The 115343-nt window shown below is 37.0% G+C and carries 108 protein-coding genes, 1 riboswitch and 1 other annotated feature (2 of these 110 only partly in view); of the genes, 31 read left to right on the top strand and 77 right to left on the bottom strand.

The annotated features are described in order from the left end of the window. Positions 1-238: the beginning of a glycoside hydrolase family 10-like protein gene (locus HCH28_RS02920; RefSeq protein ID WP_221679634.1), read on the bottom strand. It extends 1331 nt beyond the left edge of the window; 238 of the gene's 1569 nt are visible here — the first part of the coding sequence; it begins with the start codon at positions 236-238; its stop codon lies off the left edge, out of view. Positions 239-745: 507 nt separating this feature from the next. Between HCH28_RS02920 and HCH28_RS02915 the strand changes: the two genes are divergently transcribed. Next, positions 746-1999 carry an MFS transporter gene (locus tag HCH28_RS02915; protein ID WP_221679633.1) on the top strand — a complete coding sequence of 418 codons (1254 nt, stop codon included), beginning with the start codon at positions 746-748 and terminating at the stop codon, positions 1997-1999. A 187-nt stretch (positions 2000-2186) separates the two neighbouring features. On the opposite strand, the gene mprF is transcribed toward HCH28_RS02915, so the two are convergent. The 3 genes from mprF to HCH28_RS02900 form a co-directional block, all read right to left on the bottom strand. After that, positions 2187-4712, bottom strand: coding sequence for a bifunctional lysylphosphatidylglycerol flippase/synthetase MprF (gene mprF, locus HCH28_RS02910; RefSeq protein WP_221679632.1), 2526 nt, complete (start codon positions 4710-4712; stop codon positions 2187-2189). A gap of 432 nt (positions 4713-5144) precedes the next feature. Then, complete coding sequence (locus tag HCH28_RS02905; RefSeq protein ID WP_048391959.1) at positions 5145-5852, bottom strand: response regulator; 708 nt, start codon at positions 5850-5852, stop codon at positions 5145-5147. After that, a complete protein-coding gene (locus tag HCH28_RS02900) occupies positions 5853-7454 on the bottom strand; it encodes an ATP-binding protein (RefSeq protein ID WP_221679631.1) in 1602 nt (533 codons plus the stop codon). It lies immediately after the preceding gene. Between the two features lie 395 nt (positions 7455-7849). On the opposite strand from HCH28_RS02900, the gene HCH28_RS02895 reads away from it, so the two are divergent. From HCH28_RS02895 to HCH28_RS02885, 3 genes are all read left to right on the top strand, one after another. Further along, entirely contained in the window at positions 7850-9112 is a 1263-nt protein-coding gene (locus tag HCH28_RS02895; RefSeq protein ID WP_009371221.1) for a dicarboxylate/amino acid:cation symporter, read from the top strand. 176 nt (positions 9113-9288) lie between these two features. Then, positions 9289-9492: a hypothetical protein gene (locus HCH28_RS02890; RefSeq protein WP_221679630.1), complete on the top strand. Its 204-nt coding sequence runs from the start codon at positions 9289-9291 to the stop codon at positions 9490-9492. A gap of 114 nt (positions 9493-9606) precedes the next feature. Then, a complete protein-coding gene (locus tag HCH28_RS02885) occupies positions 9607-10149 on the top strand; it encodes a GNAT family N-acetyltransferase (RefSeq protein ID WP_221679629.1) in 543 nt (180 codons plus the stop codon). Positions 10150-10186: 37 nt separating this feature from the next. Here the strand turns inward: HCH28_RS02885 and HCH28_RS02880 are convergent, their stop codons facing one another. From HCH28_RS02880 to HCH28_RS02845, 8 genes are all read right to left on the bottom strand, one after another. After that, entirely contained in the window at positions 10187-11167 is a 981-nt protein-coding gene (locus HCH28_RS02880) for a S66 family peptidase (RefSeq protein WP_221679627.1), read from the bottom strand. Then, positions 11164-11679 (bottom strand): GNAT family N-acetyltransferase, encoded by a 516-nt coding sequence (locus tag HCH28_RS02875; RefSeq protein ID WP_221679626.1) that lies wholly within the window; start codon positions 11677-11679, stop codon positions 11164-11166. The genes HCH28_RS02880 and HCH28_RS02875 overlap by 4 nt, the downstream gene beginning before the upstream one ends. A gap of 18 nt (positions 11680-11697) precedes the next feature. Continuing rightward, positions 11698-12663 carry a S66 family peptidase gene (locus HCH28_RS02870; protein ID WP_221679625.1) on the bottom strand — a complete coding sequence of 322 codons (966 nt, stop codon included), beginning with the start codon at positions 12661-12663 and terminating at the stop codon, positions 11698-11700. 16 nt (positions 12664-12679) lie between these two features. After that, positions 12680-13783: a GNAT family N-acetyltransferase gene (locus tag HCH28_RS02865; RefSeq protein ID WP_221679622.1), complete on the bottom strand. Its 1104-nt coding sequence runs from the start codon at positions 13781-13783 to the stop codon at positions 12680-12682. Between the two features lie 131 nt (positions 13784-13914). Then, positions 13915-14394 carry a hypothetical protein gene (locus HCH28_RS02860; protein WP_221679620.1) on the bottom strand — a complete coding sequence of 160 codons (480 nt, stop codon included), beginning with the start codon at positions 14392-14394 and terminating at the stop codon, positions 13915-13917. 6 nt (positions 14395-14400) lie between these two features. Continuing rightward, positions 14401-15063 (bottom strand): potassium channel family protein, encoded by a 663-nt coding sequence (locus HCH28_RS02855; protein WP_004224679.1) that lies wholly within the window; start codon positions 15061-15063, stop codon positions 14401-14403. 141 nt (positions 15064-15204) lie between these two features. Further along, positions 15205-15660, bottom strand: coding sequence for a TlpA family protein disulfide reductase (locus tag HCH28_RS02850; RefSeq protein ID WP_004224678.1), 456 nt, complete (start codon positions 15658-15660; stop codon positions 15205-15207). Positions 15661-15807: 147 nt separating this feature from the next. Beyond that, positions 15808-16350 carry a peroxiredoxin gene (locus HCH28_RS02845; protein WP_004224676.1) on the bottom strand — a complete coding sequence of 181 codons (543 nt, stop codon included), beginning with the start codon at positions 16348-16350 and terminating at the stop codon, positions 15808-15810. A 406-nt stretch (positions 16351-16756) separates the two neighbouring features. Between HCH28_RS02845 and HCH28_RS02840 the strand changes: the two genes are divergently transcribed. The 7 genes from HCH28_RS02840 (at position 16757) to thiW (ending at position 23602) form a co-directional block, all read left to right on the top strand. Next, the gene (locus HCH28_RS02840) at positions 16757-17299 is read left to right on the top strand and encodes a helix-turn-helix domain-containing protein (RefSeq protein WP_004224674.1); all 543 of its coding nucleotides are present in this window, start codon (positions 16757-16759) and stop codon (positions 17297-17299) included. 17 nt (positions 17300-17316) lie between these two features. Beyond that, on the top strand, positions 17317-18423 hold the full coding sequence (locus tag HCH28_RS02835; protein WP_004224673.1) for an ABC transporter ATP-binding protein: 1107 nt from the start codon (positions 17317-17319) through the stop codon (positions 18421-18423). Beyond that, positions 18413-19222, top strand: coding sequence for an ABC transporter permease (locus HCH28_RS02830; protein ID WP_221679618.1), 810 nt, complete (start codon positions 18413-18415; stop codon positions 19220-19222). The genes HCH28_RS02835 and HCH28_RS02830 overlap by 11 nt, the downstream gene beginning before the upstream one ends. Then, positions 19219-20016: an ABC transporter permease gene (locus HCH28_RS02825; RefSeq protein WP_221679616.1), complete on the top strand. Its 798-nt coding sequence runs from the start codon at positions 19219-19221 to the stop codon at positions 20014-20016. Before HCH28_RS02830 ends, HCH28_RS02825 begins: the two co-directional genes overlap by 4 nt. Beyond that, the gene (locus HCH28_RS02820; protein ID WP_221679615.1) at positions 20013-21086 is read left to right on the top strand and encodes an ABC transporter substrate-binding protein; all 1074 of its coding nucleotides are present in this window, start codon (positions 20013-20015) and stop codon (positions 21084-21086) included. The genes HCH28_RS02825 and HCH28_RS02820 overlap by 4 nt, the downstream gene beginning before the upstream one ends. A gap of 550 nt (positions 21087-21636) precedes the next feature. Beyond that, positions 21637-22833, top strand: coding sequence for an MFS transporter (locus tag HCH28_RS02815; RefSeq protein WP_221679608.1), 1197 nt, complete (start codon positions 21637-21639; stop codon positions 22831-22833). Between the two features lie 66 nt (positions 22834-22899). Then, a riboswitch (TPP riboswitch) is annotated at positions 22900-23007 on the top strand. A gap of 94 nt (positions 23008-23101) precedes the next feature. Continuing rightward, entirely contained in the window at positions 23102-23602 is a 501-nt protein-coding gene (gene thiW, locus HCH28_RS02810) for an energy coupling factor transporter S component ThiW (RefSeq protein ID WP_221679606.1), read from the top strand. A 317-nt stretch (positions 23603-23919) separates the two neighbouring features. Here thiW and HCH28_RS02805 read toward each other — a convergent pair whose 3' ends face one another. The 17 genes from HCH28_RS02805 to HCH28_RS02725 form a co-directional block, all read right to left on the bottom strand. After that, positions 23920-26517, bottom strand: coding sequence for a VWA domain-containing protein (locus tag HCH28_RS02805; protein WP_221679604.1), 2598 nt, complete (start codon positions 26515-26517; stop codon positions 23920-23922). Continuing rightward, positions 26501-28246, bottom strand: a complete 1746-nt coding sequence (locus tag HCH28_RS02800) for a vWA domain-containing protein (protein WP_221679603.1) — start codon at positions 28244-28246, stop codon at positions 26501-26503. Before HCH28_RS02800 ends, HCH28_RS02805 begins: the two co-directional genes overlap by 17 nt. Positions 28247-28257: 11 nt before the next feature. Further along, entirely contained in the window at positions 28258-29133 is an 876-nt protein-coding gene (locus tag HCH28_RS02795) for a DUF58 domain-containing protein (protein WP_221679601.1), read from the bottom strand. Continuing rightward, positions 29130-30125: an AAA family ATPase gene (locus HCH28_RS02790; RefSeq protein ID WP_048391973.1), complete on the bottom strand. Its 996-nt coding sequence runs from the start codon at positions 30123-30125 to the stop codon at positions 29130-29132. The genes HCH28_RS02795 and HCH28_RS02790 overlap by 4 nt, the downstream gene beginning before the upstream one ends. 11 nt (positions 30126-30136) lie before the next feature. After that, positions 30137-31576 (bottom strand): hypothetical protein, encoded by a 1440-nt coding sequence (locus HCH28_RS02785; protein ID WP_221679599.1) that lies wholly within the window; start codon positions 31574-31576, stop codon positions 30137-30139. Positions 31577-31588: 12 nt separating this feature from the next. Beyond that, entirely contained in the window at positions 31589-32434 is an 846-nt protein-coding gene (locus tag HCH28_RS02780; RefSeq protein ID WP_221679598.1) for an ABC transporter permease, read from the bottom strand. Continuing rightward, positions 32431-33366 (bottom strand): ABC transporter ATP-binding protein, encoded by a 936-nt coding sequence (locus HCH28_RS02775; protein ID WP_221679597.1) that lies wholly within the window; start codon positions 33364-33366, stop codon positions 32431-32433. The genes HCH28_RS02780 and HCH28_RS02775 overlap by 4 nt, the downstream gene beginning before the upstream one ends. After that, entirely contained in the window at positions 33366-35759 is a 2394-nt protein-coding gene (locus HCH28_RS02770) for a DUF7408 domain-containing protein (protein WP_221679595.1), read from the bottom strand. The genes HCH28_RS02775 and HCH28_RS02770 overlap by 1 nt, the downstream gene beginning before the upstream one ends. 161 nt (positions 35760-35920) lie before the next feature. Next, positions 35921-36808, bottom strand: a complete 888-nt coding sequence (locus HCH28_RS02765) for a transcriptional regulator CcpC (RefSeq protein ID WP_221679822.1) — start codon at positions 36806-36808, stop codon at positions 35921-35923. Between the two features lie 68 nt (positions 36809-36876). Further along, positions 36877-37317 carry a cyclic-di-AMP-binding protein CbpB gene (gene cbpB / locus HCH28_RS02760; RefSeq protein ID WP_004224640.1) on the bottom strand — a complete coding sequence of 147 codons (441 nt, stop codon included), beginning with the start codon at positions 37315-37317 and terminating at the stop codon, positions 36877-36879. Positions 37318-37514: 197 nt separating this feature from the next. Next, positions 37515-37754 carry a short-chain dehydrogenase gene (locus tag HCH28_RS02755; protein WP_221679593.1) on the bottom strand — a complete coding sequence of 80 codons (240 nt, stop codon included), beginning with the start codon at positions 37752-37754 and terminating at the stop codon, positions 37515-37517. A gap of 63 nt (positions 37755-37817) precedes the next feature. Continuing rightward, complete coding sequence (fadH, locus tag HCH28_RS02750) at positions 37818-38585, bottom strand: 2,4-dienoyl-CoA reductase (RefSeq protein WP_221679592.1); 768 nt, start codon at positions 38583-38585, stop codon at positions 37818-37820. A gap of 152 nt (positions 38586-38737) precedes the next feature. Continuing rightward, positions 38738-39922 carry an iron-containing alcohol dehydrogenase gene (locus tag HCH28_RS02745; protein ID WP_221679591.1) on the bottom strand — a complete coding sequence of 395 codons (1185 nt, stop codon included), beginning with the start codon at positions 39920-39922 and terminating at the stop codon, positions 38738-38740. Between the two features lie 15 nt (positions 39923-39937). After that, on the bottom strand, positions 39938-40699 hold the full coding sequence (locus HCH28_RS02740; protein ID WP_221679590.1) for a 3-hydroxybutyrate dehydrogenase: 762 nt from the start codon (positions 40697-40699) through the stop codon (positions 39938-39940). A 12-nt stretch (positions 40700-40711) separates the two neighbouring features. Then, positions 40712-42028, bottom strand: coding sequence for a GntP family permease (locus HCH28_RS02735; RefSeq protein ID WP_221679589.1), 1317 nt, complete (start codon positions 42026-42028; stop codon positions 40712-40714). 64 nt (positions 42029-42092) lie between these two features. Continuing rightward, positions 42093-43613: a CoA-acylating methylmalonate-semialdehyde dehydrogenase gene (locus HCH28_RS02730; RefSeq protein WP_221679587.1), complete on the bottom strand. Its 1521-nt coding sequence runs from the start codon at positions 43611-43613 to the stop codon at positions 42093-42095. A gap of 15 nt (positions 43614-43628) precedes the next feature. Beyond that, a complete protein-coding gene (locus HCH28_RS02725) occupies positions 43629-44522 on the bottom strand; it encodes an NAD(P)-dependent oxidoreductase (RefSeq protein ID WP_221679585.1) in 894 nt (297 codons plus the stop codon). Between the two features lie 235 nt (positions 44523-44757). On the opposite strand from HCH28_RS02725, the gene HCH28_RS02720 reads away from it, so the two are divergent. Then, positions 44758-45369: a TetR/AcrR family transcriptional regulator gene (locus HCH28_RS02720; RefSeq protein ID WP_221679583.1), complete on the top strand. Its 612-nt coding sequence runs from the start codon at positions 44758-44760 to the stop codon at positions 45367-45369. Between the two features lie 46 nt (positions 45370-45415). Here HCH28_RS02720 and HCH28_RS02715 read toward each other — a convergent pair whose 3' ends face one another. From HCH28_RS02715 to HCH28_RS02690, 6 genes are all read right to left on the bottom strand, one after another. After that, positions 45416-47422: a GGDEF and EAL domain-containing protein gene (locus HCH28_RS02715; protein ID WP_221679581.1), complete on the bottom strand. Its 2007-nt coding sequence runs from the start codon at positions 47420-47422 to the stop codon at positions 45416-45418. Between the two features lie 29 nt (positions 47423-47451). After that, positions 47452-49608: an RNA degradosome polyphosphate kinase gene (locus tag HCH28_RS02710; protein ID WP_221679578.1), complete on the bottom strand. Its 2157-nt coding sequence runs from the start codon at positions 49606-49608 to the stop codon at positions 47452-47454. After that, positions 49605-51152 (bottom strand): Ppx/GppA phosphatase family protein, encoded by a 1548-nt coding sequence (locus HCH28_RS02705; RefSeq protein WP_221679576.1) that lies wholly within the window; start codon positions 51150-51152, stop codon positions 49605-49607. The genes HCH28_RS02710 and HCH28_RS02705 overlap by 4 nt, the downstream gene beginning before the upstream one ends. A gap of 165 nt (positions 51153-51317) precedes the next feature. Continuing rightward, positions 51318-52220: a chemotaxis protein gene (locus tag HCH28_RS02700; protein ID WP_004224606.1), complete on the bottom strand. Its 903-nt coding sequence runs from the start codon at positions 52218-52220 to the stop codon at positions 51318-51320. A gap of 65 nt (positions 52221-52285) precedes the next feature. Continuing rightward, complete coding sequence (locus HCH28_RS02695) at positions 52286-53608, bottom strand: MFS transporter (protein WP_221679574.1); 1323 nt, start codon at positions 53606-53608, stop codon at positions 52286-52288. 204 nt (positions 53609-53812) lie between these two features. Beyond that, entirely contained in the window at positions 53813-54133 is a 321-nt protein-coding gene (locus HCH28_RS02690; RefSeq protein WP_221679573.1) for a winged helix-turn-helix transcriptional regulator, read from the bottom strand. A 156-nt stretch (positions 54134-54289) separates the two neighbouring features. Between HCH28_RS02690 and HCH28_RS02685 the strand changes: the two genes are divergently transcribed. After that, the gene (locus tag HCH28_RS02685; RefSeq protein WP_221679571.1) at positions 54290-54682 is read left to right on the top strand and encodes a DoxX family protein; all 393 of its coding nucleotides are present in this window, start codon (positions 54290-54292) and stop codon (positions 54680-54682) included. Positions 54683-54749: 67 nt separating this feature from the next. On the opposite strand, the gene HCH28_RS02680 is transcribed toward HCH28_RS02685, so the two are convergent. The 3 genes from HCH28_RS02680 to HCH28_RS02670 all read right to left on the bottom strand — a co-directional run bounded on the left by HCH28_RS02680 (position 54750) and on the right by HCH28_RS02670 (position 56378). Beyond that, positions 54750-55616, bottom strand: coding sequence for an NAD(P)-dependent oxidoreductase (locus tag HCH28_RS02680; RefSeq protein ID WP_221679569.1), 867 nt, complete (start codon positions 55614-55616; stop codon positions 54750-54752). 304 nt (positions 55617-55920) lie between these two features. Continuing rightward, entirely contained in the window at positions 55921-56097 is a 177-nt protein-coding gene (locus HCH28_RS02675; protein WP_004224595.1) for an aspartyl-phosphate phosphatase Spo0E family protein, read from the bottom strand. Between the two features lie 92 nt (positions 56098-56189). Next, complete coding sequence (locus HCH28_RS02670; protein WP_221679567.1) at positions 56190-56378, bottom strand: hypothetical protein; 189 nt, start codon at positions 56376-56378, stop codon at positions 56190-56192. Between the two features lie 123 nt (positions 56379-56501). Between HCH28_RS02670 and HCH28_RS02665 the strand changes: the two genes are divergently transcribed. The 3 genes from HCH28_RS02665 to HCH28_RS02655 all read left to right on the top strand — a co-directional run bounded on the left by HCH28_RS02665 (position 56502) and on the right by HCH28_RS02655 (position 58141). Beyond that, entirely contained in the window at positions 56502-56690 is a 189-nt protein-coding gene (locus tag HCH28_RS02665; RefSeq protein WP_004224583.1) for a YkvS family protein, read from the top strand. A 79-nt stretch (positions 56691-56769) separates the two neighbouring features. Next, positions 56770-57387: a CPBP family intramembrane glutamic endopeptidase gene (locus HCH28_RS02660; protein WP_221679565.1), complete on the top strand. Its 618-nt coding sequence runs from the start codon at positions 56770-56772 to the stop codon at positions 57385-57387. A 61-nt stretch (positions 57388-57448) separates the two neighbouring features. Next, positions 57449-58141 (top strand): hypothetical protein, encoded by a 693-nt coding sequence (locus tag HCH28_RS02655; protein ID WP_048391996.1) that lies wholly within the window; start codon positions 57449-57451, stop codon positions 58139-58141. Positions 58142-58225: 84 nt separating this feature from the next. Here HCH28_RS02655 and HCH28_RS02650 read toward each other — a convergent pair whose 3' ends face one another. Together HCH28_RS02650 and HCH28_RS02645 are read right to left on the bottom strand one after the other, a co-directional pair. After that, positions 58226-58672, bottom strand: a complete 447-nt coding sequence (locus HCH28_RS02650) for a MarR family winged helix-turn-helix transcriptional regulator (RefSeq protein WP_004224579.1) — start codon at positions 58670-58672, stop codon at positions 58226-58228. Positions 58673-58794: 122 nt separating this feature from the next. Then, positions 58795-60162, bottom strand: a complete 1368-nt coding sequence (locus tag HCH28_RS02645) for an ATP-binding protein (RefSeq protein ID WP_255600428.1) — start codon at positions 60160-60162, stop codon at positions 58795-58797. Positions 60163-60473: 311 nt separating this feature from the next. Between HCH28_RS02645 and HCH28_RS02640 the strand changes: the two genes are divergently transcribed. Beyond that, positions 60474-62213 (top strand): B12-binding domain-containing radical SAM protein, encoded by a 1740-nt coding sequence (locus tag HCH28_RS02640; protein ID WP_221679562.1) that lies wholly within the window; start codon positions 60474-60476, stop codon positions 62211-62213. Positions 62214-62554: 341 nt separating this feature from the next. Here HCH28_RS02640 and HCH28_RS02635 read toward each other — a convergent pair whose 3' ends face one another. From HCH28_RS02635 to HCH28_RS02605, 7 genes are all read right to left on the bottom strand, one after another. Further along, positions 62555-63910 carry a TrkH family potassium uptake protein gene (locus tag HCH28_RS02635; protein WP_054549806.1) on the bottom strand — a complete coding sequence of 452 codons (1356 nt, stop codon included), beginning with the start codon at positions 63908-63910 and terminating at the stop codon, positions 62555-62557. A 111-nt stretch (positions 63911-64021) separates the two neighbouring features. Next, positions 64022-64774: a TerC family protein gene (locus HCH28_RS02630; RefSeq protein WP_221679560.1), complete on the bottom strand. Its 753-nt coding sequence runs from the start codon at positions 64772-64774 to the stop codon at positions 64022-64024. A 324-nt stretch (positions 64775-65098) separates the two neighbouring features. Continuing rightward, entirely contained in the window at positions 65099-66184 is a 1086-nt protein-coding gene (locus tag HCH28_RS02625) for an SDR family oxidoreductase (protein ID WP_221679558.1), read from the bottom strand. Between the two features lie 19 nt (positions 66185-66203). Further along, positions 66204-69257, bottom strand: coding sequence for an efflux RND transporter permease subunit (locus HCH28_RS02620; RefSeq protein ID WP_221679557.1), 3054 nt, complete (start codon positions 69255-69257; stop codon positions 66204-66206). Positions 69258-69452: 195 nt separating this feature from the next. After that, positions 69453-71030, bottom strand: a complete 1578-nt coding sequence (locus HCH28_RS02615) for a peptide chain release factor 3 (RefSeq protein WP_004224564.1) — start codon at positions 71028-71030, stop codon at positions 69453-69455. Positions 71031-71165: 135 nt separating this feature from the next. Continuing rightward, positions 71166-72632, bottom strand: coding sequence for a UDP-N-acetylmuramoyl-L-alanyl-D-glutamate--2,6-diaminopimelate ligase (locus HCH28_RS02610; RefSeq protein ID WP_221679556.1), 1467 nt, complete (start codon positions 72630-72632; stop codon positions 71166-71168). A gap of 317 nt (positions 72633-72949) precedes the next feature. Then, a complete protein-coding gene (locus HCH28_RS02605; RefSeq protein WP_221679555.1) occupies positions 72950-74338 on the bottom strand; it encodes an aldehyde dehydrogenase in 1389 nt (462 codons plus the stop codon). A gap of 209 nt (positions 74339-74547) precedes the next feature. Between HCH28_RS02605 and HCH28_RS02600 the strand changes: the two genes are divergently transcribed. Then, positions 74548-74703, top strand: a complete 156-nt coding sequence (locus HCH28_RS02600; RefSeq protein WP_004224556.1) for a hypothetical protein — start codon at positions 74548-74550, stop codon at positions 74701-74703. A 46-nt stretch (positions 74704-74749) separates the two neighbouring features. On the opposite strand, the gene ssuE is transcribed toward HCH28_RS02600, so the two are convergent. The 8 genes from ssuE to HCH28_RS02560 form a co-directional block, all read right to left on the bottom strand. Then, on the bottom strand, positions 74750-75283 hold the full coding sequence (gene ssuE / locus HCH28_RS02595; protein ID WP_221679554.1) for an NADPH-dependent FMN reductase: 534 nt from the start codon (positions 75281-75283) through the stop codon (positions 74750-74752). A gap of 162 nt (positions 75284-75445) precedes the next feature. Further along, on the bottom strand, positions 75446-76783 hold the full coding sequence (lpdA, locus tag HCH28_RS02590; RefSeq protein ID WP_221679553.1) for a dihydrolipoyl dehydrogenase: 1338 nt from the start codon (positions 76781-76783) through the stop codon (positions 75446-75448). A 157-nt stretch (positions 76784-76940) separates the two neighbouring features. Further along, positions 76941-79022 carry a catalase gene (locus HCH28_RS02585; protein ID WP_051145739.1) on the bottom strand — a complete coding sequence of 694 codons (2082 nt, stop codon included), beginning with the start codon at positions 79020-79022 and terminating at the stop codon, positions 76941-76943. A gap of 124 nt (positions 79023-79146) precedes the next feature. After that, complete coding sequence (locus HCH28_RS02580) at positions 79147-79722, bottom strand: RloB family protein (protein ID WP_016993453.1); 576 nt, start codon at positions 79720-79722, stop codon at positions 79147-79149. Next, on the bottom strand, positions 79719-80996 hold the full coding sequence (locus HCH28_RS02575) for an AAA family ATPase (protein WP_255600426.1): 1278 nt from the start codon (positions 80994-80996) through the stop codon (positions 79719-79721). The genes HCH28_RS02580 and HCH28_RS02575 overlap by 4 nt, the downstream gene beginning before the upstream one ends. Positions 80997-81102: 106 nt before the next feature. Continuing rightward, positions 81103-82044 carry an NAD-dependent epimerase/dehydratase family protein gene (locus HCH28_RS02570; RefSeq protein WP_221679551.1) on the bottom strand — a complete coding sequence of 314 codons (942 nt, stop codon included), beginning with the start codon at positions 82042-82044 and terminating at the stop codon, positions 81103-81105. Between the two features lie 186 nt (positions 82045-82230). Beyond that, a complete protein-coding gene (locus tag HCH28_RS02565; RefSeq protein WP_221679550.1) occupies positions 82231-82758 on the bottom strand; it encodes a YceI family protein in 528 nt (175 codons plus the stop codon). A gap of 315 nt (positions 82759-83073) precedes the next feature. Beyond that, positions 83074-83646 carry a manganese efflux pump gene (locus tag HCH28_RS02560; RefSeq protein WP_221679548.1) on the bottom strand — a complete coding sequence of 191 codons (573 nt, stop codon included), beginning with the start codon at positions 83644-83646 and terminating at the stop codon, positions 83074-83076. A 219-nt stretch (positions 83647-83865) separates the two neighbouring features. Here HCH28_RS02560 and HCH28_RS02555 point away from each other — a divergent pair, with 219 nt between their 5' ends. Further along, the gene (locus tag HCH28_RS02555) at positions 83866-84741 is read left to right on the top strand and encodes a glycine betaine ABC transporter substrate-binding protein (protein ID WP_221679545.1); all 876 of its coding nucleotides are present in this window, start codon (positions 83866-83868) and stop codon (positions 84739-84741) included. Between the two features lie 555 nt (positions 84742-85296). Here HCH28_RS02555 and HCH28_RS02550 read toward each other — a convergent pair. Both HCH28_RS02550 and HCH28_RS02545 read right to left on the bottom strand, forming a co-directional pair. Beyond that, positions 85297-85917, bottom strand: coding sequence for a thermonuclease family protein (locus HCH28_RS02550; protein ID WP_221679543.1), 621 nt, complete (start codon positions 85915-85917; stop codon positions 85297-85299). 133 nt (positions 85918-86050) lie between these two features. After that, a complete protein-coding gene (locus HCH28_RS02545) occupies positions 86051-87790 on the bottom strand; it encodes an ABC transporter ATP-binding protein (protein ID WP_221679542.1) in 1740 nt (579 codons plus the stop codon). 121 nt (positions 87791-87911) lie between these two features. Between HCH28_RS02545 and HCH28_RS02540 the strand changes: the two genes are divergently transcribed. The 3 genes from HCH28_RS02540 to HCH28_RS02530 are packed head-to-tail and all read left to right on the top strand — an operon-like array spanning position 87912 to position 92676. Next, entirely contained in the window at positions 87912-89342 is a 1431-nt protein-coding gene (locus tag HCH28_RS02540) for an ABC transporter permease (protein ID WP_221679540.1), read from the top strand. 13 nt (positions 89343-89355) lie between these two features. Continuing rightward, the gene (locus HCH28_RS02535) at positions 89356-90852 is read left to right on the top strand and encodes an ABC transporter permease (protein WP_221679539.1); all 1497 of its coding nucleotides are present in this window, start codon (positions 89356-89358) and stop codon (positions 90850-90852) included. Between the two features lie 12 nt (positions 90853-90864). Further along, positions 90865-92676, top strand: coding sequence for an ABC transporter substrate-binding protein (locus HCH28_RS02530; protein WP_221679537.1), 1812 nt, complete (start codon positions 90865-90867; stop codon positions 92674-92676). Between the two features lie 94 nt (positions 92677-92770). Here HCH28_RS02530 and HCH28_RS02525 read toward each other — a convergent pair whose 3' ends face one another. Further along, positions 92771-93352 carry a phosphatidylglycerophosphatase A family protein gene (locus HCH28_RS02525; RefSeq protein ID WP_054549790.1) on the bottom strand — a complete coding sequence of 194 codons (582 nt, stop codon included), beginning with the start codon at positions 93350-93352 and terminating at the stop codon, positions 92771-92773. A gap of 113 nt (positions 93353-93465) precedes the next feature. Between HCH28_RS02525 and HCH28_RS02520 the strand changes: the two genes are divergently transcribed. From HCH28_RS02520 to HCH28_RS02510, 3 genes are all read left to right on the top strand, one after another. Beyond that, positions 93466-94185 carry an alpha/beta hydrolase gene (locus HCH28_RS02520; protein WP_054549789.1) on the top strand — a complete coding sequence of 240 codons (720 nt, stop codon included), beginning with the start codon at positions 93466-93468 and terminating at the stop codon, positions 94183-94185. A gap of 83 nt (positions 94186-94268) precedes the next feature. Beyond that, positions 94269-94784 (top strand): YjcG family protein, encoded by a 516-nt coding sequence (locus HCH28_RS02515; RefSeq protein WP_216487062.1) that lies wholly within the window; start codon positions 94269-94271, stop codon positions 94782-94784. A 3-nt stretch (positions 94785-94787) separates the two neighbouring features. Next, on the top strand, positions 94788-95216 hold the full coding sequence (locus HCH28_RS02510; protein ID WP_221679535.1) for a GNAT family N-acetyltransferase: 429 nt from the start codon (positions 94788-94790) through the stop codon (positions 95214-95216). A 120-nt stretch (positions 95217-95336) separates the two neighbouring features. On the opposite strand, the gene HCH28_RS02505 is transcribed toward HCH28_RS02510, so the two are convergent. The 6 genes from HCH28_RS02505 to HCH28_RS02480 form a co-directional block, all read right to left on the bottom strand. Further along, positions 95337-95585, bottom strand: coding sequence for a stage VI sporulation protein F (locus HCH28_RS02505; protein ID WP_004230969.1), 249 nt, complete (start codon positions 95583-95585; stop codon positions 95337-95339). Positions 95586-95715: 130 nt separating this feature from the next. Then, positions 95716-95889, bottom strand: coding sequence for a YjcZ family sporulation protein (locus HCH28_RS02500; protein ID WP_004230967.1), 174 nt, complete (start codon positions 95887-95889; stop codon positions 95716-95718). A gap of 65 nt (positions 95890-95954) precedes the next feature. Beyond that, entirely contained in the window at positions 95955-96314 is a 360-nt protein-coding gene (spoVAE, locus tag HCH28_RS02495; RefSeq protein ID WP_370635293.1) for a stage V sporulation protein AE, read from the bottom strand. Between the two features lie 16 nt (positions 96315-96330). Continuing rightward, positions 96331-97326 carry a stage V sporulation protein AD gene (locus HCH28_RS02490; RefSeq protein ID WP_221679532.1) on the bottom strand — a complete coding sequence of 332 codons (996 nt, stop codon included), beginning with the start codon at positions 97324-97326 and terminating at the stop codon, positions 96331-96333. After that, the gene (spoVAC, locus tag HCH28_RS02485; RefSeq protein ID WP_004230957.1) at positions 97320-97775 is read right to left on the bottom strand and encodes a stage V sporulation protein AC; all 456 of its coding nucleotides are present in this window, start codon (positions 97773-97775) and stop codon (positions 97320-97322) included. The genes HCH28_RS02490 and spoVAC overlap by 7 nt, the downstream gene beginning before the upstream one ends. After that, positions 97776-98180 carry a YhcN/YlaJ family sporulation lipoprotein gene (locus tag HCH28_RS02480; protein ID WP_255600424.1) on the bottom strand — a complete coding sequence of 135 codons (405 nt, stop codon included), beginning with the start codon at positions 98178-98180 and terminating at the stop codon, positions 97776-97778. Between the two features lie 133 nt (positions 98181-98313). Between HCH28_RS02480 and HCH28_RS02475 the strand changes: the two genes are divergently transcribed. Further along, complete coding sequence (locus tag HCH28_RS02475; protein WP_004230953.1) at positions 98314-98838, top strand: CotY/CotZ family spore coat protein; 525 nt, start codon at positions 98314-98316, stop codon at positions 98836-98838. Positions 98839-98901: 63 nt separating this feature from the next. On the opposite strand, the gene HCH28_RS02470 is transcribed toward HCH28_RS02475, so the two are convergent. The 6 genes from HCH28_RS02470 to HCH28_RS02445 form a co-directional block, all read right to left on the bottom strand. Beyond that, positions 98902-99303, bottom strand: coding sequence for a hypothetical protein (locus tag HCH28_RS02470; RefSeq protein ID WP_257521209.1), 402 nt, complete (start codon positions 99301-99303; stop codon positions 98902-98904). Positions 99304-99356: 53 nt separating this feature from the next. Next, on the bottom strand, positions 99357-100733 hold the full coding sequence (gene mgtE / locus HCH28_RS02465) for a magnesium transporter (protein WP_221679529.1): 1377 nt from the start codon (positions 100731-100733) through the stop codon (positions 99357-99359). Positions 100734-101050: 317 nt separating this feature from the next. Beyond that, positions 101051-101986: an RluA family pseudouridine synthase gene (locus HCH28_RS02460; protein WP_221679527.1), complete on the bottom strand. Its 936-nt coding sequence runs from the start codon at positions 101984-101986 to the stop codon at positions 101051-101053. Next, positions 101961-102755: an NAD kinase gene (locus HCH28_RS02455; protein ID WP_004227435.1), complete on the bottom strand. Its 795-nt coding sequence runs from the start codon at positions 102753-102755 to the stop codon at positions 101961-101963. The genes HCH28_RS02460 and HCH28_RS02455 overlap by 26 nt, the downstream gene beginning before the upstream one ends. Beyond that, positions 102752-103423: a GTP diphosphokinase gene (gene yjbM, locus HCH28_RS02450; RefSeq protein WP_004227437.1), complete on the bottom strand. Its 672-nt coding sequence runs from the start codon at positions 103421-103423 to the stop codon at positions 102752-102754. The genes HCH28_RS02455 and yjbM overlap by 4 nt, the downstream gene beginning before the upstream one ends. A 56-nt stretch (positions 103424-103479) precedes the next feature. Then, entirely contained in the window at positions 103480-103863 is a 384-nt protein-coding gene (locus tag HCH28_RS02445) for a UPF0738 family protein (RefSeq protein ID WP_004227440.1), read from the bottom strand. A 126-nt stretch (positions 103864-103989) separates the two neighbouring features. Here HCH28_RS02445 and HCH28_RS02440 point away from each other — a divergent pair, with 126 nt between their 5' ends. From HCH28_RS02440 to HCH28_RS02425, 4 genes are all read left to right on the top strand, one after another. Continuing rightward, a complete protein-coding gene (locus HCH28_RS02440; protein WP_221679525.1) occupies positions 103990-104577 on the top strand; it encodes a CYTH domain-containing protein in 588 nt (195 codons plus the stop codon). Positions 104578-104605: 28 nt separating this feature from the next. Next, positions 104606-105364 carry a lytic transglycosylase domain-containing protein gene (locus HCH28_RS25295; protein ID WP_221679523.1) on the top strand — a complete coding sequence of 253 codons (759 nt, stop codon included), beginning with the start codon at positions 104606-104608 and terminating at the stop codon, positions 105362-105364. A 220-nt stretch (positions 105365-105584) separates the two neighbouring features. Further along, positions 105585-105992, top strand: a complete 408-nt coding sequence (locus HCH28_RS02430) for a globin domain-containing protein (RefSeq protein WP_004227447.1) — start codon at positions 105585-105587, stop codon at positions 105990-105992. Continuing rightward, positions 105985-106794, top strand: coding sequence for a DsbA family protein (locus HCH28_RS02425; RefSeq protein WP_221679521.1), 810 nt, complete (start codon positions 105985-105987; stop codon positions 106792-106794). The genes HCH28_RS02430 and HCH28_RS02425 overlap by 8 nt, the downstream gene beginning before the upstream one ends. Before the next feature lie 387 nt (positions 106795-107181). Here HCH28_RS02425 and pepF read toward each other — a convergent pair whose 3' ends face one another. The 4 genes from pepF to spxA form a co-directional block, all read right to left on the bottom strand. Continuing rightward, positions 107182-108999 carry an oligoendopeptidase F gene (pepF, locus tag HCH28_RS02420; RefSeq protein ID WP_221679518.1) on the bottom strand — a complete coding sequence of 606 codons (1818 nt, stop codon included), beginning with the start codon at positions 108997-108999 and terminating at the stop codon, positions 107182-107184. A 51-nt stretch (positions 109000-109050) separates the two neighbouring features. Next, positions 109051-110169 (bottom strand): competence protein CoiA, encoded by a 1119-nt coding sequence (locus HCH28_RS02415; protein ID WP_221679516.1) that lies wholly within the window; start codon positions 110167-110169, stop codon positions 109051-109053. A 194-nt stretch (positions 110170-110363) separates the two neighbouring features. Beyond that, entirely contained in the window at positions 110364-111032 is a 669-nt protein-coding gene (mecA, locus tag HCH28_RS02410) for an adaptor protein MecA (RefSeq protein ID WP_004227456.1), read from the bottom strand. Positions 111033-111465: 433 nt separating this feature from the next. Beyond that, a complete protein-coding gene (spxA, locus tag HCH28_RS02405) occupies positions 111466-111861 on the bottom strand; it encodes a transcriptional regulator SpxA (RefSeq protein ID WP_025116803.1) in 396 nt (131 codons plus the stop codon). A gap of 491 nt (positions 111862-112352) precedes the next feature. After that, positions 112353-112574, top strand: a binding site (T-box leader). A gap of 115 nt (positions 112575-112689) precedes the next feature. On the opposite strand from spxA, the gene trpS reads away from it, so the two are divergent. Further along, entirely contained in the window at positions 112690-113679 is a 990-nt protein-coding gene (gene trpS / locus HCH28_RS02400) for a tryptophan--tRNA ligase (RefSeq protein ID WP_221679514.1), read from the top strand. A 2-nt stretch (positions 113680-113681) separates the two neighbouring features. Here the strand turns inward: trpS and HCH28_RS02395 are convergent, their stop codons facing one another. From HCH28_RS02395 to HCH28_RS02385, 3 genes are all read right to left on the bottom strand, one after another. Then, positions 113682-113903 (bottom strand): YuzI family membrane protein, encoded by a 222-nt coding sequence (locus HCH28_RS02395; protein ID WP_004227464.1) that lies wholly within the window; start codon positions 113901-113903, stop codon positions 113682-113684. A gap of 105 nt (positions 113904-114008) precedes the next feature. Next, a complete protein-coding gene (gene fabF, locus HCH28_RS02390) occupies positions 114009-115250 on the bottom strand; it encodes a beta-ketoacyl-ACP synthase II (RefSeq protein ID WP_048392031.1) in 1242 nt (413 codons plus the stop codon). 30 nt (positions 115251-115280) lie between these two features. Beyond that, positions 115281-115343 carry the end of a beta-ketoacyl-ACP synthase III gene (locus tag HCH28_RS02385; RefSeq protein WP_221679511.1) on the bottom strand. 876 nt of this gene lie beyond the right edge of the window, so 63 of the gene's 939 nt are visible here — the last part of the coding sequence; its start codon lies off the right edge, out of view — the gene reads right to left on this strand; its stop codon occupies positions 115281-115283.

The raw sequence follows: 115343 nt of genomic DNA, 5'->3' as shown, positions 1-115343 counted from the left end.
TGAATTTATTGGCTTTTAATTGATCCAAAGTTTGGCGTGTCCAAGCCGTGTACTGCTCCTTCGTCATACCTGCTTTCATATCAAGATTAAGAACGGTTGAAATCCAGACAGCCCTCATCTCCCTTTTTGGCTGTGTCGTGCTTGCCATGGCAGGCTTTGTTGGGATGGTCGATAGGCATAACACAAAAATCATCGCGACTAAAGTTAGGATCTTCCATTTACTATTTTTCTTTCTCATATTTCCTCCATTTGCTATTTTTCTATTTTAGTATATGACAAGTACTCGCTATATGCACGTCTCTGAAGCAACTTTATCGCGATCAATGCAATAGATAATAAGTTTCACGTCTAACAAACGTTCCCGTTAGTTCCAAATATGAATACTAACCCTAAAAAACTACTGACAAGGCGATAAGATGAATAGTACTTTTCCTTTAGATTGATTTTACAATTTCCATATTTTTAAATTCAACCTAATTTTTGCTTAATTCATTCTTTACGCATAGATGAACTTTATGCTACAATCAACACAACTTATATAGAACGGAGGGTATTCCAAATGACAGCTTCAATTAGACTACGATTTCACCTTACTAATTAAATATGTATATACTTTGCCTGCTGTGCAAGGGAAATGGAATTAGGTCTAGTCTGTTTTAGGAATACTGGAAAAGAGGGGACTTCTACTCCCCTCTTTTTTTGTGTTGTCTTTTACTTTCCACACAGGCACTTCTGTTAGAAAGGGATGACGAAATTGGAACATTGGAAACGTAATACAATACTTTTTTTAAGTAGTCAAACGATTTCACTTTTTGGCTCTGCTCTTGTGCAATATGCCATTACATGGTACATCACACTTACAACACAATCAGGCAGCATGATGACCATCGCGATCATTTGCGGCTTTTTACCAACCTTCTTTTTAGCACCTATTGCTGGTGTGTGGGCAGATCGCTATAACCGTAAATGGCTTATTATTTTAGCAGATGGAATGATTGCCTTATCTACCCTAATTTTAGCTATTTTATTTTTAATCGGCTATGATGAGCTCTGGCTACTATTTGTTATATCAGCCGTACGTGCAGTTGGTGCAGGTATTCAAACACCAGCAGTAGGCGCAATTTTGCCACAATTTGTGCCTGAAGAGCATTTAATGAAGGTCAATGGTGTAAATAGCAGTATTCAAGCTTTCATCATGATTCTTGCACCTATGGCAAGTGGTGCATTATTAACGATGGCTTCTATTGAATCCATTTTCTTTATTGATGTGACAACAGCGGCTATTGCCATCGCTATCTTCTTATTATTTCTGCATATCCCTGCACATGCAAAAGCTAATCAGCCACAAACAACAGGCTATTTTAGTGATATGAAACAAGGCTTCATCTATATTAAAGAGCATGCTTTCTTGAAACAATTATTCTTGTTCTTTGCCTTTTTCATGCTGCTTGCTGCACCTGCTGCCTTTTTAACGCCTTTACAAGTTACACGAACTTTTGGCAATGATGTATGGCGTTTGACTGCCATCGAAATGGCCTTTGCCATTGGGATGTTAATCGGTGGTATCGCAATCGCAACATGGGGTGGCTTTAAAAATAAAGTGCATACGATGACATTATCTGCTTTATTATTTGGTCTTTGTACCATGGCTCTAGGAGTCATACCTGTTTTTTGGCTGTATCTCATGATCATGACAGTTACTGGAATAGCTATGCCAATCTTTAACACACCCGCAACGGTGTTATTACAAGAAAAAGTGGATAGTGATTATATGGGAAGAGTATTTGGCATTCTTAGTATGATATCTACCTCTATGATGCCTTTAGGAATGCTAATTTTTGGGCCAATAGCTGATATTATTGCTATTGAGTGGCTACTCATCGGTACAGGATTATTACTCTTCATCCAAGGATTTTTCCTTCTGGGCAGTAAAGTCTTATTAAAAGCTGGTAAACCTACTGCTGAGCCTATGGATGTTGAAACGCTAGAAAAAAAGTGAAGACTTCGTATAAGAGATGATTGCTGTTGATCAAAAATAATTAAAACTTAACTTAGCTTTTATATTTTAGACGCTAAAAAGCCCTGCTTTATGCAGGGCTTTTTCGTCTCTATCCATTTCTAGAGAATAATTCTTTTGTGCTTTACTTGCTTCAATACCGCGCTAAAAATTATAAAGTTTACATGACTTACTTTTTCCTCTTTTGCCCGATTAATAACGTGATTTGTGCCATCGTGAATGGTAATGAAGATTTTTTCCGATAGGCTACATATTTGGGTACCCAAAAATCTGCATATTTTAACTTGAAGTTTTTTAACCCTTTAAAATGATAAAAATGCTGTCCGTGTAGAAAGATTTGTGCAGCTATTTTTTCACTTAAAAAGGAATATCTAGACTGTCCGACATTGGATAAAGGCGACATCCCCATATTAAAGACACGATAGCCTTCTGATTTTGCCCATTCAAATAGTGATAAGAAAATGAAATCCATTGTTCCAGATGGTGATCCTGGCTTAAAACGCATCAGATCTACTGAAATCCTTTCTCCTTGATCATACATAGGCATAATACTAGCAAAGCCGAACGTTCCTTGCGTGCCACGTAAAACAGCAATATTGGAAGTGCTTAAATAGTGTTCATCAAAAAAACCAAGCGAAAAACCTTTCTCCGCCCTTCCCTGCAACCATTTTGTTGATACCTCTTTCAATTCCTTCATGACTTCCTGAGAATACGGAGGACTCAGTATTTCCACAATATAATTTTCTCTTTCAAACTTATTTTTTATTGATCGACTGCCCTTCATTTCTTTACCCGTGAATGTAAATTTCTCTAAATCTACAAAGGCTTCCTCGCCAAGCTTAAAGAAACTATATCCATACTCGTGTAATGCAGAGAAAATTTTATTGTTAATTTCATAAAAGACAGGAGTGTAGCCATGCCGATCAGCCAATTCCAAAAATTCCTGGATAGCAGATAAAAAATCAGATTCATTACCAACTGGATCTCCAAGAACGATAATCTTATCTGCATAAATTTGATAAGAGAATAAAACAGTTCCTTTTTCATTCCAATGTACAAATTTATCATGCAAAAAAATCAAATGGGAATACTCCGTTCCTTCATAGGACTTCAAATGATCTTTAATAGCTTCCTCCTGCTCTTTAGATAAAAGCTTTACCATTTTCTTAGGTGTACGTATAAAATAGCCTATATAAAAAATAACAATGGCGATCAGAATACCGATAATCGCACTATTAAAGAGGTCCTGATAATCAGTTATCATATAGTCTTGTAGGGCACTAGGAAAATGAATTTTAGCAGAGGGTAAATTGACATAGCCAATTACCACATACATAGCTGTAATAATTGTTACTACAGCAAGATCAATTATGACAATCCCCCACGTCAAAACATAACTTTCTCGATAAAACTGCTTTTTGGACACCATTAATAACACTGCGACAATGACTAAAAAAATGGCTTCCTCATAATCAAAACCCTTAAAAATTGAAAATAGCGCTGAACTACTTAGCACAACAATCGCGAGCTGGTATGCCCTTTTTACTTTGTATTTGATTCCCCTACATAATCCTAACAATATAAAGCCCGCTGCCACGGTCAATTGATGGGATACATTCATAATGGGTGAGGATAAAAATTCCTGAGCAATTTTTAGACGACTTAGCACCCCTGGCAAAGCTGCAGATAGTAATAAAATAATGCCAGAAATAAACACCAAAATTGTTAATAGCATATGGCTTAGTTTCTGAAAAATAATATTTGGTAAGTCATCCCATGATTGATTCCATCGCATCCAATATTCTTTAATAAATAAGAGAGCGGAAACAAAAAATGGTAAAACAAAATACCCAACACGGTACAGAATTAATAGAAACAACACTTTTTCATCAGCAATTCCTATACTTTGTGTTCCCCACAAAAAAACGAGATCAAAGGAGCCAACTCCGCCAGGTATCATGCTGACTATTCCTGCACTAGAAGCAATTAAAAATATAGGAATTAATGTGGATAATTCTATTGGAATCTTTAAAATAAGCGTTAAAGCCCAGATTACGAAAAATACAGCAAGCCACTCAGCTATTGAAGTAACCATCAATTGAAGTGATATTTTTGGTTTTAAAGAGCTTTCCTTTTTATATCGAATCATATACATCGCCCAAAAAGCTGGTACATATAGGCTGACAAGAACAACTGCAATCGATAACCACCGTTCTTCTTTTAGCAACGAGAAATCCCAAAAGAATATATACATAATCCACGTTAACAAAGAAATCCCTGTTAAATAGAACAGGGTGACCGAAGCAATATTTCTTAACATACCTTCCTTATCGTCTTTATATTTGGAATAAAAATAATCACGTAAGAATATACCAACTAACCCTCCAAAGCCAATAAGGTTTGAAAAAGTATTTACGATAAATGAATGATTGAGCAAATTACGTTTATTGATGTTGATACCTAATATATTTGCTAAAATAACATCATAAAAAATCATTGGTGTAATTGCGAAAAAGGTGATTAGGAAAATCAATAAAAGCTCCCATAGCTGAAGCTCGTTCACTTCTTCTTTTAGTAAATGAACATCTATTCCACTCACTGACTGTTGGATTTCATAAATAGCTACCACCAAAAGTAATATTGGAAATAGAATCTTTAAAAATTTCAATAATGTCTCTTTTCGGACGTTAAACATATGCCTAACCTACTTCCCATGAGCTAACTTAATACTTCTATTACCTAAATCAATTTATTTTTTAGGTAACTGACTATTTCCATATTGTAATGTATCTTTGCTATATGTATTGTCAAAGTAAAGTACTACTATTCATACTAATCAACAAACAATCGAACAATTTTCCTCACCTGCCTATTCCTATCCCATCACCCCAAAAAGACATTTTCATTTCCCTTATATATTAGAGAAATAAAAATGTCCATATTCAATAAAAATAATCATTTTAAAGCATACCTCAATAAGGAAGCTCCTCTCTACTCCATGATATTCAAATTTACCTACTGCCTTTTATGTATCGGGATTTGGAGCTTCTTGCATTCTCGTAAATAAAGCTTTTAGAACGCCCCCTAAACTTTACTATTTCGGCTAAAAATTTTAGGTAACTAATCATTAAATATAATAACGATGAATAGGACGTCCTACGTTTCCATATTGTATATCTACTTTTAATAGTTTCTGCTTTTCTAAAAAGTCTAGATAGCGTCTAGCTGTAACACGTGCTGTACCTATATAAGCTGATACCTCCTCAGCTGATACTGCCTCGCCACTTTTTTTTATATATGCAAGTACCTTATCTAAGGTAGCTCGATTAAACCCTTTTGGGAGTTCTTCTATAAGAATGGCATCCATTCCTGTTGTTTCTACTACAATTTGTTCAGGAAGACGCTGTTGCATTAAATGATCGACATCATGCTGAGTTAAATCTTGCATGCCGCTTATTTTCCTTCTATAGCTTTGATAATTTTTTAAAGTCTGCTCAATCCGCTCAAACGTAAAGGGCTTCATAATATAATCATAGACACCTAAGTGTAATATTCGCTGCACAGTGGGCATATCATTCGCAGCTGTTACAGCAATAACATCAACATGAAGATGCTCTTCTCGGATTTTCCCTAACGTTATAATGCCATCCTGCTCTGGCATAAAAATGTCCATAAAGACAAGCTCTGGGGTTAATTGTTTAATTTTTTGAATTCCCTCAATTCCATTGCTAGCATAGCCAACTAATGAAAAACCTTTGATTTGCTCAATAAATTGTCTGTTCACTTCTCGTACCATTGGATCATCTTCAATCAATAAGACATTTATTACATCCATCTATACTTCTCCTAACTCAAATAAAATTAAGAAACTTGTCCCTTTCATAAATTCACTTGTTACTTCAATATCTCCATTGCCTTTTCTTACAATTTCATAGACTAAATGCAACCCAATGCCCCGATTTTCACTAGCCTTGGACGAAAATCCATTTTCAAACATACGATCCTGCACCTCTTTGGTCATGCCAATTCCATTATCGGTAACTGCAATCGCTAAGACGCCATCATGCTCGTCTACAGAGATGGCTACATATTTATCTTCCTTCGAAAGGACATTTAAAGCCTCAAAAGCATTTTCAATTAAATTGCCAAACAACACAACAAAATCATGATGATCTAATAGAGGTGGAAAGCGTTTAAAATGACTTTTCCGATCAATCTCAACCTCGATGCCCAGTTCTTTTCCATAGCTTACTTTACTTAATAACAAACCTGAAATATTTTCATTATGAAAGCGTTCATTTAAAAACTTCGTCAATGAGGCTTCATTTTCAGTAGTGACAGTAACATATTCAAGTGCCTGCTTTGTATGTCCTAATTGCAGTAGTCCTGCAATTGTATGAATCTTATTTTTATGCTCATGGGTTTGCACACGTAATGCTTGAACAAAGGCCTTTACACCTGTTACTTCCTCCGCAAGCTTTTTCACAGCTGTTAAATCTTTAAACATAGCAACTGCACCAACTAGCTCTCCATTCACAATAATAGGTACACGATTACTTAAGATACTATGATGATTAATGTAAAGCTCTTGATCATAAACAGGTGTTGCTGTTTCAACAATTTCAGGCAGACGGGTATCAGGCAAAACGTCATAAATCTTTTGTCCAATACAGTCCTCTATTTTCCTAGTAACACCTAAAATATCGGCCGCTTTTTCATTAAAAATGGTGATATTCATTTCCTTATCAACCGCTATTATTCCCTCATGCATAGCATTAAAGGTTTCTGTTCTTTCCACATACATTTTTGCAATTTCATGAGGTTCAAGCCCAAACATTTGTTTTTTTATATGTCGTCCAAGTGTATAGGCACCGAAAATACTGAAAATCAGCGATATAACAATAGTTATCATAATTTCTCGCTCATAACTTTGTAACATTTCCATAAAATCTGGTAATGAATAGCCAACTACTACAATGCCGACTTGTTCTCTTTTATCATTAATAATTGGCACGAAAGCTCTTATCATAACACCCGATTCTCCACGTGCCTTTGATACATAATAATGTTCACTAAATGCGGCGTTTAAATCCTGCGACTCACTGCGTTTTCCTATTTCCTTACTTACTGGGTGTGATAGTTTAATACGTTCCATATTCATTACAACAATATACTCGGCCTTATGAATCACTCTAATGCCATCTACAATTTTATTAATACTTTTTGCAGATTCTTTTATATTGTCATTTTTCAAATGCACACTAAGCTCTGGTACATTTGATACAGTTCTTGCCACAAGCATTGCCCGCTGTCCAAAATCTCTTTCCTGTTCAGATAATAGGTTACCGAGTAAAAAAATACCACCTAGTAAAAAGGAGAGTGCAATGATTAAAAATGTCACTAACAGTATTTTGCCGTTCACAGGCATTTTCATCATTAAAAAATTCCGTCCTTTCAAATTTGCATTCTCATAATCACTGGCACACATATTTAGTTTTAAGATTATCTGCAAAAAAATCTTTTGACAACACCTTTAGTCTATATAAGTAGCAGAAAATATTGAATTTAATGAACAATATTATAAATTGATAATTTAAAAAGAACTTAATTATCACTCTATGTTTTTGTATTATAACAATAATTAATGAACTATAGCGTACCATAACAGGGAGAGTTATTGATATTACTATATTTATATGTAATTGTAAGTAAATGTACTTAATGAACGATATGTTTCTTATTTTCTAAATCTCTTTTTTTAAGAAATATTCGCTATGATACTTTTAGTGAAAGCGATATCAAAGAGAAAATTTAGAAAAGAGGTAGCAAAAAATGAAGTTACTGAAAAATTTGACTGTTCAGGTTATAGTGGCTATCATTCTTGGGATTATTGTTGGAGCCATTTTTCCCGAGTTCGGTGCCAGCTTGAAAATCTTAGCAGACCTATTCATCAAATTAATTAAAATGTTAATTGCCCCTATAATTTTCCTAACAGTCGTTATTGGAATCGGCAGTATGGGAGATATGAAAAAGGTCGGGAAAATCGGAGGAAAGGCATTGCTTTACTTCGAAATAGTTTCCACAATTGCATTAGCAATCGGAATTGCTGTTGCTTTAATCGTAAGTCCTGGTACAGGCTTGGATACATCAGGTGCATCTGATGCTGATATTTCAAAATATACAACTGCTGCAGCTGAATCTGAGCAGGGCTTGGGTGCCTTCATTTCTAGTATTATTCCAGAAAATGTAGTTGGTGCATTGGCAACAGGTCAATTATTACCAGTCCTATTCTCTGCTGTTTTATTTGGCCTAGCAGCTGCCTCAATAGGCGCACCCGCAAAACCAGTCATCACATTCTTTGAGCAAGTAGCAGAGATATTCTTCAAGATTGTAAGTATGGTTATGAAAATATCACCAATCGGAGCTTTTGGTGCAATGGCCTATACAATTGGGAATTTTGGTTTAAAATCTTTAGGTAATCTAGGTTTATTAATGGCTGCTGTATATATAACAATGTTTTTATTTGTTGTCTTTATTTTAGGTGCCATTGCAAAGTTCTTTGGATTCAACATCTTTAAATTTATCGCTTATATCAAAGATGAGATTTTCTTAGTAATTGGGACTTCCTCTTCTGAATCAGCTCTGCCATCTATGATGCGAAAGCTTGAGAACTATGGTTGCTCGAAGCAGGTTGTAGGTTTAGTCATTCCTACTGGGTACTCCTTCAATCTAGATGGGACTTCCATCTACCTGTCCATGGCTGCATTGTTTATCGCACAAGCATATGGAATGGAGCTAACTTGGATTCAAATCATTACACTGCTCGGAATTTTAATGATTACTTCTAAAGGTGCAGCAGGTGTAACAGGCTCAGGTTTTATTACATTAGCAGCAACTTTGGCTGCCTTCCCAATGATACCAGTGGAAGGAATAGCGCTGTTAATCGGTGTAGATCGCTTTATGTCTGAGGCTCGTGCTGTAACTAATTTAATTGGTAATGGTGTAGCTTGTGTTGTCGTGTCAAAATCTGAAAAAGAGTTTGATATAGCTATGGAAGAACGTGCACTTCAGGGAAAGACCACTATTTCTTCCTAAGAAAAATGGTAGGAATGATAGCCATCTCTGTTTCACTACACTCTTTATCATTCAAGTAAAAGCTATGTACTTATGGTTTGGCGCTGACAACAAACAATTAGCTTACACTATCACTCAAAATAAAATGTTTACACTCTAGTAAAAAAGTGAAAGTTAATAGTAAGAGGTGATAGTGAATGAATGATAAAAAACAGGCAAAAACACGTAATACGAATAACCCTGATGTATTGGATACAGATAAAGAAAGCATTTTTGATAAACACGAGGACATGAAAACAGTAGATCCAATACCTGTCGAAGAATTGAATGAAAAAGTAAAAGATGAAAAACATAAAACCAAAACTAAGGATTCCTCAGCAACAGATAAGCGCTATCCATAATGTGAAGGTGAAATTTTTAATAATAGTGCTACACAAATGAATAAATAAAAAAGTCGACCTAATTCATTATTATGGGTCGATTTTTTATATACTATTTGTTAAAGGAGGTAAATCATGAGTAACATACCAATTATGAAAACGGAGAGGTTACTATTAAGACCTATTACACATAAGGATTTAGAAGCAATGTTTCACTACTCTTCCCGTGAAAATGTGGCGCGTTATGTGACATGGCAAGCACACACTAGCTTAGAGAACACAAAGGCTTTTATGGCATTAATATTTGATGGTTATCAGCAAGGCAATCTGATGTTATGGGGTATTGAATATGCAGGCACAATTATTGGAACGATTGATTTTGTGACGATTAATGATACCCATAAATACGCGGAAATTGGCTATGTTCTTTCTGAGGATTTTTGGAATAAGGGGTTCACAACAGAAGCAACTAAAAAGCTCATTGACTTCGGTTTTAATGAATTAGATTTAGTACGTATCCAAGCACGATGCTTTGAAGAAAATATTGGGTCCCAAAAGGTTATGGAGAAGTCAGGTATGCAGTTTGAAGGGCTATTACGGAAAAGTATGCTTGTTAAGGGACAATACCAAAATGTAAAAATGTACGCTATCACTGATGATGATTATAGGAACCTCTAGAAAATAAAGCCTTGCTACGATTTGCAAGGCTTTATCATTACAACCATCTTTCCAAACAGTATATCTTTTTAGCTGTGGCATCTATCCTTACTCGTTTGCCTATCGCAATTGGATGCATAGGATGTGTATGACAAATATCCACCTCTGCTAATATAGGAATCTTTATTCCATCCAATTGTTCAAGTAGAATATCATATGGCTGTCGACCCGTTCCTAAATCATCGTAGCATTCATGTTTCCCCAAAATAATCCCACTAACTTTGTCAAAGACACCATGCAATTTTAGCATTGCAAAATTCTTTTCAACAACAGCAGCATTTTTTAAGCAGTCCTCCACTAATAAAATATCACCTTCCACAATTTTAGGGAAATACGGCGTACCAATAAATCCATACATGGCATTGGCATTCCCACCAATTAACCTTCCTTCAGCAACCCCACCCTGAATCGCTAACCATTCATTCTTTTTGAGTTTTTTATCCACTGTCTTCTCAAGCCAATTAACAGGTTCATCCGACCAATAAGAAGGCATTGGGATTTCGTAAGGTAATGCTTGGGGTTTAAAGAAATAATGCTCAAAAAATTTGAAGGTATCATTTACTAATGGTTCAAACTCACCAAAGGAAGGTACGAGGGCTGGACCATAAAAAGTTGAAATACTCGTCTTTGCATAAAGTGCCAGTAGAACGGCCGTTGCATCCGAATAACCTACGACCATTTTGGGATGTTGACGAAAAGCCTCATAATCAATATAAGGTAGCATGCTATTGGCATTGGTGCCTCCTATTGTAGACATAATCATATCCACATTTGGATTGCGTAATAACTCATTCAATTCTTCTGCTCTTTCTTTTGGCGAACCTGAACGATAATAATCGGATTTACCAGTTAGAGAACCTGTCACGATTCGAAAATTTTTATTCTCGAGAAATGCTTTAGCACGTTCATATCGTTCCAAAGCCGTCACCGTTGCTGGGGAGGACGGTGAATAAATGCCGATGTTTACTTTTGTAGTCATACGTTAGTTCCTTTCCCAATCAATAGTTTTGACATATAGTATTCATTAATATATTGTCCATCTACATACAGCGAAGCCCGCTTCGTTCCCTCAATATCAAAGCCCATTTTCTTATACAAAGCAACACCAGCCTCATTATTTTCCATGACGGTTAATTCTAGACGATGTACACCATTCTCCATTGCCCAATTTTCTACGTGTTGAAATAAAGCCGTTCCAATTTTTCTTCCTCTATAGTCACTATGTATGCCTATGACAAGATAAGCACGGTGAGCAATTCTTTTCGGCTCATTGCCTTGTACAATTAAGTACGCCACAACCTGCTCATCCATTTCAGCTACGAACAAAGCTGAGTGGTGACTATGATATAGCTTGTCTATATACTCCCCAAATGGCTTAGGTGCTAAATTGCGCTCACCTGGTCCAAATAACATAAAATTTGATGCCTCTGCATTTGTCATAACAGCTATAATTCGTTCACTGTCATGTCGGGTTGCTTCTCGTATGATCATGTTGAACACGCTCTCCTTCTAAAATATAGTCACCTGAATCCTCAATTCTTTTGTATTTATATGGACATTGCCACCGATAGGGAATGTAAAAATCGGCTGTGTATGACCAAAATCCACATCATATAATACAGGGATAGCTTTTAATAGTGGATGCTTGTCTAAAATAAAATGTAATTGTTCTTCTGTCATCGCAGAAGCTCGTTGAAATCGACCTATTGCCAATCCTTTAATTGTAGTCGTTGCTTGCAATAATGACGTGAGATCACGTGCAAAAATGGCAGGATTCACAAGCTCATCATCCTCTAAAAATAAAATACAATTCGATAAATCAGGCATGTAAGCTGTTCCTTGCAATAAATTTAACGTACATAAATTACCACCATAAAGCTGCCCACTCACTGCGCCTTCCGAATAGACCTTCCAGCTGGCTGCCTCAAAATGACGATTTTCCTGATCAATATACCATGCATCATCACTCCAAATACTAGACGCAACTAGAGAAAATGGATTCTTCTCCATTAAACATTTTTGAAAATAGGAAAGCTGATATTTTTGTGCTTGCACCATACGAAAGCTAGAAAAATGTGGCCCTGAATAAGTGATAAAATCGCATTTTGTAGTAATAGCTGTAGCTAGGGCCGTGATATCACTAAACCCACAAAGTATCTTCGGATTTTCAGCAATCATTTGATAATCTAAATAAGGTAAAACTTCATTACAGTTGTATCCACCAATCACCGTTAGTATCGCCTTCACTTGTGGATCCCGAAAAGCTTCATGTATATCCGCAACACGGTGCATGATGGAGGAAGAGTGCTGCAAATCACATTCAAAAATGTGGGCACCAAATGATACGTGAAACCCTAATCTTTCCAATATGATCTTCGTTTGTTCAACCATCTCTACTTTTAAAACTTGGGCACTTCTACTTGGAGCAATAACACGAATCTCATCACCCAGTGTTAGTTTTGCTGGAATTCTCATACTTTCTTCATCCCTTCTAATAGCTTTGAATTTTAGCTACTAACCTTTCATTCCTAAAATGAAGTGTCTCAGTATCTATGAGTGTGTATTCTTGTAATGTGGGATGATTTTCTATCCAGCGATCAAATGCATACCTTCTCTCCTGATCATTATAATGAGGACAATAGATACCTGATAATAGCCCTAAGCCATTCCATTCCTCGAAATCATCATAAGTATTTTCACTAAAGCATTTTTCAAACCAGCACATTGCCCCAGCACTGATGCCAACTAATATAATCCCTTTTTGATAAGCTTCCTTTAACAATTCATCAAAACCATATTCTCGCCACTTTTCAAGAAGATAACCTGTATTCCCACCACCCACATAGATAATATGCTGCGCTAATAATTTTTCTCGAATGCTTCTATCACGCATATCTTTTTGCAAAATATGGGTTGCTTCACAATGATGGAATGCTGCATAAAACTTCTCGATATACCCTTGTGCATCATTACTTGCTGTGGGAATAAAACAAATTTTAACTCGTTCATTTTTCTGAGTTTGTCGTAAAATGTACTCATCGATAAATGAAGGGGTCTGCTGAGAAAACCCACCGCCTGATAGGGCAATGATTTGTCTTATCGGTTCGTTATTTTTACTTAATTCATAGACAGCTTGTTCCTGCCCAAATCTTTCTAACATCTGTACATTCTTCATTCCTAATTTTTCAAGCAAGCGACATGATGCCTTGTTAGCTGTTTGTGTTTCTGCCACAATAGATTCTATATTCAGATAATTCAAACCATCCTGAATTACCTGCGTTAGCACTTCAAAAGCTAACCCCCTCCCCCAAAACTGAGGTAAAAATTGATAGGAAAGCTCATACAACTCCTTATCATGGTATTCATCGATCGAGACAAGACCTATAAATTCACCTGTCTCCTTTAAAGTAATATATAAATATGTATTAGGAAATGGCGCTTCTAGCATGCCTTTAAAAGATGCTTCTATATAGCTGTTTGATGGAACACCCCCGAGATAAGTTCGAACTTGTTTATTAGAGTAGAGTTTTTGTATATCTGTAAAATGCTCTGGTTGTAATTGTTCGATTATACAATTAGTTGACATGATTTTCATTACATCTAGCCCCCTTCTTTATGTCAAAGTTTAATCTAACTCTCTCAATGAAATCAAATATTTTTCCAATTTTTCTTAAAAATAGAATAAAAAAGTAGTGACCAGCATGAATTGCTGTATCACTACCTGCATTATTGGTCGTATTGTTCAAGTAATCGTTGCGTGTTGGTCGATTGTTCGAGTACCTTTTTCTCTTTTGCCCAATAAATCAAATATTGTGCATCACCCATACGAAAAACCATTTGCTGCAACTCTTCATCAAGTTCAGAACTAATAGCCACTTTTAATATTTCTACCTCATAAAGAGGCTTCTCCTTCATTTTATAAATGATATGATATACAGGCTTTTCTTCAAAAATCGTTCTTTCCTTTTTGGAAAGCTTCCTTACATGACTTAATGGATATTTCTCAATAAAGTCTTGTGCTTCTTCGCCTGTAGCACGAAATAGTGATTGATCTCCTTTGAATAATTCAATGTGGTCAATTTCTGTGGCATGATCTAGAACAAGAGAAATTGCTTCATCTTCACTTTTTTCTCTGTTTTGCATAATAAAAGCACCAACTAATAAAATACCAGCGAATATAACAAGTCTCCATCTGCGTTTCGTCATTTGCTCTTACCCGTTCAAGGCCTTTTTAACAAAGCGATTTATATCAACATCAGCACCTATAACAAGCATAATATCTCCTAATAAAATCTTGTCACTGGCCTGTGGAGATACGATAATATCAGCCCCACGCTTTATTCCTACAATGTTGATGCCATATTTAGCGCGAATATCTAAATCCATAATGGAATAGCCAGCAATCGCATCATTAGCCTTTAATTCCATAATGGAGTGTTCATCTGATAGCTCTAAATAATCTAGAACAGTATTCGACAACATATTATTAGCAATACGAATACCCATATCTCGCTCAGGATGGACGACAAAATCTGCGCCAATTTTACGTAAAACCTTTTCATGGTAATCGTTTTGAGCCTTTACTGTAATTTGCTCAACACCAATTTCCTTCAAAATGATCGTTGTTAATATACTTGCTTGTATATCTTCCCCAATTGCTACAATCACGTGCTCAAAATTACGAATGCCTAATGAATTCAACACCGATTCATCGGTTGAATCTGCAATAACAGCTTGTGTAGCAATGGAAGCAAACTCATCTACACGCTCTGAAGAATGATCAATTGCCATTACCTGTGCGCCCTGACTCATTAATTCACGAACAATACTGCCTCCAAAACGTCCAAGCCCTATGACTGCAAACTCTTTTTTCATCATAAAAATCCCTCCGAAAACTACTATACCACCATTGTAGCCTATTCTCTGCGATATGTATTGTCAAAACAAGAGCCAATTCGTCAATGGTGGACAACAAAAAAGACGAGGATCTCAATCCCCGTCTTCACCATATCATTATTATTCAGCGTTACGCATCTCATCTAAAACGCGGTTTACACGCTTTTCTAGCATTTTCATACCACTACCACCAGCTTGCATATGACGCAGCTGTCCATCTTTATCGAACACAAAATATGCTGGAACATATTGGTTTTCAAAAGCATCTGTTAGCTTCATTTCACTGTCTACAAAGATTGGTTGCACAATATCATGCTCTGCTGCTACTGCTTTAATTGTATCTAAATCAGTATCTGCCTCAGAACGTGGCATATGTACTGCTACAACGTTTAATTCATCTTTATATTGATCGCGGAAATTGTTCACATCTGGCATTGCTTCTTTACATAAATGACAGCTTACTGACCAGAAGTGGATTAATGTTGGTTTTTTGCCTACTAATTCTGCTTTAGTTACTTCACCATTTAACCAAGTCGTTGCGCCGACTAATTCAGGCATTTGTTCACGAAGTTTCATAAAAATCCTCCTCTAAAAGATCGTTTGTCTTCAAATATTTAGATAACGGGGTAAAAAAACTCTTTCCCAAAACAAAAATTCAGTTAAAAGTCCCCACAAGCTTGTCGTGGGGACTTTTAATTTTTCGCATAATCGACTCTATTTAGATTATAGAGTTGCTTGGCCTGGACGCCAGTTAGCTGGGCAAAGACCACCAGTTTGTAGTGCTTGAAGTACACGTAGTGTTTCATCAACATCACGGCCGATGTTGTTATCAAATACTGTTTGGTATTTTAATTCGCCTTCTGGGTTGATGATGAATAAACCACGTAATGCGATACCTTCTTCTTCAATTAATACACCATATTCTTTAGATACTTGATGGTTTGTATCAGCAGCTAATGGGTATTTTAATTCACCAAGACCATTTTGCGTACGGTCTGTGTTAATCCATGCTAAGTGTGTATGGATTGTGTCAGTAGAAACACCGATTACTTCTGCATCTAAGTCTTCGAACTCGTCATAACGATCGCTCATTGCAGTGATTTCAGTTGGACATACAAATGTAAAGTCCATTGGATAGAAGAAAAGAACTGTCCATTTATCTTGTGCTTTAATATCTTCTAATGATACTTTACCAAATGATTTGTCTGAAAGTACTGCTTCCATTGTAAAGTCAGGTGCTTGTTTACCTACCATGCGTTCTGCCATAATAAATCCCTCCAAATAAATATGTAGTTTATATATTCCATTCGCACTAGCGAACTCGTCTTCTACGATAGCAGAGTAACTGCAGTTTTTCAAACAAGTAAACTCCGCCCGTTTGGATGATTGAAATGGATTGACAAAAATTCGTCAAATCCACAACTGGAATTATAGTTATTGTCTATCTACAAGCTATCTTTGACAATAATATTCTACACTATTCAAAATTTTTCTCACTTTCATTTATACCCCATTTTTTAACTTTTTATAGCTATTTTTTTCACGAAAAACGATTGCAAATTTTTTATTATTATGTATAATTGTAATGGTTTTAGTAAACTAAAAGTTTCGTTAAAGTAAACTTCATATTTCAAAAGTTTATCATTGCTAAACTTCTCTTAGGAGGGAAAAGATGCAAATAGGAGCAAAAATTAAAGCGCTTCGTTTAAAAAAGGGTCTTACCCAAGAGGAACTTGGAGAACGTACAGATTTAAGCAAAGGTTATATTTCCCAATTAGAACGGGATCTAAACTCACCTTCAATTGAAACATTATTTTCAATATTAGAAGTATTAGGGTCAAGACCCAAAGACTTTTTTGATGATGAATCACCTGAACAGAAGGTTGTTTATACAGAGGAAGATCAATCTACCTATACAGATGAAGAAAAAAAATATGAAATTCAATGGCTGATTCCTACTTCGAATGAAAAAGAGATGGAACCCATTTTCTTAACCTTTGCGGCAGATGGCGAGTTCAAACAGTTTGAGCCTTCGCTTTCTGAAACATTTATTTATGTGGTTAAAGGGCGTATTCGTCTCGTTTTAGGGAATGAACAGTATATCGCAAGTGAAGGTAACGCACTTTATTATGACGCGACAGACCATCATCAGATTTTTAATGCACATGATGATGAAACAAAAATTTTACTTGTCGCAACAGATTCTTATTTATAGCTTAAGGAGGCGCATCCATGACAACCAATTCAATTATCCGCTTTGAAAATGTTTCAAAGTCATATAGCGACGGCACCGTCGTTTTAAAAAATATCAATTTGGAGCTTGAAAAAGGGAAATTTTATACACTCCTTGGTCCATCAGGTTGTGGTAAAACAACCATTTTACGAATTATTGCAGGATTTACGGAACCTACAACAGGAAATGTATTTTTCCATGATAAAAAGATTAATGCAGTTCCTGCCAATGAACGTCAAGTTAATACTGTTTTTCAGGATTATGCGCTGTTCCCTCATTTAAATGTGTTTGAAAATGTCGCATTTGGCCTACGTATTAAAAAGCTTCCTGAAAAGGACATAAAAGAGCGTGTAGCTGAAGCCTTAAAGTTTGTCAATTTGGCAGGGTATGGTAACCGCGAAATATCTGAAATGTCTGGTGGACAACGACAACGTGTCGCGATTGCACGTGCCATTGTCAATGACCCTGAAGTAATTTTACTGGATGAACCACTTTCAGCTTTAGACTTAAAGCTACGTACAGAAATGCAATATGAGCTACGTGAATTACAACAACGTCTTGGCAAAACATTTGTCTTTGTTACACATGATCAAGAAGAAGCACTTGCCATGAGTGATGAAATTTTTGTCTTAAGTGAAGGCCAAATTCAGCAATCAGGTACACCAGTGGATATTTATGATGAACCGATTAACCGCTTTGTTGCTGATTTTATTGGTGAATCCAATATTGTACCTGGCGTGATGATTGAGGATTTCAAGGTTGAATTTGCTGGCAATGTTTTTGAATGTGTTGACCAAGGGATGAAGCCAAATGAAAAAATAGATATTGTCATTCGACCAGAAGATTTAGAAATGACAACAATTGATAAAGGCAAACTTGTGGTAAAAGTGGATACACAATTATTCCGAGGGGTACATTATGAATTATCCACATATGATAAAGATGGTAATGAGTGGCTAGTCCATTCATTGAAGAAAGCAGAAGTAGGGACTGAGATTGGCTTAGACTTTGATCCTGAGGCGATTCACGTAATGCGCTTAAACGAAACAGAGGAAGAGTTTGATAAACGATTAGAATCGTATGGAGACGATGAAGATGCAAACTAAAACATCGAAACCAGCGTTATTTCCATATGTGTTATGGATTGCCTTTTTCGTTATCGCGCCAATTGCACTCGTTGTTTATTATTCCCTGCTTGATTTACATGGCAACTTTACGCTCGATAACTACAAAGCGTTCTTTTCTTCGGTTTACTTAAAGATGACTTTGAGCTCGTTTTGGTATGCATTTTTAATTACATTCTTTACACTATTAATTTCATACCCAACTGCCTATTTTTTAACGAAGACAAAGCATAAACAACTTTGGCTTCTACTTATTATTATTCCTTCATGGATTAATCTTTTGTTAAAAACATATGCCTTTATCGGCATCTTTGGGTTATACGGGCCTATTAATGCATTTATCGAAGTATTTGGCTTTGATCCAAAGCAAATGCTCTTTACCGATATTAGCTTTGTCTTTGTGTCTGTCTATATCTTTATTCCATTTATGATTTTACCGATCTTCAATTCTTTAGATCGTTTAAACCCAACACTCATTTATGCAGCACGTGATTTAGGTGCTTCGGCTTTTACAACCTTCCGTCGTGTTGTTTTACCATTGACAATGGATGGCGTTAAATCTGGTATTCAAGTCGTCTTTATCCCTGCCCTATCCCTGTTCATGATTACTCGCTTAATTGCAGGGAACCGTGTCATTACTCTAGGCACAGCGATTGAACAGCAATTCCTTGTGACACAAAATTGGGGTATGGGTTCCACTATTGCTGTATTCTTAATTTTATTCATGGTGATTATCATGCTAATTACGGGACAAAAGGATAAAGGAGGTCGCGTACGATGAACAAACTATCTGCTTCAGCCAAAGTCTATTTAACAATTGTTTTTATCGTTCTCTATGCTCCAATTTTCTATTTAATCTTTTACTCGTTTAATAGTGGCGGCTCCATGAATAATTTTGAATCCTTTACTTTGGAGCATTATCAAGCTGTTTTTGAAGATTCGCGTCTTCTTGTTATATTAATAAATACGGTCATCGTGGCATTACTTTCTGCTCTCATTTCTACTATTATTGGTACGCTAGGAGCAATTGGAATTGTGACGGTAAAGGATTCTAAAATGCGTAATACTTTATTATCCTTAAACAATGTCTTAATCGTCAGCCCAGACGTTATTATCGGGGCTAGTTTCTTAATTTTATTTACAATGGTAGGAATTAAACTGGGCTTTGCATCTGTTTTATTAGCGCATGTCGCATTTAGTGTACCGATTGTTGTATTAATGGTTTTACCAAAGCTACTAGAAATGAATAACTCATTAATCGATGCAGCATTAGATTTAGGAGCAACGAAAAAGGACGTTATGATGCGTGTCATTCTTCCTTATATTCAGCCAGGTATTTTTGCAGGCTTCTTCCTTGCCCTTACGTATTCATTAGATGATTTTGCCGTGACATTCTTTGTAACAGGTAATGGCTTTAGTACTTTATCCGTCGAAATTTATTCAATGGCCCGCGCAGGAATTTCTCTAACGGTGAATGCAATTTCTGGTTTAGTATTCTTTATTACTGTTTTAGTTGTTGTTGTTTATTATTTCATTACTAGTCGTACGAGTAAAAGAATGGAGGGGCAACGATGAAGTCACTAATTCAAGCTACCATCGCCATCCTTGTCGTTTCAGCCCTTTTATTCTACGCGGCTGATGCCTTAAGTGCTGGTGGCGGTAAAAGTGGAAAAGACACGTTAACCATCTTTAACTGGGGAGAATATATTGATCCTGATTTGTTAAAAGAATTTGAAAAAGAAACAGGCATTCATGTTATCTATGAAACATTCGATTCCAATGAAGCTATGATGACAAAGATTCAACAAGGCGGAACAGCTTACGATATTGCTGTCCCTTCTGAATATATGATTGAGAAGATGAAGGAAGAAAAATTATTGATTCCTTTAGATAAGAAGAAAATCCCTAATTTAAAAAATATTGATCCTTACTTTTTAGATTTACCATTCGATGATAACAATAAATATTCTGTCCCTTATTTTTGGGGAACAGTAGGTATTGTCTACAATCCAAGCCTTGTTGGAGACTTAGACTTCTCCTCTTGGGACGATTTATGGGACCCTTCTTTAAAGCGAAAAGTCTTTTTAGTAGATGGTGCGCGTGAAGTCATTGGCATGGGCTTAAACAGTCTTGGCTATTCTCTGAATTCACTAGATGATCAGGAACTTCGTGAAGCTACTGATAAATTAATCACACTCGCACCAAATGTAAAAGCGATCATTGGAGATGAAATTACACCGTTAATGATCAATAATGAAGCAACTGTTGCCCTTACATGGTCTGGCCAAGCAGCTGACATGATGTATGAAAATGAAGAGTTAGACTTTGCTGTACCTGAGGAAGGCTCAAACTTATGGTTTGATAATATGGTCATCCCAAAAACATCGAAAAATATTGATGGTGCCCACGCCTTTATTAACTTCATGCTAAGTGCTGAATCAGGTGCTCAAAATGCCGATTTTGTAGGCTACTCTACTCCTAATATTGCAGCCATGGACTTGATGGACGCAGAAGTTGTTTCTGACGAACGCTACTATCCTTCTGAAGAACAACGCGATACATTAGAGGTCTACAAAAATTTGGGACCTGATTATTTAGGGAAATACAACGAATTATTTTTAGAATTTAAAATGAGTATCCGGTAATTAAACTAGCGAAATGGTTTTCACACCAATTCGCTAGTTTTTTCTCTGCCTATCTAATTTTCTATTAAATAAGAACATTTTCAATCGACTATTTGTATTATTATATTTAGAAAATATTTTATCTAAATTTTAATAGATGCTCACATCATCTGTTATGGAAAAGCTTTACCTATAGATTTTTTCATCGAACCTGCATAAATTTATATTTTCTTTATCCATTGTATTAACAATAAATAAGCCATAATAATTTTGATGCCACTACTATAACAGTCGCTACAATTTATAGACCATTACAGACAGACTCACAAATTTTTTAATTCTCCTTTTATAAGAGAAATCCATCGATTGTTGTTGCTCGATTCTATAGTTCTTCTCCCTCAATTTTTATGACTAACATGTATTATTTCATCATCCTTAGGTACGCAGATGAAAACTTTTGTGGAAAACCATTCTAAATATAGAACCAGTACGATAATCTTAACTATTAGCCAAGCAATAATTCTTTATGATAGACTGTACTATATTTGATTACAAAAAGGGGGTTCATTCGATGACCCAGCAGAAGTCCAATAAGGCGGCTTTGTATATTTTAATGTTTAATATGTTTATCGCAATGGGGAGTATTGGCATTATTATTCCTGTCATGCCAGAGTATTTAAAAATATTTGGTGCAGCAGGACAAGTTCTAGGTATGCTAATCGCAACGTTCGCCTTAGCTCAATTCGTATTTTCTCCTATTGCTGGGAATCTTTCAGATCAGTACGGTCGAAAAAATTTAATTATTTTCGGTCTTATCGTAACGGGTCTTGCTCAAATCGGATTTGGCCTTGCTACAGATGTATGGATGCTCTTTTTAGCAAGATTTTTAGGTGGTCTAGGTTCCGCATTTGTTGCACCTCCTATTATGGCTTTTGTCGCTGACGTCACAACCTATGAAGAACGCGGGAAAGGTATGGGGATGTTGGGTGCCGCCATGTCTCTTGGCTTTATGATTGGACCTGGTATTGGAGGCTTTTTAGCAAAGGTAAGCTTACATTTCCCATTTTTCACAGCTGGAGCTGCAGCCATTGTAGCATCTATTTTATCTTACTTTTTATTACCTTCTACCAAACCAAACACTGCGCAACAGAAACAAAAGCAAGACAATCTGGCGAAGCAAATGGCTCGTTCCATACATATGCCTTATTTTGTTATGCTCATAATTATGCTGGTGTTCTCGTTTGGAATTGCAAATTTCCAAACGACATTGTCATTATTTGTGACAGAAAAGTTTAATTACACACCTGTAGATATAGCGATTATATTAGTTGTTGGTGGTGCTTTTGGAGTAGTAGTACAAATGTTTATTATTACACCACTGTTCAATCGTTATGGTGAAATGAAAGTAGTACTAGTTAATTTGTTTATTGCATCCGTTGCTATTTTCTTAATATTATTTGTTTCTGGCTTTGCCCTTATATTAGTTGTAGCAACAATTTTCTCTACAGCAACGACATTAATTCGCCCAGCTGTTAATACACTCATCTCAAAACTTGCAGAAAAAGAGCAGGGATTTGCTGCGGGCTTGAATAATGCCTATATGAGCCTTGGGAATATGATTGGACCTGCTTTGGCAGGTTTATTATTTGATTGGAATATGAATAGCCCCTATATTTTTGGTTCTATCATATTATTAGCTTGTTTCTTCCTTGCGCTCATCTGGACAGTGAAAAAAGCACCTCATTTAATGCATCCCGATCCAAAATAGTCTGAAAAATCATTGACTATTTTTAACAGTATGTTACATTATTGTTGATTCACTAAATTGAATAATCTTAACCACTAGGGGAGTCTTTAAAAGGCTGAGACGTATATGGTAATATACGGACCCTTTGAACCTGATCTAGTTCACACTAGCGGAGGGAAGTGGCGCTACTTGCTGTTGTCACTATATACATGCAAGGCCGCTTCCTATTGTTTAAAGGGGGTGGCCTTTTTATTTTTCCTCACCAACTTTACCAAAAGGAGTGAACTTTATGTCAATTCGTAAATTAACAGTCATGGCTTTATTAGTAGCCGTTGCTGTTGCAGGCTCTACTTTCGTATCCATCCCAACAGGAATCGCACGTGCTTACCCCGTTCAGCATGCTATTAATGTGATAGGAGCGATTATACTTGGACCCGTACCAACAGTTATAGTTGCCTTTGTCACTGCCATCATTCGTATTTTTACTGGAACAGGCTCTCTACTAGCTATCCCTGGTAGTATCATCGGTGCGTTCTGTGCTGCCCTTGCCTATAAATATAGCAATAAGATGTGGTTAGCTGGTATCGGAGAAGTTATCGGAACTGGCATTCTGGCTTCACTTATTGCCGTCCCTTACGCAAAATTATTCATGGGAACATCTGTAGCAGCATTCTTCTTCCTACCAGCCTTTTTAACATCAAGTACAATCGGCGCCATTTTAGGTGTAATGGTTGCGAGTAGCATGCGTAAAACAGAGCTAGTAAAGAGGTTTAATTCTTCTCTTTATTGAGAGGGATTGGAGGGTTTTATCTCTCTTTATGATCGGTGATGACTTTAGTTAGAGCGCTTTTCTTCCCTTTATGAGCGAGAATACCTCTACTTAGAGCGCCTTTTTCCACTTTATGAGCGGCAATGGCTCTACTTGGAGCGCTTTTCTACTCTTTATGAGCGGCAATGACTCAACTTAGAGCGCCTTTCTCTCCTTATGAGCAAAGAGCCCACTTTTTAGATCATCTTACCCGCTCTAACAAAGGGGACAACTCTCTATTCAAACAATATAAAAAAGCAGTGCAAAACTATTAAGTTTGCACTGCTGCTTCCTCTATTTTAAGATCGTTTTTTCATGCCTTTTAACAAATGTGCTACATTTGTGTCTTCTGCCTGTAGAGTTTTTTCCTCAACCAGCGGCTCTTTTTTCTTCGTATTCGTTAGGAAATTCCAACCAAAACGTCTTATGGTAATATCAATAAAGAAAAGAAGCATACTCGCTAAGAGTAGCCATGTGGCAATATTTTGCCGATCTGCTCCTTTTGTCGTAAAGTCACGGAAGACATCTTGTGGTTCCTTTAAAACAGTGCCTCCTGTTCGCTGAGTTAACTCTTCTATCAGTTGGTTATTTACAGGGAGTAGTTCGTATTCAGCACTATAAGGAACACTTAGCCCTGCCTGATAGATGGCCTGCTTTTCATCTGCTACACGGAAGAAAATTAATCCAGGTTCAGCTTGTACTACAGCTCGAACTTGGGATGCGGAAATGGTTTCAAGTTGTGTTTCTAGCTCCTCCCCTGCTTCATTTACTGCAACAATGTCTAAAAATGCAGCTTCATTTGTAGGGTCTGTAATCATAAAGGAACCATCTGCTTCCAATCTTACATCATAGGCTACATCATTGTAGCTTGGTAGCATTTGAGAAATAAGTGTTTGCCAAAATACTCCCCAATTTTGCCATCTTGCCCAATCTCCTGTCCATTTACCCGTTGAATCAGATGTAAAGGCAAATGTTTTACCAAGACCATATTGCCACTGCGCTAACACAGGATCTTCCTTTTCGCTTTCTGCTACGACAGTAGCCCCCTGTTTTGCCGTTGTCCCAATGTATGCATTCATTTGTGGGACACCATTAGCAAACAGTACGTTCCATCCTGCTGCATTATAAATTGCAGGGTAAAATGGATTGTCCTCAATATAGGTGCGGGAAATCATAGCAGTTTCACGAGATAAAATAGAAGGAATGGTTTGCTCATCTATGACATCATAGAAACGTCCACTGCCCATGTCACTAAGCGCTTCTAATAAGTTCGCATCGGCATCTTGTCCAATCGCTACTGTCGATAAGGTTATACCATCTTCTTTTCCTTCAGTAATTAAATCCTCATAGTTCCCTGCCTGTGACTGCCCATCTGTTAAGAGAATAATATGCTTACGTTGGAGCTTTAAATCAGCAAGGTTCTCGTAGGCTTTAGCTAATGAACTATAGATTTCTGTTCCCCCACCAGGTGTTACTGATAAAATAGTATCCACAGCCTCTTCTTTACTGCTAAGAGGCCCTGTCTCTATAATCTCCCATGGACGATCATCAAAGGCGATGAATCCTAATGTATCCTCGTCTCGCAACATCTCAACAGAACGTGCCGCTGCTTCCTTAGCAAGCTCAAGCTTCGAGCCTTGCATACTGCCAGATCGGTCAAGTACAATCACTAATCCTAAGGAAGGTAATTGCTCTTTGCCCTTAATTTCCATTTCCACTGGCAATAAGGTTTCGATCGGTGTTTTAAAGTAGCCGCCTAGACCAAAACTATTTTCTCCACCAACCATTGTAAAACCAACTCCAAAGTTTTTGACTGCTTGCTCAATAACACTCATTTTTGCTTCACCCACTAAATGACCTGGTACATTGTCGAAAATAATAGCATTATATTGCAAATAGCTGGATAGTTCATTTGGTAGACTGTTAGGCGCTACAACATCATAGGCAATGGATTGACTACCAAGTGCTGCTGCGATGGGTGAAGCTGTTTCATAACCATTAACGATTAATAAATGTGGTTCACTTTGAACCATTGTGACACTAGTTAACTTATTGTTTTCAAAAATAGCATCCTGACCAACTTGAACAACGGCTTCATATTTTACAAGTCCTTCAGCTGTTGCTGCATGTTTATAGGTAAACACATTCGTGCCTTCTGTCAGCTCAACTGCCTCTCGATGAATAAGCTCATCATTTTCATATAATAACAGCTCACCTTGGCCTGCTGAGGTTGCATGTATGTCTGTCACTAATTGTTGTTGCTCTCCAACATAAGCCACTTGAGGGGATACAAAGCTTTTTAGTGATACATCATTGACAACTGGTTGACTAAAAGGCTTAATATCAACACTAATATTGGAACCTTTCAACTTCGTAGCAAATTCTAAAGCATCTCCCTTTGTCTCATTACCATCTGTTAATAGCACAAGACGAGTTGCTTTTTTAGGATCTATAATCCCTGAAGCAAGCTGTAAACTTTGTTCTATATTCGTTTGATCGGTAGCTTTGATTTCAGTTAGTTTTGGTACTTCCTTTAATGTTTTAGACAAAATAGCTTCTGTTTGTAAAGTAGAGGAAAATGAATAAATGCCCGCAAGTTGTGGTTCTTTTTTTGATTGTAGGCTCTCCTGTATAAACTGAACCATCTCATCTTCCGTACCATTCATAGAAGCAGAACGATCTACTAAATAAACAATTTGTTCTTCTTTTATTGGTAATAATAGATAGGGACCTGCGAGTGCAAAAACTAAACAGCCTGCTGCCACTATGCGAATAGTAAGTACAACAATATGACTTCTTTTGAGTCGCTGCCGCTCATGAAAGTATGTCCATCCAAAATACAAAAATAAAGGAAGGAGTAACAACAATACTAACGGCATATCAATTCGTAAATCCACGACGTCGTTGCACCTCCCACTCTGAAACAAGCAATAGTAAAATAATCACAATTAGCCAAGGCACGAAAGAGGTCATCGAAACTTCTTCCTTTCCGTTGTCTGAGATATCACCTATTGTAAAGCTTGTTCCTTGTTCAATAACACGTTCTTGGGCTTGCAATTGCACAATCAATTGTTTTTCCTCATTATTTGAGCGTACCATATAAATGCCTGGCTGTTTGGGCGCAGTTAGCATACCCTTGGTAACAGACGAAAGAAATTCGTCTTCCTGCGAATAAACATTCCAGTCTCCTTGCGCTAAAGCAACTGCACGTTGTTCATTGGGTGAAAAAATCCCAAGTGACCCAACTGATTCTGTTAGCTGCTGTTCTGTACTCCATAAAAATAGTGGGAATGATGGATGTAAGGGCCAATCTGTATCAGCAATATCCGCTAAAACAACGATATCTCCTTTAGGGGAGCGTTGGATGAATGGCTCTTCTCCAACAGAAGCAATCGTTTCATAGTCCGCAAAGCCAGGATAAACAGCACTAACATAAACATCCTTTAGTTCACTAAATGCAAATAATGCATCACTTCTAGTGCTTACCGTCCCATTCGCATCTACTTTTTCTGCATCATCACGACCAAATAATACGAGGGGGTTGTCCATCTTTTCCAATAAGGCTGATTGGTTTGTGATTATTGTAGCATCTTGATTGTCAGCTACTTGCAAGGAAGGGACGATTTTTACGCCACTACTAACTGTTTGAAAACCTTTTTGTATCAGTTGATGCAAGCCTTGATCAACAATAATTTTTGACGTAGTCGTTTGTAGTAATACTGTTTGTTGATTGTCTATGTCATAATCATCTTTTGCATCAATAATAGCTGTCATGGATTTTGCTAAAGGCAAATCTTTAAATGTTTTCGTAATGGCTTCATTTGGAGGCACAACGACACTTTCTGCTACCAGCTCCTCACCCTCTGCATTATTCAATGCGAGTGTTACCTTTTGCTCGGTATTTGTATCATTATGGAGTTGTACAAGTGCCAGCGTAGCTTGTCCATCTGTCGTAGCAGCAAAGCGTGTAATAGCGATATTTGTTAAGTCTTTTGTAGCACCTCTTACTAGCCATTTCACAGAATCCTTGTCCATCGGTAATTGCTTTTTATCAAGTGTATCTGTAAAAACATAGATAGAAGTTGGTGTATCGCTCACAAATGCCTGTGCTACATCCAGCGCCTTATTCATTTCAGCAGTTTCATAGGTTACTTGTAAATCTTGAATAGCTTTTTTTATTTCACTCGTGTTGGTTTCTTGCTGTAAAACAGCTTTTGGTGTAGCGCCAGTTGTAATTAATGTGACAGGTCGACCATTCAATTCATCCATCAAGTTCAGCATTTCCTGTTTATGAGCGTCAAAGGTTGATTGCTCTTTGCCTGCCAGCATTGTGGCTGAAGTATCTACAATAAATATGGTTTGTGCACCTACAATGGTTGATTTTTTTATATAAGGATTCATTAATGCCAAAACAAGTAGCAGTAAAGCAAGCAGCTGTAAATATAGTAGGACATTTTTTTGTAAATGCTTTAAATAAGGCGATACTCGAGTTTCCTGCATAATCTCCGACCAAAAAAGTGTCGAAGAAACAGTTTGTTCTGTATATTTTTTCCGAAAGAAATAATAAAGTAGGACAATGACCGGGATGATGGCCGTCCAGCTAAATATAATTTGACTAAAGCCCAATACGGCTCACCTCACCTAATCCAATGTGCTTTTAATAATTGCTGGAAAATCGCATGTTGCAATCCATCTTCGACTTTCAATTGTAATTTTTGAACACCAAAGCGACGGCAAATGGCTTCAAATTCTTCTTCATGTAGTATGCGTCTTGCATGGTAGGACTCCAGTACTTTAGAGGACATCGTCACATTCACATCATTACCTGTTTCACGATCAAGGAGACGTACATCACCCGAATAATTTGGTGACAGTTCTTCTTGCGTTACAATTTGCAAAATACGAACATCTCCAGCGTAGCGTGGTAGCCTTTTTAATAGCTGTTCCCATTCCTCAATTGGCTCTAATCCATCTGTAACAATGAATAATACGGTACTATCTTTAGGTAAAGCTTTAAGTGCATCCTTGGCAAAACGATTAGAGTAATTAGCTTCCTCTATATCTGTTACTAGCTGTAAAAAAGCTCGGCGATACATGGTACCCTTCCGTCGAAATGGTGGCTTCACTTCATCTTGGACAAAAGAAAAGGATAGACGATCATCTCGACCTAATACCATTAGACCGAGGGAGGCCACAATTTGACGAGCAAATAACCACTTAGCATGTTGCCCCATTGATTTGGTAGCATCAAGTAGAATATGTACACGCATCTCTTGCTCATCTAAAAACCTTTTAATAAAGTATTTATCTGTACGAGCAAAGACGTTCCAATCCACTTGGCGTACATCATCACCTAAATGGTATTCTCGAAAATCCGAGAAATCAAGGGATGCCCCGAAGCGTTGAGAACGGTGCGAGCCCTTATGTTGTCCGCGTAATTTGGAGGCCGTCGCTACTTGGAAGCGACTGATTTTCGCTAACCAGTCTTGGGGCAATAAGTATTTTGCTGTCACTTGCTAATACCTTGCTGAACTTTTTCTAAAATAACATCAATCACATCGTCTGCTGTTTTTCCTGAAGCCTCCCCTTCATAATTCAACAGCATGCGATGACGTAAAACAGGCTTAGCAACAGATTTAATATCAGCTACAGAAACATGAAAACGACCATTCATTAAAGCTCTTGCCTTTGCCAATTTGATTAAGCTCTGCAAACCACGTGGACCACTGCCATACATAGCATATTGTTTAACCTCATCAAGCGCATCGGTTCTTTCAGGATGCGTAGCCACCACTAGATCAGTTGCATACTCTAGCATTTCATCAGCAACCATCACTTCCTTTACCATTTGCTGAGCTTGAATGAGAGCATCCGTATCCATCTGCTTCTGTAAACCAATTTCCTGGGCACCTGTCGTTCGCTTCATAATTTCCATAAGTTCGCTTTTTTCAGGATAGGGTACAAGAATTTTACAAAGGAAACGGTCCATCTGTGCCTCTGGTAATGGGTATGTTCCTTCCATTTCAATAGGGTTTTGAGTTGCCAACACGAAAAATGGTCTCGCCATTTTTTTTGTATCCCCTAATATTGTTACCGTTTTTTCACCCATTGCTTCCAACAAGGCACTTTGGGTTTTAGGTGTTGCGCGATTTATCTCATCAGCCAATACCATTTGACTAAAGATTGGCCCAGGTTGAAAGGTAAATTGCTGCTTCCCATCGGGTGTACGTTCAATCATGCTTGTTCCTGTTATATCTGCTGGCATAAGATCTGGTGTAAATTGAATACGTGAAAACGACAGATCCAGTACCTCTGAAATGGTACGAATTAACATCGTTTTTCCTAAGCCAGGTAAACCTTCTAACAATGCATGACCATCCGCTAATACTGCATACAGGGTATAATCAATTGCTTCTTCCTGTCCAACAATGAAGCGATGAATTTCTTCTTTAACTTGTTGTAATTTCGTACTCATATCTACATACTGTTGCTCTGTAAAGGCCATTTCTTTTCCTCCTACTGCGACTCAATTGACGTGAAATAAGATTGCACGACATTTTGTAAATCCTTCGGTAATTGTAAACGCTCTGAACTCTCTAAATAGCTGTCTTTATATGAGCCAATTACTTCTTCATATGGTCGAATAGAACCTTTTGTTATCGGACCATTTCCTTGTTGCTCAGATACATGGGAACCATCTCCTAAATTGCCACCATCTACTGATGTCTCACTTGCCCCACCAATTCGATTCGGTGTCGTTAACAAATTCCGACCGCCTTGGCCACTTCCTGCTCCTTGACCACCTTGTCCTTGTCCTTGTCCCTGTCCCTGTCCTTGACCTTGACCTTGACCCTGTCCTTGACCTTGACCCTGTCCTTGGCCTTGGCCTTGACCTTGACCCTGTCCTTGACCTTGGCCCTGTCCTTGGCCTTGACCATTGCTCTGGCTACTACCCTTTTGCTGTTGGGAACCACTTTGCGCATTATTTTGACTAGACTGGCCTTGTTGATTACTAGGTTGGGAATTACCAGATGACTGTTGACTGTTTTGATTGTGACTGCTTGCATTATTGGCACTCGCAATTGCATTTTGTAAGGAGTTACTTGCTGGTTTACCAAGTTTACTCATAGCAGTTTGTGTGGCATTTGCATTTTCTGTGAGCCCTTGCTGCATGTGGGCAAGCTCTTTTAGCTGCTCAACCTCTTCCTTCGTTAAACCTTTGCCTTCTGTTGTGCCATCTTGACTAGCCGTTTGTTTATCCTTTAATTGCTGCTCCTTTAATGCTAACTCCTTTTGCTTTTTGACAACTTCTCGTAAAGCTTCTTCTGCTGTTTCAGCCTCTTTTAAAGTATTTTGAAGTTCTTGCAATTGCTCCTTTACTTCTTTTGTTTCCGCCTTTTTCTCTAATTTAGCGATTTCCTTCTTCATATCTTCGATAACTGCCTGCTCCTTTTCAACCTCTATTGCTTCAATTTGCGTAGCTGCTGGGAACATATAAAGAATAGCTAGAACAACTGTTGTAATAAACAATCCGATAAACGCCTTTGGACGAAATAGATTTTTCTTTCGAGCCTTAAAGTCTGCGAAAGCTTTTTCAGCATTTTGCATCGCTTTCGATAATAATGATTGAACAAGAGGATCCTGATCATCTTTAAATGATAAAGCTGTCACTAATTCATTATGTGAGAAATAATGATCCAGTTTATGCAATGCCTCTTTCTCTTTGACCCGCTTCCACCAAATATAAGCTATAGTTGCAATAATAACGGTAATAAAGGCACCTAATGCTATTTGGCGATAATATGGCCAGATAAATAGTCGGGAAATAAGTACGAGAGAAGCACTCGAAAGCAATGCCAAAAACAAACCGTATTGTGCAATGGGAATGCTTCTTTCAAGAGTTAATCTCGATTTTGCACGCTGAATATATTTTCGTAATTGCTTACGACGCTCCATACCAATTCCTCCTCATCGGTTACTTTTCATGTTGGCACGTAATTTTTTAATCGCAATGGTTAAACAAAGTACAATGATGAATACATAGGCAATTAAATAAGTAATCCATACAGGTAGTTCTACACCCGAAAGCTCTGCTAACGTATCTCCCATCTCTGGAGAAATAAGGGTCAGCATCAAGGCACCTGGATTAATAGATGCCCAGAAATAGGTCATAAAGGAGGTACCTGTTCCAATGGCATTACCCATTTGATGAAAGGCCATTGTTAAAAAGAAGAAGAATGCTGTAATACCTCCTAAGAAAATGATTGAGCCATATGTGGCAATCATGGCAACAATAGTTCTCTTAGTAATCGTAGAAAACATCACACCTATACTACCTATTGCTACTACAGTGACTAAATAAAATAAAAATATAGAAATAAGCTGTGAAGGCGACACACCACCGAATAGAAACACTAGACTGTATAGTGGTAATCCCGCTACCAGCATCAATACTAGAAATGCTACGGAGGATAGTAATTTTCCAATAACAATTTGTGTAGAACTTTGTGTCGTTGTTAATAAAATATTTAATGTTTGCTTTTCACGCTCACTACTGATAGCACCTGCAGTCAAACTTGGTGTAATGAAAAGAACTAATGCCATTTGCAAGATGGTTAGCACAGCAAACATCATAAAGCTTGTCTCTGGTTTAAAGAAGCCTCTGCCAGTAAATTCAGTTGTAAGCAATAAAAACCCTGCAATGAAAATACACAGTACCGCTAAATAAAACATTAAACCTGAAAAGCTTTTAAAAGAACGGAAGCGTAACTTCAATTCTTTAACAAGTACTGGATTGTGAAATCTTTCCATCATTGATTGTCCGCTCCCTTCGTAATCGCCATAAAGACATCCTCTAAATCCTTCTCTTCTTCACTTAATGCGTAGATTGGTAAATCTGTAAGCATAGCTTTTTTTAGCAATGCCACCTGCTCAGCATTTGTTCCTCGATAGTTAAAGGCTATTTCTAAACGATTTTCAATGACATCAATTGATGAAATATGCGGATCTTCCTCTAAAAACGCTCGTACTACATCCAATTGATCTGTCACTTTCAACACAATACGCTTTTCTCCTTGTAGCTGGGCCTGAATCGCGGCTACATTTCCATGTGCAATTAATTTACCATTATCAATAACACCGATTTCATCACACATCTCAGCAAGCTCAGGCAAAATATGCGACGAAATTAAAATTGTTTTTCCCATAGACTTTAAGTTCCGTAAAATATCTCGCATTTCCACACGAGCACGTGGATCTAGTCCTGATGCAGGTTCATCTAGAATCAGTACCTTTGGATCATGGATAAGTGCACGAGCTAAACATAAGCGTTGCTTCATACCACGTGATAATAAATCAACATATTCATAGCGTTTACTTGTTAAATTCACTAGTTCTAATAGTTGTGGAATTAACACTTGACGCTCTGCTAATTGGAGACCGTAGCTCGCTCCATAAAAATCTAAATATTCGTCTACTTTTAACTGATCATATACACCAAAGAAATCGGGCATATAACCAATTTGCTTTCGAACTTCTTTTGGTTCCTTCACAACACTTTTGCCATTTATCAGAGCATCTCCTGAAGTCGGTGACAATAGTGTAGCTAAAATAGAGAATGTCGTTGATTTCCCTGCTCCATTTGCGCCAACAAATCCAAATACAACGCCTTCTTCTAAAGATAAGTTTAAATGATCTAATGCTGTAAAGGAGCCATATCGTTTCGTTAAATCACGAATTTCAATCATTATTTTGCCACTCCTTTCAGCTCTATGTCTGGTAACTTCGTTTGTTCTCCTGATGGGTCGGGACCATATTTGATTTCAATTCGAAGCTCTCCATCTTGATTAAAGTATGTTGAAACCTTGTCTGTAAACACTTGCTTTGTATCGACTAAAGGCTCATATATATTCGTTTCATTATTCCAAATGGATAGCTGCATACGTGAGACATCCTTATTAGAAATTGTCAGCTCATTGAGTGATTCAACGGCATCCATAAATTGATCTGGCATGGTCATCGTTACTTCGTACAATCCTTCAGATAGGTACCATTTATTCAATTCTTCCTCGATCTTTTCATAATATCCATTAGCTGATAGTGGCTCTACTGAATACGAGAAGTTATTACGCTTCATTGTAAATGGTCCTGTTAGTTCAACTTTTCCTTTAAATGGTTGAACAAGCATCGTAATTGGTGACATATTGGCACTTGTTTCTAATTCAACACCTACCACAGCTTGATCTGTCCAAGCTGTAAGTATTGGCTGGTTATCCTTTTCGATAAGCGGCAATGCTAAAGTTTTCATTCGCTCAATCCGCATTGGGTTTACCTCATCCTTTTTCGATGGGTAACTATAATTATAATTATTGAAAATAGATGGTTTTTGAAGAACTGTTGTTTTCAGTTCCTTATTTACCTGTAATGTTCCGTTTGCTTCAATATCACCTAGTTTTACTTCTTTCACACCAGAGATTAATGTGACATCTTTTAATGCGAACGGGAAATTATTTTTAACTGTTCCTGTTAGTTGTTCATTTTTCAGTGTTATATCTATATCCATCTTTCCGATATTTTGTGCTGATGTTTTTCCACCAAAGGATTGCACAGACCAGTAGCTTAAATCACGTAATGTTAGTGTTGAACCGCTAGCATTTTCTTTTACATAAGAAGATTCATGTAATGGTCCCATCGTGCCTGTGAAGTTATTATAATTTCTTAATGCAACGGCAGTTGTATTTTGGTCAGCATTGACCACAAAATCCCCACTGCGATTCGTTAAAATGGATTCTACATAATAGCCATTTACACTATTGTCTTCATTTACTTTATAGAATGCAGATTGCTGAACTTGTGGCTGAACAATACGATCCTTCGCTCCGACAATAAAAAGAACAATGGAAAGAACAACAGAGATAGAAGGTATTATCCACCATGCATGCTCACGCTTGTCCGCTTTTTTCAAGACAAAATAAAGAATTGGCCCGATTATTAAAATATAAAGAATAATGACAATAAGCATATAGCTTACTGATACTTCGAAAGATGGAAATAGTTCATTAATGGTACGAAGTTCATAAGATATTTGATCGAGAGGAGATTGTCCCTGTCTCATCATTCCTTGCTGGGAAATACTTTGAATATTCATCACTTTGGCTAAAAGTGCTCCGTAGCCGTCCATAGAAGCAAGTGGTTGATCACCTAAAGAGAAAGTTGTTTGAATCACTTCCCCGCTACCCACTTTTTTCTTTGCTGCTAACATTGCATTATTTTCTGTTAGTACAGGTAAACTTCCTTCACTACTAGTAGCTGCGTAAACTGAAATCGGCTGTGTAAAAATGCCGCCTCCTGACAATTTAGTTAAAGCTTCTGCAGAAATCGCAGTCATTTCTTGTGATAATGACAAAGGTAAATACTCTTTAAAAATCCCTGCTGTAGCATTGATTTGGTCAGCAGCCCCTAGAAGCAAGGTACCACCATCCTGTACCCATTTTAGTAATGCTTCTTGTTGTTTCTGTGTTAAATCAGCAATAGCCACTTCATCTACAACAATGACATTGGCCATCGCAAGTCCCTGCGAGTCTTCTGGAAGTGTATAATCTTTTAATTGATTGATATTAAATACTTCCACATTACTTTGAGCTACAAATGTTGATAAACGTAATAGTGCTGAAAGTCGATCACTTTTATCTGTTAATGTATAAATGAATGTTGATGAGGGGTCTAAAAAATTTGATTGCAGACGTTTAGTTCCCTTATAGGCAATCTTTTTTCCTTTTTCAATGTTTCCCTCATAAAAGGCAAATAAATCTGTGTCCGAATAACTATAGTCAGCTAAACCATCAAGATAGAAAGAAAATGTCTTTTCCTCTCCTGCTGCTATATCAATTGGAACGACAAGTGCTGAAGCTGCCTCATAAGAATTTGATGAATTAATCGCCATATCTCCTGAGAAGTCAGCTCCATTATTTTTCACTGTAACTTGGAGTGGTACTACTGATTGATATTTCGCTTTACCAGAAACACCAGCTGTTGCTTTCACCTCTAGCGTAGCAGCAGCACTCGCCTGAGTTGTAGGCAAGATAAAGCTCATTACAAGCATGACTAGTAAGGTCAGTGCCGTCCATTTTGTCTTTTTCAAAAGCTCAACCCCTTTTTATGTAAATAGATGGTTACATAATTATACGATTTATATTGCATTTTGTTCCATTTCTTATGTTATCTTCATTAATATTCATAAACTCTTAAGAATTCTACAATGCAAAAAGGCAACTCCAAAACACCCTAGAGCTGCCTGATATTCTATTTAGTATAATCAAACAAACACCGTGCATGATCCTGCACTACTTCAACAAACGCCTCTACTTGTCTTAATTCAAAAGAGGATTCATAACCAATTAGCCAAGTATCGCGTGTAAGACCAAACTCTTTTTCATCATTTGATAGAGGGATTTTATGAATGGCATCGTGGTCATTTAACGTAATAGAAGGTAAGATCGCATAACCGATACCATTTAAAGCCATTTGCTTACAAATTTCAATTTGATCCACTAAAATTTGTTTTCTTGGATTTGAAGCAAAATGCTGCTGCCACCATTGTTGAATTTCTTGATAATAGTTGGAATCACTCTTATATTGAATAAATGGACGGTCTGTCTTTAACACATCTTCAATTGTTTTAACCTCTTTGTCCACCAAATAAAGAGTATCTCTGAAAAGGTGGATCTTTTCTCCTTTCCAGTCAACTTGGCCTCGTACAATACCTACATGTGCCTCGCCCTCATAAAGAGCTTTCACAATTTCAGAACTCCAGCCCGTCATCAGTGATATTTTAGCCTCTGGATATTTTGACACAAAATCCTTCAAAATTTTTGGTAGCCAGTTCTGACCAACAATGGATGCACAGGCAATTTTCAATGTCCCATTTACCTTTGTCGTTAAGGATTGAATCGTTTCAAATATTTCTTCCTTTTTGGCTAGCATTTCCTTTGCATAAGCAATAACTTGTTCACCAGCAGGTGTTGCTGTTAAACCTTTTTGTGAACGAATAAATAATTGGGCACCCCAGTCTTTCTCAATTGTTTGTAATCGTTGTGAAAGAGCTGGTTGGGATAAAAATAGACGCTCTGCTGCTTTCCGCATATTGCGTTCTTCAGCTAAGATTTTTAAAATTTCTGCCTCTGTTGCCATCAATCTGTAAACCTCCAATACAAGCAAAGAGGGCCTCATGATTTTCATCTGAGTTCCCTCTTAAGCTACTACTCTTTTTGATAAATATATTTTTTCAATTGCTTTAAAATAACACGTCTTGTTAATATCCCTGCGAATGTACCATCTTCGTCCACTACACATAAAAAGGCGTGGTTAATAACTAAATCCAAAGCACGCTGGAAAGTATCCGTCAGCTTCAATACAGCGATCTCTTTTTCCATAATAGAGTCAACCTTAATATCAGGTAGCTTTTCATATTCAATATGCTCAAGTCCAAGAATCGATTCGGTAATCATTTTCATGCTAAGTAAACCTTGAAGTCGATATTTTAAATCTAATACAGGTATGGACGAGTACCCTGTACGTGTTAGTACAAGGAGTGCATGTTCCGCACTATTTCCACTTTGTACATGCGCAACTTTTTCAGAGGAAATGATAAAATCACTAATTGGCATTGCTAATAAGTCTTTGCTGTTAGTTGAAATCATGAACTTCTTCTCCTTTTCTGTCCTCACTGTGTAGAACAGTCCTTCCCTTTCATCATATCACAACTTTTCTATGTATGACCATGACCAGGCCGAGAAGAGTTTTTCATGAACAATGAATTATTTTAGCCTTTACAGCAAAAACTTAGAATATCTTCATCCAGTCAAGTTTTTCGTGACCGAATGAAGATGGTTCTTAACTAATAGCCAGCCTTACTCCAGTAGTAAAAAATCATGATCCCTAAAAAAAGCAAAAAAATTGAATAGACCCAAACAATTGGGTTCAAAATCGTTGCATACTCTTCAACCGTTTCTGAAATCGGAGTATCCTTTTCAGACTTCCGTTCAGAAGTCATCTTTGCAATTTTCAACGTGTATACAAAGGAAATTACACAAATAATTATCATAGCAATTAGAGCTGGTATTAACCACATACCCATCGGCAAAACTCCTTTCTTTACCCTTAGTATGCGTCAACCCAGCTATTCGTTATGCAAACTTTTTTAGAATGGATATTGATTGAGCCACTGCCCACCATCCAAAGTTACACATTCGCCATTCATATAACTTGCTTTGTTAGACATCATAAATGTAGCTAAATCAGCAATTTCTTCTGGTGTTCCTATTCGGCCTAGTGGAACAGAATCTAGTGTACGAGCTGCCGCTGCTTCTGATTCCCAAAGCTTATCGGCTCCACCAGTACGCTCGATTGGACCCGGTGCAATAGCATTAACCCGAATCCCATACTGTTTCCCCCACTCAACAGCTAGCGTTCTCGTCAATGATAGTACCCCTGCTTTTGCTGCAGCAGAATGGATCACACCTGCTCCTGCATTCCAAGCATACGTCGCTACCATATTTAATATAGACCCATTGATCTTATGTTCAATCCAATACTTGCCTACTACTGAAGAACAGTAGAATGTACCATTTAATACAATATCTACGACAGCCTTCCAGCCATTCGGTGATAAATCCTCTGCACGTACAATAAAATTACCTGCTGCATTATTCACAAGCCCATCCACTTGACCAAATTTTTCAATAGCAAATGCGAGCATAGCCTCAGCATGCTCAGGTACACGTACATCCATTTGGAATGTCTCAATAGAGGGACCAGCCTCAGCTATAAATTTCTTTGCCTCTGCTAATCGTTCTTCATTACGACCTGTTATGACAACATTAGCTCCCTCAGTCACGAACTGCTTTGCCATATACAGCCCCATGCCACTTGATCCACCCGTAATAATAATCGTCTTCCTTTGCAACATTCCATTTCCCCCTTCGTTAAAAATGAATGATGATTCACTAAAAGTTTACTATATATTCTCGAATATGTCATATTAATTCTATAGAATGCGAGTTTATTTTCTAAAAAAATATAAAAGAGCCATTCATCCGAATGAATAGCTCTCCAATATAATTAAAACTCATACGTATAGGCAATTTTATATAGCTCCATTAACTCTTCTAAAGTTGGTATCTTCGGATTGTTGTCAGGGCTTCCACTTGCAAGTGCATCCTCAGCCATTTTAGGAATGGCCTGATAATAAGCTTGCTCCTCTATTCCCCACTGTTTTAAATTGCCAATTTTCATATACTTACACATGTCTTTAATGGACGTAATAGCAAGCTGAGCAAGCTCCTCTTGTGATAGACATTCTTTTGTTTTATTAAAAAATTGTCCCAAATCTGCCAATCGATCTATACAAGCATCTTTTGAATAGTCTAGTACAGCTGGTAAAAGCATCGCATTGGAGATGCCATGTGGTACGTGAAAAAGTGCACCAATGGGACGCGACATTCCATGTACGAGGGCAACAGAAGCATTTGAAAATGACAGCCCTGCCTGCATCGAACCCAATGACATCGCTTCCCTAGCATCAACATCATCTCCATGTTCAAAAACCTTTATGATGTTATTCACAATTAATTCCATAGCAGATAAGGCGAGCACATTCGAATAAGGATGAGCTAAACGCGATAAATAGCTCTCAATGGCATGGCTCAATGCATCTATTCCTGTTGCTGCGGTAATTGCTGGAGGTGAAGTAATGGTTAAAATAGGATCAACAACCGCCATAGTTGGCATAAAAGCTGGTTGCTTAATCATCATTTTTACATCACTTTTTGTATTGGTAATAACAGTTGCATCTGTGGCTTCAGAGCCTGTACCTGCTGTTGTTGGTATTGCAATGTGTGGAATTGGTGCAACAGCTGCAACTTTTGCCATTTTCATATAATCTCCTATGTAGCCGCCATTTGTAGCCACTACTGCAATCGCCTTCGCCGTATCAATACAGCTACCCCCACCAACAGATATAATGACATCACAGTTTTCCTTCTGCAAAAGCTGTAATCCCTCTGCTACATACGTATCGTCCGGCTCAGTTATCACCCCTATATATGAAACGACTTCTATCCCTTGGGTCTTTAATAGTGTATGGCATTTATTCACAAATCCTAAACTCTCCATCATTGGATCACTAATAATTAATGCCTTAGAACCTAGTTTTTTCGCATACTCTCCTACTTCTTCAAATGAATCACGACCATATACAATCGTCCCTGGTGAATGAACAGTAAAAATGGTTTTTGTTTGAATCATATTTTCCCTCCTAAGCTACTGAGCTGTATAGCCACCATCTAATAGAATGGCCTGACCGGTTAACCCCTTTGCTATATCACTTGCTAAATATAATGCAAGTCCTGTAATTTCCGAGACATCAAGTAAACGTTTTTGCGGTACAAGTGGATATAACACTTGTTCAAGTACTTCCTCCACTTGAATACCCCGTGTCTGTGCTAAATCCATAAACTGATTACGTACTAATTCCGTGTCAACATACCCTGGACAAATAGCATTTACCGTAATTCCATCTGTCGCCACCTCTAGTGCCGTTACCTTAGTAAGCCCAATCACACCATGCTTTGCTGCATTATAGCCTGCCTTCCCAGCAAACCCAATGACGCCATTGATGGAGGCCATATTGATAATACGACCAAATTGATTTTTCTTCATATGTGGTAACGCATACTTCATTGCTACAAAGGGAGCAACGACCATCACTTTTTGCATTGACTCAAAAATTTCTGTCTTAAAATCCTCAATAAGCGACACATGTTGAAATCCTGCATTATTGATTAAAATATCTAATGTTGAGAATTTATTAATCGTAAAATCGATGGCTTCTCTTATGGCTTGTTCTTCTGTCACATCACATATATAGGAAGTTAAAGAGGGGTATTGTGCGACGGCTTCCTCTAGAAGCTGTTCATTTTTATCTGTTATCACAACATTAGCCCCTTGCTCAGCAAATGCTTGTGCTATGGCAAGACCAATACCACGAGCTGCCCCTGTAATAAAAACCGTTTTCCCTTGCATACTTCATCCCTCCTACATCCCTAATGAGAATAATATGATTGCAAGTATTGTACCTATGATAGGGATAATAACCGTCAAAGCTCCAAATGGCATATATGCATCCTTATGCTTTTCATTACATACTGAATTGATGGTTGTCACAACATATCCTCCGTGTGGCAATGAATCTAGGGAACCAGATGCTATAGCGATTGTCCGATGCAATGCCTCTGTATCTACACCCATCTCGATATAATGCGGTGCTAGTAAGGGCATTGCAATTGTTTGTCCCCCTGATGCTGAACCTGTTAAACCAGCAATAACCGCAATAGCTAAGGCTCCTCCAATCAGCGGACTGCCAGGGATATTGGTCATTACATCAACAGTTGCAACAAAGGATGGTGTTGCTTTTACTACCCCACCAAAGCCGACAACAGCCGCCGTATTTGCAATGGCAATAATAGCACCCATCGCACCTGCTGCTAATGTTGCGCCAACTGACTTTGCATATTTGTAACTCACTAAATAAGCCACGATACAGCCACTAGTTAAGGCTACAATTAAAGCAGAGGTTCCAAGTGAATTATGGAAAATATAAGAAATGACTAAAACAACTAATAATGGTACGAGACTCAAAAGGGGACTCGGTAGCTTACGTGTTTTATCAGCTACTGGATCAGTGGAGCGCTCAATGAAAATCTCCCCATTGTTTACAGCGCGTTTAATCATCCAATTCAGCCAAAGCGAGCCACCAACGGCCATAAAAATAGCCACGACAATACTAACTTGCCAACCAGCATATGGAGTTGTACCAAGATATGGAATCGGTATCCAATTTTGAATCTCAGGTGAGCCTGCTGATGTCATCGTAAATGTGACAGAACCTAGGCCCAGTGCAGCAGGAATAAAACGTCGTGGAAAGTTTGCTTGTTTAAATAAACTAATAGCCATTGGATAAACAGAAAAGGCTACGATAAAAACTGAAACACCACCATATGTGAGTACTGCTGCAGCTAAGACTACAGCATATGTGGCATATTTCACCCCTATTTTTTCTACAATCCATTTAGAGACACTATCTGCAGCGCCTGTGTCCTCCATGACTTTACCGAAAATGGCGCCCGCCATGAACATTAAGTACCAAGAACCAACAAATCCTGTGAACCCATCCATATAGCTCGTTAGAAAGTTGGGCTGATCTTTATCAGCTGTTTGAGGAAAAAATGCAAGACCGTTTGTTAAAGCTGCTAACAGCGCCGTTAACGGTGCTGAAATAAGTAGATTTACACCCTTCATTGTTAAATAAACTAATAATGCTAAACTACCAAAAAGACCAATATACTCTAACATTTACACCCCACCCCATCCCCTTTTTTAGAAAAAGAGCTGTATAGCTCTACAGCTCTAGGTTTTATTAGTCGTTATTGCTTGGGAATGCAAATGTGGATGCTGGGGAGGCATTACCAGCCATCCAACGCTCTGAAATTGTCTTAGTTTTTGTAAAGAATCGTGCTTGATCTGGGCCAAACATATGCCCCTCACCAAAACGAGAGCCTTTAAAGCCTGCGAAGTTATGGTAGCCAACAGGAATTGGAATTGGTACATTGACACCAACCATGCCAACATCAATTTCTGTTGTAAATTTTCGAGCTGCTAATCCATCATTCGTAAAGATTGTGACACCATTGCCTAGCTCATGCTTATTTATAAGTGTAATAGCTTCCTCTAAGGAATCTACACGAACAACATTGCGAGCTGGACCAAATATTTCTTGCTCGTAAACTTCCATTCCTGGTTTTACATGATCTAATAATGTAGGTCCTACATAAAACCCTTTAGACTCTTTGACAATGTCAAGCTCTCGTCCGTCACAAATTACTGAAGCTCCTTCGGCTTCCCCTCCATCAATTGCAGTAAGAATTGCTTCTTTCGATTGTTGAGAAATAACAGGGCCAAAATCTGAATCAGGATTTGTATAAGGGCCAACCTTCAGATTAGCGATTTTATCCTTCAGAATCTCCACTAGACGATCTGCAGTATCCTTTCCTACAGGCATAATGGTAGATATCGCCATACAGCGTTGTGAGGCTGCCCCATACGCTGCTCCAATAAAGGCATTAGCTACCTGTTCAAGATCCGCATCAGGCATTACAACCATATTATTTTTACCCCCACCAAGTGCAGTAACACGCTTTCCATATTTTGACCCAGTTTCATAAATATACTTCGCAACTGGTGTTGATCCAACGAATGAAATCGCTTGCACAGCAGGGTTTTCTAAAAGTTCATTGACAGCATCTTTATCACCATTGATTACTGTCCAAATACCATCAGGCAATCCCGCCTTCTTCCAAAGCTCACTAACATACAATGCAGTCATTGGCACACGCTCGGATGCTTTTAAAATAACCGCATTTCCTACAGCAATGGCCATACTCGTTTGTGCTAGAGGCACCATGATGGGGAAGTTAAATGGAGAAATTGCTGCCACAACCCCTAATGGATACTTTGCAGAATAAGCATTTATTTGACCTCCAACATTTACAGAGTATTCTCCTTTCATTAAGTGTGGCGCACCAATGGCTAAGTCAACAGATTCAAGTCCTCGTGTAATTTCACCTTTGGCATCTTCAATCGTTTTACCGCTTTCAGTACAAATGATTTGTAATAGCTCTTCCATATTTTCAGTGATAAGGTTACGGAACTTTAGTACAATTTCTGCACGCTTAGCCACTGACGTATCACGCCAAGCTGGAAATGCTGCTTGAGCTTGCTCGATTGCATCTTGTGTTTCCTCTACTGTTGCAAGGGGTACCTTAGCAATGACTTCACCTGTTGTTGGGTTAAATACCGAACCGAATCGTCCACTTTTTCCTTCAACCAATTTGCCACCAATAAAATGTGTTAATGTTTTAACATCTTGTGCTGTTGTCATATCCATTTCCTCCTCTTAAAATTGTTCTAGTTTACATTTTTCTTTTAAGCTTAAATAAGCTGCAGACATATCTTTTTCTCCGTAGCCCTGCTGAGCAATTTCACTATAAAGATCCACTAACTTTTCGCCGATTCGCAGCGATACGCCTGCTTCATCAGCCATTTCCTTAGCTAACTTCAAATCTTTTAATAGTAGATTTGTCGAAAAGCCCGGCTCATAATTATCATTTTTCATATATTCCAAATAATTACGTTCATAAATACGGCTTTGCCCATAACTATTACTTAATACTTCATAGAGCGTGTCTGCCTGAATACCCATTTTTTCACCAAGTACAATCGTTTCAGCGACTGCCTCTGTGTAAAAGCCAATCATTAAGTTATTGAGTAATTTAATTCGCGTCCCTATACTTGAAGATGTACCCAAATGATAAATATTTTTACCGATTATTCCGAATATTTCACTGGCACTTTTATAATCTTCTGTGTCACCACCAACCATAATAGTTAATGTCGCATTGATAGCCCCAATGACACCCCCACTGACAGGAGCTCCCAAATAACGTAATCCCAAAGCTATAGCTTCTGTATGTAACGTATCATTTAATTCGGGATTAACAGTACTAAAATCAATCAGTAGGCATCCTTTCTTTGCATGTTGTAAAATTCCTTGCTCTGACTGATAAACCAATTCTACAACCTGAGGGGTAGGTAAGCTTGTCATAATAACATCACATTGTTTCGCAATATCCATAGCTGTCTCAAGGCCGAAACCACCTGCTGCTGCGAATTGATCCATTGCTTTCACATTCGTATCGAAACCATACACCTGATAATCTGCTCTTAATAAGTTAATAGCCATCGGTAAACCCATATTCCCTAAGCCAATAAAACCTAATTTTACCTTCATTGTGACCTCCCCATTCCTTGAAAATACAACGGAAAACTTGATGATATACTAGCCAACTTTCATTTTTTAAAGTAACATTAATAACGAGATAACCTCATTGACCACAGTCATTGACTTCGGTCATTTAAATCATAATCAATCAAAATCCATCTCGTCAATTAAAAATTTAATATTTTCAGAATATTTTTCACAAAAGATATTTTACAATATTTTAAACAGGAGGTATTAGCTACCGATGGAAACACTCACAAGCAGACAGAAAAAGGCATTAGAAACACGTGAAAAATTATTAAAAGCTTCTTTAGATTTATTTAACAAGCATGGTTATGAACATGTTTCTGTTGAACAAATTACGAAGGCATGTAATGTTTCAAAGGGTACATTTTATACACATTTCCCATCTAAATATGATGTTATTTTAGAAAAATTTAAGGAGCTTGATAATTTTTATAGTACAGTTGAAAAAAATATTGATCCCTCATTACCAGCAAGTGAAAAAATTCTTTTAGTATATCAAGAGCAAATGAAATATTTAACAAATATTGTGGGGAAGGATTTATTACGTACAGTGTATACGGCTGCTATGACAAACCAAGTAAAACAGGATCATTATTTAATCAATCCACAACGTAAGATTTTTCAGATAATGAATACATATATCGAGGAAGGAATTCAACAAGGGGAATTTAGACAAGATGTTTCTGCTGCTACCATACAAACACTTATTCAGCGCTGTATGCGTGCCAATGTCTATGATTGGTTGATACATAGTGAAGACTTTGACCTAGCCTCTGAGATGGCGCAATTTACAGCAATTGTCTTAAACGGTCTTAAAAACGGCAAATAAAAAAGTAGCACTTCATCTATTTTATGATGAAAGTGCTACCCGTTTTCTAGCTTACAAAATATTGTTGTACAATCGTTTCTACTGGTAATGGTTTATTATACAAATAGCCTTGCCCTTTTTGACAACGATGGCGTTTGAGAAAATCGACTTGTATTGGTTCTTCAATTCCCTCAGCAATGACCTCTAATCCTAAATTATGAGACATCGAAATAATGGCTTTTATAATGGCTTCATTTTTGTCATCCTTTGCTATATCTGCAATAAATGACTGATCAATTTTAATAATATCAATCGGATAACGCTTGAGATAACTTAATGAGGAATAGCCTGTCCCAAAGTCATCCACAGACACATAAACACCTAATTGCTTCAGTTCTGTAAGAATCGAAAATGTTTCATGAACATTTGTCATAGAACTTTCGGTAATTTCTACTTCTAATAATTCAGGTGGTACACCATATTTCTTTAAAGCTGTTTTAATTTTTCGGGCAAAATTTTCTTTTCTAAACTGTTTTGGAGATATATTGACTGCAATCCGTACAGGACGATATCCCTTCGATTGCCATTCTTTTTGGTAACGACATACCTCATCAATAATCCAATCACCAATTTCAATAATCAACCCTGAGGCTTCTGCAATAGGAATAAATTGTGCTGGTGATACAAAACCAAATTTACGGTTATTCCATCGTAATAATGCTTCAAAGCTATTGATGCTATTATTTGCTAAATCCATTTGCGGTTGTAAATGGAGACTTAGCTCATTAAATTCAATTGCACGACGTAAATGTGCCTCCATCAATGCTTCGTTTGGAAAAATAGCCGTCATATCTTCACGGTAGTAGCGGTAATGTGAACGACCATGTTCTTTAACAGAAAATAAAGCTTTATCTGCTTTCCGTACAAGTGTCTCGATATCTTTACCATCTGCTGGGCTAAGTGAAATCCCAATCGATACACTTATAAAATATTCCTGTCCATCTATCATAAATGGCTGTTTTAATACGTCCATAATCAAGTTTGCAGTTCGTTCAATTTTTTGGATGGTTGCATCTTTGAGCACAAAAATAAACTCGTCACTATTATATCGATACAGCGAACACTTTGAGTAGCAAAGCTCCCGTAACCTATGACTAAACATACGCATCAAATCATCTCCCTTGCTCTCGCCAAGGGATTCATTAAACTTTTTAAAACGGTCAATATCAACTAAAATAAGAGCGGCTTGCTTATGCTCTTGCTTTTTATCATTTAAATGCTGTAGCCAATGCTCCTTAAAAGCTTTTCGATTCCAAATACCTGTTAATTCATCCATTAGTGCTAGGTAATAGAATGCTTCATGATCATTCATAAATGAATTCGCATCTTTAACAAATAGGTGAACACCCACAACTTCACCATTATAATAGGTTGGATGCGTTCTTAAATAAAAGGGCTCTTTACTTAGTAAATCACCTTTCAATAAGCATTTAGGCATGCCAAACGCTGAACCTTCGATTGTTTTGGTAAATAATAATTTAAATTCATTGAGGTATTTACTTTCTAGTAATGAAAAAATATCTAGTCCAATTAGACTGTGCTGCTCTCTCGATAGTGTAGCAGTAGCAGCAATATTTTGATGAATTATTCGACCTTGTAAATCTGTCGTTAACACTGGACTTATGTGTTGTTCAATGAACTGTAAATAGGGATTTTCTTCAAATGTTATCGCTCGAAGAATAATGGCAACGATTGATTCAGAAAAGTGCTGAACATGAAGCACAAATGTTTTCTCTTGAAGACCGTTACCTAATTTTAGAGTATGCTGTTTATTGATTTCCTCAATTAGAAATCCCGACAATTGCAGCCAGCATTGCTTAGTAAAAAAGTTCTCAGCGTTTTTGGCTGTTATATCCTCCAGCTCAATCATTGAAGATAGCTTTTCATTAAATTCAACGACCTCAAACACTATGTTATCAACTTGTCTCAAACAAATAATTGCATCAAATGGGTTTAGTTGCATGAGCTGTTGATATTCTGCAAATGGCGCTACATTTTCTCTACATTTTTTCATTCTATCCCTCACTAAGTAGCGTGTTTGCTCTATTCTTCGTCTAGCGTAGGCTTTAATGCATCCTTCAAGAAAATTTCCTGGCTATTTAATGGATCTTCGCTACGATCAAACTCTTTATAATGATACTTACCATTAGAGTCTTGAATACGGGCTTTCGCAGTATCCATTAATTGTGCATTCATTATGTCAATAATACGAGTTTTTGCTTCACTTGCATATACAGGGAATAAAATTTCTACACGTTTAATCATATTACGTGTCATCATATCTGCAGAGGATAAATAAACTTTATTTTCCCCATTATGATGGAACCAATAAATACGAGAGTGTTCAAGGAAACGACCAACAATACTTGTTACGGTAATGTTTTCACTAATACCTGGGATTCCTGGTCTAATACAGCATATACCACGAATAATAAGTTCGACCTTTACACCCGCAATGGATGCCTCATAAAGCTTCATCATTAAATCTTTGTCTGTCAATGAATTCATTTTTGCACGGATAAAACCATTTCCATATTTTTTATGACAGGCAATTTCCTCATCCATTAAACGAATAAACTCATCTCGTATATCAAATGGTGCAACGACTAAATGATTAAAGGTAGGTTTTTCTGTATAGCCACTTAAGTAGTTAAAGAAATTTGTCGCATCAATGCCAAACTCTTTATCTGTCGTTATTATGCCCATATCCGTATAAATTTTTGCAGTAGCATCATTATAATTTCCGGTACCCAAATGGACAAAACGTTCAATTTTGCCGTTACGACGACTAACGACTAGCGTAATTTTTGAGTGTGTTTTTAAATTATTCATCCCATAAATTACAAGACAACCTGCTTGTTCTAATTGTTTTGCCCAGTGTACATTATTTTCTTCATCGAAACGTGCCTTTAGTTCCACTAATACCGTTACTTGTTTACCGTTTTCAGCGGCAAGTTTTAACGCTTGAATAATAGGGGAATTCCCGCTTACTCGATATAATGTCTGTTTTATAGCCAACACATTCGGGTTGACAGCGGCCTCAGAAATAAAATCAACAATAGGGGCAAAAGATTCATATGGATGATGGAAAAATATATCCTGTTGAAGTGCTTTTTCGAAAATATTTTCGTCAGACTGTAAATCTAAAGGTGGCTGTGGGATAAAGCTTTCATATTCTAAATGCTCACGACCTACTGAAATACCTTTCACAAAAGAGAACATAAACGTTAAATCCAAAGGACCATCAATATGGAATACATCGGATTCTTCTATTTCGAATTCATCTAGTAAGTATTGCAGCACTTCCTCGTTCATTTCTCCCACTCGAACTTCTAAACGGCTTCCTACTCCCCACTTTCGCTTTTTCAGCTCTTTTTCGATCTCCACGAGAAGATCTCGAGCCCCTTCTTCATGGATAGTTAAATCTGCATTTCTTGTTAAGCGGAAGGCTTGTGCTGATTTTACGCTATAGCCATAAAACAGCTTTTCAATATGTGCTACTATCACATCCTCCAATAAAACTACAACTGTCTTTCCTTCTTCGGACGGTACTTTTATATAGCGATCTAGCACAGATGGAACCTGGACAATCGCCACTCTTTCACGACTTTCAAGATCTGACTCATCCTGTTCTAACAGCACTAGTAAATTCAAAGTTTTACCAAGCAAAGTTGGGAAAGGACGATACGCATCCACTGCAACAGGTGTTAAAACAGGGAAGATAGTTTCTGCAAACATTTCATTGATAAATGATTTTTGCTTGCTATTTAAATCTTTCATGTCCGCAATATGTACATTATGTTGAGGCAGTAAATCATAGATTAAATGTCTATATACCTCAGTTTGTCGACGCACTAATGCTTGTGTGCGTTCTGCTATTTTGGCCAACTGTTCCTTCGGCGTTAAGCCAGATTTGTTTTCGGGCTTATGAAAACCAGCACGAACCTGGTCCTGTAAGCCTGCAACACGTACCATGAAAAATTCATCTAAATTGGAACTAAATATAGCTAAAAATTTTAAACGTTCAAGCAGAGGATTATTAATATCCTCTGCTTCCTCTAGCACTCGCTCATTAAAGGCAAGCCAGCTTAATTCGCGATTATTATAATATTGAGGCTTTGCAATTTCCTCTAACAATAGATTGTAGTTTTCGGAAAATTCTTCCCCATGTAGCTCGTTTTTCGTTACTTCAGTTGTCATCCATTGTTCCACCCTTCTTCAATAAAATTGATCTTCATTGGGATTTTTAATGCACGTTCTAAATGCTTTCTATGTCGATTGGCTTGATATTTTTCAGCCGCAGCATTCTTTTTTACATAAATATTAAGCTGAACATGATCTTCTTCTGTGTGCATTTCAATAGCATGTACTATATTGCGTTTTGAAACATTTAATGCATAGACAAATTTTAATAACGCTCCGAAATCTCTTATTTTACGATGTTCCTCCCGACTCATCCATGTAGAAAATGGAGCAGCAAAACGTTCGAAATAATCTTTATTTTTATAGGAGGCAAGAAGTGCTAGTTTTACTCGTTCTAAATGATTTAAACCATCAATGGACTGATTCGCAATTAAATAAAAAGTATGTTGGCTTGAAGAGCTTAATTCGATATACTCTCCTATATTAAAAACCTTCGCCGCTTTTGCTAATAAATGCAAATCTTCTGGATGATATTGCAAGTAGCCTAAATGACAACATTCACGATACAATTGGTCTGCTAAATGCATTAAATAATCTACTTCCATTTCACTCCGACCATACTGACGTGCTAATCTTCTAGCATTTCCTTCAAATACATTATCTTTATCAAACGCCTGTGGATCTGTTTGCAAAATCCGTTGAATAATGAGTCCCTCACGTAAACCTCGCTTGGTCAGTTGGAAGGTCTCACTACCAACTACCTCCATCAATATTCTAAATACCTCTAATGCAGGAACAATGATATCTGCGCGGTCAGATGAGAGCCCATCCAATTGTTTCAACTCCTGAAAGCTTAATTGCCCTAAAAATAAGCTTAAATCATCCAAATTTTCCTTCGTCATTTCATAACCATGAACGCTGGCAATAGGGTAATCATGCTTTTGTTGATGTATTTGAGCAATATTCCGCGCACTACCACCAATTGCGATAATGGGTAGAGCAACATTTTTTATCCAAGGGAGTGTTTGGAACTGCTCTTTGACAAAGGCAAGAAGCTCTTTTTTCTCACTACTATTAATAATTTCACCTTTTACAAAACGTTGCTTTAAAGAAACTGTCCCAAAAGGGAAACTATGTGATTGCTGAATTTCTTTATTTTCAAACAGCGTAATTTCGGTACTACCACCACCGATATCTATCGTTACGGCCGATTTCGTACCCATGGAATAAGCAACAGCAACGTATCCAAAATAGGCTTCTTCTTCTTCTGATAAAAGCTGTATTTGGATACCAGTCCGTTTTTTCATTTCCTCAATAATTTTGTCTCGATTAGTGGCTTGTCGAATAGCAGCAGTCGCAGCAGCTATTACATCTGTTACTTCAAAATCCTCAAGCATGGCTTTAAATGTCAATAAAGTTTCTGATAACACTTGAATACCTTCGTCAGACATCTCTCCTGAGGGCTGTAAATATGTACGCAATCGTGCTACCGTCTTAATATTTCCAAGCTCACGAAGTCCCTCTTCATTATTATATTGATATAATACTAACCGGATAGTATTGGAGCCGATATCAATAATAGCTGTTTTTAATTCATTCAAATAATCACATCCTTCAAGCATCTACCATTTATTTTGTTCATAATATTAGGACATATACAAAAAAATCGGACCCTCTTAATTAAGGCATCCGACTTTACTTTCATTTATTTATACTTGCAGGATACCCATTATTAAAATTGAGAAGTATCATGTAAGCCATGGTGATTACAGAATAAGTTGGTCAACACGTAAAATGAGCTCTGCAATCTCTGGCTTACTTATTTGATCCTCAGCCCCTACTTGATCACCTTTATGACGAAGGTCGTCTGTAATTAGACTTGAAAAAATGATAACAGGAAGCTTTTGAAGATCGGGATGCTCTTTGATTTTTCGTGTCAAATGATGGCCATCCATTTGTGGCATTTCAATATCCGTTACCACCAATTGAATATGCTCCGCTATGTCACTGCCACTCTTCGCAATTCCCTCTAAGTATTCATAAGCATCGCGGCCATTTTCAAAGAATTCAACATTGTCATAACCAGCTTCATTCATTGTATCGAACAGTAATTTACGTAATAACGGTGAATCTTCTGCAATTAAAATTCTCTTTCCAGATCGCTCACGTTTACCGAGTTTTTTCACAGATTCCACACTAATTCCTGACGCAGGATTGATATCCACCATAATTCTTTCGAAATCTAGTAATAGAATCATTTGCTCATTCTGTTTAATCACACCGATTACTTGTGATGTACCTCCCTGATACATATCTGAAGGCTTTTCGATTTGATTCCAAGAAATTCGATGAATTTGTGTTACATTATCTACATGGAAAACGACACGTTGTTTATTAAATTCTGCTACAATATATTTTTGTTGTGGATTACGCTCAGCACCTTGAATCCCTAATACTCGTAGCATATCTACAACAGGTAATACCTCACCACGTAATTGAATGATTCCTTCTACATGCGGGTGCGCGTGTGGGATAAACGTTACTGGGATCGGTTGAATAATTTCTTTTACTTTAATAACATTGATGCCGAATTTATTGTTTGCTACTTCAAATTCAACAATCTCTAGCTCATTTGTTCCACTTTCTAATAAAATTCCTTTATGTTCCAATGCAACCCCGCTCCTTTCTCTACATCTGTTTATAATTCAATTGTATCATAGGCAATACATTTCTCCTACTTGCTATTTCCATTTTTATCATTAACTTTTAGATGTACCAATAGACCAACGACCGTCATAACGATCAACGTTGATAATGCTACACGACTAGCAATAGTACCATAATCCTTCATCCACAATGTAACAGTTCCATATATGGCTGGACCAATAATGGAGGATACTTTACCTGAAAAAGCAAACAACCCAAAAAATTGTCCACGTTTTTCGTTCGGTGATAATTCAATAATATATGTCCGAGATGTCACCCACATTGAGCCAAGTGATATACCAAATAGACTACCAGCAAGCCAGAACATCCATTGTGCTGAAGCAAAAACAGCGAATATTAAAGCAACAATCATAATAAGTGCAACAATTGTAATGGCACGTTTAGCTCCTATTGATTTCGTAATATACCCAAACGCAAGTGACCCAATGATTGTTGAGACAGTAGAGACCAAATAAAGAACGATAAATTGTCCAGAACTAAAGCCAACAATTGTTGTCGCATAAACAGCCATCATAGCAATCGTTGTAGCAATGGCATCATTTAGAAAGAAATAAGCAACCATAAAGGTAAAGATTGCTTTATATTGCTTCATATCTTTAAATGTTTGAATGATTTCTTTATAACCATCTAAAAACTTTAAGGACTTTCGTTGTGACTTTGGGATCGGCGTATCTTTATTAATTAAGAATAATGGCAATGAAAAGAGTAGATACAGAATGGCTGTTGGAATAAACGCTCGATGAAAATCGCTGTTACCAACATACAAGTAAACAAGTAATCCAAAAAGTGTACCAAGATATCCGATTGCAACACCATACCCTGAAATGAGCGGCATCTCTTCTTTTGTTCCTAGATCACCCATCATAGAATCGTAAAATACTAAACTTGAATTAAAGAAAAATTTCGCTATGACAAAACTTGCAACTACCAAAAATAAACTAAGAGGCACACCAGAGTAATTGACAGTGGTTTGTACATTCGCAAATATTCCCATCATAAACGTAAACAGAATAGATATGGATGCAAACCATACAATAAATCTCTTTTTATAACCTGTGTTATCAATCCACACACCGAAAAGGGGTGAAAAGATAACGAGCAACAAGCTTGCAATGGCATTTGCATAAGATATAAAGGTGCTCGCAACTTGTTGCATGACTTCATTTGTTCCTAAAACCTCATCCATGTAAAAGGGAAAAAATATTGTATTTATATTTGAAGAAAAAATTGTATTCGCAAAATCATAAAATGCCCATGAAAGTATCGGTAATGATAAATAAATGGCTAATTGACTTCGATGTTGTACGTCTATAGCTGTACTCTTCTCCATAATACCCTCCTCTCCATTCTCTATAATAAACAATTAATTTCTCTCTGAAATAAAAAACACCTTTTTTTAAAGAAAATTAATATTATTTACAATATAACAGTAAATTCACTGAAAAATAACTGCCAAATGGTCGATAATTGAACGCTTATTTTCTGTGTGAATCCCAAAAAAGGTATTCAAGCCCCTCGCTTGAATACCTTTTTATCATTCTATATCTATGGTTACCCATTCAGAGGACCAATGCTCGATCGCTTTTAGCACAGGTGCAATAGCATAACCCTTTTCCGTCAATTCATACTCAATGACAACTGGCGTTGAGGGAATTACTGTACGTAGCACTATTTGCTCAGTCTCTAACTCCTTTAAACGTTCTGTTAATACACGGCTACTAATATTCAGCTGATTTTTAATGGTCGAATACCTTTGCGGACCATCTAGTAGCTGATAAATAAGTAGCGTATTCCAGCGATGATTTAATATCATGAGTGCTTTTTCAAATCGTGGACAAATATTTTTTTGATCCAAATGACTTCCCCCCTTTGTAGATTAGTTCCTATTTAACAGTATATCACTTTTTTAAAAAACCTGTTCTAAAAATACATTAAGTTACTTGACAAAAGTTGTTTTTAAAAATAAACTAAGTTACGAATTGTAAGCAAAAAGAAAAGGAGTTACTTTATTATGCAAAATATTGGTTCAACAATTTTACGTATCGTTCTAGGCGTTATTTTTGCAGTGCATGGTTTTCAAAAATTTCAAGGCGGTATTAGCTATACAGCTGACTTCTTTGATAGTCTAGGTATACCAGGATTTATGGCGTATATTGTGGCAATTATTGAGTTAGTTGGTGGAATTGCCATTATTTTAGGTTTAGCAACAAGAATATTTGGTGCTTTATTAACGATTACAATGATTGTGGCGATCTTTACAGCAAAGCTTAGCATCGGCTTTATCGGGGCAGATGGATTGGCTGGTTATGAATTAGATTTAGCATTAGGTGCAATAGCTCTTTACTTTGCTCTCGCAGGCGCATCCAGCTTCTCACTGGATTCTCAACTTTTCGGGAAAGAGTAAAACAAAAAAACCTGAAGGTCTCCCATTAAGGAGCCTTCAGGTTTCCTATTCATAATCGCATCGCAAATTATTTATAATACTTCAAGAGTGCTTGTGTACCATTATCACCATAGCCTGCTGCGATTAATTTCTCATACATTTCATAGGCTAATGCAAGTCCTGGTAATGTGATGTCCATTTTGTTTGACTCATCTAAAGCTATTTTCATATCCTTTACAAAATGTTTAATATAAAAGCCTGGTGCAAAATCTTCTTTTATCATACGTGGGGCTAAATTGCTTAAAGACCATGAACCTGCTGCGCCTGAAGAGATCGATTGTAATACGGTAGGTAAATCTAATCCTGCCTTTAGTCCATAAGCTAATGATTCACACACGCCAATCATACCAGAGGCAATGACAATCTGATTGCACATTTTTGCATGCTGTCCAGCTCCTGCTTCACCTTGATAAATTATATTACCTCCAAACTGCTTCATAATTGGCAATACCTTGTCGTATGTGATTTGATCACCACCAATCATGATCGACAAAGTGCCATTTTGTGCACCAATATCCCCTCCTGAAACAGGGGCGTCTAAAGCCTCTACTCCGATGGATTGAGCATGCATATAAATTTTCTTTGCTAAAGATGGCTCTGATGTCGTCATATCAATAACAATGTTGCCTTGTTCTGCTGTTTGGAAGAGGCCATTTTCCCCAAAATATACTTCCTCTACATCTGAAGGATAACCAACCATTGTAAAAGCAATTTCATGGTTTCTAAATGCCTCAGCAGGCGAGCTTGCCCATGATGCCCCTAAAGCAACAAGAGGTTCTGCTTTTTCTTGCGTGCGAGTATAGACAGTAACTTCATGACCATTTTTTAATAAATGCTTAATAATACTAGCACCCATTACTCCAGTTCCAATAAATGCAATACGTTTCTTTGTCATATGTACAATGCTCCTTTGTTCTAGAATGTCTGCACTCTCCATGAGAGTTCAACTCTATATCTTTTCAGTTTAGGTGAATGAATGGGATAATTCAAACTCTTCCCACAACTTGTACTAAAATTTATAGGTAGGGCATATATACCGAATAAGCAAAAAAAAAGAGAGCAAGTGATTGGGGGATCACTGCTCTAAAGGGGGAAATGAGAATGTTGCTGTGTTCATAGTAAGTTATTCCCCATTGAAATGCATTTTAAACATATATGTTAAAATGTTTTTTTACTCTGAATACTGGAACAATCTTTTGTTAGTCTTCTTGGTCTTTTTCTTCTTCAAATGCCATCTGTCTATAATAAGTATTCATTAACTGATCTAATCTGCGACTCAGTTGAATGGTTTTTGCATTTTGTAACCCGTTTTCTACACCTGAGCGAATCATCATCTCACGAGTTTGTTCCATTTGTTTCAAGAGTAGATTGACCATTCATACAACCCTCCACACACAAATAATCATACCATTATTATACATTTATATTTCATTTCTTACAGCATTAACTTACGACAATGTTCGACAAATTAACTTCTTGGTGTTTCAGTATAAGTATAGATAATTCGCCCATTTTGCTTGGCCTCACCTCTAAAATGTTTAAATAATGGGTGTTTTACAAGTATTTCTCTAAATTCGTAAAATTCTTCCTTTTTTATTTCAATACTTTCTCTTTCCCCATTTTGTAATTGTTTAAGCATATTTTCGTATTTTTCCATGAACTTTATTCCTCTCTTTTCCTCATTTGTGTAATAAATTATGAATTATTTAAAAAAAGCTTTACGTTTACCAATTTTTCATGCAAACTGTATATTATTAGTCGATGAAGGAGCTGACTGTCTGTGAAAATAGCTGAAGTTGGAAATATTATCGAGTTTAAAAATGGTCTCCAAGGTATTGTAGAAAAGGTAAATGAAAATTCGGTGATCGTTAATTTAACATATATGGAGAATTTTGATTCCCTTGAAATTGAAGAAAAAACGGTCGTCAATCATAAACGATATAAAATCTTATATACTAATGAAGCTTAATAGTCTGAATAGTCCCTATTTGTCTTAATAGATGATAAGGGACTATTTTTTTGATAAGATTAAGGTATGGAGGTCGAATATGCTAACAAATTCGAAACAAACAATACTATTTCTCCTTTCTTTATTATTCGTTTATGGCATGCTTGCTTTTACCTTTGCTAACCAAGCTGTATTTTGGTACATGTATGCATTCACTCTACTAGTATGTATTGCCATTGCCATCTTAGCTGGCTCCATTGAAGATCAATTACCTACATGGCAATTTTTACTCTTTGGTATTGGATACGGTACCATCACATATGGTATTATTCGCTTTGGTTACTGGCTCGCTCCATATATTAATAATAATCTAGTACAATCCGTTCAAAAATTTTTAGCAAGCTACGGACCACAAAATATCTGGCACTATGTTTTACTCGTATTTATCGTCGCTATAGGTGAAGAATTATTTTGGCGTGGTTATATCCAACAACAGTTAAAACGTTTTATGCGCCCACCGCTGGCTGTCTTAGTTACCGCAGTATTATGTGCTGTATCAATTGCCCTTAGCGGATTTATGCTTGGTGTCATTGCTGCATTGGTAACAAGCATTATTTGGGGCTTCTTATATGAATGGCGTAAAAGTATGCCACTTGTTATTGTAGCTCATGTCGTTTTTGTACTATTATTATTTTTAGTGTTACCTTTAACATCATAACATTAATATTTGGAAACATTTTATCTTTACTAACGTTTAATTTAGAAAAGGAGGGTTTTTTATGCAAAAAAAATTAGTTTCTATTCTTGCATTATTACTAACAGCCGTATTAGTTGTAGGTTGTAATACATCTGATAAAACAGGGGATTCAGATGCTCAGCAAAATGAGCCATCAAATACTGCTGCCGATCAAAAACCATCTGGAGATGATACAGCAGGTGAATCAAATGAGGAAGAAGAAGATACACCTGCATCAAATGATACAAATACAGAGGATGCTTCTAAACAGCCTCAACAAGATGTAAAATACGTCCAAAATGGTGTAGATAAAACAGAAAAGGCAACTGAATCTGCAAGTGTTGATCAAAGCTATAAACTACAACAACTTCCTGGGTTTACACTGACACAAGAAGAGCCTGGTAAAGACATGTTAGTGTCAAATGATGATGACGAAGTGTTTATGCGTATTGAAACAATTGAAGCTTCACAATCGAGCTTTGAAGAAGTAAAAACAACTATGCAAGATTATATGAACGCAGTGGGTGAAACAGTCGCTCTAACTGCTGAGGAATTAGCAGCATTCAAAGATGTTCAAAATATCGAGGGTTATGTTGTGGACTTCGACACTGAGAAAGTAATTGGGGTTGTCCTTGAGAAAGATGGTCTCATTACAAAATTAACTATTCATGATAATGATGAACAAGATTTAACAGATGCTATGCTTAATATGGCAGCAACTATATCTAAAAAATAATAAAATGCTAAGGACGATAGACATAGTCTATCGTCCTTCTATTTGATAACAAAAAAGTTGTCTCAAATCAATGAGACAACTTTTTTAATAAGATAGGTCCTTTATAGAAAGACCAATTTTCTTCAATAACGTAATAGCTTGTTCTTTTTCTTCTGGGGATAGTACACTCATTAATTCATGCAAATGCTGTTCGTGTTTTGGGAACAGCTCTCCCATAAAAGCTTCACCTTCAGGGGTGATTTCTGCATACGTAACACGACGATCAGCAGGACAAGATACTCGTAATAAGTAACCTCTCTTCTCCAGCTTATCAATGACATACGTAATAGACCCACTGGCTAACAAAATTTTATTGCCAATTTGCTGTAATGGCTGTCTTCCTTTATGATAGAGAAGTTCTAGAACAGCAAATTCAGTTGGGTTTAAACCATTATCCTGAAATAATTGATGTGTTGTTTCATTAATTGCTTTTAGTGCACGTGATAATACAATATATAATTTTAAAGATTGTTTTAGATCTTCTGACGGCATATTCTTTTCCTCTCACTTCGCTCTTTATACATGACATTATAGCGACATTAGAAAAGCATTGTCAAAAGCAATATATGATTTAGAAGTTTTTGTTGTTTATTATGCAACCATTTTTACTTTCTTTATGTTACTAAATAAGCAGAATCTTTTGTAGATACTTCCATTGTATCCATCTGATTAAACGTGTAAATTGGAAACTGCAGATGGAAGCATGTCCCCTTCTGTAGTTCACTACTAACGCCAATTACTCCTTCATGTTCTTCAATCACCTTTTTCACGAAAGCAAGGCCCAGTCCTGTCCCTGTTGATTTTGTCGTGTAAAAAGGCTGGAATAGGTTTTGAAGTGTCGTGCTGTCCATGCCAACACCTTCATCTTTTATCATAAGTTCGACAATCGCACAGTCATTTGTTGCCATTTCGACGGTAATCGTACCACCATTGTTCATGGATTCCATTGCATTTTTAATTAAATTCATCAGCACTTGCTTTAGTCGATTCTCGTTGCCGCCAATATAGACTTGATTAGAGGTTGAAATATACTGAATCATAATATTTTTCATGAGTGCATCTGGTAGCATAAACTCAATGACTTGCTTTACAATATGATCCAGTTCTAATAATTCCACTTTCATCGTTGTTGGCTTAGACAACACTAATAATTCGGATAAAATTTGTTCCATCCGTTGAAGCTCACTGTCAATAACAGAGAGATACATGCGTGATTCATCATCAGCATTTAATTTTAGTAATTCTGTAAAACCCTTTAAAGAAGTTAATGGGTTACGAATTTCATGAGCAATGCTCGCTGCCATCTGTCCCACAACGTTTAATGCCTGCTGATGCTCAACTTTATGCTGAAGTTGCTTTTTCTCTGTTTCATCATTAATAACAGTGACAATAATATTATTGTATTCATCAAAAATACTTGAAATTTCATAATAGCAAGTTCTGCTAACTTGTGTTTCATCGACTACATGAATGCTTGCATGTTTTTCACCCATTAACTTAGAAAGGTAGGTTGTAATTTGCCCTTTTTTCAATGTAAATGAATCAAATATATGCTGATGCGCTTTATGAAGAAGTTGTGAGTTTTCAACTTTCAGAAACATTTCGGCATATTTATTTAGCCCAAGAATAATACCACTAGCGTCACTAACAATAACAGCATAAGGTAAGTAATCGTAGGCATTAAATGATTGCGCTCTCTCATGTGCTTGGCTAACATATAACTTATGGGCAACATCATCATTTAATGTTGAAATTTGCGCAACAATTTCCTCTGTGTTGGGATCGTAAAAACATTTGAAAGATAACATTTCGTAGTCATTTCCAACTGTGCGAATATTGAAAATTTCCTCTGAACGTAAATCATTTTGTAACTGTTTGACGAACTTAGTCCATTTAAAATTAGATGGCTCGTCCATAGCTAAATAGCCAATATAGGTTAAATTAAGATTGAAAAGATTGATAGCAGCCTCATTGACGTTCAAAATTTTCCCTGCTTTATTGAGTATAAGTGTTGGTGACGAAGTACTTTTCATAAGATTTCCAAAACATTGATTAATATCATTTTGCTTCAACTTTCTCACCGAACCTTTCAAAAGAGTAAAAAACCTCTAAAATCGAATTTTGAGCCTTTACTATACTTTATGACAGCACGATTCTATTATTACAAAATTTAGTAAATTTAAGTATTTTAAATTATTTCACGAACCGTTCACAAAATAAATAGGTAAAAAGAATTATATTGTATGTCAGATACTTGACTGATACAATAGGATGTTGAAAGGAAGATTATTGCATGAATACTATTTTAACTACTTTGAATGCAAAGTATATTCACACAAATTTAGCATTGCGCTATTTAAAAGGCGCAGCTTTACCGGAGTTTAATCCAATTATAGCAGAGTATACTATTAAAGACCCTGCTTTTAATATTGTATCAGATTTATTCCAAAAAAAACCTGATATCGTTGGATTTAGTTGCTATATCTGGAATATCGAAGAAACCATTCACGTTATCAAAATGTTAAAAACTGTCTGTCCAAATGTTAAAATTCTGCTCGGAGGACCTGAGGTTTCTTATGATTGTCACCATTGGTTACGTCGAATACCTGAGGTAGACTTCATTGTGATGGGCGAAGGAGAAACTTCATTTAAGCAATTACTGCGCTACTTCCACGGTGAAATATTGTTAGAAGATGTTCCTGGTATTTGTTATTTAGAGGACGAAAAAGTCAAGATTCACGCTATGCCACCTAAAATTGATTTGCGCGAATTACCAAGTCCTTTTCGTTTTGAGGAGGATCTACCCTATCTAGGTAAGCGAATTCAATATATTGAAACAAGCCGAGGTTGCCCATTTAGCTGCCAATTTTGTTTATCTTCTATTGAAGTTGGCGTCCGATACTTTAACCGTGAAAAAATAAAAGAGGATATTCGTTTCTTAATGGATAACGGAGCTCGAACAATTAAATTTGTGGATCGCACCTTCAACATCAGTCGTAGCTATGCAATGGAAATGTTCCAATTTTTAATTGATGAACACAAACCAGGTGTTGTATTCCAATTTGAAATCACGGCTGATATAATGCGCCCTGAAGTTATTCAATTCTTAAATGATAATGCACCAAAAGGTTTGTTCCGATTCGAAATAGGTGTTCAATCTACGAACGATTTAACAAATACTCTTGTAAAACGTCGTCAAAACTTTGAAAAACTAAAGCGAACAGTAACTATGGTGAAAGATGGCGGAAAAATAGATCAACATTTAGATTTAATTGCTGGTTTACCAGAGGAAGATTACGCTAGTTTTCGTCAAACCTTTAATGACGTTTTTGCAATGCGGCCAGAGGAATTACAGCTTGGATTTTTGAAACTTTTACGCGGCACAGGACTTCGATTAGAAGCCGAAAAGTTTGGCTATACCTATGTGGATCAATCTCCTTACGAAATCTTTTCAAATAATGTTCTAACATTTGATGATATCGTTCGCATTAAACATGCAGAGGATGTTCTTGAAAAGTATTGGAATGATCACCGCATGGATCATACGATTGAATACTTGGTTACAGAGGTCTTTGATACACCATTTGATTTCTTCCAAAACTTCGGAACATATTGGGAAACAAAAGGTTGGTCTCGTATTGGCCATCAGCTAGAGGATTTATTCCGTCGTTTATTAATGTTTTTAGAAACGGTTGATGATGTGAATTTAAACATTGTCCAGAGTTTAATGCAGCTTGATTACTTAATGGCTCAGCAGTTCCAACCACGGAAGCTGTGGTGGAATGAGCGTCCTACAGAAGAGCAACAAAAAGCCCTTTATCACGCTTTACGAGAAGATCCAGCTATCGCAGGTGAGGAATTTGCTAACTTTAAGTTAACTGAAAAAGAGTTGTTTAAGCATACCTTGATTATCCCTCATGCTCTTGACTACCAAGAGTTTGCAAATGGCAAAATTGTACAAAAAAATGGCTATCTGTTAACCTATTTCCGACATGGTCAAGCACCTTACTTTGCAACAATCTACTCTAACTAATAAGAAACGCTAGTCCTGTGATAACTATCAGGACTAGCTTTTTTTATTACTTAAACGATTCTTAAATCCTCATAGTAACAATAAATACTGCTAAATTTATTCTTTCTTCGCTACATTGTTCGGTTAGTTAAGTACTCATAGCCAGCCTTACTAATATAGGTCAAATTACTCAAACAAAGTTTGGTGGAACTTTGTAAAAAATACCCAAAAAATATTCTATCCAATCAGGAAATAAAAGTTTAAATTTTTTGAATATTTTATGACAAGATAATAATTTCTTACTTTTATATGAGGTATACGATGGAATTTTCCTTACTTAATGCCCCACATACTTTAAAAATTTAACCAATAATTACTCGTTCCTTCGGATAGTGGAAGCCTGATTTCTTTCCTCTTCCGCCACCCCCAAGAGTATAAAGGAATGAGATTAATCCAACTCGACCAATAAACATTAAAATAATGATAATGATTTTACCAACCACTGATAAATCAGAGGTTATGCCTAACGACATACCACATGTTCCGAACGCTGAGGTAATTTCAAAAATAATTTGAATAAGAGATGCATGTGGCTCTGTTATAAGCAAGATAAGGGTTGCAACTAATACCATGAAAAAGGCTAATAATATTACAACAAATGATCGGAAGACATCAATCAAATGAATTTCTCGTCCAAATACTTGAATATCCTCTCTTCCTCTAGCAAAGGTAATTAAGAATAAAATGGCCAAGGCAAAAGTTGTGGTACGAATACCTCCACCAACTGAGCTCGGGGAAGAGCCAATGAACATTAGGAAGCTCATGAAAATATCTGTAGCTTCACTAAAAGTCGTGACATCGTAAGTAGTCAGTCCAGCTGATCTCGTTGATACAGAATGGAACATTGCTGAAAATAATGCCTCATGCCAAGACATTTCCTTAAAAGAATGAAATGATTCAAGGAGTAAAATGACAAGCGCACCAACTATAAATAAAATGGCGTATGTTGAAGTAGTAATTTTAGTAAATAAACTAAAACGGAAATTCTCGCGTCGATTAAGCAAAAAAGTCTTCAATTCAATTAATACTGGAAATCCGATAGCACCTAATACAATCAGTACCATGGTAACCATCTGTACAAAATAATCATCATGGAATGGGAGTAAGCTCATTCCCGTTATATCGAATCCTCCATTTGTCGTAGCAGAAATAGAGGCAAAAATTCCATGTAAAAAGGCTTCTTCTAAGGTATCAAAATAATTGGTAAAATGTAGCGTTAAAATAATGGTACCCGTTAATTCAATGCCAAATAAAATTTTTAAAATTTCGCGGATTAACTTAACTACACCAGAGACACTGTACTGGTTATGATCAATCATGATTAACTGACGCTCACGCATGCCTATTTTTTTCCCAACAAGCAGCCACACAAAGGTACCAAGTGACATAATACCAATGGCACCTAACTGTAAAATAACAAGAATCATTACAAGCCCAAAGGTAGTATAGGTTTCCGAAATATTAATTGTTGTTAGCCCAGTAACACTTACTGCACTTACTGCTGTAAACAAGCTATCTAAAAAAGAGACTTTTACACCTTCTTGATGAACGCCTGGAAGCCGTAATAACAGGAAGGAAATCGCTATCGCTATAAAATAATAAGAAACAAGTACCTGAAATGGTGTGACTAGTTTATTTGATGATTTTTTCCAAGGCACTTTAACAACTCCTCCCACATATGATGTCCAACTAGATAGATTATAGTATAGAAAAAATATATAAAAAAAGAAAGAGGAATAGTGATAACTATTCCTCCAACGTTCATATACTTATTTTTTCTTTCTTACACCGACTAAATAGCCGACAAAAGCAATACCAACTAGGACAATCCAGAATGTTAACTCCCATGCCGTGGAATGTGGAAATTCTTTAGGCAATATCCCCACCTTCTCATGTGCCAATGTTAAGACAACTAGCTTCACACCTACCCAGCCAACGATTAGAAATGCCGCTGTTTCAAGTGAAGGGTAATCATTTAATATTTTTACAAACCATTGGGCAGCAAACCGCATCATAATGACACCAATAAATCCGCCAAGGAGCATTACAATGAACTGACCGCCATTGATACCACCAATATCAAATTCACCTAAGTGTGGCAAAGTTACAGCAATTGCAACGGCTGCTAGCATCGAATCAATAGCAAATGCTATATCGGCCGCCTCTACCTTTAGTACTGTTAACCAGAAACCAGAACCTTTTTTTCCAGCATTTTCAGTTGCTTCTTCTTCATCTGTATGTTTCCGTAAATCATATATATTTTTCGCAGACATAAACAATAGATAAGCTGCACCGACCGCTTGGATTTGCCAATAATTTACTAAAACTGTAATAACGAATAATGCGGAAAATCGGAATATCAATGCTCCAAATAGTCCATAAAATAACGCCTTTTTTTGCTGCTCTTGTGGTAAATGCTTCACCATAACAGCCATTACTACCGCGTTATCAGCTGCAAGTAATCCTTCTAATACAACAAGGACAATTAACACCCAGCCATATTGTAATAAAATCGCTTCCATTCTAGTGCCTCCTCTAAGCTCTCTATACCCTCAATGACCCTGTCATCCAAGTATAAAAGAAAAAAACCCCTGCCCTAATTCAGGCAAAGGTCTCGCTAAGTAAATTCGTACCCTTTCTATTTATGGTACTTCAATCTACACGTTATACGTATAGAGCCATTCACTATCACACCCGATGGTTGTACCATGTATTGACGAATGTGAAACCAGGTAAAGTTAATTGCCTGTTAGCTACTCCCCTTTGACAAATTGTCGAAGGTATCTTCTTTCAAATATTATAGCACTATCATTTACAGCTGACAAAAATATCTATATGTTTTTTCGTTACTTAATCTGAATTTGATAGCTCTTCTCTTCCTTATGTGCTAAATAAAACTCAATCATTTTTGGCATCGTCTGTATAAAATCAGGGCATGTAATACCCCCTTTTTGTAAGATATGATGTGCTTCAGTCGTATCAAATGAGGCATTCCATGTTAAATAATCTAATGTTTCTTGTTCAACACCTAATTTTTTTCGAATAAATGGAATTTGCAATGATAGCTTAGCCAATATAAATGGTAAACGTCCTTTTGGATAAGAATTTGTAACTAGTTTCACCATTGTACGGTATACCTCCTGTACAGGGTGAGGATTAGGATCAGTTAAATGAAGTGTCTTCCCTTCTGCACTCTGTTCATTAACCAGAAAAGTAGAAGCATTTATAATATAATCAACTGGCACTACATTAATCGTCGATGTAGTTTGACCAATATACGGAATAAAAGGTAAACCCTTTAAACGTTCAACTAAGTTTAAAAAGAAATAAGGACCATCAAATTTAATGGTTTCACCAGTTTGGGAATGACCTCGAACAATTCCAGGTCTAATTATTGTCAACGGTATTTCCGATTTTAAATCTTCTACTCGGTGCTCAGCCTCATATTTTGTTTCCTCATAGTGGTTTTTAAATGCCCTTGGTCGAATTAATTCATTTTCACGCAGTACGCCCTCACGTGTACCAGCCACATAGGCAGTGCTGAAATACATATAGCGCTGTAAATTAGGTAAGGTGCGAACAAAATCATTAACCATAGTTGTACCATGAACATTTACCTTCCAAGCAATGTCACGTGGTACAGCTAAATCATAGATAGCAGCTAAATGCCAAAGCATTTCAATTTGCGGTACGATTTCTTTGGTGGTTTGATTTTCTAATCCAAGGTTTGGTAGTGTAATATCGCCTTCCACAATTCGAATCGAACAGTCAGGAAAATCCTCTAATATTTTGTTTTTTTCTTTATGTGCCTTTATGGTTTCACCTGCCAATACGATTGCAATGACTTGTTGTGCTTGTTTCTTTTGAAATAATGCTCGAATTAGTTGACTTGAAATGAAACCAGGAAAACCTGTAAAAAAATGAACCTTCATCTCCCATTCCCCCTTGAACCTAGTGCATCTTTCTTGTTTCTTTATCCATTAAACTGTAAATGATCGGTACAATATACAGCGTCAGTAAAGTTGAGGTCACAAGCCCTCCGATAACAGCAATCCCCATTGGCTGATTCATCTCGGTCCCTTCTCCAATGCCCAGTGCGAGTGGTAATAGCCCTAAAATAGTTGTTAAGGCTGTCATTAAAATTGGACGTAGCCGATCTTGGGTAGCAAGTAAAATTGCCTCATAAGCTGGCATGCCTATTGCTTTTTGCTGATTAATATAATCAACCAGCACAATACCGTTATTTACGACTATTCCTACTAGCACTAAGATACCGATAACTGAGGTTACACCAATTAAAGTATTTGTTAGGAACATAGCTATCGCAACACCAATAATCATTAATGGGACGGTAAACATGATCACAAACGGATATTTAAATGACTCAAATTGAGCTGCCATCACAATATATACAAGCACGATTGCTAGCATCACAGCTAGTAACATATCATCGATTGCACTATCATAGAGCTCTCTGTCCCCACTGAACACAACTTGAGTAGTAGATGGTAAATTAACTTGTTCTAAGGCTTTATCTACTTTTGCTGAGATTCCTCCCAGCGATTCCTTTGTTTCATAATCTACAAAAAAGGCAACTGCTGCTGCTTGATCAGAACGACGAATGGATACCGGCCCCTCTTGCATAGAAACAGTAGCCACTTCCTCTAATTTTACAAATAATCCTGCTGGCGAACGTAGCTGCATGGCTTTTAAAGCATCTATACTCGTATTAAATGACTGCCCAAAGCCTGTATAAACGGGTAATACTGCGCTGTCATCAGTAGTTAATTGGGACGTTAATTGACCTTTTGTCATTTGATTTACAGTTTGAGCGATTTGTGCTGGAGCAAGACCATAGTCTTTTGCTTTTTCACGATTAACCTCAATTTGAATCTCTTGAACAGTAATATCTAAATCCGTAGAGACATTTGTCACTTGCTGAATCGCTAGTAGTTCTTGCTTCACTTTCTTAACAGTTTGCTGTAGCCTCTTTTCATCAGAGTCTGTTAAACGGAATGTTAAGGTGTGTGGTGACGAACCTGTAGCTGTCGATACATTAAAAGTAATTTCAGCTTGCTCTCCAAGCTCTTCCTGTATATCTTGTTCTAGTTCTTCCACAAATTCGAAAATGGAGCATTGCCTTTCTGCTAATGGGACAAGTTTTACATACATCTCAGCTTGATTGGCGTTAGTTTGTCCACGTGCTTGGGATTGTTGTGTACCGCCAATTAAACTAACATACACATCTACATCCTTTTCCTGTTTTAAACGTTCCTCAATTTGCTTAACAATCTTTTCCGTTTCTGATACAGCGACACCGTTTTCGAGATTGACACTTATAGAGGTGAACCCCTCATCTGTAGGCGGTAAAAATTCAGTACCTATTCTAGTCAGTCCAAACAAAGAAAGACTAAAGCAAACAACTGTAAAAAGTAGTATAAGCATTCGATGCTTTAGTACCCATACAATAGACGCCTTGTAATGCATATAAAATTGGGACTTACTGCGTTGTACATAAAAATTACTGTTTTTCATTTTTAAAAGTCGACTTGCTAGCATCGGAACGACTGTAAGCGCTACTACTAAAGAGGCAATTAAGCTGAACGAGATTGTTAAGGCAAACTCTTTAAAAATTTGACCAATCAATCCTTCGATGAACATAACAGGGATGAATACTGCTATTGTGGTTAAAGTGGAAGCTGTAATGGCAAGGGCTATTTCCTTTGTGCCTTCCTTTGCTGCAGTAATCGGGTCCTTTTCTAGTCCTAGATGTCTTTCTATATTCTCAATAACGACTATGGCATTATCCACAAGCATACCAATCCCAAGTGCCAGAGCACCTAATGTCATAATATTGAGGGAAAAATTCGCAAAAAACATCAAAACAAATGTGACAATAACGGAATAAGGAATCGCAATACCAATGATGATCGGACTCTTTACGCTACGTAAAAAAACAAATAGGATGAACATCGCAAATAATCCACCTAAGAGTAAGGAAGATCCAATATTACTAATCGCTAAATCCACATAATTTCCTTGATCAACTAAAATATCTGCTGTGATTCCTTTATACTGTTCTTTCTTTAGTAATGCCTCTAAGGATTTTTGGAAATTTTTAGAAACATCCGCTGTATTTGCACCAGATTCCTGTAATACAGACATAAGAACTGCTGGATGCTCATTTGCACGTGTTGTGGTAATAGATTGTTGTTCTGTCCTCTCAACGGTTGCAAGATCACCAATGGTTAATGATTTGCCTGTTAAAGGGTCCACCGAAACAATTAAGTCGGCAATGCTTTCCGGAGAAGATAATGTGCTAACTATACGTGTTGTTAGCAATTTTCCATCATCTGTTGAAACAGGCTCACCAGGAAGAGACACATTATTCGCTTGAACTATTTGCATCACATCTGTCTGTGTCAAGCCTTTTTCAACTAGCTTTGCTTCATCCAATGTTATTTGGATTTCTTCAATCAATTTGCCAGAAACATTCACACTGGCTACACCCTCTGTCCGTAGTAGCTCTTTCTCTAAGTGCTCTGCTAATACACGTACATCTACTTGATTATTTTCTGCACGCAAAGATAGCTGAATAATGGGAAATTGAGAAGGATCAAATTTTAGGAAACTCGGCTTGCCAGCATCATTAGGCAATGGGGTCATATCAATTCGCTGTAAAATATCAAGTTGTACAACATCCATATTTGCGGACCAGTTGAACTCAAGCACAATTAAATTGGAGCCTTCCTGTGAGGTTGACTGGATTTTTTTGATACCAGGTAAGGTAGCAAGTGTAGCCTCTAATGGCTTCGTTATCTTTTCATTTACCTCTGTCGGGCTTGCCCCAGGATAAGAGGTGACAACCACTCCAATAGGAGGATTTAACTCTGGAATTAACGTAATCGGTATTTTTAATAAAGATACACCGCCTAGTATGATGACTAAAAGCATAGTAACAATCGTAAAGACAGGTCTTTTAATGGAAAAATGACTAATATTCATCTAAACAAACTCCTTTTCTACCTCTTCCTTTCTATCATAGCCGAAAAGGAGATTATTTTATAATTAAGCTCCCGTTATTGAGATACTACCTCTAAGGAAATTTATATTTCCTAATAATGTATATATTCTACAAACAGTGTCATTTTTCCTTGCAAAAAAACACGAATCGCAAAATTGTCGATTCGTGTTTTATGATTATAGAAGGCTATAAAGTTGAATGTTTTCGTTTTTATCTGCAAACCAACGCATAGCGAACTCATTTTCAAATAGAAAAACAAGATTGTCAAAACGGTCTTTTACAAGCATTGATCGACCTGATGACATTGATTCTTTGACATCCTCTTCATTTTCAATCCAGCGCGCGATTTTCGAACCAATAGGCTCCATTTTTACTTCCACATTGTATTCATTTTTCATACGATGTTCAAATACTTCAAATTGTAGTTGACCAACTGCTCCAAGTATAACTTCCTCTGTATGCAGCGTTTTATAGTATTGAATAGCACCCTCTTGCACTAATTGTAAAATCCCTTTATGGAATTGCTTTGATTTCATAACGTTCTTCGCCGTTACGCGGACGAATAATTCTGGTGTAAACTGTGGTAATTTTTCAAATTGGAATGTTTTCTTGCCACCTACAACAGTGTCGCCAATTTGGTATGTTCCTGTATCGTACAAACCAATAATATCGCCAGCAACTGCTTCATCTACTGTCTCACGATCGTCTGCAAGGAACTGTGTAGATTGTGTGACTTTAAATGACTTTCCTGTACGAGATAACGTCATATTCATCCCACGTTCAAATTTACCAGAAACAATACGTACAAAGGCAATACGATCACGGTGTGCTGGATTCATATTGGCCTGAATTTTGAAAATAAAACCTGAAAACTCATCATGCTCCACAGGATCAATAAACTGTTCATCTTCAGTAATTCTTGGCTGCGGCGTCGGTGCGAATTGTAGATAAGTTTCAAGGAAAGTTTGAACACCAAAGTTCGTTAATGCTGAACCAAAGAATACAGGTGTTAATTCCCCACGACGTATTTTTTCCTCAGAATAGGCATTCCCCGCTTCATCTAAAAGTAAAATATCGTCCATTGCTTGTGAATAATAAGAAGTCACCTTCATTGGATGCTCTACAGCAAGCTCCCCATTGTCGTCTATTGGTAAGAAACGCTCCGCTTCATCTGTACGGAATTGCTCAATGCGTTTATTGTAACGATCATAAATACCAAGGAACTCTTTACCCATACCGATTGGCCAGTTCATAGGATATGCATTGATACCTAATACCTCTTCAAGCTCTTCAATCAATTCAAGCGGCTCTTTCCCTTGACGGTCTAACTTATTAATAAATGTAAAAATAGGAATACCACGCATCTTACAAACCTTAAATAGCTTTAAAGTCTGTGCCTCGATCCCTTTCGCAGCATCCACTACCATGACAGCACTATCTACAGCCATCAATGTACGATATGTGTCTTCTGAGAAATCTTGGTGACCAGGGGTATCCAAAATATTCACACGAGAACCATTATAATCGAATTGCATGACAGATGAAGTAACCGAAATCCCACGTTGTTTTTCGATCTCCATCCAGTCCGATGTTGCATATTTACCTGTTTTTTTCCCTTTTACTGTACCTGCATCACGAATGGCACCACCAAAAAGTAAAAGCTTTTCTGTAATCGTCGTTTTCCCAGCATCAGGGTGACTGATAATGGCAAAAGTACGACGCGATAGTATATCTTTTTCTAAATTTGAATTCATCTCGTCATTCTCCTTTTTTCATACTTAATAATAATAAAAGAAGACTTGCCTTTCGTACAACCTTTTTACATGAAATCTCAAAAAAGAAAACCCTTTAGTTACAACTAAAAGGGTTTCCTAAGAGTTTAGCTTTCATCACACGAATTTTAATCGGCCTGCTTCTATCGCAATTTCTGCATCACTATGTGGAAATTTGGTATTTTCGATAATTTGGTAATCCTCATGACCTTTACCAGCAAAAATAATCATGTCACCTGGCTCAGCAATTTCAATCGCATGGCGCACTGCCTCTGCACGATCTCCAATACAAGCATAATTATCATGAAGCATTCCTTTAGCAAGATCGCCTGTAATACTATCATAGTCTTCATAGCGAGGATCATCTGTCGTTAAAATGACATATTCCGCAGCAGACGCTTTCTCAGCCATGGCAGGACGCTTCGATTTATCACGATTGCCACCTGTTCCAACTAAGAAAATCAGCTTGCCTTTTTTATAAGGTTGCGCTGCTTCAATCGCCTTTTCAATTGCATCTGGAGTATGGGCATAATCAATAAAAATTTGCACAGGTAGATCTGAACATACTTTCTCCATACGACCCTTGACTGGCGGTAGTTGCTCAATTTGTTCAATAATGGACTCCATTGAATAGCCCCTACCATAAAACGCAATCATGGCTGCCAATACATTATAAATATTAAATTCCCCAAGCAAATTCATTTTTACACGATAAATTCCTTCAGGCATTTCCACGTCAAATGATGTCATATAGTCATGATACTCACAGTTAATGGCGCGGAAATCAGCATTTTCATTTTTTAAACCATATGTCCACACTGGAAATGGTGTCATTGCAGCATATCTCTCTGACCAAGCATCGTCAGCATTCAACACAACAAATTTATTTTTTTCTAAATCTTGTCCAAGTTGGGAAAATAATAAGCCTTTTGCATGGCCATATTCCTCCATCGTACCATGGAAATCAAGATGATCGTGCGTTAGATTCGTAAAAATAGCGATATCATAATCAACACCTGCTAAACGTCCAAGTGCTAACCCATGTGATGAAACCTCCATTGTCATTAATCGACAGCCTTCCATTTTTGCACGGAAAATCATTTGTTGTGTCGATAACGCATCACTCGTTGTATTAGCTGATTCATATAAAATTCCATTTAAATTAAAGCCAATTGTGCCGGATAAAGCCGATTTCTCGCCCATACCATGCATTATATTTTGAATAATTCCTGTTACGGATGTTTTACCATTCGTTCCTGTTACACCAATCATCGTTATGTCCTTAGAAGGATAATCAAAGAACTTTGCAGCTAGTAAACCTACTGCACGATCTGTATCTTTCACAATCACTTGTGCAATCTTCTCTCCTAGCGGTAATTCTCGTTCCGTCACAACAATTGTTGCGCCACCATCTACAGCCTTTTGCGCATAATCATGCCCATCTACTGTATAACCTTTGATACAAACAAACATGCTATTTGGTTGCACACTTCTTGAATCTATTACGATATCGATAACCTGATCTGGCAGCACGCCAATTATTTTTTTCAAAGGTAATGCGCTTAACAATTCCTCTGCATACATTTCATAGTCCTCCAATCAATCTCTACACTCATGTCATCATTCTTAATAATCGACAAAAAACGACAATGTGAAATCCCCCACGTTCTATTGAACTTATTTTACTACTTATTTCATGATAAATAAAATGCCTCTCTTGTGTTTTTTCAACGAAAACGCTTTCATTCGAAGAAAAAATCATGTTTTCTTCAAATTTTCATTTATAATCACCAATCGGCATTTTTCGACATAACGAGAAAGAGTTATTTAGAGAACAATTGTCTATGCACCTTAAGCTTATAGTGACAATGGAGGCATCAGAAGATACCTCCATTGTTAAGCTATTTCATAATTGAGCGCACAATTTTCACTTTCTGTTTATATGGCGGGAATAACACATTTGTCTCCAGCTTGGAAGATTTCTTCAAGATAGATTTCGGGTGAGTAAAGTTTTCAAAGCTCGCTTTGCCATGGTATGCTTTCACACCTGATGGACCTACACCACCAAATGGTAAATGTAAATTTCCAACATGTGTGATGGTGTCGTTAATACACCCCCCACCAAACGGTAATTCTTCCAAAAAGTATTGCATAGCTTTTTCATGTTCTGAGAAGAAGTATGCCGCTAAAGGCTTCGGTAATTGTCTGATTTGATGAATGGCAAGTGGCAAATCATTATACATCATAACAGGTAAGATAGGACCAAATAGTTCTTCCTGCATTGATGGACTTGTCCACTTTACATATTCAACGATTGTAGGTTCAATATATAAATCATCCCGATCTATTCGTCCACCATATGTAATGGCATCACGTTCTTCCACAATTATTTGCTGTAAACGATCAAATTGCTTTAAATTGACGATACGCCCATAATCAGGGCTTTTTAAAGGGTTTTTGCCATAAAACGAACGGATTGTTTCTTTTAATATTTTCATAAAACGATCATAAACGTCCTTGTGTACAAGCAGATAATCAGGGGCCACACATGTCTGTCCAGTATTAGTAAATTTACCCCATACAATCCGCTTTGCCGCTACCTCTAGATTTGCTGTTTGATCGACAATTGCTGGACTTTTGCCACCAAGCTCTAAAGCAACTGGTGTCAAACGTTCTGCAGCAGCTTTTGCTACTACTTTACCAACGGCCACACTACCTGTAAAAAAGATATAATCGAAGGAAGCATGAATAAGAGCCGTAACCTCTTCCTTTTCACCTTCCACAACACGTACATATGAAGACGGGAACGTTTCCTCAATGATCTTTTTCACAATGGCTGCTGTGTGTACAGAGGTTTCTGATGGTTTGACAATTGCAGTGTTTCCTCCAACTATGGCACCAATTAGTGGCTCCATTACAAGTTGGAATGGATAATTAAATGGCCCTATAATTAATGTTACGCCATAGGGCTCACGAACAATAAAACTCTTGCCCATTTGATATTGTATCGGTGTTTTGACTGCTTCTGGTTCCATCCATTCCTCTACATGTTTTACCATATATGAAATACTATCTAATACAATGCCAATTTCTGTTGCATACGCTTCAAATTCACTTTTACGAAGGTCTAAGTAAAGCGCATTCAATATTTCCTTCTCATATTTCAAAATTGAAGTTTTTAAGTTCTTTAATTGCTCTTTTCTAAATTTCACACTTTTTGTAGCACGGGAAAAATAAAATTGACGTTGCTCTGTAATCATATTTTCCACATCTTGTGACGTAAAATTCATCCATAAAGCACCCCTTTTTTAAAATGGCATACATAGTTTTTTCATTTTGAAACAAACTATCTTTGTCTATACGATACAACATCGAGAGGCAAAAATCCTCTTTCTACATCGAAGGGGTGAAATAGCAATATGTGAAATGAAATGTTTTAGTTTTTTCATCTCGGGAAATATACAACTACATATTAAAACCGAAACGGGGGCGTAGATGAATGACAACAACAACAGGAACATGGTGGGAGTCCATTTTTTCTGGACCATTATCGCATGGAATTTGTGAAGAAAAAATATTGCTATTGCAAGATGAGGCTTTCTTATATCTCTCTACAATACCTGTGGAGAATGAAGAAAATCCAGAAGGAAATTAAAAAATAACGCATTATAGGATGCCCCTATAATGCGTTTTTATTTATTTTAATTAACAATGAATACTTGCTGTAACTGATCTAATTGTGCTTCAAGTCTACTGATGGCCTCTTCTTCTATCGCAAAGCCACCCTCTTCCAAACGAATAACTTGTTTATCCACAATGTAAACAGAATTGGTAATGGATGTGGCTCCTAGTACAGCTAACACTGGCTTTAATGCATATTCCAACGCTAACAAATGACTGATCGAACCGCCTACAGCAATGGGGAGTATAGCCTTTTTGAACAAGGCTTTTTGCGGTAGTAGATCCAAGTAAGTCTTCAAAATACCTGTATAGGATGCTTTATAAATTGGTGTAAGGATGACAATAAAATCTGCTTCCTTAACATGCTCATTTTCAGACTGTATTTCCTTACTAGAAAAATTTGCTGTTAATAAATCTGTAGCTGGGAGCCCATGTATATAATTTGAGTGAACCTCTACTCCTTGTGCAATGAAATGATTCTCCACCTTTTCATGAATGGCGGTAACTCGAGAATTTTTCGAATTACTTCCGTTAATAATGACTGCTTTTGTCATCATGCCCACTCCTTTTATCAATGTTATAAAAAAGGCCCCTATTCTACAAATCGATGAACAATCGTTTTGTAAAATAGAAGCCTCTAGATGTCTAGTTAACTTAAATACCTAGTATTCTTATAAAATTAATTTAACATAAATTTCTAGAATGTCAACAGCTTTTTATTGGTGTATTGCTTTCCCAAACACAGCTTTAGCTACATCTCCAATATGCTCCGATACAGTAGGATGTGGAAAAATCATATCTGCAAGTGATCGAGCTGTACCACCAGCATTTTTTGTTGCTAATAGCGAATTAAGTATTTCTGTTGCGCCATCAGCTACTACACAAGCCCCTAAAATTTGCCCATTATCCTTAGATGAAATTAGCTTCACAAAGCCTTCGGTATTCCCCTCCATTAATGCCTTTGGATTTGTTTGTAGAGGCATTTTCGTTACAATGTACGGCGCTTTGACTTGCTCTTCTAGTAAACCAAATGTAGCTATTTCAGGGTTTGTATAAACACAACGTGGAATGCTTGTTTGATCAATTGGTATTGGTTGATTTCCTACAATATAATCCACAACGTAAATACCCTCAGCACTGGCAGAATGTGCAAGTTGATAACCACCCACTAAGTCACCAATCGCATAAATATTCGGCAGGCTTGTTTCAAAATGCTCATTGACAGCGATTAATTGACCATCTAAAGTTAATCCTAATTGCTCAGCAATTTCTATATTGGGACGACGTCCAGTTGCAAATAATAGGTTTTCATATGTATAAGATCCTATAGATGTATGAATGATATTACCTTCAAATTTTTCAAATTGAAAATCTGTCACAAGTTCAATACCAAGTTTCTTCAACTTTTCTCGAATCAGCGGTCTTGCTTCCGCCTCTTCCGTTTGTAAAATATCCTCGCTATGATTAAGCACTGTTACCTTTGTACCGAGGGGTGCTAAACTAAACGCCATTTCAATGGCAATTACGCCCCCGCCAATGATCGTTAGCTGGGCTGGAAGCTTGTCTATATTAAAAAATGTGTCCGTCGTATAGTAGGTAGATGTCTCTAATCCTTCGAATCGTGGAACAAAGGGTTTACTACCTGTCGCTAAAATTATATCGGATGCCATTATCGTCTCATTCCCGATAGTTATCGTTAAGTCCTTTACGACTGAAGCTTCACCACGATATAAAGTTATATGATTGTTGATAATATAATGCTCAATGTTTGTTAGTAGTTCATGAATTATTGTATCTTTCCGTTGCATTAGTCGAGGAAAATTAATTTCCACTTTAGGTACTTCTATTCCCCAGCTATTCCCTCTTTTTATTGCCTGCACAAGTTTACTATGTTCCAATAAAATCTTTGATGGAATGCAGCCAACATTATAGCAGGCTCCTCCCAATTTATCTCGTTCGATTAGTGCTACTTTTTTACCATTCTTGGCTGCATGTATGGCAGCCACATAGCCACCAGGTCCCGCCCCAATAATAGCAATATCAAAATTTTCCATAATTTTCACCTCATGTATCACCATATCATTTGCAAATTTTGAATGCAATGACAGACATAGTAAAAGCCTTTCATTACAATGAAAGGCCTTTGACTTATTTGTTTAGTTTATGAGCATTCGTTTCTCTTTCGTGAGTATTCGACGCTCTTTGAACTATTTAATAAATATTTCGTTGCCAAAATCGTTGCTGGGCAATGGCAGCTACAAATTTTTTCGGAAAATCTTTATTACCTGTAGCTAAAATGATTCCTGGCCCTACATTGGCATTCGACATATTGAAAAAGGTTGTGCCAGTTGCAGCAAATCCTATAGGCTTAAAGTGACGATATGCTTCATTTATATAATTGACGATATAAGTATTGAACTTCGCCTGATTACTTGCCTTTACTCCAACAACATATAACGAGTCAAATAATACAGCATCGGTTGTGATAAATGTGTCAGTAGCCGTTAATTGCACACCATTATTCCCTATTACCACACCTAGTCGATCAGAGATTATGCTATAGCGCACACCTTGTCTTGTTAAATATTTCAATACTTCCCCGACCTCATTTGCATCAAAGCCATCACCAATTAAGACGCCTACTTTCAGCGTATAGGGCAATTTAACGGTATTTGCTTGGCTCAGTGCAGGTGAAGAGGCCGTTACCTTAGACTGCTCGCCATTAGGTCGATTAACACCAACGTTGTCTGCCACTGTGGTAGCCATTACTTTATCCACATGAACAAACATATCCACTACTTGCTGACGAACAGATTTACTTTTCACTTTTCCTACTTCGAAGCTAAAGGCATCAATAATGTGTTGTTTTTCAGGTGGAGACATGCTGTTCCAAAATAGCCTTGCTTGTGAAAAGTGATCGTCAAAGGATTTACTACGCGCTCTCGTGATTCTTCCCTCAACCTTTTCTTCATAATGAACATATCCGCCTTCTCTGGCAGTAGAGGTGGCTGGTGTATTATTTGCTAATGAATTTTTATGATAGCTTACCCTGCCTAAATTAATGGTCTGTCGACTAAAGCCATTACGTTGATTGTTATGCACTGGGCAAATCGGGCGATTAATAGGGATTTCTGCAAAATTTGGTCCACCTAATCGAATCAATTGTGTATCTAAATAGGAAAACAATCGACCTTGTAGCAAAGGATCATTGGTAAAATCTATGCCAGGTACAACATTACCTGGATGAAAGGCAACTTGCTCTGTCTCAGCAAAGACATTATCCACATTGCGATTTAAGGTCATCTTTCCAATTTTCTTTACAGGTACTAATTCCTCTGGCCAAAGCTTTGTCGCATCTAGAATATCAAAATCAAATTTAAATTCATCCTCAGGTTCTAGTATCTGTATGCCTAACTCAAACTCTGGATAATCTCCAATTTCGATGGCTTCCCATAAATCTCTTCGTTGAAAATCTGGATCCTTCCCTGCAATTATTTGGGCTTCATCCCAAACAAGAGAATGCACTCCTAGCACAGGCTTCCAATGGAATTTCACAAATCTCGATCTTCCCTTGTCATTGACGAAACGAAATGTATGCACACCGAAACCTTCCATCATACGAAAGCTTCGCGGAATGGCACGGTCAGACATTACCCACATTACCATATGTGCAATTTCCTGATTACTGGCTACAAAATCCCAAAAAGTATCGTGTGCGGAGGCTGCTTGTGGCATTTCATTATGAGGCTCAGGCTTTACGGCATGAATTAAATCAGGAAACTTAATGGCATCCTGAATAAAAAAGACAGGGATATTATTACCAACTAAATCATAATTCCCCTCATCCGTATAAAATTTTGTTGCAAACCCACGTACATCACGAGCTGTGTCCATTGAACCTAAGCTCCCTACCACTGTCGAAAATCTGACAAACACAGGTGTCTTCTTTTTCGGATCCTGCAAAAAATTTGCCTTCGTATATTCGGACATGGATTCATATAATTCAAACTCGCCATGTGCTGCAAAACCTCTGGCATGTACAACACGCTCTGGAATACGCTCATGATCAAAATGGGTAATTTTTTCTCTAAGATGAAAATCTTCCATAATTGTCGGACCACGAACACCTGCCTTTAACGAATCCTCATCATTGGACACCCTTAGTCCCTGATTCGTTGTCATTTTCGTACCCTCATTCTCGACACGAAACGGCTCTAATTGATGATCCTTTGGATTTCCTTCTACATTTTTGGATTGATTCGACTTTGAGTTATCCACGCAATCCCCTTTCATACATGTACTAATTTCGCTCCATATACACTATATGTTTTAAAAAAAGAAACATGCCTTCATTTCGACAAAGCTTATGTAAAGATAAAAACAGGTTTCTATTTGTTAATAGAAAACCTGCTCAATCTTAAAATATGTATCGTATCATTTCATGTATGTTACAGTATGGGTTGTCACGGCTCTCTGTCTCTCGGAGTGCCATCATATCTGTGCAATTTTTAATGGCTACCTCATGCCGTAATGCAATGGGGGCTATGATGGATTCATCAGCCTTATGCCGGAAATACCGACTGACACCAAGGTGCTGTTCCATTTTGTCATTGAGGACAGCACGAGGGTATTTTTCTGTACTATCAACTTCCTCAAAATGCAAGAGTAACCACAATTCAAATGCTTCATTTGTATAGGCAATATGAATATTTTTTTCCTCACAAAATTGATTTACTTCCTCTAGTTGCTTTTCGGTTAGATCATCCTTATCAAAAACAATCCAAACTTCATCAAAGTATTGGTAGCTGGAATCTCGATAAGCATGTTGGGCAAGCTTGATCGCTGAACGTTTAACGTTTTTTATTTTGACACTAACCATCTTAGAGCGCTTTAAAATACGCATTTGTTCAAAATAGATGCGTTCTGTTTCACCTTCACAATAAATTAAAATAGTTTTACGCAGTGTTCGGCTCCCTTGTTGACGTACTCTCACTGCTCAGATACCTCCGTTTCTTCTAAGTATTGTTCAGATAAATACTCATTAATGACAGGCGTTGCACCGAATTCCCCTTTCATATAGCGTTTCGCATAAGAAAGATCTCCACGTTTCTTTTGTAAATCTGCAAAATCAAATAAGGAGTATAGTTCTGATTCATTTTTAAAGCTTTTATTCACAAACCAAATTTGATCGGAGCGTAGTGGCTGATCAAGTAATTCAATTTCATGACTTGTCACGACAAATTGATTACTGCTATTGCGTTTGCTATTCATAATAGCCATTAAAAACTCACAAATTGATACATGGAAGGCTGTGTCGAATTCGTCAATAAAAATGGTTTTCCCTTTATTATAAGCATCCACCATCACACAGGCTAAATGTAGCATTCGCACTGTGCCCTTAGAATCCATTGTCCAATTAATTGTTTCTGTCCCTATTGGTGCACCTGCTTCATCAAATGATAAATAATGTAGATCAATATCTACTTCTTGAATCACCTCAGGCGAATCAAACTCATAGCCAATTGTATTTTTCTCTCTGCGTTCCACACGTCTAGCCGTGACATCTTGAATGGAGAGGTCTGCAATTTTTAGGAGTTTGATCACTTCCTTTTTAAACGGCTCCTCTTCAAGTTTACGAATAAGAGGATGACTTGATAACCGATTTGCTTCATCTAGGAAAAGAATTTTATGTAAAAACCAATCGAATATCTTTAAAGCATCTAGATCATTAAAAACATGTAATACTGATAGAAAGGCTGTATTATTACGTGTATATTTTGTCAATTCCTGTGAAGCTGTTTGAAATGTCTCATAAGAATATTCTGTACCATCCCATTGTCTGACAAATAGTTCTTCCTTCAGTGACTTGTTCGTTTTCACAAGACGTTCATAGAGAACTTGAGAAGCATTATACTGAATTTCATAATCATATAAAGCTCCGTCCAAAAAAAGCGATATCATAAACTCTGTTGGTTTGTCTTGCTGACTTCCTAACTTAAACGGTTGATAGGGTAGACGTAACTGCTTTACATTATTTAAGTTTTCAAAATTAAAAAGCAAGGAACGTAATACTTTAATAGCCGTAAAAAGATTAGATTTGCCGCTTCCATTTGGACCAAAAATAAATGCGCTTTTTACAAGACGAAGTGTATCCAACTGAATTGTATGGGTATCCTTCCATTTTCGTAGGCGACTTCCAGCTACCATTGAAAACAACGTATCATCTTTATAACTTAAACAATTCTTTACTCTAAAATCTACAAGCATATGTAAGCCTCCGTCCACAACCATTTCTTTAATGAATTATTATACTATAGACATAGAAAAAGACATATTACGCAATGTAATATGTCTTTTTTACTTTATTGTCCCTTTATCCACTTTTTTGTTGAATTTCTGCTAATGATTCATTTTGTAGCGCGTGCAATGTACGTTCAATGCCTTCTGCAAAAGAAATTTTAGGCTTCCAACCAATTGCATTGGCTAATTTATCATTATTTAAAAATGAATGCTCAATATCTCCTTCTCGTGCTGGGGCATATTGAATTTCAAGTGGATGGTTTAAGTGTTGGAGCAGTAGGATGACCTGGTGAATTGACCAAGCCTCATTAGTGGACACATTATACGTGCCTTGTAAACGTGCAGATACACCTGCGTAAATAGCATCAGCAATATCGTCTACATAAATAAAATCACGTGTTTGTTCACCATCACCATAAATTGTAAATGGTTTACCTGCCATACTGCTTTTTAACATACTTGGAATCACAGCTGCTTCACCTTGCATTTGCTGTCTTGGCCCGAAAACATTGGCAAATCTATAGATAAGAACAGGCAAATGATAATCTTTTTGCCATTTCTCACAGTAGGTTTCGCCAATGCTCTTGTTTAATCCGTACATAGATATTGGTTCACAGACATCTGATTCCTCTAATGGAGGATAGTGACTATCTCCATAAACAGCTGCTGAGGAGGCAAAGACAAAGTGCTGTACCTTATACTTGGATGATAAAAAAAGCATTTGGCTAAGTCCAACTATATTTGTCAAAATATCCTTTACTGGCTCCTGGATAGATTGCTGAACGCTCGTTTGCGCTGCACAATGGACAACCACATCAAAGTTTATTTCCTTAAAGAGATGCTCGCAAACCTCATCCTCAACATTTAAAAGATAGGATTTATGCTCAAAGTCAACATTCCGTAAATGACCCGTACTTAAATTATCAATAATATAAACCGTTGCACCTTCTTCAAAAAAACGCCTACCTACTGCACTGCCAATAAAACCATAGCCACCTGTCACTAATACATTCATCCTATCGCCCCCAAAAACAATATGATGATTTATATGCAGTAATTACTAAAAATATGCAAGAAACTTATTTACTGGTAATTTTTCTCAAATTCTTTTTACTAGATTGCATCATTAACAAGTATCTATTTTGAGCTATATAAAAAGCATGTTTGAAGATTACTTCAAACATGCCCTAGCTATCTATTTTTAAGCTGGATTAATTTCTAATTCAACCGTTACTTTAATATCTTTCCCAACAAGGACTCCACCAGTTTCTAATGCCGCATTCCAAGTTAGACCAAAGTCTTCACGATTAATTGTTGTTTCAGCTTCAAAGCCGTATACTTCTTGACCCCATGGATTTGTGCCTTTTCCATTAAATTCTGTATCAAAAGTTACTGATTTTGTAACGTCTTTGATTGTTAAATCACCAGTTACTGCATATTCATCGCCAGCTTTTTTAGCAATATTTGTAGATTTAAATGTAATCGTTGGATATTTTTCGGCATCAAAGAAATCTGCTGCCTTTAAATGATTATCACGATCTTCGCTACGTGTATTAATGCTCGCTGGATCGATTGTAAAACTAATAGTAGCAGTTGTTAAATCTGCAAGGTCTGCTGCTTCGATATCTGCTGAGTAACTGTCAAATACACCCTTAACTTTTGATACCATCATGTGTTTTACTTGAAAGTTAATTGCTGAGTGTCCTGAATCAATGTTCCATTTTGCCATTTTAAATTCCTCCAATTGGTTGATTTTATCTCGATTTCGAGATATATTTTAAAATATGAAGCAACTACATCTTTTATGTTACCCAAAATTGGATAGGATAAACATTTGTAGTTACTTATTTGTTTACAGCTTGGCTTATGAAAAGTTTTTAATTACTTTCTGTAACCTACTATATATTAATAATTTAGTTACGTCAAGTAATTAAAAATAGATTTTTAAAATATAAAAAAAGATGTCCGAGTCATCGGTACACCCCTCTCTATGTAATAAAAAGAATATCACCAATATTTGGTGATATTTAGCCGCAGCAAAATATTATTTTGCAAAAACCTCAAAAATACCAATCATGATAAGTAGCCATCCTGATATGGCTGTAGAATGCTTGCCAATAAACGTTTTTGCTAGTAAAGAGCCACATCTACTTCCTACTCCAACTGTGATAAAGGAAAATACGCCGATGGAAATGACTGTCCAAAGAGCTGAGATGCCATTTGCGCCTATTGCAATACCCCCTGCTAAACAGTTCGCTGACAAGACAAAGCCAAGTGCCATTGCTTCTCTTGTTGAGATCACTAGATTTTTATCTTCATCAAATAATTCGGGATTTCCTGCTATCCGCTGATTAGAAAAATTATTAGACATCAAAGTCCATAGACCAATCACACACAGTAGTAAACTCCCTAGCAAATTGGCAGTATGCGGTGAAATATACTCAACAACTGTGCTACCAGCTGTTACTGCGACATATGTGACAATCATCGACATAACAGCAATCACAGCATTTGATAAAATTGGAATTTTAACTTGTTTGACACCATAGGCTAGACCAATCCCCAAGTTATCTAAATTCGCAGCGATTCCTATTAGAATAATTGTAATCCAATGCATACTAAGCCTCCTCAAATCTCCGTCTCCATTTTCACCTATCGTATGTCAACAATAAAAAAATTAATGGGCACAACGAAGTTTAATTGTTTATGTTCCATCTTTTAGCACGGTTTGACTAAACCATCAATTTGACAAAAGTAACAACTTGTTTATAAAATTAAGTTGTTACTTGTTAATATTTATACTTTAATGTAAGAAATAATAGAAAGGAGATGTAATATGAAACTCATCAAGTTATTGAAAATAGGCATAGCATTTATATGCCTTATAGTGTTAACTGCATGTGGTTCAGAAAAGGAGGACACAAAGAATACTGAGAAAGGTGAAATCAATTTAGCATATGTTGAATGGGATACTGAGGTTGCATCTACACATGTAGTAGGACAAGTACTAGAAGATTTAGGATATAAGGTAACACTGACACCTTTAGACAATGGGATCATGTGGGAAGCACTTGCAAACGGAGAGGTCGATGGTATGGTATCTGCTTGGTTGCCACAAACACATGCCCCACAAGTAGAAAAATACAACAATAAGATAGAGAACTTAGGAGAAAACCTAACTGGTGCTAAGATTGGTTTGGTTGTACCAAGTTATATGGATGTCGATTCTATTGAAGATTTAACAAACCAAGCTAATCAAACCATTACAGGCATTGAACCAGGAGCTAATATGATGGCTACGACAGAAAATGCCTATAAGGAATATAAAAATCTGGAAGGTTGGAATGTTTTGACCTCATCTGCTGGTGCAATGACCGCAGCCCTCAGTCAGGCTATCTCTAATAATGAAGAAATCATCATCACAGGCTGGTCACCACACTGGATCTTTAATGCCTATGATTTAAAGTACTTAGATGACCCCAAAGGTTTATATGGAACAGAAGAATATATTGGCACTTTTGCGCGGAATGGTTTAAAAGAGGATGCTCCAGAAGCCTATAGTGTCCTTGACCGTTTCAACTGGAGTGCTAAAGATATAGAAAGTGTAATGTTTGATATAATGGAAGGCATGAGTGCCACAGATGCTGCGAAAAAATGGATTGCTAACAATCAAGAAAAAGTAGCCGAATGGACGAAAGATGTACAAGCATAAAAAGAGAACCCATTTACTACTCATTAGTAAATAGTTTCAGACTGTAGACGGCTCATTCTATAATAGAATGAGCCGTCTACAATTTTTAACGTTCCTAAAAATGAGGGGGGTTTCAGGAGCGTAATAATGAACTAGCAAACTTCTGGAGAAAAGTAGCTAAAGTTCATCCTCTCTACACTGTATTGTAGAACAAGGAATATTCTTTATATGATAATGATAATCATTATCATATAAATTGTCAACATTAATAATAATGATTTTTCATTTATCAGTAGCTGTCTTCCACTGTTTGGAAAACAAAACGTTGCTGGTTGCTTGCTTTCCTTTGTGCGATCGCTTTCTCCACTACCCTGTACTGAACACATTAGATTTTTACGACCAATTTCATGAGTGCATTACATACATAGAGACGACCCTATAAAAGTGAATCGCCCTCTCACCATGCTAAAAACTTTGCAAATGAAATTTAAAATAAAAAGCTGCTACCTATAAGATAATGGCAGCAGCTTCCTAGCTAAAATTAAACTTAAAAGCGTATAGTAATGGATTTATAGATTATTGAACTACATCAGGGTGGAAACCATCTTTTTGGAAGTAATCCTCATGTGACCAAATATTTAATTTTGCATCCTGAGCTTTTTGTTGAATAGCTCTAAATGCTTCTTCAAATGTATTATTTGGCTTATGAATATAACGTACAACTGCAAGCCCTTCGTTTAATAAAGATTCCTGCAATAAGACATTATCTACAAACACGTAGGCTAGATGGCGATCATAATTGTCTGTTTCTGGTCCAACATCGTAGACCGCTTCAATTTTCTTAGCCTGTTCCAATAAATTGATCGTATACTCTTTTGCTTCTTCCGCATATGGCTGAGCGCCACCTTTGTTGTAATTCATTTCAGGAGTATCCACCATTAATAGACGAATTTTTTGTTTCTCACCATTAATTGTCGCCTGAATCGTATCCCCATCATATGCTTTAATATAGTCTATCTCAAAGCGTTTATTACCTGTTTTTCCTTCCACTTGCTCAATGGTAATAGTACCTTGCTGTTCTGTAACTGATTTAGTACTTTGATCTTCCGCAGGTGATCTGCCAAATATCATGTACAATGCTACAGCCAAAATAATCGTGCCACTTGTTATTAATGTTTTTATATCTTGCATTTTCATGTAGTAGGTCCCTCACAACTAATCATCATTGCTTATACTTATGATTCGTATAAGTTGTGCACCTCATCATCAGGAAGACAACAAGTTTCACGATGTCTCTATTGTAAAATATCAAGCTACTACATTCAAGCTATCATATTGTCACTGCTACCCAGTGATTTGGTAAAACCTCTACTAACTGACTATTTTCAACCTCATAACGCATTTTCACATCTTCTGCATGTTCAGCTTCATTATATTTCTGCTTCTCTATTGCAGGATCTGGAACAGGAATAGAACGTAATAATGCACGTGTATATGGATGTTGTGGGTTAGCATATAGCTCTTCACTTTCTGCCAGTTCTACAATCTTCCCACCATACATGACGGCAACACGGTCACTGATATGTTTCACCATGGATAAATCATGGGCAATAAATAAATACGTCAACCCAAGTTTTTGTTGTAATTCTTTTAATAAATCAACAATCTGCTTTTGAATGGAAACATCCAGTGCCGATAAGGGTTCATCACAAACAATAAAGTTTGGCTCAACCGCTAATGCTCTCGCAATACCAATTCGTTGACGCTGACCTCCCGAAAACTCATGAGGATAACGCATGGCATGTTCTTTTTTCAAACCGACAAGTTCAAGCAATTCCTCTACTCGTTGTCGTCTCTCCTCATGCGTCTTCACCAGACCATGAATATCAAGAGCCTCGCCAATAATGTCTAAGATTTTTCTACGAGGATTTAACGATGAATAGGGGTCTTGGAAAATAATTTGCATATGACGACGCATTGCCTTTAGCTGTTTTTTCGATAGCCTTGTTACAGGTATTCCTTGATATAGAACCTCGCCATTTGTAGGCTGATGAAGCTGGAGAATCGTCCGACCTGTAGTCGATTTACCCGAACCGGATTCACCAACCAAGCCCAATGTTTCACCAGGATATATATAGAATGATAAATCATTCACTGCTTTCAACGTTTGGCCACGACCTAACGGAAATTCTTTAGACAGATGGGTCACTTCGATTAACGGCTTATGTCGATCGATACCTGGCTGAATAGTAGCAATCTCTTTTGGTTGCTTTTTCTCATGCAGTTTTGGTAAGGCATTCAATAATTTCTGGGTATACGGATGCTGGGCATTTGCAAAAATTTCTTCTGTTGTGCCCTGTTCAACAATTTCTCCTTCTTTCATCACTAGGATGCGATCACACATACCTGCAACAACGCCTAAATCGTGTGTAATTAAAATAATAGACGTTCCCATTTTCTTTTGCATATTGCGCATTAATTTTAGGATTTGAGCTTGAATAGTAACGTCCAGTGCTGTTGTTGGTTCATCTGCAATAAGCAGTGAGGGATTACAAGCAAGCGCCATAGCAATCATTACGCGTTGACGCATACCACCTGAAAATTCATGAGGGTATTGTCGATACCGTTCTTCTGCGTCTCTAATACCAACCAGTTTTAATAATTCTATTGTTTGTTGATAGGCCTCGTTTTTTGACATTGACTGATGCTTAATTAAACTTTCAGCCACTTGATCGCCTATTCGAATAGTAGGGTTTGTGGATGTCATCGGATCTTGGAAAATCATACTAATATCTTGTCCACGTATCCCTTCCATTTGTTTTTCACTGAATTCAGTGAGTTCTTGCCCTTTAAACACAATTGAGCCAGATTTCAAAAATGAAGGTGGCGATGGTAATAAACGCATAATGGAGCGAGCCGTAACACTTTTCCCGCTCCCAGACTCTCCCACAATTCCGAGTGTTTCACCTTTGTTTAGATGGAAGCTAACGTCCTTGACGGCTTCAAATTCTGTCTCCCCTGTGATAAAGGATACCCGAAGATTCTTGATTTCTAAAAGCTTTTCACTCATTCGACCCATCCTTTTTAAAATTTGTGATTGACTTACTTTCAAGTATAATCCATACTTTACAATACTGATAGGAATTATACAATATAATGCTGAATATTTTATTTACGTTTGGAGGAAATGCATGGTTACTTCAAAAATTCATTTAAAACCCGAGAAATTTATTTTCTTTTCTACGGTTTATCAAAAACTAATGCATCAAAAGCCTTATCAACTACTTCTTTTTCTTTTTAGTATTTTAGTGCATCCTTTTACATACTTTATCTATCGGAAAAAGAAACATTCAAACACATATGATCAGGCTTTTGCTTTGCGTAGTCAGTACTATATAGAGCATGGATTGGTTGCCCAGTGGCAAAAGGAATTTGAGCAACAAGAAATAGCAAAAGCTACATTTTTTAAAGAGGCTGTATTGGCGTCACAAATTCAGCTCACAGCCAAACACTTAGCTCAAAGGAAGCTTCAACAGCAAGTGGATCAGGATTTACAAAAAGAGGACATTCAACAACTATCCTATGCCCAATTTTTTAATCAGCAACTAACTAACAAACGTTTTGTGGCTCTTACCTTTCTACCAGCTGTTTTATTTTATGTAGTACTTATCTTATTTGCGAATCCATTTCTGCAATTTATCATTGAACGTATTTTACAAAGCTTCATTGTGATTGTTGGTGTGGCTACATTGGTGTTTACCATTTTATATTTATCACCTTTTGATCCAGCAAGAAACCTACTCGGAGTTGAAGCAACACCTGTGCAAATAGAAAACTTTAATCGCATTCATGGTTTGGATCAACCTTATTTATCACAGCTATGGAACGCATTATCCGGTCTATTTACATTTGATTTAGGTACATCCTTTGCAGGTAAAGAAGATATCACACATAGCATTGCTACAAAATTCCCTGTTACTCTTGAAATTGCCGTATTGTCGTTGCTAATGGCAATTGCTATTGCCATACCAGTTGGGATTATTTCAGCTGTTCGTCCAAACTCATATTTGGATTACACATTTATGTTCATTGCTTTAATTGGTTTATCCATCCCAAGCTTTTGGCAAGGTTTAATTTTTATTTTGACATTTGCTCTAAAGTTACAATGGTTTCCAGCTACCTATAACCCTCATAATTGGCTATCGCTTATCATGCCAATTGTCGTCTTAGGAACATCCATTACGGCTTCTATTGCTAGGATGACAAGGTCAAGTATGCTTGAGGTAATTCATGAGGATTACATTATTACAGCAAAGGCTAAGGGCTTAAATGAATTCAAAGTGATTTCAAAACATGCCATTCGCAATGCTATGATTCCGATTATTACGGTGATTGGACTTCTTTTTGGAGGTATGTTGGGAGGCGCATCTGTAACAGAAAAGGTATTCAACATTAGTGGGATAGGTAGCTATATCGTCGATAAACAATTTATCCCTGATATTCCGGCCATTCTTGGGGGCGTTGTATATATCGCCATCACCATTTCTATTGTCAATTTATTCATTGATATCATGTATGCCTTTTTTGATCCACGCATTCGCTCGAAAATGAAGAAGTCTTAAAGGAGGATCACCTGTGAAAAACATCTTACATGTCAAACTACTCTTGAAGATTACACAGGAATATGTCAATTCTCATTTTACTTTTGTCTTTTCCTTACTGTTTTCTTTACTATTTCTAGCCTATAGCTATAATTTTTCCAGCAATAGCTGGCGACCGGTGGTTCTGCTTCTTTTTGTTATTTATGCCATTACTACGGCATATGTTGCCTTCGTCAATCTACGAATTAAAAAGGATTTAGCAACGTATGGTGACATTCAAAAAAATACTCGAATGTTTGGCTATCCCCTTTTAATAACGATACTGTCAGGTAATATTTTTTCGACATCCTTTGCATTTATGCTTGTGTCAAAAAGAAAGACTGCAGAATATACTTTTGCTGCCTATGCCTTTATAACACAGCTATTCATCTTAGGTATTGCAGCATTGAATTTATTTAAGCCATATGTAACAGATACCTTTTTACTAGCAATGGGCGTTTTCTTAGTACTCTCGCTTCTCTATATCGTGATGGCCATATTATGTACGAAATATGTCACAGCAACTGAGGCACCAAAATGGATGCTCATTCCAGGTATTGTCCTACTATTGGCGACTTTCACTGGTAATCTATTTGCGACTTTACTAGGATATAGCCTTATCCAAAAGGCTCGAAGGGCAAATCCATCCTCTATTGAGAAATGGCAAAAAATATGGGAAAAGATTTTACGCAATACAATGGCTGTATTCGGCTTATTCTTCATTATTTTCATGTTCTCGTTATCCGTTACAAGCTCTTGGACTTTCGACTATGATTTCGCTACTGAAAATAATTATGGAGCATTGCTACAAACGCCGACATTAGAATACCCACTAGGAACAGATAATTATGGTCGAGATTTATTTTCTCGTATTGTGTTTGGGGCACAAATATCATTAATCGTCGGATTTTTCTCCACAATTATTCCCGCAGTTATTGGTGGCGCATTAGGAGCATTTTCAGGCTATTATGGTAAATCCACTGATAATATCATCATGCGAAGTCTCGATATTTTATATGCCATTCCAGGGATATTGTTAGCCATTGCTATTATCGCCGCATTTGGTGCTAATACTGTGAATCTTATTATTGCACTTAGTGTTGGAGCAATTCCAACATATGCCCGTACAATGCGGGCAAATGTTATGCAGCTTGCTAATTATGAGTTTGTAGAATCGGCTAGAGCTTTAGGTGCATCTGATGCTGCTATTATTTTTAAGCACATTGTTCCCAATTCTTTAGCACCAATGATTGTGAAAGCAACATTAACGATTGGCGGAGCTGTTATTTCAACAAGTAGTTTAAGTTTTTTAGGGCTAGGTATTGAGCCGCATATTCCCGAATGGGGCAATATTTTAAAAGTTGGTAGTACGTACCTGGAAACACATTCATATGTCGCTATTTTCCCAGGTCTTTGTATTATGCTTCTTGTCCTCTCCTTTAACTTCTTAGGAGACGGTTTACGAGATGCTTTAGATCCAAAAACAAATTAATCGGAGGTAACTATGAAGAAATTACTTGTATTTTTATTCGTTGCAGTACTAGCTTTGGCTGGCTGTGTACAAACAAAAACTGACGTAGAAGGCAGTAAAGATTCAAAAGATAGTGACAAGAGCAATGGCAAGATTGCCATTGAAGTATTAGGAATGGCAGCTTCTGAAGAAGATATGAATATTGTACGAGACCAATTAGTAAAAAATGGTTTTGAGGTAAAGCTAAATATTCAACCAGATTACGGTTCTTTCTCTGCTCAAAAAGAAGCAGGTAACTATGACCTTGCCCTATCAAGCTGGACGACAGTTACAGGGAACCCTGACTATGCTGTTCGTGGTTTATTTAAAACTGGCGGTGACTACAGTGTGGTGGCAGATTCAAAATTAGATGCATTAATTGATGAAGCGAGCACATTGACTGGTGAAGAAGCAGCAGCCAAATATAAAGATTTAGAACAATTATTAGTATTTGATCAGGCTTATATTGCGCCTTTATATATTTCCAATAAGTATCAAGGGATCTACTCTGAACTAGTAAACCCTAAAACAGTTCTTTTACCAAAATCTCGTGCACAAGTTTGGGAAAAAATCGAATTTAATGATACATCTAAAAATGCAACAGAACCTTTAATTTTACACCAAACAATCAATTCTCTTACTTCACTTGACCCGATTAAAGGGAATGATGGTTCAATCAACACATTAAACACAAATATGTATGTTCGTCTTGTTAACTTAACAGACACAGATGAAGTTGTTTCAGATGGTTCATTATCTTATAACCATGTAATGGCTGAAGGTAATCAAGAATATTACTTCATTTTACGAGATGATATCCACTTTGCAGCTGTGAAAGATGGTGCTGCTGTTGATACGGGGGAATTAGTGTCAGCTGAAGATGTAGTCTTCTCATTAAATCGTGCAAAAGATGCTAACTCAGTACCAGATCACCGTACTTATAGCATTCATGAAAATATTGAAACAGTGGAAATCGTTTCAGATTTAGCTGAATTAAAAGATAAAAAAGTATCTGGCTCTGAGCAATCCGTTTTAGATGCATTATCTCAAAGCCTACCTGCTTCTGTAGCTCAGTTAGCAAAAGAAAAAGGTACTGTTAATAATGCGGCAGGTGCATACCAAGTTGTTAAAATTACAACACCTACACCTTTCCCACAAGTATTAAATTATTTAGCACACCAATCTGGTGGTATCGTGTCTGAAAAACAAGTAACAAGTATTAATACGTATGATGTGGCTAACTATAACCCTGACAAGGACATTGCCTATGGTGATCAAGCTACTGTAACAGAGGGTTCAGCAACATTCAATAACCAGCTATATGCAAGTGGTCCTTACATTTTAGTGAAGAAAAATGATTATGAAGCACAGTTTGTGAAAAACCCTGCATATCGTGCTGGCAGCGAATACGAGCCAAAAATTGCTAAAATCAATGTCCGTTTCATCTCTGATGTTGATAGTGCCCTATCTGCATTACGTAATGGTGAAATTCATGTTCTTCAAACAGTACCAGAAACGAAACTGGATATTGTCAAATCAGATGCTAAATTAACATTAAATACGGCAGATAGTAATGCTGTTTCCTACCTACAAATGAATACATCTGGCCGTGCGGTGTCTGATTCAGCAGATTTACGTAAAGCAATTCTATACTCTATTAACCAAGATGAATTCATTAGCTATTATCAAGGCAATAAAAAACCAGCTGTATCCACAGTCTCTCCATTAATTGATACTGGTTTAAAACTTGAAGCAAATAGCGAAAAAGTAAAAGAATTGGTAAAAGCATATAACGATAAAAAGTAAAAGAATTGGTAAAAGCATATAACGATAAAAAGTAATACAAATTAGAGCCTTCTCAAAATTTGAGAAGGCTCATTTTTAATAGAAGAAACTCATTTTAAATTTCATTATGTGATTTTGGTTTTGGTCCTAGCTCTTCAGGTTCGATATCAGCGAATGTTTCGCCTTCTTCTTCTAGGTCACGCATACGATGTGCAATACGTGAAGCCGCTGACGCTGCTATACTACCAACCAAATCATCTAAGAACGTGTTGACATGATGTCCGGGTTCTGTATCCAGTTTTTTAATAATCCCTATTTTCTGCTTGTCTAAATGACCAAAAGTAGTAACGGCAATGCTGCCATATGTAAATACAGATCCTAGTGCGATTGTTTCGTCTACACCAAATAGACCTTCATCTGATTCGATAATTTGTTGTAGTGGTGAAGATAATAATTTTTTCTCTGCTAATTCATCTAATTCAATCCCTACTAATAAAGCATGTTGCACTTCTCGCTTACGTAATACACGTTCAACAGAATGAACACAATGCTCTAGTGTTAAACCTTCATTATAGGTTTTTTGCATTTCGTAAACAATTTGCGCGATATCCTCTATCGCTACACCTCTACGAATTAACGCGGCTTGAGCTGCCTTTGCTACTTCGTCAGAGTGCACACGAATACTTTTATTATGCATAATTAACCCTCATTTCGATTTTTATTGCTAGTATAATGCTAGCCCAACCTATTATACCTTTACTTACGTAATATGGTACAATTTTGTTACAAACACAAGAAGGAGTGTCATCATTGGATAAGGGAACAGTACAGGATTTAACATTTTACAGTGAGTCATTACAGGAAGAATTACAGCTCTATATTTATGTTCCTGCAAATTATTCTCCACTATATAAATACAACATTTTAATCGCATCAGACGGTAAAGATTATTTCCAACTTGGTGGTATTACAAAGCTAGCTGATGAACTGATTGATGACTATGAAATCGAAAATTTAATTATTGCATTTGTTCCTTACAAAGACATAAAAGATCGACGTCATAAATATATCCCGAGCGGAGAGCAACATGAAGCCTATCTTCGCTTTTTAGCACATGAGCTAGTGCCATATTTAGATCAGGAGTATGCCACTTACCAAATGGGTATGAGTCGTGGAGTGATTGGTGACTCTATGGCTGCTACTGCTTCCTTAATGGCTGCTTTAAAGTATCCTAGCATCTTTGGCAAAGTCATACTACAATCACCTTATGTAGATGCTGATGTATTAAAGGCTGTGGAAAATTTTAAAGATCCAGGATCTATTTCTATCTACCATATCGTCGGCAAAGGCGAAGATCAGGTTGTGACAATGGATAAAACCATCAAAGATTTTCTAACACCTAATCGTCAATTGCATGATCTCATGATAAATAAAGGGTTTACTACATTTTATGACGAGTTTGATGGCAATCATACATGGAAATATTGGAAACCAGACCTTCGACGTGCATTAATTGAAAATTTCAATTAATATGAAGCGATTCAAATTACGAAAACTGAAATTTCTGTTATACTTAATTAGAAAAATTGTTTATTTTCGGGAGGTAATGGACTATGAAGTACGGTATTGTGGCATTTCCATCAAAAAAATTGCAAGATTTAGCGAATACTTATCGCAAACGATACGATCCTCATTATGCAAAGATTACACCGCATATGACATTAAAGGACAGCTTCGATGCGTCTGAAGAAGAGATTCAAACCATCGTCAAGCAATTAGATGAACTTGCTGCTAAATATGCACCTTTAAACATTCATGCATCTCGCATTAGTTCGTTTTTCCCTACAACAAATGCGATTTACTTCCGCATTGAACCAACAGAACAATTAGCAGCATTCCAACACGATCTTCAAGAAAAAATCCCTTATGGGGAAATGAAGCATGTATTTGTTCCACACATTACAATCGCTCAAAAAATGTCAGATTCAGAGCATGATGACATTTTTGGTCAATTACGCATGACAGGCGTTGATGAAAAAGATACAATTGATCGCATTCATCTTTTATATCAATTAGAAGATGGTTCATGGACAACTTACGAAACATTCCGTTTGTCTGGAGCTGAGTAATTGTTGCATAACGTTAAAATTGTTGAAACAAAGCAAGAACACGATGATGCCTTTGCTATTCGCAAAAAAGTATTTGTTGAAGAGCAAGGTGTTCCGCTTCATCTAGAATGTGATGCTGAGGATGCAACTGCAACACATTTCATTATGTATGATAACGATGAGCCTGTAGGAGCAGCACGTTTACGTAGTATTGACAATAATACAGCTAAAATTGAGCGTGTTTGTATTTTACAATCCCAACGCGGGAAAAAATTAGGCGCTTTAATTATGAAGGAAATGGAGAAGCATGCCATTTCTATCAATAAAAAAACCTTAAAACTTCATGCACAAAGCTATGCAATTCCCTTTTACGAAAAGCTAGGCTTTACAGCTACCTCGCCTGAGTTTATGGATGCAGGTATTCCACACCGTGCTATGGAGAAGAATATTTAATGAAAGGGTGTTACGATATTTATCATGTCGTAACACCCCTTTTTTATGAGACGAATTCGCTTGCCACCATTTATCTACTCTATCGTAACAAGCTGCATTGCCAAGTAGATATGCCATGCGCTACTTCATCATTCTAGTGATTTTATCGAAATCTAGTGATGCTCCATCTTGAATAATAGATTGTACTAATTTATCTTCTAACTCTTGCGTAATCGATCTGTTAGATATTTTAGCAACACGTCGTACAATTTTTCTTACTTGTTTTTCACTTGTAAAATCCGCATGTTGAATGGCATTGGCTAATGCGAAGATTTCATCCATCGATACACCTGTTTTTTGCTCAATCGAATTAAAAAACGAGCGATGCATGTTTTCCCTCCTATCATAAAAACTCAAAATGACCTTGCGTCTTGCACGAAACATTTCGCAAATGGTGGAGGCCTTAACTTTATTTAGAATATCCTAAATAAAAGCTAAAGCCTTTATTATGTTCATCAAATTAGATGTAAGTAGCGCCAACAATAATTAATAGAATGAATAGTACAACAATTAGAACAAATGTAGAACCATAACCATAGTTGTTGTTGCCTCCAGAGTATCCTCCGCAGTAGCTATTGTTCCACCCACCAACGTTATTTCCGTACGGTTGTGAGCCCCAGCCTTGGTATCCCATAAAAGCACCCCTCCCTTCTACAACCTATAATATGTTTCGGTCGTAAAAATGGGAGGGGTATTCGTCTAGTCAATATTCCCTTTTGGTCTAAATATTAAGGCACCAATAAAGCCAAACACAATAGCAGCACTAATTCCTGAGCTTGTTACTTCGAACATGCCTGTTAATACGCCAACAAGTCCATGTTTTTCTGCCTCCGCCAGGGCACCATGTGTTAATGAATTCCCGAAGGATGTAATGGGCACTGTCGCCCCTGCTCCAGCAAAATTTATTAATGGCTCATATAAGCCCATACCATCCAAAATCGAACCTACAACCACTAACGTACTTAGTGTATGGCCCGGTGTTAAATTGCCAACATCCATTAATAATTGACCTATGACGCAAATAATACCTCCAACAATAAATGCAAATACAAAAGTCATAACCATGTTTTTTGCCTCATTTCATCGTAATTTCTATCGCATGTGCTGTACATGGAATCGTCTCGCCTTGCTGATAGGATAGCGGAGATAATAACGCTCCCGTTGCTACTAGTAATACTCGCTTATAGCTCCCTGCACGCATTTGTTGAATAACATAACTAAAAAAAACAGCTGCCGAACAGCCTGCTCCACTTGCACCAGATTGGAATGCTTGATCCTGTCCATAAAATTCAGCACCTGCATCACGTAATAACGTGAGCTCTTCATTTTTCACGCCATTTTCCACAAGCATTCCTTTCAATAGCTTTAAGCCAAGCTGTCCCAAATCGCCTGTTAAAATTAAATCGTAATGATAAATTTTTTGATTTCTCTGTTGTAAATGAGATTGAATCGTCTGAAAAGCAGCAGGTGCCATTGCAGCACCCATGTGGAAAGGATCATCCATACCATAGTCAACGGACTTACCAATTGTTGCCGCTTCTATAGAAGGATACTCCTCGCGATGCTTCCCAATTAGCGCATAACCAGCAGCAGTTACTGTCCATTGAGCTGTTTGTGGTTTTTGTGCGCCATAATTGATGGGGTAACGAAACTGGCGTTCAATTGCATTATGTTGACTAGAGGCACCTGCTAATGAAAAATTAGCAGCTCCTAACTCAGTTAACAGGCATGCAATAATAACTGAAGATACGGATGTGGCACATGCCGAGAATAGTCCAATAAAAGGGATTTCTAAATCCCTAGCGGCAAAATTAGTTGGTGTCATTTGGTTGACTAAATCTCCGCCCATTAAATAATTGATATCACCTTTTTGTACGCCCATTTTTTTCATAGCAAATTCACAGGCCTCTTCGATCATTTTACGATGTCCCTGTTCATTTGTTTTCATTTGCCAACGTTCATCATCATACACAGAGTCAAAATATTGACTAAAAATACTCCTATTTTCTAATGGACCTACTACCACTCCACCTGCTAAAAGAGAGGGCTTCGATTGAAAAACAATTACCATGAAACCACTCCTATCGTTACGAGGATATATTTAATGAGCGCTACAAAAAATGCTGACACTACACCAAATAAAACAACTGATCCTGCTAATTTAAATAAATTTCCGCCGACTCCCAATACTAGCCCTTCAGAACGATGCTCGATAGCTGCCGAAATAACAGCATTCCCAAAGCCTGTTACTGGAACTGCCGATCCAGCCCCAGCAAATTGACCAATTCTTTTATAAAGGCCAAGACCTGTTAATATCATGGCGAAAAATACCATCGTTGCAACAGTTGGATTTCCTGCTGTTGCCTCTGTAAAATTGAAGAAAATAATATAAAAAAGAGACACAGCTTGACCAATTGCACAAATAAAACCGCCAACGAAAAAGGCTTTTGCTACATTCTTTAAATAAGGGGGCTTTGGTGTAACATTTTGCTCTAACTGTTGATATTGCTCTTTTTCCATTTATGTCTCCTCCTTTGCAAGCTCTTTTAGTTCTGTAATTTTATCGCTTAATTTAGTATCTTCCATCTGATCCTTTTTTATTTTATTGGCTTCATAAAAAATTTTGTAATCAGCGGAGACAAACACATCTTTGTTTGGATATTTCTCTTCAAATTTCTTTTGCAATTTTTTCTCTAACTTAGTTTTTTTCCACTTTTCCCATGGTTTAATTTGTACTGCAATAAGCATACTATCGTCATATTGGATAACCGTTGAGCGATCAACATAGTCTTCTTCTTTTATAAGGGCTTCTACTTCACTTTCATTTTGTGGAGACCCATAGACGATAAATTTTTCCTTTTCAGCACAACCATTCAACAGCGATAAAACAACTAAGAGAGGTAACGTCATTCCTAGTAGCCTCAAGTTTTACCCTCCTTTTCTTTACAGTTTCTCCACACATAAAAAAACTATTCATTCAAAGAAATACACAAAAGCCCGAGTCCAGTTTTCAAAAGTACATATTGTAGAAGTAGTAACAAGGAAAGGGGGTGACAATATGGGTTGTGGTAAGCCAACAAATCCTATTGGACCAATCCATTCAGCAGGCTGCGTTTGTGACGTAGTTCGCGCTATTTTAGATATTCAAAATCAAGCGGTGCGAGATGAGTGTTCTCCATGTACAGCAAACTGTTTCTTAGAGCCACTAGGTGGGATTGTTAGTCCTGCACGCTCACAAGCAGATACACGTGTTTTCATGTTAATTACAAAAGATGGTACTCCTTTCAAAGCATTCTTTAACTCTCCAACAGCAGATCCTTGTATTTGTACATCCGTATTCTTCCGCGTAGAAGATATGTTTGATGAATGTTGTGCTACTTTACGTGTTTTAGAGCCATTATGTACATTTGACTCTAGTGAAAGTACAGTAGACTTACTAAGCAAAGACGGTTGTTGTATCAACATGAAGAAAATCTGTAAAGTAGATGACTGGAGCTCAACAGATAGCTGTATTACTGTGGATTTATCTTGCTTCTGCGCTGTACAATGTATCGCTGATGTTGACTTAGGGATTTGTGACTAATTCTTTCACCTTTGACACACACACATAAAAAAAGTGTACAGCATCCTCTGCTGTACACTTTTTTTATAAAGTTGGCAATTTTCTTCCGCGCCAAAGTATTTGCTGTATATCTTCAAAATGAATGATTTCCTGTATTTTTAATTCTAATGATGTGAGCATTAAAGAATCATTCTGTACATCTGAAGCTGTCCCAGTTAATTTTCTACCATCTTTTAAACAAACTAATAATGGCTGATAGGCTCTCTGACGAAATGGTTTTTCTAAAAATTGGAGCTGTTTCAGTAAATAAGGATCTATTTGTACATCATCTACTGTCTCATTTTTTTCTTCAACTATTTGCTCATCGAACATATTGTCCTTCACATAGACAGATGTACTTTCATCCAAATCAAGTTCATGTAACACCTTAGAAATATTTAAAAAATATGATGGTGATTTTATAAACAAGCGTGGTTCTTGATCCACTTTACTCACTTCCCTTTTTTCCATACAATATGCGAAAGTAAGCAAATTGGTTCTTAGCCTATTTGGCTTAAGAAAACTGTCGCTAAGCCCAAATAAATTAAAATACTTGTAATATCATTTAAAGTAGTAATAAAGGGTCCTGATGCAACAGCAGGGTCTATTTTTAGTCGATGCATTAACAATGGAATAAATGAACCAGCTAAAGTCGCCACTAAAATAGAGCCACAAAGTGCTGCCCCTACTAACATACCTAGGACAAGTTCATGTTTCCAAAAATAAACGATCCCAATAACAATTAATCCACAAACAATGCCTGACATTAAGCCAGTACCTGCTTCACGTAATAGTAACTTAAATTTACTATGTTCTTCTACATCACCTGTTGCAATCCCTCGAATCGCCACGGCCAATGCCTGTGTTCCACTATTACCTGAAGTTCCTGAAATTAATGGAATAAAGACCGCTAGTAAGGCAACCTTATCTAATGTATCCTCAAATTGCCCCATTAGATTAGCTGTTAACATACCTAGAAACAGTAGAACTACTAACCAAGGCAAACGTTTTTTAGCCGCTTGGAATGGTGTTACATCAAATTTATCCATATCCGAAATACCGGCTAATTTAGAGTAATCCTCAGAAGCCTCTTCATCAATAACATCAATAATATCGTCAACCGTGATAATACCAAGTAATTCTCCTCTATCATCAATAACAGGTGTCGCTAAGAAATTATAATCCTTCATAATTTGCGCGACTTCTTCTTGGTCATCGCCTACATGTACCATCACGACACGCTCATTCATAATAGAACGAATAAGTGTATCCTCATCAGCAATGATTAAGTCTCGTAACGATATAACACCCGTCAGACGATGTTCTTCATCCACTACAAAAATATAATAAACAGTTTCAGCATCTGGTGCCTCTTTACGCAATATGGCCATAGCTGAACGAACTGTTGAATTTTCTGGTATAGCGACATATTCAGTGGTCATGATAGAACCAGCAGTATATTCATCGTAACTTAGTAGTTCATTAATATCTTCTGCCGCTTCTTCATCCATCATTTCTAAATAGCTTTCACGCTGTGCTGTATCCAGTTCATTTAAGACATCTGCCGCATCATCTGCGTACATATGAGATAGCATTTCTGCACCGTATGATTGATCCATTTCAGCAAGATATGCTTTATACTCATCATCTTCAATATCGATTGCCTCAAAAATATCAGCCATTTCTGTCGGAGACAAGAACGAATAGATGATTTTCCTTATATCAGGTTCCACCTTTTCATAAAACGTTGCCTGATCATATGGATGAAGTTCTAAAAACTCATCACGAAATGCTTCAATATTATGTGCTTCTAGCATTTCTCGTAGATGTGCCTCATCAAATTGCACATCATCCTTTTCATTTCTTTCCTCTATCATGCTTGTCCCCTCCTTCCGAGCTTTCAATCATTTTACGGGCAATGCCTGCCGTAAATCTACCTTCTATATAATAGAGTGTAATGTACCTTTTCTGCAAACTCTTTTTTAAGTTATATTTATGAGCAAATGGGCAGATTTTTATAAATTTCAATATTACGCCTAAAATCCTGACGATTCTATTTTACTATACCTTACCTTTGTCACTTTGTTATGAATAAGGTGTAAAAATAATCTACTTCTCTAATACGCAGCTTAACCTAAATCAAAAAATGATAAGGAGATGCTCGTTTACGCGAACACCTCCTTTTATCAAAAATTTATGCAGAAGATTCCTTCAGTAATCTTTGCATGTCTTCATTTAGCATACTTGTAAAGTGTAATGGCACACTTGTTAAAGGATGTTCCATACTTAAAGATACACAATGTAATGCTTGTCGATCAATTTGAAGACGACTACCACCATAAAGGTCATCCCCTACAAGTGGATGTCCAAGATGCGACATATGCACGCGAATTTGATGTGTACGACCTGTATGCAGTTGAAGTCGTACATGTGTCATTGGTTCAGCACCCAGTGAAAAACGCTTCAGAACCTTTACATCCGTATGTGCATATTGCCCATCTTCCCGTACATCTCTTTCAATAATACTACCTTCTTTACGACCAATCGGAGCTATAATCGATTGAAAGTTTTGTTCGATATGTCCATGTACAATGGCTTCATATTGTCTTGAAATCTCTCTCTTACGCTGAGCAAGCCCTGTTAAATGATGAATATGAGCATGCTTAGCTATGCACAGTAAACCTGATGTATCTCGGTCTAGCCTTGTAACAATATGAGCCGTAGAGGCCAATCCTTGTTTCTGAAAATAGCCACAAACTAAATTTGCAATGCTGTTGGTTGGATGCTCTCGTGAGGGTATCGTACTTTGATGAGCTGGTTTGTTGAGCACTAAGATGGCATCGTCTTCATATACAATGGTCAAATCCCCATGCTCAATAGCAAGCCCTTCACTTTTTTCTTCGGGAGGAAACGTTACTTTCACACAATCTCCAACTTGCAGGATATGTCTCACATTACGTTCGACATCATTCACAGTCAACATGCCACCATCAAACTTAATAGCTGTTAGAGCTCGCTTAGAAATACGCCACTCTTGAAGTGCCTCTCGTAATAATTGGCCATTTTTCTTCGCCTCAAATTGTAATGTAAATCTTGTATCCACGTTATTCATTTGCAACAAATGATTCATGCACTCGCTCCCAAAATGGGAATGGTCGGAAACGGGCAAAACGTACTCTTTCATTTGCTACATTAAACGCTATGGCTTTCACATCACCTTGAGTAATTTGCAAGTGATCAACAGTCATATTAAAATTTTGTTCATTTACAGGACGCAATACACAATGATGGTGTGCTGGCAAGATTAATGGCGATCCTACTGTCCTGAAAACGCGGTTATTAATTGAGGCAATTTCAGTGACTTGGAGTGCCGCTAGTGTAGGATGTATGATGGCTCCACCTAGTGCTTTATTATAAGCCGTACTACCCGAAGGAGTGGATACACAAAGACCATCGCCACGGAATCGCTCAAATTGATTGCCATTTAACTCAACATCCATCACAAGCGTAACATCTGGCGATTTGACGGTTGCTTCGTTTAAAGCAAGATACGTATTGGATTCGGCATTATGATGCTCTACCCTTACTTCCAGCAGTGGATATTCCACAACATTAAAATCCTTTTTAGCAATGGACAAAACTAATTTTTCTAATTCAGATGGTTTCCAATCCGCATAAAATCCTAAATGCCCTGTATGGATACCAACGAAGGCTACCTGGTCTAATAAATGAGAGTATCGATGAAAGGCATGCAATAGTGTGCCATCTCCTCCAATCGAAACAACAATTTCTGGCGTCTCTTCATCATAGGTCAAGCCAAAATCCTGTAAATAGGTTTTAGCAAGTTCCATCAGCTCGTTGGATTGTGCATCTCTACGTGATTGAATCGAAAATTTCATTGTGCGTCACGCTCCTTCTCCGTTAGTAAATTAGGATTCGATGCTTCTTTATATTCGCTAAAGTAGGCCTGTGCCTCTTGAATTTCACTACGAATGGATGACATTTCCTCATCCAACCGAAATGCTGCCTCCGCAGCACTTTGCAAGCGATTCTTAATTTCTTCTGGGAACATCCCCTTATATTTATAATTTAAAGAATGCTCTATTGAAGCCCAGAAATTCATAGCTAGTGTTCGGATTTGTATTTCCGCTAATACTACTTTTTTTCCTTGAATTGTTTCAACAGGATACTCCACTATCATATGGTAGGAGCGATAACCGCTAGGCTTATTATGTGTAATATAATCGCGTTCTTCCACTACACGCATATCTTTTCGCTGACGAATTAGCTCAGTTACCGTTGAAATATCATCAACAAATTGACACATAATCCGAAGGCCAGCAATATCGCCAAGTTCGTCACCAAGTTGTTTAGAAGGCTCAAAAGCTAGTCCTTTTTCTAACGTTTTGTCATATATACTTGCTAAAGGCTTGACACGTCCTGTGACAAATTCAATTGGCGAATTGGCATTAACAATACCAAATTGCGAACGCATGCCCTTTAATTTTACTTTTAATTCGTCTACTGCTTGTTTATAAGGACTTAAAAAAATTTCCCATTGTCCCATTGTAAAAACCTCCCGACAATCGGTATCGAACACCACCGTCTGTTCGTTTTGTCTTTCTATTCAGCGAGAATAGCCTTGAAGTGTTGTTCCACTGCTTGGACAAATTCTGCCCCATAATTGTAATTTCCTTCAATATTATACACGAGCATTTCTAATTCCTCGTAGAAATTTGTCAGTTCGATCACTTCTTCACCTATTCGTAGCAGTGGATTTTTCCCTTTTTGTAAAATATGTACAAGATTCTCCCAACTACTCGGTGGAAAACGCAAGTAATGATAGTCTTCACCTGCATCAAGTAAATAAATGAATGCAAAATCATCTGAATCTGCAATGAGTTGTCCAGCAGGTTTTAACTGTAAATTTACTTCATTGTCGTTTAAACTAAAATGAAGTTGATCCTGTTCAAAATTCGATGTATCTATTGTATAAATTTTACGCACATGCGGTTCCCCTTTTCGTTGTACTCTTCCTCTTATTTTAGCACACAGGGTAAATAGTTGCAGTGTGTAAATATTAATTCGAGCGAAACAACGGATGAAAAATAAAAAATAAATAGGTGACTATAAATGACACAAGAAATTGAGATTGAATTTAAAAATCTATTAACAAAACAGCAATACGAGGAATTATTACAAGAGTTCCACATTAGCCAAAATGCTATTCATCGTCAAGCAAATCATTATTTTGACACACCTAATCAAGCTATTCGCAAACTACAAAGTGGGCTTCGTATTAGACAAATTGGTGATTATTACGAATGTACGCTCAAAGAAAAAAACACTGAGCATGCTCACCTTGAAACGACGGATGAAATAACAGCAATAGAGGCGCAACAAATGTTAGATGGCAAGGGATTTTATGCTCAAGAGGTAAGTAAAAGATTAGCTCTTCATAACATTCCTTTAGAACAATTGCATGTATTTGGTACTCTCACTACAGATCGTGTCGAAATTCCCTACAAAGAGGGACTTCTTGTTTTTGATCATTCTTTCTATTTGCAGTGCGACGATTATGAGGTAGAATATGAAGCAAAAGATGCAATAAAAGGAAATATAATTTTCGACGAATTTTTACAACAATATGGTATTGATAAGCAACCAACTGATAAAAAAATTGCTCGTTTTATGAAGGCACTAAAAGCACAAAATTTATAAAAGTAGAAAAAGGAAGGTGTCTGACTCCTTGGATATTCAATCATTCAAATCTTTACTAGAAATTCGAGCTTTGCAAACACTTGGATCTAGCGAAAGTTCACCCACAGACAATGAGTCTATTTTTTCTGACATGATTAACGAATTATTAGGAGAAACTTCGACAGCAAGTAATGCTAAATTATCAAGCTTGCTTGCTACAGGAACAGCAAATAATTCAAATTTCATCAATGAATTGGCTACTTTGGAGCAAAGTCCATTAGAATCATTACTTTACAAAGGCTCTAATGCTGTGTTTATACCTGAATCAGTCAAACAAGCTTTAGCAAACACATATGCTACTAACAAACTTGATTCCTATGTTTCAGACGATGTAATAGGCTCTACAGCATATGCCAATTCACTAGCAGGATCAAATGAGTATACTGCCATTATTGAAAAAGCGGCCGCTACTTATCAGATACCCGCGAAGCTTATCGCAGCAGTTATTAAACAAGAATCTAATTTTAATCCAACTGTAGTAAGCCATGCGGGGGCGCAAGGTTTAATGCAACTCATGCCCAAAACAGCACAATATTTGGGTGTGACTAACGCTTTTGATCCAGAGCAGAATATTATGGCTGGTGCAAAATATTTGCGTCAAATGCTCGATAAGTTTAATAATGACCCTACACTAGCATTAGCAGCTTATAATGCTGGCGCATCTCGTGTTACAAAATATGGAGGGATCCCTCCTTTCAAAGAAACACAGAATTATGTCAAAAAAGTGATGAATTACTTTACAGTGTAATCGCATCTTTCTTGTTATCTATGTCACTTCCAACAAATTTCACCCATAGTGGTGAAATTTGTGCTTTTGTAGCGAACAGCAATTCGAAAGAGCTCTTTGTTTGTGTTAACGAAAAGACGTTGATAGAATGAAGGTAGTCACAAGAATTTCACAATTTGATGAGGATGAAGTATACAATATGGTACTTTACGATATAAAGAATTAAAGGAGCATATAACTTATGAGTCGAAAATACACTGTTCCTTATGAGGAGCTGGGAGCTGAAAAACTGTCAGAACTCATTCATGCGTTCTATAAAAGAGTTGCTCAGCATCCTGATCTTATTCCAATCTTTCCAAAGGATTTAACAGAAACAGCCCGTAAACAAATTCAATTTCAAACACAGTATTTAGGGGGACCAAATCTTTTTACTGAGGAGCATGGTCATCCGATGATGCGTGCACGTCACATGAATTTTCCTATTACACCTGACCGCGCTCAAGCTTGGCTAGAGTGTATGTCAGAAGCAATGGATGAGGTAGGTTTGGAAGGGAAGTTCCGTGAAACTTATTATCAACGTTTAGTATTAACAGCTCATCACATGGTTAATACGCCAAATGACGATGAGGGGGAATTGTTACGTGAATAATATTCAAATGTTGCAAGAGCCAACGCCAACGATTTCTACTGCAAACAAGCCAATTGAATTGTATATTTTCGTAGATCCACTTTGCCCTGAAGCTTTCAGTATGCAAGCAACTCTTCGTAAATTACAGCTTGAATACAACCATTACTTCACATGGCGCTTTGTTTTAAGTACAGAACTTACTTCTTTAAATTGCTTAAGTAAACGTGTCAAAGGCTGTATTTCAGGAATCGAACTTGATATAAATCATCCTGTTTTACCTTCTATCGCTATTAAAGCAGCTGAATTACAGGGGAAACGTGCAGGTGCACGTTATTTATCGAAACTACAAGAATACGTATTATTAAGTCATCAAGATGTAAACTCCTATGCAACGCTTTTAAAAATAGCTGAGGATGTTCAACTCGATATGAATGAGTTTACTGTTGACTTTGGTTCAAAGGAGGCAGCACGTGCTTTCCAATGCGATTTATATATTAAACGCGAAATGGAAGTAGAAGAAGTACCAAGTATCGTATTTTTCAATGAATGTATTGAAGATGAGGGACTAAAAGTTAGTGGTAGCTATTCCTATGAAGTTTATGAACATATTTTACAAGAAATGCTGAGCGAACAGCTTGTCCGTCAGCCTTTACCATCAATAGAGGACTTATTTTCTAAATTCCATACTCTTTCTACAAATGAAATAGCTTTTATCTATTCATTAACAGAGCAAGCAGCAGAGCGTGAACTCAAGAAACGTATGCTGCAACAAAAGATCGAACGAATCCAGACTACTCACGCTACGTTATGGCGTCTTAAATAATAAAATAAAAGGGACTCCAATCATCATGATGGAGTCCCTTTTTCAAGATAACGCAAAATACAAAGAAGCGCCTCTATCCTCGACCGATAGAGACGCTTCTTTTTCACAAAGGGGATGGGAGAAATGTTCACGTTCAAACAAAGGGGTGTATGTTTGTTTTGTGATTTATTTCACAAGAATTACTCTATCATGGAATAATATATTTAGCAATGAAACCAATACTAGATTCACAAATTTGTCAAATAGAAAGCGATTACAAACAGTATTTTTCCAAGATACACACTTTTAAACTATTTAGAAATCAAAAAAAAACATTATTCTTCCCTTTCAATTTATGGTGTTTATAAAAAGAATTGGGCTATAGGAACATTCCTATAGCCCAATTAATTAGTTATTTAACAATAATTTTTCTAATTCATTTAAACGTTCTTCAAATACTTTACAAGCATCTTCAATTGGCTTAGCTACGTTCATATCAACGCCTGCTGCCTTTAATACCTCAATAGGGAAATCAGAGCATCCCGCTTTTAAGAAGTTATTAATATAACGTTCTACAGCTGGTGCACCCTCCTCTAATATTTGTTTACTTAATGCTGTAGCGGCTGATTTACCAGTCGCATACTGATAAACATAGTAATTATAGTAGAAGTGTGGAATACGAGCCCATTCTAAGCCGATTTCCTCATCTACCACCATATCATCACCGAAGTACTTTTTGTTTAATTCATAGTAAACTTCTGTTAAACGATCTGCTGTCAAGGATTCACCATTCTTATCCATTTGATGAATAAGATGTTCGAACTCCGCAAACATTGTTTGTCTAAATACAGTACTTCTGAAGCCATCTAGCCAATGGTTTAATAAGTATATTTTTTGTTGTGGATCATCAATTGTTTTCAGTAAATAGTCATTTAATAACTCTTCATTGCAAGTAGAAGCGACCTCTGCCACAAAAATAGAATAGTCTCCATAAACAAATGGCTGGTTGTTGCGTGAATAATAACTATGAACACTATGGCCAAATTCATGTGCTAATGTAAATAGATTGTTCACATTGTCCTGCCAATTCATTAAAATATAAGGATTTGTACCATAGGCGCCTGAAGAATAGGCTCCACTACGCTTCCCTTTATTTTCTAAAACATCGACCCAACGGTTATCCAGTCCATTTTGAACGATGCTTTGATATTCCTCCCCTAATGGAGCTAAAGCTTTTACTAAAATATCTTTCGCTTCATCATAAGAGACCTTCATTTCCACCTCTTTAACTAGTGGCGCAAATAAGTCCCACATATGCAATTCATCTACACCCAATAATTTCTTACGCAACGAAATATAACGTTGCATAGCTGGTAAGTGCTTATGAATTGTTTCCACCAGCTGATCATAAACATTTTCAGGAATGAAGTTATTAGACATGGCAGCGTGACGTGCAGAATCATAATGACGAATTCGAGCACTTACATTATGCTTCTTCACATTACCAGTTAGCGTAGCCGAGAACGTATTTTTAAACTTGCCATACGTTTCGTACATCGCTTTAAATGCGCCTTCACGTACAGAGCGATCCTTGCTCTCTAAAAACTTTATATAATTACCATGCGTAAGTTGTACCTCTTCTCCCTCTTCATTTTTCACATGAGGGAATACCATATCGGCATTGTTTAACATGCTGAATGTATTCGAAGCTGTACCTGTCACCTCAGACATTTGCGCTAGCAATGCCTCCTGTTCGGCTGGTAATACATGTGGACGTGCCATTGTAATTTCTTTTAAAGATTGTTTATATAGTTGTAGGTCTTGATTTTCTGTTAAGTAGCGTTCAATCGTTTCTTCACTTAATGTCAGAATTTCTGGCGTTAAATAGGAAAGGCCAGCTGAGATACTCGTTGCCAATGTTTGAATACGGCTGTTCATATCTTGATAAAAGCTATTTGTCGTATCTTGATCATAGCGCATATGAGCATATGTGTAGAGCTTCATTGCACGTTCATATATATGATCATGATACTGCAAAGCTGCTAATAATGCCTCTGCCCCATTATTTAAAGTACCTGCATAGCTAGGTGCTTGTTTAGCAAGCTCTGCAACCTCCTTCAATTCCTCTTCCCAAGCTGCATCTGTTGCAAAGATGTCTTCTAAGCGCCATGTTAATTCTTCTGGTACTTCTTTTCTAACCAAAACCTGATTACTGTTACTAGCCATATATGCCAGCCCCCTTTATATGTGCTTTTTTCCTTTTACTCTCATATTTTCTCAGTATATTGTGGCAATTGCAAATAAATGTACATAGACTTGCTCACAATTATCTAGTAAACCATCCTCATGTTGCATACGCTTAAGAAGATACCCATAATTTTGAATAGCTCTTAGTGCTTGTTCGGTTACTTCTAGCTGATACTTGCATAAAAAGTTTTCCATCTGCCCCTTTGTTAATTCAAATGGAAGACGTCCTAATTGTTTACTAAAATAAAACAGCAGTATTTGCCATTCGCTCGTAAACAAAGGGATAGCTGCTCCTTCTTTCACTGGAATTCCAATGTATGGTGGCAGAGCAGTAAGAGAAAGATTTAATTCATAGCAATTACGTAAAAATGGATCTTGTACTCCCTTCTTGCTATGTAAAAGACGATTAAACGCAAATTGCCTACAAGTCTGTTTATAGAGCTGCCAATAGCGTTGAAATTCTTCTTGAGTAATACGTTGAGGTCTATAAAAAGGAAAATGTTGTTGATCGATCGGAATTTTCTGTACTTTACCTATGAAAGTATGCCCGTGAACATGAAGAAGATTCGTCCAATAAATAAATTGGGCTGTCACCGCGTTGTACGCCAGTAAATATGGTAAATCCGTTGTTGTTATAAACGCTTTTTGCAGCAGTGGAGAGATTCTAATTTTTCTGATGCCATTGACGGCGTCTTTGCTTTGGGGAGTTTGAAAAAGCCAAATTGCTTGTATATCGTTTCTTTCATAGCCCATTGTTCGTTGGTGCCATTTTTCATGAGAGATTGTACTACATTGAAATTCAACTGCAAACTGCTCCTTATCGCGTGTAACAAGCAAATCTGGGCGCTGAGAAAGCTCCTTTAAATATGGTTCTAGTTCCACCTGATGTCCATGCTTTTGGAGCCACTCATATAATTGCACTTTACCTTGTAAATGTAATTTAGATTCACCTTCTGCGAATAGCTGTGAACATTGATTTTTTGTGAAGTGAGCAAAGTGGGGAATATTATAGTTACCTATTTTCAATTGAACTTGTTCTAAACATTGAGGACAATAAAATTTCATGTGCCGCCTATATTGCTGTAAAGCTTTCCTCGTATATTGATAGGGGAGAAATAATTGCTGTTGATTGTTATAGGCAATCAGCATAGTATCAGCTCCTTTTTAGTCAACTATAATAGAATGGATTTTCACAAACAAAAATAAAGCAGTTTTTTCTTGAAATTTTAAAAATGCGCTCTTATTTAAAACTCTGCGATGTTGAAAACATAAAAAAGGACTGTAGCGAAACTCGATTCATTTACGAGTTTCACTACAGTCTAAAATAATTAGTGTTTCATTGCCTATGCAAAGTATTTTCGAACTGTTTCAAAGCAATTGAATTCCATAATTTTTTCACCGTACTCCTCTAGACGATGAATTGTAAAATTGGATGGTGTTAAAAATTCCTTGATAACTGCATTTCTATCATGACGATTTAAATCCTCATCTGCGTTTCCAAAATCAACAACTAGATAGTACCAATTTTCATATTTGAATAATGAGGAATCCACTAATTCGTCTGTCATTCGTTTTGCGACAGGGATTAACTCATCAATATCTTTAAATTTATAAACATAAATGTCTGTATCCATAAATAATTCTGACTCATCCATGTCACCAAATTGAGTTAGTTGGCTAAGAAGATCCTCTCCAACTTCATCGAATGGTGCAAACATATCTTTGTGTTCATCAAAATTCGAATGACCATCTAATGTTTCACCGTCTTTTAAAATATGTGCACGTGTGACAATGATTTCTAAGCCTACTTCAGATGCATTGATATGAATCCAAATCGGACCCTCTACATCAAAATAATCCTCCGTGTTTACTTCATCAATCATATCCCAAAAAAGTTGTTCACCCTTTGCTCGATTGTACCAAATTTCTTCACGACTATAGCCGCGATCCTCTATATCATTGTACGTAATAAAGAGCTTGAGTGTATTTTCATTTACACGTTCGATGTCCACTAGACCTCATCTCCCTTCACTGTCATATGTCGAAAAACAGTTTGTTTCATTAGTATGCTTTTATTCTTTGTTTTTAACCTTCATACTGCATTTGTTTTTCAACCTTTGACCACACTACAGTAAAACCATCGAGTAACCGTAAACATGAATTTTTGTGTTCACAGTTGTCTCTAACTCTATTGTATGCTGTTCTGTCATAAAATGAAAAGGATATACACCGTTTCACAGAAGATATTTGAATTATTGAAATTGTAGTAAACTATTTAACTTAAATCAAGTTTAACATACTTTTACGGAAATATATGACTTTTCCCTATTAATTATTATACTTCATATAGAAGGTTTTACAGAAGTAAAACATAAAAAAAAGATGTCACAACATGTATTCCACATCTGTAACATCTATTACATATATTATTCAGAATAGAAAGGTTTAATTCACCATTCGTTGTGCTTCTTGTAACTGATATGCTCGAACTTTTCGAGGTAAGAAACGACGAATTTCATCTTCATTGTAGCCAACCTGTAGACGTTTTTCATCTAAAATGATTGGTCTACGTAGTAAGCCTGGATATTCCTGAATTAATTCATATAAACGTTGTAATGGTAAGCTTTCAACGTCAACATTTAATTTTTGGAATATTTTAGAACGAGTGGAAATAATTTCATCAGTTCCGTCTTCTGTCATACGTAAGATTTTTTTTATTTCACTTATACTAAGTGGTTCAGAAAATATATTACGTTCTGTATATGGAATTTCGTGCTCCTCTAACCAAGCTTTCGCTTTACGACAAGAGGTACAACTTGGTGATGTAAATAGGGTTACGATCATTCTGACACATCCTTTCATTTCAAAATCATTATCTATAAACCAGAACCAATGTGTTAAATTAGAATTAATGTAATGTAAAATACACAGTACCATTATACAGTACTCCGCTGTATTTGAATATAGTTCCAATAAAAAAAATCTGAACCTATCGCTAAATATTCTGTCTATTTATACAGCTTTCAAATATAGTGTATTTTCTTCAAACTTATGTGCTACTACTACCTTTCCCATTTTTAAAGCATTTTAAACATCTAAACAGATATCTCGGTTGTTCTCATTTAAGAAAAACAATCGAGAAAATTGTCAATCTCCCGTGTACATCTAGCCAATTTTTTAATAAAAAATTATAAATTTATAACAAAATTACATAACAAAAAAAGCATATAATTTTTTCTAGGAAAAAAACACCGTCAAAAGTCTGACTTTACACAAAGGAATCTTTATAATATAATTCTTTGCAATCAAATCAATTTGAACAATTTAAATTGAGAAAAACGCTGACGAAGAGTAGTACATATGCTAATTCACGTATAGAGAGTCTGTGGTTGCTGTAAACAGATCGTGGATGCATGTGGAATGGACTTCCGAGTTAGCTTTGTGAACGCTACTTGAAGCTATTAGCAAAGCTCGTCCCTTCACGTTACGAAGCTGAGTGGCCTTTTTAGGCAAGCTGGGTGGTACCGCGGATTCAAACATCATTCGTCCCTTCATTAGAAAAAATCTAATGAGGACGCATGATGTTTTTTTGTCTTCATCACCAAGTTGAAAGGTGAAGACAACGCTGTGACAAATGTTACAGAAATTGAATTCGAGGAGGAATTTTTAATGACAACTATTTTTTCTGGCGTACAGCCTACAGGTATCGTAACATTAGGGAACTATTTAGGAGCATTCAAGCAGTTCCCAGCACTACAGGATGAAGGGAACGCCATTTATTGTATCGTTGATCAACATGCAATCACTGTTGCACAAGATCCTAAAGAATTACGAGAAAGTATTCGAAAGCTTGCTGCTACCTATATTGCTACTGGCATTGACCCTAAAAAATCGACCTTATTTATTCAATCAGAGGTGCCAGCGCATGCTCAGGCAGGATGGATGTTACAATGTGTTGCGTCTATCGGTGAGCTAGAACGTATGACACAATTCAAAGATAAATCACATGGTAAGGAAAGCGTATCTGCTGCTCTTTTAACATATCCACCGCTAATGGCCGCGGACATTCTACTTTATAACACAAATATAGTCCCTGTAGGCGATGATCAGAAGCAGCATATTGAGCTAACTCGTGACCTTGCAGAACGCTTTAACAAACGCTTTGGCGATGTTTTAACAATTCCAGAAATTCAATTACCTAAAGCAGGCGCACGCATTAAATCCTTACAAGAGCCAACAAAGAAAATGAGTAAATCAGATCCAAATACGAAAGCGACAATCCGCTTATTAGATACTGCGAAAGACATTGAGAAAAAAATTAAATCAGCTGTAACTGACTCTGACGGCATCGTTGCATTTGATGTGGAAAATAAACCAGGTGTTTCAAATTTATTGACAATCGAATCAGCTATTTCAGGGGTAGCCGTTGAAGATTTAGTCAAAAAATATGAGGGAATTGGTTATGGTGGATTCAAGCAGGGTGTAGCAACAGCAGTAATTGAACACTTAACACCTATTCAAGAAAAATTCTATCATCTTGTAGAATCATCAGAGTTAGATGTCATTCTTGATGAAGGTGCTGAAAAGGCGAATGCGATTGCTAGTGCTACATTAAAACGTATGGAAAATGCTATGGGTCTTGGTCGCGCACGTCGCTAAACTTACGGCTTGTCTGAGGATCGATCAAAGCCCAAATCAAGCACAACTGCGCAGATGATGATACAGGCTCCTACCGCCATATAAAATTCTGTTGTTTGAAAAATAAATTTGAAAACAACCTTCCATGAATAACCTAGTGTGCGGTAATTTAAATACAATATGAGATTCCCTAAAGAGAGGATCATTAAGCCATAACTTACTAAAAATAAAAAGAGACGAAACATAGTAATGGCATCCTTTCTATTTCTTCTTACTTATCATTTATTCACAAAACTATAAAAAAAGACGTCAGCCATTTAAATTTGGCTGACGTTTTTTATGTTTATCTATTATGCTTCATATTTTTTAAATAGAAGACTTGCATTATGACCACCAAAACCAAGAGAATTACTCATTGCATATTGAATATTTGCTTCTCTTGCTTCGTTTGGAACATAATCTAAATCACATTCAGGATCAGGATCTTTTAAATTGATTGTAGGTGGTAAAATCCCTTCTTTAAGGGCTAATGCTGTGAAAATAGCTTCCACACCACCAGCTGCTCCTAATAAGTGACCTGTCATAGATTTTGTTGAGCTCATCGCAAGATTATACGCATGATCACCAAAAGCAGTCTTCACAGCTTGTGTTTCGAATAAATCGTTATATGGCGTACTTGTACCATGGGCATTAATATAATCAACTTGTGATGGCTCTACACCACCATCTGTTAACGCTTGCGTCATCGCACGGGCTGCACCTTCACCCTCTGGAGCTGGAGCCGTAATGTGATGCGCATCCCCTGTTGCACCATAACCTAAAACTTCAGCATAGATTTTGGCACCACGAGCTTTTGCATGTTCATATTCTTCTAAAATGACAATACCCGCTCCTTCTCCGATAATAAAGCCATCTCGGTTTTTATCGAATGGGCGACATGCTGCTTGTGGATCTTGATTTAATGATAGTGCTGTATTGGCACAAAAACCTGCAACTGCCATTGTTACAATTGGTGATTCAGCCCCACCAGAAATCATTACATCAGCATCTCCACGCTCAATTACTTTAAAGGCATCACCAATAGAGTTTGTGCCTGAAGCACATGCCGTTACAGAACAAGAATTAATCCCCTTTGCACCAAAGTGAATAGAGACTTGGCCTGATGCCATGTCAGGAATCATCATTGGAATAAAGAAAGGACTAACACGTCTTGCGCCACGCTCTTGGAATGTTAAAAATTGTTGTTCATATGTTTCCATTCCACCGATACCAGAACCAATCCATACACCTGCACGTGGAGCTAGCTCTTCATCAATTGTTAACTGTGCATCTTCCATTGCCATAATAGAAGCCGCTAATGCGTATTGTGTGAAACGATCCATTTTACGTGCTTCTTTACGATCAATATATTTTTCAATATCAAAGTCCTTAACTTCTGCGGCGATTTTTGCTGCAAAAAGATCTTTATTTAAGCGTGTCAACTCACCAATACCAGATTTACCAGCTTTAATGTTTGCCCATGTTTCTTCGATGCTATTTCCTAGTGGTGTAACTGCGCCAATTCCTGTAATTACTACTCGTCTTTTACTCATTGTCTTACTCCCCTCAAGCATTTTTCCTACTTATTTTCCCCATCTCATGGCTACGGCACCCCATGTTAAGCCGCCACCAAAACCTACAAGGAC

The organism is Lysinibacillus sp. K60 (assembly GCF_019731275.1).
Classification (GTDB): Bacteria; Bacillota; Bacilli; order Bacillales_A; family Planococcaceae; genus Lysinibacillus; species Lysinibacillus capsici.
Note: the sequence above shows the minus strand (reverse complement) of the source record. Positions and strands in the feature narration are given on the sequence as shown.

What these genes read in the sequence shown, in the direction of transcription:
- HCH28_RS02820 (WP_221679615.1), top strand. Translation starts at nt 20,013, where the DNA reads ATGAAGTCACTAATTCAAGCTACCATCGCCATCCTTGTCGTTTCAGCC.
- HCH28_RS02835 (WP_004224673.1), top strand. Translation starts at nt 17,317, where the DNA reads ATGACAACCAATTCAATTATCCGCTTTGAAAATGTTTCAAAGTCATAT.
- HCH28_RS02915 (WP_221679633.1), top strand. Translation starts at nt 746, where the DNA reads ATGACGAAATTGGAACATTGGAAACGTAATACAATACTTTTTTTAAGT.
- HCH28_RS02775 (WP_221679597.1), bottom strand. Translation starts at nt 33,366, where the DNA reads ATGATTGAAATTCGTGATTTAACGAAACGATATGGCTCCTTTACAGCA.
- HCH28_RS02440 (WP_221679525.1), top strand. Translation starts at nt 103,990, where the DNA reads ATGACACAAGAAATTGAGATTGAATTTAAAAATCTATTAACAAAACAG.
- HCH28_RS02525 (WP_054549790.1), bottom strand. Translation starts at nt 93,352, where the DNA reads ATGCATAATAAAAGTATTCGTGTGCACTCTGACGAAGTAGCAAAGGCA.
- fadH (WP_221679592.1), bottom strand. Translation starts at nt 38,585, where the DNA reads ATGTTGCAAAGGAAGACGATTATTATTACGGGTGGATCAAGTGGCATG.
- spoVAC (WP_004230957.1), bottom strand. Translation starts at nt 97,775, where the DNA reads ATGGAAAAAGAGCAATATCAACAGTTAGAGCAAAATGTTACACCAAAG.
- HCH28_RS02885 (WP_221679629.1), top strand. Translation starts at nt 9,607, where the DNA reads ATGAGTAACATACCAATTATGAAAACGGAGAGGTTACTATTAAGACCT.
- HCH28_RS02630 (WP_221679560.1), bottom strand. Translation starts at nt 64,774, where the DNA reads ATGGAAGCGATTTTATTACAATATGGCTGGGTGTTAATTGTCCTTGTT.
- HCH28_RS02655 (WP_048391996.1), top strand. Translation starts at nt 57,449, where the DNA reads ATGCAAAAAAAATTAGTTTCTATTCTTGCATTATTACTAACAGCCGTA.
- HCH28_RS02815 (WP_221679608.1), top strand. Translation starts at nt 21,637, where the DNA reads ATGACCCAGCAGAAGTCCAATAAGGCGGCTTTGTATATTTTAATGTTT.
- HCH28_RS02575 (WP_255600426.1), bottom strand. Translation starts at nt 80,996, where the DNA reads ATGCTTGTAGATTTTAGAGTAAAGAATTGTTTAAGTTATAAAGATGAT.
- yjbM (WP_004227437.1), bottom strand. Translation starts at nt 103,423, where the DNA reads ATGGGACAATGGGAAATTTTTTTAAGTCCTTATAAACAAGCAGTAGAC.
- HCH28_RS02555 (WP_221679545.1), top strand. Translation starts at nt 83,866, where the DNA reads ATGAAACTCATCAAGTTATTGAAAATAGGCATAGCATTTATATGCCTT.
- HCH28_RS02855 (WP_004224679.1), bottom strand. Translation starts at nt 15,063, where the DNA reads ATGAAAAAAGAGTTTGCAGTCATAGGGCTTGGACGTTTTGGAGGCAGT.
- HCH28_RS02755 (WP_221679593.1), bottom strand. Translation starts at nt 37,754, where the DNA reads ATGGGTATGTGGTTAATACCAGCTCTAATTGCTATGATAATTATTTGT.
- HCH28_RS02430 (WP_004227447.1), top strand. Translation starts at nt 105,585, where the DNA reads ATGAGTCGAAAATACACTGTTCCTTATGAGGAGCTGGGAGCTGAAAAA.
- HCH28_RS02615 (WP_004224564.1), bottom strand. Translation starts at nt 71,030, where the DNA reads ATGAATTCAAATTTAGAAAAAGATATACTATCGCGTCGTACTTTTGCC.
- HCH28_RS02610 (WP_221679556.1), bottom strand. Translation starts at nt 72,632, where the DNA reads ATGTATGCAGAGGAATTGTTAAGCGCATTACCTTTGAAAAAAATAATT.
- HCH28_RS02680 (WP_221679569.1), bottom strand. Translation starts at nt 55,616, where the DNA reads ATGACAAAGAAACGTATTGCATTTATTGGAACTGGAGTAATGGGTGCT.
- HCH28_RS02500 (WP_004230967.1), bottom strand. Translation starts at nt 95,889, where the DNA reads ATGGGATACCAAGGCTGGGGCTCACAACCGTACGGAAATAACGTTGGT.
- HCH28_RS02545 (WP_221679542.1), bottom strand. Translation starts at nt 87,790, where the DNA reads ATGAGTGAAAAGCTTTTAGAAATCAAGAATCTTCGGGTATCCTTTATC.
- HCH28_RS02395 (WP_004227464.1), bottom strand. Translation starts at nt 113,903, where the DNA reads ATGTTTCGTCTCTTTTTATTTTTAGTAAGTTATGGCTTAATGATCCTC.
- HCH28_RS02850 (WP_004224678.1), bottom strand. Translation starts at nt 15,660, where the DNA reads ATGAAACTTCGTGAACAAATGCCTGAATTAGTCGGCGCAACGACTTGG.
- HCH28_RS02740 (WP_221679590.1), bottom strand. Translation starts at nt 40,699, where the DNA reads ATGCAAGGGAAAACGGTTTTTATTACAGGGGCAGCTCGTGGTATTGGT.
- HCH28_RS02790 (WP_048391973.1), bottom strand. Translation starts at nt 30,125, where the DNA reads ATGGCCTTTACAGAGCAACAGTATGTAGATATGAGTACGAAATTACAA.
- HCH28_RS02845 (WP_004224676.1), bottom strand. Translation starts at nt 16,350, where the DNA reads ATGGCAGAACGCATGGTAGGTAAACAAGCACCTGACTTTACAATGGAA.
- fabF (WP_048392031.1), bottom strand. Translation starts at nt 115,250, where the DNA reads ATGAGTAAAAGACGAGTAGTAATTACAGGAATTGGCGCAGTTACACCA.
- HCH28_RS02505 (WP_004230969.1), bottom strand. Translation starts at nt 95,585, where the DNA reads ATGCATCGCTCGTTTTTTAATTCGATTGAGCAAAAAACAGGTGTATCG.
- HCH28_RS02735 (WP_221679589.1), bottom strand. Translation starts at nt 42,028, where the DNA reads ATGTTAGAGTATATTGGTCTTTTTGGTAGTTTAGCATTATTAGTTTAT.
- HCH28_RS02780 (WP_221679598.1), bottom strand. Translation starts at nt 32,434, where the DNA reads ATGATGGAAAGATTTCACAATCCAGTACTTGTTAAAGAATTGAAGTTA.
- HCH28_RS02675 (WP_004224595.1), bottom strand. Translation starts at nt 56,097, where the DNA reads ATGGTCAATCTACTCTTGAAACAAATGGAACAAACTCGTGAGATGATG.
- HCH28_RS02550 (WP_221679543.1), bottom strand. Translation starts at nt 85,917, where the DNA reads ATGAAAATGCAAGATATAAAAACATTAATAACAAGTGGCACGATTATT.
- HCH28_RS02715 (WP_221679581.1), bottom strand. Translation starts at nt 47,422, where the DNA reads ATGAAAAAATGTAGAGAAAATGTAGCGCCATTTGCAGAATATCAACAG.
- HCH28_RS02515 (WP_216487062.1), top strand. Translation starts at nt 94,269, where the DNA reads ATGAAGTACGGTATTGTGGCATTTCCATCAAAAAAATTGCAAGATTTA.
- HCH28_RS02900 (WP_221679631.1), bottom strand. Translation starts at nt 7,454, where the DNA reads ATGATGAAAATGCCTGTGAACGGCAAAATACTGTTAGTGACATTTTTA.
- HCH28_RS02530 (WP_221679537.1), top strand. Translation starts at nt 90,865, where the DNA reads ATGAAGAAATTACTTGTATTTTTATTCGTTGCAGTACTAGCTTTGGCT.
- thiW (WP_221679606.1), top strand. Translation starts at nt 23,102, where the DNA reads ATGTCAATTCGTAAATTAACAGTCATGGCTTTATTAGTAGCCGTTGCT.
- spoVAE (WP_370635293.1), bottom strand. Translation starts at nt 96,314, where the DNA reads ATGACTTTTGTATTTGCATTTATTGTTGGAGGTATTATTTGCGTCATA.
- HCH28_RS02660 (WP_221679565.1), top strand. Translation starts at nt 56,770, where the DNA reads ATGCTAACAAATTCGAAACAAACAATACTATTTCTCCTTTCTTTATTA.
- HCH28_RS02860 (WP_221679620.1), bottom strand. Translation starts at nt 14,394, where the DNA reads ATGACGAAACGCAGATGGAGACTTGTTATATTCGCTGGTATTTTATTA.
- HCH28_RS02685 (WP_221679571.1), top strand. Translation starts at nt 54,290, where the DNA reads ATGCAAAATATTGGTTCAACAATTTTACGTATCGTTCTAGGCGTTATT.
- HCH28_RS02460 (WP_221679527.1), bottom strand. Translation starts at nt 101,986, where the DNA reads ATGAATCATTTGTTGCAAATGAATAACGTGGATACAAGATTTACATTA.
- HCH28_RS02565 (WP_221679550.1), bottom strand. Translation starts at nt 82,758, where the DNA reads ATGGCAAAATGGAACATTGATTCAGGACACTCAGCAATTAACTTTCAA.
- HCH28_RS02640 (WP_221679562.1), top strand. Translation starts at nt 60,474, where the DNA reads ATGAATACTATTTTAACTACTTTGAATGCAAAGTATATTCACACAAAT.
- ssuE (WP_221679554.1), bottom strand. Translation starts at nt 75,283, where the DNA reads ATGACAAAAGCAGTCATTATTAACGGAAGTAATTCGAAAAATTCTCGA.
- HCH28_RS02585 (WP_051145739.1), bottom strand. Translation starts at nt 79,022, where the DNA reads ATGAAAGGGGATTGCGTGGATAACTCAAAGTCGAATCAATCCAAAAAT.
- HCH28_RS02905 (WP_048391959.1), bottom strand. Translation starts at nt 5,852, where the DNA reads ATGGATGTAATAAATGTCTTATTGATTGAAGATGATCCAATGGTACGA.
- HCH28_RS02670 (WP_221679567.1), bottom strand. Translation starts at nt 56,378, where the DNA reads ATGGAAAAATACGAAAATATGCTTAAACAATTACAAAATGGGGAAAGA.
- HCH28_RS02415 (WP_221679516.1), bottom strand. Translation starts at nt 110,169, where the DNA reads ATGCTGATTGCCTATAACAATCAACAGCAATTATTTCTCCCCTATCAA.
- HCH28_RS02710 (WP_221679578.1), bottom strand. Translation starts at nt 49,608, where the DNA reads ATGACAACTGAAGTAACGAAAAACGAGCTACATGGGGAAGAATTTTCC.
- trpS (WP_221679514.1), top strand. Translation starts at nt 112,690, where the DNA reads ATGACAACTATTTTTTCTGGCGTACAGCCTACAGGTATCGTAACATTA.
- HCH28_RS02600 (WP_004224556.1), top strand. Translation starts at nt 74,548, where the DNA reads ATGACAACAACAACAGGAACATGGTGGGAGTCCATTTTTTCTGGACCA.
- HCH28_RS02830 (WP_221679618.1), top strand. Translation starts at nt 18,413, where the DNA reads ATGCAAACTAAAACATCGAAACCAGCGTTATTTCCATATGTGTTATGG.
- HCH28_RS02890 (WP_221679630.1), top strand. Translation starts at nt 9,289, where the DNA reads ATGAATGATAAAAAACAGGCAAAAACACGTAATACGAATAACCCTGAT.
- HCH28_RS02875 (WP_221679626.1), bottom strand. Translation starts at nt 11,679, where the DNA reads ATGATCATACGAGAAGCAACCCGACATGACAGTGAACGAATTATAGCT.
- HCH28_RS02695 (WP_221679574.1), bottom strand. Translation starts at nt 53,608, where the DNA reads ATGGAGAAGAGTACAGCTATAGACGTACAACATCGAAGTCAATTAGCC.
- HCH28_RS02455 (WP_004227435.1), bottom strand. Translation starts at nt 102,755, where the DNA reads ATGAAATTTTCGATTCAATCACGTAGAGATGCACAATCCAACGAGCTG.
- pepF (WP_221679518.1), bottom strand. Translation starts at nt 108,999, where the DNA reads ATGGCTAGTAACAGTAATCAGGTTTTGGTTAGAAAAGAAGTACCAGAA.
- HCH28_RS02730 (WP_221679587.1), bottom strand. Translation starts at nt 43,613, where the DNA reads ATGACAACAGCACAAGATGTTAAAACATTAACACATTTTATTGGTGGC.
- HCH28_RS02785 (WP_221679599.1), bottom strand. Translation starts at nt 31,576, where the DNA reads ATGGAGCGTCGTAAGCAATTACGAAAATATATTCAGCGTGCAAAATCG.
- HCH28_RS02825 (WP_221679616.1), top strand. Translation starts at nt 19,219, where the DNA reads ATGAACAAACTATCTGCTTCAGCCAAAGTCTATTTAACAATTGTTTTT.
- HCH28_RS02490 (WP_221679532.1), bottom strand. Translation starts at nt 97,326, where the DNA reads ATGGTAATTGTTTTTCAATCGAAGCCCTCTCTTTTAGCAGGTGGAGTG.
- mprF (WP_221679632.1), bottom strand. Translation starts at nt 4,712, where the DNA reads ATGTTTAACGTCCGAAAAGAGACATTATTGAAATTTTTAAAGATTCTA.
- cbpB (WP_004224640.1), bottom strand. Translation starts at nt 37,317, where the DNA reads ATGATTTCAACTAACAGCAAAGACTTATTAGCAATGCCAATTAGTGAT.
- HCH28_RS02570 (WP_221679551.1), bottom strand. Translation starts at nt 82,044, where the DNA reads ATGAATGTATTAGTGACAGGTGGCTATGGTTTTATTGGCAGTGCAGTA.
- HCH28_RS02840 (WP_004224674.1), top strand. Translation starts at nt 16,757, where the DNA reads ATGCAAATAGGAGCAAAAATTAAAGCGCTTCGTTTAAAAAAGGGTCTT.
- HCH28_RS02620 (WP_221679557.1), bottom strand. Translation starts at nt 69,257, where the DNA reads ATGAATATTAGTCATTTTTCCATTAAAAGACCTGTCTTTACGATTGTT.
- HCH28_RS02880 (WP_221679627.1), bottom strand. Translation starts at nt 11,167, where the DNA reads ATGACTACAAAAGTAAACATCGGCATTTATTCACCGTCCTCCCCAGCA.
- HCH28_RS02870 (WP_221679625.1), bottom strand. Translation starts at nt 12,663, where the DNA reads ATGAGAATTCCAGCAAAACTAACACTGGGTGATGAGATTCGTGTTATT.
- HCH28_RS02605 (WP_221679555.1), bottom strand. Translation starts at nt 74,338, where the DNA reads ATGAATTTTACGTCACAAGATGTGGAAAATATGATTACAGAGCAACGT.
- HCH28_RS02745 (WP_221679591.1), bottom strand. Translation starts at nt 39,922, where the DNA reads ATGATTCAAACAAAAACCATTTTTACTGTTCATTCACCAGGGACGATT.
- HCH28_RS02720 (WP_221679583.1), top strand. Translation starts at nt 44,758, where the DNA reads ATGGAAACACTCACAAGCAGACAGAAAAAGGCATTAGAAACACGTGAA.
- HCH28_RS02475 (WP_004230953.1), top strand. Translation starts at nt 98,314, where the DNA reads ATGGGTTGTGGTAAGCCAACAAATCCTATTGGACCAATCCATTCAGCA.
- HCH28_RS02625 (WP_221679558.1), bottom strand. Translation starts at nt 66,184, where the DNA reads ATGAAGGTTCATTTTTTTACAGGTTTTCCTGGTTTCATTTCAAGTCAA.
- lpdA (WP_221679553.1), bottom strand. Translation starts at nt 76,783, where the DNA reads ATGGAAAATTTTGATATTGCTATTATTGGGGCGGGACCTGGTGGCTAT.
- HCH28_RS02865 (WP_221679622.1), bottom strand. Translation starts at nt 13,783, where the DNA reads ATGAAAATCATGTCAACTAATTGTATAATCGAACAATTACAACCAGAG.
- HCH28_RS02765 (WP_221679822.1), bottom strand. Translation starts at nt 36,808, where the DNA reads ATGGCAACAGAGGCAGAAATTTTAAAAATCTTAGCTGAAGAACGCAAT.
- HCH28_RS02725 (WP_221679585.1), bottom strand. Translation starts at nt 44,522, where the DNA reads ATGAAGGTAAAATTAGGTTTTATTGGCTTAGGGAATATGGGTTTACCG.
- HCH28_RS02560 (WP_221679548.1), bottom strand. Translation starts at nt 83,646, where the DNA reads ATGCATTGGATTACAATTATTCTAATAGGAATCGCTGCGAATTTAGAT.
- mgtE (WP_221679529.1), bottom strand. Translation starts at nt 100,733, where the DNA reads ATGATAGAGGAAAGAAATGAAAAGGATGATGTGCAATTTGATGAGGCA.
- HCH28_RS02895 (WP_009371221.1), top strand. Translation starts at nt 7,850, where the DNA reads ATGAAGTTACTGAAAAATTTGACTGTTCAGGTTATAGTGGCTATCATT.
- HCH28_RS02540 (WP_221679540.1), top strand. Translation starts at nt 87,912, where the DNA reads ATGGTTACTTCAAAAATTCATTTAAAACCCGAGAAATTTATTTTCTTT.
- HCH28_RS02650 (WP_004224579.1), bottom strand. Translation starts at nt 58,672, where the DNA reads ATGCCGTCAGAAGATCTAAAACAATCTTTAAAATTATATATTGTATTA.